The sequence below is a fragment of the Streptomyces sp. HD genome (genome assembly GCF_028369295.1).
Classification (GTDB): Bacteria; Actinomycetota; Actinomycetes; order Streptomycetales; family Streptomycetaceae; genus Streptomyces.
The window spans coordinates 1-112,709 of the sequence record NZ_JAQMYP010000030.1 but is presented as its reverse complement, the minus strand read 5'-3'; the positions used below and the strand labels follow the sequence as shown (position 1 = coordinate 112,709).

General features: G+C 71.1%; 108 protein-coding genes and 3 pseudogenes (1 of these 111 running past the window's edge). 63 read left to right on the top strand and 48 right to left on the bottom strand.

The window, feature by feature from the left end:
* Positions 1 to 1,221, bottom strand: the 5' portion of a protein-coding gene (locus POF73_RS27565; protein WP_272120734.1) for a substrate-binding and VWA domain-containing protein. The gene continues 582 nt to the left of window position 1, outside the view; 1,221 of the gene's 1,803 nt are visible here — the first part of the coding sequence; it begins with the start codon at positions 1,219 to 1,221; the stop codon falls past the left edge of the window.
* Positions 1,222 to 1,415: 194 nt separating this feature from the next.
* On the opposite strand from POF73_RS27565, the gene POF73_RS27560 reads away from it, so the two are divergent.
* Positions 1,416 to 2,216 carry a CPBP family intramembrane glutamic endopeptidase gene (locus tag POF73_RS27560; protein ID WP_272120732.1) on the top strand — a complete coding sequence of 267 codons (801 nt, stop codon included), beginning with the start codon at positions 1,416 to 1,418 and terminating at the stop codon, positions 2,214 to 2,216.
* A gap of 114 nt (positions 2,217 to 2,330) precedes the next feature.
* Here POF73_RS27560 and POF73_RS27555 read toward each other — a convergent pair whose 3' ends face one another.
* Positions 2,331 to 3,140 carry a PhzF family phenazine biosynthesis protein gene (locus tag POF73_RS27555; protein ID WP_272120730.1) on the bottom strand — a complete coding sequence of 270 codons (810 nt, stop codon included), beginning with the start codon at positions 3,138 to 3,140 and terminating at the stop codon, positions 2,331 to 2,333.
* A gap of 176 nt (positions 3,141 to 3,316) precedes the next feature.
* Here POF73_RS27555 and POF73_RS27550 point away from each other — a divergent pair, with 176 nt between their 5' ends.
* The gene (locus POF73_RS27550; RefSeq protein ID WP_272120728.1) at positions 3,317 to 3,934 is read left to right on the top strand and encodes a PadR family transcriptional regulator; all 618 of its coding nucleotides are present in this window, start codon (positions 3,317 to 3,319) and stop codon (positions 3,932 to 3,934) included.
* A 111-nt stretch (positions 3,935 to 4,045) separates the two neighbouring features.
* Here POF73_RS27550 and POF73_RS27545 read toward each other — a convergent pair whose 3' ends face one another.
* Positions 4,046 to 4,477: a type II toxin-antitoxin system Rv0910 family toxin gene (locus POF73_RS27545; RefSeq protein WP_272120725.1), complete on the bottom strand. Its 432-nt coding sequence runs from the start codon at positions 4,475 to 4,477 to the stop codon at positions 4,046 to 4,048.
* Positions 4,478 to 4,583: 106 nt separating this feature from the next.
* Positions 4,584 to 4,751 carry a hypothetical protein gene (locus POF73_RS27540; RefSeq protein WP_272120723.1) on the bottom strand — a complete coding sequence of 56 codons (168 nt, stop codon included), beginning with the start codon at positions 4,749 to 4,751 and terminating at the stop codon, positions 4,584 to 4,586.
* A gap of 188 nt (positions 4,752 to 4,939) precedes the next feature.
* Here POF73_RS27540 and POF73_RS27535 point away from each other — a divergent pair, with 188 nt between their 5' ends.
* The 3 genes from POF73_RS27535 (at position 4,940) to POF73_RS27525 (ending at position 7,904) form a co-directional block, all read left to right on the top strand.
* The gene (locus POF73_RS27535; RefSeq protein ID WP_272120720.1) at positions 4,940 to 5,560 is read left to right on the top strand and encodes a Clp protease N-terminal domain-containing protein; all 621 of its coding nucleotides are present in this window, start codon (positions 4,940 to 4,942) and stop codon (positions 5,558 to 5,560) included.
* A 189-nt stretch (positions 5,561 to 5,749) separates the two neighbouring features.
* The gene (locus tag POF73_RS27530; RefSeq protein ID WP_272120719.1) at positions 5,750 to 6,754 is read left to right on the top strand and encodes an EamA family transporter; all 1,005 of its coding nucleotides are present in this window, start codon (positions 5,750 to 5,752) and stop codon (positions 6,752 to 6,754) included.
* 208 nt (positions 6,755 to 6,962) lie between these two features.
* Entirely contained in the window at positions 6,963 to 7,904 is a 942-nt protein-coding gene (locus POF73_RS27525) for a DMT family transporter (RefSeq protein WP_272120716.1), read from the top strand.
* Positions 7,905 to 7,947: 43 nt separating this feature from the next.
* Here POF73_RS27525 and POF73_RS27520 read toward each other — a convergent pair whose 3' ends face one another.
* Positions 7,948 to 8,580 (bottom strand): FMN-binding negative transcriptional regulator, encoded by a 633-nt coding sequence (locus POF73_RS27520; RefSeq protein ID WP_272120714.1) that lies wholly within the window; start codon positions 8,578 to 8,580, stop codon positions 7,948 to 7,950.
* A complete protein-coding gene (locus tag POF73_RS27515; protein WP_272120712.1) occupies positions 8,580 to 9,263 on the bottom strand; it encodes a pyridoxamine 5'-phosphate oxidase family protein in 684 nt (227 codons plus the stop codon). Before POF73_RS27515 ends, POF73_RS27520 begins: the two co-directional genes overlap by 1 nt.
* Before the next feature lie 35 nt (positions 9,264 to 9,298).
* Between POF73_RS27515 and POF73_RS27510 the strand changes: the two genes are divergently transcribed.
* Positions 9,299 to 10,630: an aminotransferase class I/II-fold pyridoxal phosphate-dependent enzyme gene (locus tag POF73_RS27510; RefSeq protein ID WP_272120709.1), complete on the top strand. Its 1,332-nt coding sequence runs from the start codon at positions 9,299 to 9,301 to the stop codon at positions 10,628 to 10,630.
* 363 nt (positions 10,631 to 10,993) lie between these two features.
* On the opposite strand, the gene POF73_RS27505 is transcribed toward POF73_RS27510, so the two are convergent.
* Positions 10,994 to 11,983 (bottom strand): DMT family transporter, encoded by a 990-nt coding sequence (locus POF73_RS27505; RefSeq protein WP_272120707.1) that lies wholly within the window; start codon positions 11,981 to 11,983, stop codon positions 10,994 to 10,996.
* Positions 11,984 to 12,057: 74 nt separating this feature from the next.
* On the opposite strand from POF73_RS27505, the gene POF73_RS27500 reads away from it, so the two are divergent.
* Complete coding sequence (locus tag POF73_RS27500; RefSeq protein ID WP_272120704.1) at positions 12,058 to 12,960, top strand: LysR family transcriptional regulator; 903 nt, start codon at positions 12,058 to 12,060, stop codon at positions 12,958 to 12,960.
* Between the two features lie 49 nt (positions 12,961 to 13,009).
* Here the strand turns inward: POF73_RS27500 and POF73_RS27495 are convergent, their stop codons facing one another.
* Positions 13,010 to 13,471 carry a pyridoxamine 5'-phosphate oxidase family protein gene (locus POF73_RS27495; protein WP_272120702.1) on the bottom strand — a complete coding sequence of 154 codons (462 nt, stop codon included), beginning with the start codon at positions 13,469 to 13,471 and terminating at the stop codon, positions 13,010 to 13,012.
* 182 nt (positions 13,472 to 13,653) lie between these two features.
* Between POF73_RS27495 and POF73_RS27490 the strand changes: the two genes are divergently transcribed.
* A complete protein-coding gene (locus POF73_RS27490; protein WP_272120700.1) occupies positions 13,654 to 14,304 on the top strand; it encodes a cysteine hydrolase in 651 nt (216 codons plus the stop codon).
* On the opposite strand, the gene POF73_RS27485 is transcribed toward POF73_RS27490, so the two are convergent.
* Positions 14,291 to 14,764: a Rieske (2Fe-2S) protein gene (locus tag POF73_RS27485; RefSeq protein WP_272120697.1), complete on the bottom strand. Its 474-nt coding sequence runs from the start codon at positions 14,762 to 14,764 to the stop codon at positions 14,291 to 14,293. The genes POF73_RS27490 and POF73_RS27485 overlap by 14 nt on opposite strands.
* A gap of 221 nt (positions 14,765 to 14,985) precedes the next feature.
* Between POF73_RS27485 and POF73_RS27480 the strand changes: the two genes are divergently transcribed.
* The 7 genes from POF73_RS27480 (at position 14,986) to POF73_RS27450 (ending at position 21,133) form a co-directional block, all read left to right on the top strand.
* On the top strand, positions 14,986 to 15,750 hold the full coding sequence (locus POF73_RS27480) for a HipA family kinase (protein WP_272120694.1): 765 nt from the start codon (positions 14,986 to 14,988) through the stop codon (positions 15,748 to 15,750).
* Positions 15,747 to 16,196: a DUF3037 domain-containing protein gene (locus POF73_RS27475; protein ID WP_272120691.1), complete on the top strand. Its 450-nt coding sequence runs from the start codon at positions 15,747 to 15,749 to the stop codon at positions 16,194 to 16,196. The genes POF73_RS27480 and POF73_RS27475 overlap by 4 nt, the downstream gene beginning before the upstream one ends.
* Before the next feature lie 177 nt (positions 16,197 to 16,373).
* Positions 16,374 to 17,135, top strand: a complete 762-nt coding sequence (gene fabG / locus POF73_RS27470) for a 3-oxoacyl-ACP reductase FabG (RefSeq protein WP_272120688.1) — start codon at positions 16,374 to 16,376, stop codon at positions 17,133 to 17,135.
* Between the two features lie 19 nt (positions 17,136 to 17,154).
* Entirely contained in the window at positions 17,155 to 17,916 is a 762-nt protein-coding gene (locus POF73_RS27465) for an SDR family oxidoreductase (RefSeq protein WP_272120686.1), read from the top strand.
* A gap of 203 nt (positions 17,917 to 18,119) precedes the next feature.
* Entirely contained in the window at positions 18,120 to 19,700 is a 1,581-nt protein-coding gene (locus tag POF73_RS27460) for an ABC transporter substrate-binding protein (RefSeq protein ID WP_272120684.1), read from the top strand.
* Between the two features lie 174 nt (positions 19,701 to 19,874).
* The gene (ung, locus tag POF73_RS27455; protein WP_272120681.1) at positions 19,875 to 20,558 is read left to right on the top strand and encodes a uracil-DNA glycosylase; all 684 of its coding nucleotides are present in this window, start codon (positions 19,875 to 19,877) and stop codon (positions 20,556 to 20,558) included.
* A gap of 119 nt (positions 20,559 to 20,677) precedes the next feature.
* Complete coding sequence (locus tag POF73_RS27450; protein ID WP_272120678.1) at positions 20,678 to 21,133, top strand: hypothetical protein; 456 nt, start codon at positions 20,678 to 20,680, stop codon at positions 21,131 to 21,133.
* A 244-nt stretch (positions 21,134 to 21,377) separates the two neighbouring features.
* Here the strand turns inward: POF73_RS27450 and POF73_RS27445 are convergent, their stop codons facing one another.
* The 4 genes from POF73_RS27445 to POF73_RS27430 form a co-directional block, all read right to left on the bottom strand.
* Positions 21,378 to 21,878: a hypothetical protein gene (locus POF73_RS27445; protein WP_272120675.1), complete on the bottom strand. Its 501-nt coding sequence runs from the start codon at positions 21,876 to 21,878 to the stop codon at positions 21,378 to 21,380.
* A 112-nt stretch (positions 21,879 to 21,990) separates the two neighbouring features.
* Positions 21,991 to 22,503 (bottom strand): DinB family protein, encoded by a 513-nt coding sequence (locus POF73_RS27440; protein WP_272120673.1) that lies wholly within the window; start codon positions 22,501 to 22,503, stop codon positions 21,991 to 21,993.
* Positions 22,504 to 22,532: 29 nt separating this feature from the next.
* Positions 22,533 to 23,153, bottom strand: coding sequence for a TetR/AcrR family transcriptional regulator (locus tag POF73_RS27435; protein WP_272120669.1), 621 nt, complete (start codon positions 23,151 to 23,153; stop codon positions 22,533 to 22,535).
* Positions 23,154 to 23,337: 184 nt separating this feature from the next.
* Positions 23,338 to 24,507, bottom strand: a complete 1,170-nt coding sequence (locus POF73_RS27430) for an MFS transporter (RefSeq protein ID WP_272120667.1) — start codon at positions 24,505 to 24,507, stop codon at positions 23,338 to 23,340.
* 234 nt (positions 24,508 to 24,741) lie between these two features.
* Here POF73_RS27430 and POF73_RS27425 point away from each other — a divergent pair, with 234 nt between their 5' ends.
* Complete coding sequence (locus POF73_RS27425; RefSeq protein WP_272120664.1) at positions 24,742 to 25,578, top strand: helix-turn-helix transcriptional regulator; 837 nt, start codon at positions 24,742 to 24,744, stop codon at positions 25,576 to 25,578.
* A gap of 74 nt (positions 25,579 to 25,652) precedes the next feature.
* Here POF73_RS27425 and POF73_RS27420 read toward each other — a convergent pair whose 3' ends face one another.
* From POF73_RS27420 to POF73_RS27375, 10 genes are read right to left on the bottom strand one after another with little or no spacing between them, the layout of a single operon-like run.
* Positions 25,653 to 26,759, bottom strand: a complete 1,107-nt coding sequence (locus tag POF73_RS27420; RefSeq protein ID WP_272120661.1) for a zinc-binding dehydrogenase — start codon at positions 26,757 to 26,759, stop codon at positions 25,653 to 25,655.
* A complete protein-coding gene (locus POF73_RS27415) occupies positions 26,756 to 27,568 on the bottom strand; it encodes a phytanoyl-CoA dioxygenase family protein (protein WP_272120659.1) in 813 nt (270 codons plus the stop codon). Before POF73_RS27415 ends, POF73_RS27420 begins: the two co-directional genes overlap by 4 nt.
* A gap of 35 nt (positions 27,569 to 27,603) precedes the next feature.
* Positions 27,604 to 28,359: an SDR family NAD(P)-dependent oxidoreductase gene (locus POF73_RS27410; protein ID WP_272120655.1), complete on the bottom strand. Its 756-nt coding sequence runs from the start codon at positions 28,357 to 28,359 to the stop codon at positions 27,604 to 27,606.
* Positions 28,356 to 28,784, bottom strand: a complete 429-nt coding sequence (gene panD, locus POF73_RS27405; RefSeq protein ID WP_272120652.1) for an aspartate 1-decarboxylase — start codon at positions 28,782 to 28,784, stop codon at positions 28,356 to 28,358. The genes POF73_RS27410 and panD overlap by 4 nt, the downstream gene beginning before the upstream one ends.
* A gap of 55 nt (positions 28,785 to 28,839) precedes the next feature.
* The gene (locus tag POF73_RS27400) at positions 28,840 to 29,346 is read right to left on the bottom strand and encodes a flavin reductase family protein (RefSeq protein ID WP_272120649.1); all 507 of its coding nucleotides are present in this window, start codon (positions 29,344 to 29,346) and stop codon (positions 28,840 to 28,842) included.
* A 5-nt stretch (positions 29,347 to 29,351) separates the two neighbouring features.
* A complete protein-coding gene (locus POF73_RS27395) occupies positions 29,352 to 30,536 on the bottom strand; it encodes an acyl-CoA dehydrogenase family protein (RefSeq protein ID WP_272120647.1) in 1,185 nt (394 codons plus the stop codon).
* A gap of 13 nt (positions 30,537 to 30,549) precedes the next feature.
* Positions 30,550 to 31,710, bottom strand: coding sequence for an acyl-CoA dehydrogenase family protein (locus POF73_RS27390; RefSeq protein ID WP_272120645.1), 1,161 nt, complete (start codon positions 31,708 to 31,710; stop codon positions 30,550 to 30,552).
* Positions 31,707 to 31,979 carry an acyl carrier protein gene (locus tag POF73_RS27385; RefSeq protein ID WP_272120643.1) on the bottom strand — a complete coding sequence of 91 codons (273 nt, stop codon included), beginning with the start codon at positions 31,977 to 31,979 and terminating at the stop codon, positions 31,707 to 31,709. Before POF73_RS27385 ends, POF73_RS27390 begins: the two co-directional genes overlap by 4 nt.
* Complete coding sequence (locus tag POF73_RS27380) at positions 31,976 to 33,664, bottom strand: amino acid adenylation domain-containing protein (RefSeq protein WP_272120641.1); 1,689 nt, start codon at positions 33,662 to 33,664, stop codon at positions 31,976 to 31,978. Before POF73_RS27380 ends, POF73_RS27385 begins: the two co-directional genes overlap by 4 nt.
* Positions 33,661 to 34,443 carry an alpha/beta fold hydrolase gene (locus POF73_RS27375; RefSeq protein WP_272120638.1) on the bottom strand — a complete coding sequence of 261 codons (783 nt, stop codon included), beginning with the start codon at positions 34,441 to 34,443 and terminating at the stop codon, positions 33,661 to 33,663. The genes POF73_RS27380 and POF73_RS27375 overlap by 4 nt, the downstream gene beginning before the upstream one ends.
* Before the next feature lie 659 nt (positions 34,444 to 35,102).
* Between POF73_RS27375 and POF73_RS27370 the strand changes: the two genes are divergently transcribed.
* Positions 35,103 to 36,014, top strand: a complete 912-nt coding sequence (locus POF73_RS27370; RefSeq protein WP_272120636.1) for a LysR family transcriptional regulator — start codon at positions 35,103 to 35,105, stop codon at positions 36,012 to 36,014.
* Positions 36,015 to 36,201: 187 nt separating this feature from the next.
* On the top strand, positions 36,202 to 37,107 hold the full coding sequence (locus POF73_RS27365) for a Gfo/Idh/MocA family protein (RefSeq protein WP_272120633.1): 906 nt from the start codon (positions 36,202 to 36,204) through the stop codon (positions 37,105 to 37,107).
* On the opposite strand, the gene lnt is transcribed toward POF73_RS27365, so the two are convergent.
* On the bottom strand, positions 37,031 to 38,614 hold the full coding sequence (gene lnt, locus POF73_RS27360) for an apolipoprotein N-acyltransferase (protein WP_272120630.1): 1,584 nt from the start codon (positions 38,612 to 38,614) through the stop codon (positions 37,031 to 37,033). The genes POF73_RS27365 and lnt overlap by 77 nt on opposite strands.
* A 70-nt stretch (positions 38,615 to 38,684) precedes the next feature.
* A complete protein-coding gene (locus POF73_RS27355; protein ID WP_272120627.1) occupies positions 38,685 to 39,170 on the bottom strand; it encodes a nuclear transport factor 2 family protein in 486 nt (161 codons plus the stop codon).
* Between the two features lie 81 nt (positions 39,171 to 39,251).
* On the opposite strand from POF73_RS27355, the gene POF73_RS27350 reads away from it, so the two are divergent.
* The gene (locus tag POF73_RS27350) at positions 39,252 to 39,884 is read left to right on the top strand and encodes a DUF4291 domain-containing protein (protein WP_443049656.1); all 633 of its coding nucleotides are present in this window, start codon (positions 39,252 to 39,254) and stop codon (positions 39,882 to 39,884) included.
* A 41-nt stretch (positions 39,885 to 39,925) separates the two neighbouring features.
* Here POF73_RS27350 and POF73_RS27345 read toward each other — a convergent pair whose 3' ends face one another.
* From POF73_RS27345 to POF73_RS27335, 3 genes are all read right to left on the bottom strand, one after another.
* Positions 39,926 to 40,105, bottom strand: coding sequence for a hypothetical protein (locus tag POF73_RS27345; RefSeq protein WP_272120621.1), 180 nt, complete (start codon positions 40,103 to 40,105; stop codon positions 39,926 to 39,928).
* A 152-nt stretch (positions 40,106 to 40,257) separates the two neighbouring features.
* The gene (locus POF73_RS27340; RefSeq protein ID WP_272120618.1) at positions 40,258 to 41,133 is read right to left on the bottom strand and encodes an undecaprenyl-diphosphate phosphatase; all 876 of its coding nucleotides are present in this window, start codon (positions 41,131 to 41,133) and stop codon (positions 40,258 to 40,260) included.
* Between the two features lie 251 nt (positions 41,134 to 41,384).
* Positions 41,385 to 41,855, bottom strand: coding sequence for a winged helix-turn-helix transcriptional regulator (locus tag POF73_RS27335; protein WP_272120615.1), 471 nt, complete (start codon positions 41,853 to 41,855; stop codon positions 41,385 to 41,387).
* 164 nt (positions 41,856 to 42,019) lie between these two features.
* Between POF73_RS27335 and POF73_RS27330 the strand changes: the two genes are divergently transcribed.
* On the top strand, positions 42,020 to 43,189 hold the full coding sequence (locus POF73_RS27330; protein WP_272120614.1) for a thiolase family protein: 1,170 nt from the start codon (positions 42,020 to 42,022) through the stop codon (positions 43,187 to 43,189).
* A gap of 152 nt (positions 43,190 to 43,341) precedes the next feature.
* On the opposite strand, the gene POF73_RS27325 is transcribed toward POF73_RS27330, so the two are convergent.
* Positions 43,342 to 44,121, bottom strand: a complete 780-nt coding sequence (locus POF73_RS27325; RefSeq protein ID WP_272120611.1) for a TVP38/TMEM64 family protein — start codon at positions 44,119 to 44,121, stop codon at positions 43,342 to 43,344.
* Between the two features lie 49 nt (positions 44,122 to 44,170).
* Between POF73_RS27325 and POF73_RS27320 the strand changes: the two genes are divergently transcribed.
* The 3 genes from POF73_RS27320 to POF73_RS27310 all read left to right on the top strand — a co-directional run bounded on the left by POF73_RS27320 (position 44,171) and on the right by POF73_RS27310 (position 47,335).
* Positions 44,171 to 44,893 (top strand): DNA alkylation repair protein, encoded by a 723-nt coding sequence (locus POF73_RS27320; protein WP_272120608.1) that lies wholly within the window; start codon positions 44,171 to 44,173, stop codon positions 44,891 to 44,893.
* A 293-nt stretch (positions 44,894 to 45,186) separates the two neighbouring features.
* A complete protein-coding gene (tuf, locus tag POF73_RS27315; protein ID WP_272120605.1) occupies positions 45,187 to 46,368 on the top strand; it encodes an elongation factor Tu in 1,182 nt (393 codons plus the stop codon).
* A 121-nt stretch (positions 46,369 to 46,489) separates the two neighbouring features.
* Positions 46,490 to 47,335 (top strand): spermidine synthase, encoded by an 846-nt coding sequence (locus POF73_RS27310; protein WP_272120602.1) that lies wholly within the window; start codon positions 46,490 to 46,492, stop codon positions 47,333 to 47,335.
* On the opposite strand, the gene POF73_RS27305 is transcribed toward POF73_RS27310, so the two are convergent.
* Entirely contained in the window at positions 47,297 to 48,598 is a 1,302-nt protein-coding gene (locus tag POF73_RS27305) for an MFS transporter (RefSeq protein ID WP_272120599.1), read from the bottom strand. The genes POF73_RS27310 and POF73_RS27305 overlap by 39 nt on opposite strands.
* A gap of 165 nt (positions 48,599 to 48,763) precedes the next feature.
* On the opposite strand from POF73_RS27305, the gene POF73_RS27300 reads away from it, so the two are divergent.
* A complete protein-coding gene (locus POF73_RS27300; RefSeq protein WP_272120596.1) occupies positions 48,764 to 49,225 on the top strand; it encodes a DUF4442 domain-containing protein in 462 nt (153 codons plus the stop codon).
* A 45-nt stretch (positions 49,226 to 49,270) separates the two neighbouring features.
* Here the strand turns inward: POF73_RS27300 and galU are convergent, their stop codons facing one another.
* The gene (galU, locus tag POF73_RS27295; RefSeq protein ID WP_272120594.1) at positions 49,271 to 50,224 is read right to left on the bottom strand and encodes a UTP--glucose-1-phosphate uridylyltransferase GalU; all 954 of its coding nucleotides are present in this window, start codon (positions 50,222 to 50,224) and stop codon (positions 49,271 to 49,273) included.
* Between the two features lie 361 nt (positions 50,225 to 50,585).
* Between galU and POF73_RS27290 the strand changes: the two genes are divergently transcribed.
* The 3 genes from POF73_RS27290 to POF73_RS27280 all read left to right on the top strand — a co-directional run bounded on the left by POF73_RS27290 (position 50,586) and on the right by POF73_RS27280 (position 54,948).
* Positions 50,586 to 52,472 (top strand): ricin-type beta-trefoil lectin domain protein, encoded by a 1,887-nt coding sequence (locus tag POF73_RS27290; RefSeq protein WP_272120592.1) that lies wholly within the window; start codon positions 50,586 to 50,588, stop codon positions 52,470 to 52,472.
* Between the two features lie 202 nt (positions 52,473 to 52,674).
* On the top strand, positions 52,675 to 54,231 hold the full coding sequence (locus POF73_RS27285) for a carboxylesterase/lipase family protein (protein WP_272120589.1): 1,557 nt from the start codon (positions 52,675 to 52,677) through the stop codon (positions 54,229 to 54,231).
* Between the two features lie 72 nt (positions 54,232 to 54,303).
* A complete protein-coding gene (locus POF73_RS27280; RefSeq protein ID WP_272120587.1) occupies positions 54,304 to 54,948 on the top strand; it encodes a DedA family protein in 645 nt (214 codons plus the stop codon).
* Between the two features lie 105 nt (positions 54,949 to 55,053).
* Here the strand turns inward: POF73_RS27280 and POF73_RS27275 are convergent, their stop codons facing one another.
* Positions 55,054 to 55,584: a gamma carbonic anhydrase family protein gene (locus POF73_RS27275; protein ID WP_272120584.1), complete on the bottom strand. Its 531-nt coding sequence runs from the start codon at positions 55,582 to 55,584 to the stop codon at positions 55,054 to 55,056.
* Between the two features lie 186 nt (positions 55,585 to 55,770).
* Here POF73_RS27275 and POF73_RS27270 point away from each other — a divergent pair, with 186 nt between their 5' ends.
* A complete protein-coding gene (locus POF73_RS27270; protein WP_272120580.1) occupies positions 55,771 to 56,724 on the top strand; it encodes a YihY/virulence factor BrkB family protein in 954 nt (317 codons plus the stop codon).
* Here the strand turns inward: POF73_RS27270 and POF73_RS27265 are convergent.
* Entirely contained in the window at positions 56,672 to 57,133 is a 462-nt protein-coding gene (locus POF73_RS27265; protein WP_272120578.1) for a DUF7144 family membrane protein, read from the bottom strand. The two genes, POF73_RS27270 and POF73_RS27265, sit on opposite strands and share 53 nt — an antisense overlap.
* Before the next feature lie 199 nt (positions 57,134 to 57,332).
* On the opposite strand from POF73_RS27265, the gene POF73_RS27260 reads away from it, so the two are divergent.
* Positions 57,333 to 57,614, top strand: coding sequence for a hypothetical protein (locus POF73_RS27260; RefSeq protein WP_272120575.1), 282 nt, complete (start codon positions 57,333 to 57,335; stop codon positions 57,612 to 57,614).
* A 105-nt stretch (positions 57,615 to 57,719) separates the two neighbouring features.
* A complete protein-coding gene (locus POF73_RS27255; RefSeq protein WP_272120572.1) occupies positions 57,720 to 58,202 on the top strand; it encodes a helix-turn-helix transcriptional regulator in 483 nt (160 codons plus the stop codon).
* A 28-nt stretch (positions 58,203 to 58,230) separates the two neighbouring features.
* Here the strand turns inward: POF73_RS27255 and POF73_RS27250 are convergent, their stop codons facing one another.
* The 3 genes from POF73_RS27250 to POF73_RS27240 all read right to left on the bottom strand — a co-directional run bounded on the left by POF73_RS27250 (position 58,231) and on the right by POF73_RS27240 (position 61,850).
* Positions 58,231 to 60,660 carry a LuxR C-terminal-related transcriptional regulator gene (locus POF73_RS27250; RefSeq protein WP_272120569.1) on the bottom strand — a complete coding sequence of 810 codons (2,430 nt, stop codon included), beginning with the start codon at positions 60,658 to 60,660 and terminating at the stop codon, positions 58,231 to 58,233.
* Between the two features lie 153 nt (positions 60,661 to 60,813).
* A complete protein-coding gene (locus POF73_RS27245; RefSeq protein ID WP_272120566.1) occupies positions 60,814 to 61,296 on the bottom strand; it encodes a DUF1269 domain-containing protein in 483 nt (160 codons plus the stop codon).
* Positions 61,293 to 61,850, bottom strand: a complete 558-nt coding sequence (locus tag POF73_RS27240; RefSeq protein ID WP_272120563.1) for a DUF1269 domain-containing protein — start codon at positions 61,848 to 61,850, stop codon at positions 61,293 to 61,295. The genes POF73_RS27245 and POF73_RS27240 overlap by 4 nt, the downstream gene beginning before the upstream one ends.
* 132 nt (positions 61,851 to 61,982) lie before the next feature.
* Here POF73_RS27240 and POF73_RS27235 point away from each other — a divergent pair, with 132 nt between their 5' ends.
* The 3 genes from POF73_RS27235 to POF73_RS27225 are packed head-to-tail and all read left to right on the top strand — an operon-like array spanning position 61,983 to position 67,622.
* The gene (locus tag POF73_RS27235; protein WP_272120560.1) at positions 61,983 to 63,425 is read left to right on the top strand and encodes a hypothetical protein; all 1,443 of its coding nucleotides are present in this window, start codon (positions 61,983 to 61,985) and stop codon (positions 63,423 to 63,425) included.
* Between the two features lie 22 nt (positions 63,426 to 63,447).
* Positions 63,448 to 66,138 carry an MGH1-like glycoside hydrolase domain-containing protein gene (locus tag POF73_RS27230; protein WP_272120557.1) on the top strand — a complete coding sequence of 897 codons (2,691 nt, stop codon included), beginning with the start codon at positions 63,448 to 63,450 and terminating at the stop codon, positions 66,136 to 66,138.
* Positions 66,135 to 67,622: an alpha-amylase gene (locus POF73_RS27225; protein ID WP_272120554.1), complete on the top strand. Its 1,488-nt coding sequence runs from the start codon at positions 66,135 to 66,137 to the stop codon at positions 67,620 to 67,622. The genes POF73_RS27230 and POF73_RS27225 overlap by 4 nt, the downstream gene beginning before the upstream one ends.
* 109 nt (positions 67,623 to 67,731) lie before the next feature.
* Here POF73_RS27225 and POF73_RS27220 read toward each other — a convergent pair.
* The 3 genes and pseudogenes from POF73_RS27220 to POF73_RS27210 form a co-directional block, all read right to left on the bottom strand.
* Positions 67,732 to 68,331 (bottom strand): annotated as a pseudogene (locus POF73_RS27220) (SulP family inorganic anion transporter); the annotation flags it as partial.
* 149 nt (positions 68,332 to 68,480) lie between these two features.
* A complete protein-coding gene (locus POF73_RS27215) occupies positions 68,481 to 68,606 on the bottom strand; it encodes a hypothetical protein (protein ID WP_272120552.1) in 126 nt (41 codons plus the stop codon).
* Positions 68,607 to 68,625: 19 nt separating this feature from the next.
* Positions 68,626 to 69,045, bottom strand: coding sequence for a DUF7144 family membrane protein (locus POF73_RS27210; protein ID WP_272120550.1), 420 nt, complete (start codon positions 69,043 to 69,045; stop codon positions 68,626 to 68,628).
* A gap of 192 nt (positions 69,046 to 69,237) precedes the next feature.
* On the opposite strand from POF73_RS27210, the gene POF73_RS27205 reads away from it, so the two are divergent.
* The gene (locus POF73_RS27205) at positions 69,238 to 70,656 is read left to right on the top strand and encodes an MFS transporter (RefSeq protein WP_272120547.1); all 1,419 of its coding nucleotides are present in this window, start codon (positions 69,238 to 69,240) and stop codon (positions 70,654 to 70,656) included.
* A 59-nt stretch (positions 70,657 to 70,715) separates the two neighbouring features.
* Here POF73_RS27205 and POF73_RS27200 read toward each other — a convergent pair whose 3' ends face one another.
* Positions 70,716 to 71,165: an RDD family protein gene (locus POF73_RS27200; RefSeq protein ID WP_272120545.1), complete on the bottom strand. Its 450-nt coding sequence runs from the start codon at positions 71,163 to 71,165 to the stop codon at positions 70,716 to 70,718.
* 4 nt (positions 71,166 to 71,169) lie between these two features.
* Positions 71,170 to 71,796, bottom strand: a complete 627-nt coding sequence (locus POF73_RS27195) for a hypothetical protein (RefSeq protein WP_272120543.1) — start codon at positions 71,794 to 71,796, stop codon at positions 71,170 to 71,172.
* A 166-nt stretch (positions 71,797 to 71,962) separates the two neighbouring features.
* Between POF73_RS27195 and POF73_RS27190 the strand changes: the two genes are divergently transcribed.
* Complete coding sequence (locus tag POF73_RS27190; RefSeq protein WP_272120541.1) at positions 71,963 to 72,760, top strand: acyltransferase; 798 nt, start codon at positions 71,963 to 71,965, stop codon at positions 72,758 to 72,760.
* 1 nt (position 72,761) lies between these two features.
* Here POF73_RS27190 and POF73_RS27185 read toward each other — a convergent pair whose 3' ends face one another.
* Positions 72,762 to 73,619, bottom strand: a complete 858-nt coding sequence (locus tag POF73_RS27185) for a DMT family transporter (RefSeq protein WP_272120539.1) — start codon at positions 73,617 to 73,619, stop codon at positions 72,762 to 72,764.
* A 106-nt stretch (positions 73,620 to 73,725) separates the two neighbouring features.
* Between POF73_RS27185 and POF73_RS27180 the strand changes: the two genes are divergently transcribed.
* Entirely contained in the window at positions 73,726 to 74,298 is a 573-nt protein-coding gene (locus POF73_RS27180) for a helix-turn-helix domain-containing protein (protein ID WP_272120537.1), read from the top strand.
* A 44-nt stretch (positions 74,299 to 74,342) separates the two neighbouring features.
* A complete protein-coding gene (locus POF73_RS27175; protein WP_272120535.1) occupies positions 74,343 to 74,900 on the top strand; it encodes a YbaK/EbsC family protein in 558 nt (185 codons plus the stop codon).
* A 7-nt stretch (positions 74,901 to 74,907) separates the two neighbouring features.
* Here the strand turns inward: POF73_RS27175 and POF73_RS27170 are convergent, their stop codons facing one another.
* On the bottom strand, positions 74,908 to 76,011 hold the full coding sequence (locus tag POF73_RS27170) for a cation diffusion facilitator family transporter (RefSeq protein ID WP_272120533.1): 1,104 nt from the start codon (positions 76,009 to 76,011) through the stop codon (positions 74,908 to 74,910).
* Between the two features lie 61 nt (positions 76,012 to 76,072).
* Between POF73_RS27170 and POF73_RS27165 the strand changes: the two genes are divergently transcribed.
* Positions 76,073 to 76,432, top strand: a complete 360-nt coding sequence (locus POF73_RS27165) for an ArsR/SmtB family transcription factor (RefSeq protein ID WP_272120530.1) — start codon at positions 76,073 to 76,075, stop codon at positions 76,430 to 76,432.
* 1 nt (position 76,433) lies between these two features.
* On the opposite strand, the gene POF73_RS27160 is transcribed toward POF73_RS27165, so the two are convergent.
* On the bottom strand, positions 76,434 to 77,657 hold the full coding sequence (locus tag POF73_RS27160) for a 4-hydroxybenzoate 3-monooxygenase (RefSeq protein ID WP_272120528.1): 1,224 nt from the start codon (positions 77,655 to 77,657) through the stop codon (positions 76,434 to 76,436).
* Between the two features lie 51 nt (positions 77,658 to 77,708).
* Complete coding sequence (locus POF73_RS27155; protein WP_272120526.1) at positions 77,709 to 78,116, bottom strand: CoA-binding protein; 408 nt, start codon at positions 78,114 to 78,116, stop codon at positions 77,709 to 77,711.
* A 236-nt stretch (positions 78,117 to 78,352) separates the two neighbouring features.
* On the opposite strand from POF73_RS27155, the gene POF73_RS27150 reads away from it, so the two are divergent.
* The 7 genes and pseudogenes from POF73_RS27150 to POF73_RS27120 all read left to right on the top strand — a co-directional run bounded on the left by POF73_RS27150 (position 78,353) and on the right by POF73_RS27120 (position 86,743).
* A complete protein-coding gene (locus tag POF73_RS27150) occupies positions 78,353 to 80,644 on the top strand; it encodes an FdhF/YdeP family oxidoreductase (RefSeq protein ID WP_272120524.1) in 2,292 nt (763 codons plus the stop codon).
* Positions 80,645 to 80,701: 57 nt separating this feature from the next.
* Positions 80,702 to 81,874: pseudogene (locus POF73_RS27145) on the top strand (BCCT family transporter); the annotation flags it as partial.
* Positions 81,875 to 81,993: 119 nt separating this feature from the next.
* Positions 81,994 to 83,079, top strand: coding sequence for an S-(hydroxymethyl)mycothiol dehydrogenase (locus POF73_RS27140; protein WP_272120523.1), 1,086 nt, complete (start codon positions 81,994 to 81,996; stop codon positions 83,077 to 83,079).
* Positions 83,079 to 83,708 (top strand): MBL fold metallo-hydrolase, encoded by a 630-nt coding sequence (locus POF73_RS27135; protein ID WP_272120520.1) that lies wholly within the window; start codon positions 83,079 to 83,081, stop codon positions 83,706 to 83,708. Before POF73_RS27140 ends, POF73_RS27135 begins: the two co-directional genes overlap by 1 nt.
* Positions 83,709 to 83,924: 216 nt before the next feature.
* Complete coding sequence (locus POF73_RS27130) at positions 83,925 to 84,287, top strand: bifunctional 3-phenylpropionate/cinnamic acid dioxygenase ferredoxin subunit (RefSeq protein WP_272120518.1); 363 nt, start codon at positions 83,925 to 83,927, stop codon at positions 84,285 to 84,287.
* The gene (locus tag POF73_RS27125) at positions 84,284 to 85,447 is read left to right on the top strand and encodes an NAD(P)/FAD-dependent oxidoreductase (RefSeq protein ID WP_272120516.1); all 1,164 of its coding nucleotides are present in this window, start codon (positions 84,284 to 84,286) and stop codon (positions 85,445 to 85,447) included. The genes POF73_RS27130 and POF73_RS27125 overlap by 4 nt, the downstream gene beginning before the upstream one ends.
* Before the next feature lie 165 nt (positions 85,448 to 85,612).
* A complete protein-coding gene (locus POF73_RS27120) occupies positions 85,613 to 86,743 on the top strand; it encodes an aromatic ring-hydroxylating oxygenase subunit alpha (RefSeq protein WP_272120513.1) in 1,131 nt (376 codons plus the stop codon).
* A gap of 1 nt (position 86,744) precedes the next feature.
* Here POF73_RS27120 and POF73_RS27115 read toward each other — a convergent pair whose 3' ends face one another.
* The gene (locus POF73_RS27115) at positions 86,745 to 87,491 is read right to left on the bottom strand and encodes an IclR family transcriptional regulator (RefSeq protein ID WP_272120756.1); all 747 of its coding nucleotides are present in this window, start codon (positions 87,489 to 87,491) and stop codon (positions 86,745 to 86,747) included.
* Between the two features lie 200 nt (positions 87,492 to 87,691).
* Here POF73_RS27115 and betA point away from each other — a divergent pair, with 200 nt between their 5' ends.
* Genes betA through POF73_RS27100 form a run of 3 tightly spaced genes read left to right on the top strand, consistent with a single transcriptional unit; the run spans position 87,692 to position 91,114 of the window.
* Positions 87,692 to 89,362, top strand: coding sequence for a choline dehydrogenase (betA, locus tag POF73_RS27110; RefSeq protein ID WP_272120511.1), 1,671 nt, complete (start codon positions 87,692 to 87,694; stop codon positions 89,360 to 89,362).
* A 3-nt stretch (positions 89,363 to 89,365) separates the two neighbouring features.
* Positions 89,366 to 90,202: a 5,10-methylenetetrahydrofolate reductase gene (locus POF73_RS27105; protein ID WP_272120509.1), complete on the top strand. Its 837-nt coding sequence runs from the start codon at positions 89,366 to 89,368 to the stop codon at positions 90,200 to 90,202.
* A gap of 12 nt (positions 90,203 to 90,214) precedes the next feature.
* Positions 90,215 to 91,114: an alpha/beta fold hydrolase gene (locus POF73_RS27100; RefSeq protein WP_272120507.1), complete on the top strand. Its 900-nt coding sequence runs from the start codon at positions 90,215 to 90,217 to the stop codon at positions 91,112 to 91,114.
* A 77-nt stretch (positions 91,115 to 91,191) separates the two neighbouring features.
* Here POF73_RS27100 and purU read toward each other — a convergent pair whose 3' ends face one another.
* A complete protein-coding gene (gene purU / locus POF73_RS27095) occupies positions 91,192 to 92,064 on the bottom strand; it encodes a formyltetrahydrofolate deformylase (RefSeq protein ID WP_272120504.1) in 873 nt (290 codons plus the stop codon).
* A gap of 217 nt (positions 92,065 to 92,281) precedes the next feature.
* Here purU and POF73_RS27090 point away from each other — a divergent pair, with 217 nt between their 5' ends.
* The 10 genes from POF73_RS27090 (at position 92,282) to POF73_RS27045 (ending at position 106,948) form a co-directional block, all read left to right on the top strand.
* Positions 92,282 to 93,751, top strand: a complete 1,470-nt coding sequence (locus POF73_RS27090; RefSeq protein ID WP_272120502.1) for an aldehyde dehydrogenase family protein — start codon at positions 92,282 to 92,284, stop codon at positions 93,749 to 93,751.
* 20 nt (positions 93,752 to 93,771) lie between these two features.
* Positions 93,772 to 94,857: a quaternary amine ABC transporter ATP-binding protein gene (locus POF73_RS27085; protein ID WP_272120500.1), complete on the top strand. Its 1,086-nt coding sequence runs from the start codon at positions 93,772 to 93,774 to the stop codon at positions 94,855 to 94,857.
* A complete protein-coding gene (locus POF73_RS27080) occupies positions 94,857 to 96,866 on the top strand; it encodes an ABC transporter permease (protein ID WP_272120498.1) in 2,010 nt (669 codons plus the stop codon). Before POF73_RS27085 ends, POF73_RS27080 begins: the two co-directional genes overlap by 1 nt.
* A gap of 13 nt (positions 96,867 to 96,879) precedes the next feature.
* A complete protein-coding gene (locus POF73_RS27075; RefSeq protein WP_272120496.1) occupies positions 96,880 to 97,866 on the top strand; it encodes an ABC transporter substrate-binding protein in 987 nt (328 codons plus the stop codon).
* 252 nt (positions 97,867 to 98,118) lie between these two features.
* Positions 98,119 to 100,557 carry a GcvT family protein gene (locus POF73_RS27070; protein WP_272120494.1) on the top strand — a complete coding sequence of 813 codons (2,439 nt, stop codon included), beginning with the start codon at positions 98,119 to 98,121 and terminating at the stop codon, positions 100,555 to 100,557.
* 98 nt (positions 100,558 to 100,655) lie between these two features.
* Positions 100,656 to 101,522: a bifunctional methylenetetrahydrofolate dehydrogenase/methenyltetrahydrofolate cyclohydrolase gene (locus POF73_RS27065; RefSeq protein ID WP_272120491.1), complete on the top strand. Its 867-nt coding sequence runs from the start codon at positions 100,656 to 100,658 to the stop codon at positions 101,520 to 101,522.
* The gene (locus POF73_RS27060) at positions 101,519 to 102,751 is read left to right on the top strand and encodes a sarcosine oxidase subunit beta family protein (protein WP_272120489.1); all 1,233 of its coding nucleotides are present in this window, start codon (positions 101,519 to 101,521) and stop codon (positions 102,749 to 102,751) included. Before POF73_RS27065 ends, POF73_RS27060 begins: the two co-directional genes overlap by 4 nt.
* A 12-nt stretch (positions 102,752 to 102,763) precedes the next feature.
* Positions 102,764 to 106,030: a sarcosine oxidase subunit alpha family protein gene (locus tag POF73_RS27055; RefSeq protein WP_272120487.1), complete on the top strand. Its 3,267-nt coding sequence runs from the start codon at positions 102,764 to 102,766 to the stop codon at positions 106,028 to 106,030.
* Complete coding sequence (locus tag POF73_RS27050; protein ID WP_272120485.1) at positions 106,023 to 106,625, top strand: sarcosine oxidase subunit gamma; 603 nt, start codon at positions 106,023 to 106,025, stop codon at positions 106,623 to 106,625. Before POF73_RS27055 ends, POF73_RS27050 begins: the two co-directional genes overlap by 8 nt.
* A gap of 146 nt (positions 106,626 to 106,771) precedes the next feature.
* On the top strand, positions 106,772 to 106,948 hold the full coding sequence (locus tag POF73_RS27045) for a hypothetical protein (RefSeq protein ID WP_272120483.1): 177 nt from the start codon (positions 106,772 to 106,774) through the stop codon (positions 106,946 to 106,948).
* A 31-nt stretch (positions 106,949 to 106,979) separates the two neighbouring features.
* Here the strand turns inward: POF73_RS27045 and POF73_RS27040 are convergent, their stop codons facing one another.
* Entirely contained in the window at positions 106,980 to 107,777 is a 798-nt protein-coding gene (locus POF73_RS27040) for an IclR family transcriptional regulator (RefSeq protein ID WP_272120481.1), read from the bottom strand.
* A gap of 321 nt (positions 107,778 to 108,098) precedes the next feature.
* Between POF73_RS27040 and POF73_RS27035 the strand changes: the two genes are divergently transcribed.
* The 5 genes and pseudogenes from POF73_RS27035 to gcvH all read left to right on the top strand — a co-directional run bounded on the left by POF73_RS27035 (position 108,099) and on the right by gcvH (position 112,656).
* A complete protein-coding gene (locus POF73_RS27035; RefSeq protein ID WP_272120478.1) occupies positions 108,099 to 109,214 on the top strand; it encodes an S-(hydroxymethyl)mycothiol dehydrogenase in 1,116 nt (371 codons plus the stop codon).
* A 139-nt stretch (positions 109,215 to 109,353) separates the two neighbouring features.
* Complete coding sequence (locus POF73_RS27030; RefSeq protein WP_272120476.1) at positions 109,354 to 110,487, top strand: aromatic ring-hydroxylating oxygenase subunit alpha; 1,134 nt, start codon at positions 109,354 to 109,356, stop codon at positions 110,485 to 110,487.
* 176 nt (positions 110,488 to 110,663) lie between these two features.
* A pseudogene (locus POF73_RS27025) lies at positions 110,664 to 110,867 on the top strand (hypothetical protein); the annotation flags it as partial.
* Between the two features lie 173 nt (positions 110,868 to 111,040).
* The gene (locus tag POF73_RS27020; RefSeq protein ID WP_272120473.1) at positions 111,041 to 112,222 is read left to right on the top strand and encodes an NAD(P)/FAD-dependent oxidoreductase; all 1,182 of its coding nucleotides are present in this window, start codon (positions 111,041 to 111,043) and stop codon (positions 112,220 to 112,222) included.
* Positions 112,219 to 112,656 (top strand): glycine cleavage system protein GcvH, encoded by a 438-nt coding sequence (gcvH, locus tag POF73_RS27015; protein ID WP_272120470.1) that lies wholly within the window; start codon positions 112,219 to 112,221, stop codon positions 112,654 to 112,656. The genes POF73_RS27020 and gcvH overlap by 4 nt, the downstream gene beginning before the upstream one ends.
* Positions 112,657 to 112,709: the final 53 nt, after the last annotated feature.

Genomic DNA, 112,709 nt, shown 5'->3' with positions numbered 1-112,709 from the left:
CGGATCCGCCATGGACGCGGAGGCGTCCACGACCGTGGTGATCCGTGCGTTCTGCACGGTGATCGTCCATACGCCGAGCGACTCCTGGAGCGCGGTCGCCGAGGCCGGCCGGTCCGCCGGCTCCGCGTAGGGCTGTGGGCTGCTGCCGCCGGCCCGGGTGACCAGCGCGTCCGGCGCGTCCTCGTCGGACGTCCGGAAGCCGTGCCGCTCCAAGAGCGCCTGCTGCCGGGGGTCACTGAGATAGCTCATGAACCGGATCGCCGCCCGGCTCTCGTCCGTCGTCAGGCCGGTCTGGTCGAGCAGGGTGTACGGGTAGTCGAGCCGGGGCGAGCCGTCCTTCGGGTAGAAGAAGTCCAGGCCTGCGTCGCCGTCCGTCCCGGAGTTGTACGTGTACGCCGTCTGCTCGCTGACGATCAGCGCCTGGTTGCGCTTCGGGTTGCCCTGCTCTGCGCCGGAGGCGTCGCGCGGCAGCGTGGCCAGGACCTGGCCGTCGCCGTCGGAGGTGCGCTGCGACAGCGCCTTCATCATCGCCGCGGCCTCGGTCCGCCCGCCCTCGGCCTCGGCGGCGGCCCCGCTCACCCGGGCCAGCGCGAGCAGCCCCGTCGCACTGCGCGCAGGGTCGGCCGCGCCGAGCCGCAGGGAGTCGTCACGCAGCCCGGCACCGGCCAGCTCCAGCCAGCCGTACGTCTTCTTCGGCCACCCCAGCGACTTCGCGGCCGCGGGCACCATCGCCACCCCGACCGGTGAGGAGGCGACATGGCCCACCGTGGAGACCTCGGCCGTGCCGCCGTCCTCCGCGAGCCGCTGGACCCACAGGTCGGAGTCCGGCACCCAGACCTGGGCGTCGGGGTCCTTGTCGGCCAGCAGAGTGTCCGCGACCCGGTACGACTCCCGGGCGCTCACCGTCACGGCGACGCACCGCCCGTCGGAGCTGAGCTCCGCGTCCCGGGCCCGTCGCGCCGCGGTTTCGAGGACGGGGGCCAGGTCGGGCGAGGCGGCCAGCGTCAGCCGTACCGGATCGTCCTCGCAGGAGGAGCCGAAGGAGAGCAGTCCGCCCTTCACCGCGGCGGCCGTACCGCCGGCGACCGCCAGGACGAGGGCCGTCGCGATGGCCACCGTACGGCGGCGGGCACTGCTACGGGGGTCGTTTCGACGGGAGTCGTTTCGGCGGGGGCCGCTGCGGCCCGCCCCATACTGATCGGGCAAGCTGTGACGTCCCATGACGGTGGTGCCCCTCCCTGTTGCCCTGCTGAACCCCGTGCCGGGATCCGGCCGTGTGGCAGGCAAAGCGGCGGTACGCCCCGTACGGCGCCCGTCCCCCCAACGGCCTGTCGCGCACGGTCTTCGTAACTGCTTTCGAGACCCTAGCGGGGCAGCGAGGTGGATGAGACGGGATTACTCAACTGGAGGCAGGTGTGCAGGGCGAGGCAGGCCCCGTGGCCGAATCTTTTCCGTACGAGCGACCCTCGCGACGGATCTTCCGTGATGAGACGCTGCTCGTTCTGGGGCTCTCGCTCGGTGCGAGCGGTGTGTCCGCCCTGATCAGCTTTGTCGGCTCGGTCACCAAACCCGGCGGCCTCAAGGACCAGGCGGCCACGCTCAACGCCTCGGTCGCACCGGGCCGCCCCTGGCTGGATCTCGCCTGGCAGCTCTTCGGGATCACCACCGCCCTGATCCCCGTCGCGCTCGTCGCGCACTTCCTGATGCGCGAGGGACAGAGTCTGCGCACCCTCGGCTTCGACCGCACCCGCCCCTGGCCGGACCTCGGTCGCGGAGCGGCGATCGCGGCGGTGATCGGCAGCACCGGAATCGCCTTCTACCTGGCCGTTCGCGGGCTCGGCTTCAACCTCACCGTCGTGCCCGAGGCGCTGCCCGCCGTGTGGTGGAAGTACCCGGTGCTGATCCTGTCCGCCCTGCAGAACGCGATCCTCGAAGAGGTCATCGTCGTCGGCTATCTGCTGCGCCGCCTGGGCCAGTTGGGCTGGACACCCGGCACCGCACTGGTGGCCAGTTCCGTACTGCGCGGCTCCTACCACCTCTACCAGGGCATCGGTGGCTTCCTGGGCAACATGGCGATGGGCGTGGTGTTCGTCTACCTGTACCGGCGCTGGGGCCGGGTGGGCCCGCTGGTCGTGGCGCATTCCCTGCTCGACATAGGAGCGTTCGTGGGCTATGCGCTGCTGGCCGGGAAGGTGGACTGGCTGCCGACGGCGTGAGCCCTGACGAACGGGGCGCACAAGGGGGCCGCGCAAGGGCCGCACAGGAGGGGGCGTACGACGGTCTCGTACGCCCCCTTCGTCCTGCCCGGCCGTGCCGGCCCGGCGTCCCGCCTAGGCGATCAACTCGCCCTCGATGACGGTCACCGCGCGACCGCTCAGCAGCGTGCGGTCGCCGCGGAGTTCGGTGCGGACGCGGCCGGAGCGACGGGAGGCCTGCAGGCCGGTGAGTCCGGGCCGGCCGAGGCGCTCGGACCAGAAGGGGGCGAGCGCGGTGTGGGCGCTGCCGGTGACCGGGTCCTCGTCGATGCCGACGTTCGGGAAGAAGCAGCGGGAGACGAAGTCGTAGCCCCGGGCCGGGTCCTCGGCGCGGGCGGTGGCGATGATGCCGCGCTCCGAGTAGGCGCCGAGCGACTTCAGGTCCGGGGTCAGGGCATGGACCGTCTTCTCGTCGGCGAGTTCGAGGAGCAGGTCGCCGACGTTCGGGCCGGTGTCGAAGGCGACCAGCGGCTCGGCGCCCAGGGCCTGCGCGACCCCGTCCGGGATCTCGGCCCGGGTGAGTGGGGCGGTCGGGAAGTCCAGGGTGATGGAGCCGTCCTCGCGAGGCGTCGCGACGAGCACGCCGCTGCGGGTGGCGAACCGCACGGGCCCCTCGTGGGTGCCGATGCTGTGCAGCACATGGGCCGTGGCGAGCGTGGCGTGCCCGCACATCGCCACCTCGGCGACGGGAGTGAACCACCGCAGCGCCCAGTCGGCCTCCCCGCCCTCGGGCAGCCGGTGCGCGAACGCCGTCTCGGCGTGGTTGACCTCCATGGCCACGTTCTGGAGCCAGTCGTCCTCCGGGAAGCCGTCCAGCAGCAGGACCCCGGCGGGGTTGCCGGCGAAGGGGCGGTCGGTGAAGGCATCGACGATTCGAATCCTCATGGCGCCGACGCTAGAGGGCCTGAGGAGAGGGCCGCCAAGGCCAATCCGGGGGTGCTGGACCGATTTCGGCGGGTCGCTCGCTCTGTCGCCGGCTCTTGTCACCCGAACTATTCCGATATATCGTTGAGGCATCGCGACAGATCAGCGATGAACAACGATGGAATGGAGTGATTGCCATGCGTTCCCATGGATTCGAGCGTGGACACGGTGGGCACGGTCACCGCGGCCGGGGCGACTTCGAAGGGCTTCGCGGCGCTTTCGGGCCCTTCGGCCCGGGCGGCGGCCCCGGCTTCGGAGGGCCCGGATTCGGGCCCGGCCCCTGGGGGCCGCGGGGACGGGGGGGACCCCGAGGGAGGGCGCGGCGCGGTGATGTACGCGCGTCGATCCTCGCCCTGCTGAAGGACCGCCCCATGCACGGCTACGAGATGATCCAGGAGATCGCCGAGCGCAGCGGCGGGGCGTGGAAGCCCAGCCCCGGCTCGGTGTACCCCACCCTCCAGCTGCTGGAGGACGAGGGCCTGATCGCCAGCGAGAGCGAGGGCGGCAAGAAGCTGTTCTCGCTCACCGAGTCGGGCCGCGAGGCCGCCGAGACCGGCCCCGAGGCGCCCTGGGAGGAGGCCACCCGTGGCGTCGACTGGGAGGCGCTCGGCGAGATCCGTCAGGCCGGCTTCGGTCTGATGGAGGCGTTCGGGCAGGTCTGGAAGACGGGCAACAAGGACCAGCGCGACAAGGCGCTGACCGTCATCAACGATGCCCGCAAGAAGCTGTACCTGATCCTCGCCGACGAGGACTGAGCAGGCCGGCGGCCTCCCCGCCGTGACTGAAGGCGCCCTGTGGAGTGAGAGCTCCGCAGGGCGCCTTCCCACCTGTCTGACGTGGTGCCTTTCAGGCCGCCGTGGCTGCGCTCAGGTCACCAATCCGGCCAGCTTGCGCAGCGACTCGTTCAGCGCCGCCGTCGCCGAGTCCTTGAGCTTGCCCGCCATCAACGACACCGCCGCACCCGTGAACTCCCCGTCGATGCGCACGCCCGTGGCCCCGCCGCCGTCCGGCGTCAGCGTGTAGCGCGTGGCCACCGTCACCGCCATCGGACCCTTGCCGCGGATGGCCATCACCCGCGCCGGTTCCAGTTCCTCGATGGTCCACTCGACCTCGGCCGGGAACCCCATGAGCTTCATGTTCTCCTGGAAGGTCCCGCCCACTTCGAGGGCCGCGGGGCCGCCGCCCGGGAAGCTGGTGTGGGTGGCGTTCCACTGTCCGTACGCCGACCAGTCCGTCAGCTGCGCCCAGACCTTTTCGGCCGGTGCCTCGATACGTGACTCCGCGCTGACTTCGGCCATGCGACCACCCCTTCGACTCGGGCTACGGTGTCGCGGAACGTAGCCGTGGGGCCTGGAACATTCAATACTGATGAACCGTCAGGAAGTGTGGAGATGCCGGGCCGTCTCAGCCCACCAGCCGTATCACCGCGGCGTCGAACAGGTCCCACGCGCGCGGGAACGCGCTCTCCTCATGGCAGTGCCACGCCTCCCAGAACAGGTCGGCGAGCAGGGCGTCCTCCGGGGCGTACACCCGGTAGACGTACTGTCTGCCGTCGATGGCCGGTAACGCCACCAGCCAGCACCTGTACCCGCTCTCCATGCCCCTGTGGGACGTGCGACGGAGCGCCATGGTTGCGTAACGGCGCGGAGCAAATGGGCGCGCGCCCCTCAGGGTCGTGCGGCGTGATCTCATCCGTAAGGAGGAGATCCCGGGCGGCCGAGTCCACTCTGTGTGGGACGCCAAAATGCTTCCTGCCGCGGATGACCTGGCTCGAAGCGGCTGATGGGGTGGGGGATGTGCAACCCCGTATTCCCCGGCAGTCGGCCCAGGAGCAGGACTGCCGGCGCCCGGACGCCGCGGCGGACGCTGCCAGGCTCAGTGACGAGCTGGCAGCGGTGATCGCCGGTGCCCGCCGCCGGGCGGTCAGGGACGGGGACCGGCAGATCGACACGGCCCATTTGCTGCACTCCCTGCTGGAGCGCGACCCCGACGTGTACGCCGTCTTCGGCGACGGACCCCAGATCGCCCGCCTCCTCGGCTACCTCGTGCAGCGCACCATCGGCTACGGCCTGCGCTGGCAGGGCGCCGTCGAGGACTCCGGTGCCGTCCCCGTGGTGCTGGACGGAGAGGGCTTGTCCCCGCTGGCCGCGACCGCCATGGAACACACCCGCCGACGTGCCGCCCTGCGCGGCGACACCCAGGCCCGCGGTGTCGACCTGCTCGCGGCCATCGTGACCGACCCGCAGGCACGCGCCGTCGAGGTCCTGGCCCGCGCCGGCATCGACGCGAACGCGCTGCGGGTTCGGATCGACGAGCCACGGGACGAGTACGTCGGCGGCGACAGGCGGGACGACTACGTCGGCGGCGACAGCGCCCGCTAGACCGGCACACGGCCCTCGCGAGCCCGCACCGCCTCCCGTGTCCGGCACCACGCACCGCCTCCCGCGTCCGGCGCCACGCGCCGCCTCCCACTCACTCCGCCTGCCCGCACCGCCCACAACCGGCGCCGCCGTCCACTCGGTGAGACAGGTGTCAATGAGGGTGACGCTCCTGTCGTCCCCTGTCATCATGTGCCCGTGCGCATATCTGAGAGCAGTCAGGCCGGCCACGGCAAGGGCGTCGGGCTCGGTCTGGCGTTCGGTTCCGCGGTCGCCTTCGGGGGATCCGGTGTCGCGGCCAAGCCGTTGATCGAGGCGGGGCTCGACCCGCTGCACGTGGTGTGGCTGCGCGTGGCCGGTGCCGCCCTCGTGATGCTGCCGCTCGCCGTGCGCCACCGTGCCCTGCTGCGCAGCCGCCCGGCCCTGCTCACGGGATTCGGCCTGCTCGGCGTGGCCGGGGTGCAGGCGTTCTACTTCGCCTCGATCTCCCGCATCCCGGTCGGTGTCGCGCTGCTCGTCGAGTACCTGGCGCCCGCCCTCGTCCTCGGCTGGGTGCGGTTCGTGCAGCGGCGGCCGGTGACGCGTGCCGCGGCGCTCGGCGTGGTCCTCGCGGTCGGCGGCCTCGCCTGCGTCGTGGAGGTCTGGTCGGGCCTGAGCTTCGACGCCCTCGGACTGCTCCTCGCCCTCGGCGCGGCCTGCTGCCAGGTCGGCTACTTCGTCCTGTCCGACCAGGGCAGCGACTCGGGCGACCAGGCACCCGACCCGCTCGGCGTCATCGCCTACGGCCTGCTGATCGGCACCGCCGTCCTGACCGTCGTGGCCCGCCCCTGGAACATGGACTGGGCGGTCCTCTCGGACACCGCCCACATGAACGGCACCCCGGTCGCGGCCGCCCTGCTGCTGGCCTGGATCGTGCTGGTCGCCACGGTGATCGCGTACGTCACCGGCGTGGTCTCGGTACGACGGCTCTCGCCGCAGGTCGCCGGCGTCGTGGCCTGCCTCGAAGCGGTCATCGCGACCGTCCTCGCCTGGTTCCTGCTCGGCGAGCACCTCTCGGCGCCGCAGATCATCGGCGGCGCGGTCGTCCTGGCGGGCGCCTTCATCGCCCAGTCGTCCGCGCCCGCCAAGGGCTCGCCGGAACCGGTGGCGAGCGGTGGCCCGGAGCGCGAATTGTCCGCCCGCGGAAACGTCGCCTAAGCTGCGCAATCATGCCGACGACACTCGTTCTTCCGCCTCCGGCCGCCTGAGGCGGGCCCTCCGGAAGCCAGGCCCCGGTGCCTGACGGGATCCGAATCCCGCGCACCGCCGGGCGCGACGGTGCGGCCCGCAGAAGAAGTCCACGGACCCCGCTGACCGGGGCTCCTCCAGAACTTCCGCGCACTCGCGCGTCTGCGGAGAACAACTCGTGTCGAACACTGTCTCCGGCCTGCCCATCGGGCGAGGCCTTCTCTACCTGATCATCGCCGGTGCCGCCTGGGGCACCGCGGGCGCGGCCGCGTCGCTGGTCTACCTGACCAGTGACATGGGGCCGATCGCCCTCTCCTTCTGGCGCTGCGCCGTCGGCTTCGTGCTGCTGCTCGCCGTCCACCTCCTGCGTCCGCGCACGCGGAGCGCCGTGTCCGAGCCCCTCGGCCGCAAGGCACTGCGTGCCGGTGTCACGGGTGTCGGGCTCGCGGTGTTCCAGACGGCCTACTTCGCGGCCGTGGAGACCACGGGCCTCGCCGTGGGCACCGTCGTCACCCTGGGCGCCGGTCCTGTGTTCATCGCGCTCGGTGCCCGGCTCACCCTGGGGGAGCGGCTCGGCCGCGGGGGCGTCGCGGCCGTGGCCGGTGCGCTCACCGGGCTCGCGGTGCTCGCGCTCGGCGGCGGGGGCACGACCGTACGGCCGTGGGGTGTGCTGATCGCCCTGGTCTCCGCGGGCGCGTACTCCGTGATGACCCTGCTGACCCGCAAGTGGGGCCGCGACGGCGGGGCCGACGCCGCCGGCACGTCCCTGTGGGCCTTCGCGGTCACCAGCGTGTGCCTGCTGCCGTTCGCCTGGGCCGAGGGGCTCGTGCCGCACACCGCCGATCCCGTCCGGCTCGGCCTGCTGCTGGCGTACATCGCGGCCGTACCCACGGCCCTCGCGTACGCCCTCTACTTCGCGGGCGCCGCCGCCGTGCGGTCCGCCACGGTCTCCGTGATCATGCTGCTGGAGCCGGTCGGCGCGGCGGTGCTCGCCGTCGTCCTGCTCGGCGAACATCTGACGGCGCCGACCGTGGCGGGCACCCTGCTGATGCTGGGCTCGGTCGCCGGTCTCGCGGTGGCCGAGACACGCGGGGCGAGGCGCGAGCCGCTGCCGGCCTGACGCCGAGGAGGGGCCCGCACCGCTCCGGTGTCGGGCCCCTCGCTCAGCCCGTGCGCCGACGGAGCAGGTGGTCGCGGGCCGCAGCGTCTCGCGGACCGCTGCGCTGCACCAGATTGGCCGCGATCCTGTCCTTGACCTCTTCGGTCCGGTGATTCGCGTACTTGAACTTGGCCCGTACGCCTGTCACTTCGAGCCGCACCCCGCGCAGCCCGGACAGCATGCGGCCGTACGGCACCTCGCCCACCGCGACGCGTGCCGAACCGCCCTCCGGCTGAAAGTGGCCGACCTGGCGATTGAGTAGCTCGGCCTTCTCGGCGGGGTCGTCCACGACATGGGCCCGGCACCGGAGTTGGACCGCTGCGTAGAAGCTGGTCGGTGTGCCATGCTCGGGCGGGTCCTCCGGTGCCGCCTGCCAGGGGCCGGGCACGTACACGTAGTCGTCGACCACGCTCAGGACCACCTCGGGGTCGGCCAGCAGCGCCGGCCATATCGGGTTGGGGCGGGCCAGGTGCGTCACGACCTCACCGTGCTCGGCGTCGTACACGAAGTGCAGCGGCTGGACATGCGGTGGCTCGCCGTCCAGGCCGTTGACGGCGAGCTGCCCGAAGTCGTGGACGGCCAGCCACTGCTGCCACTCCGCGTCGTCACGGGGCGCGTCCCAGGGGTGGACCAGCATCAGAGGGTTCCGAGGTAGTCGGGGAGCAGGGTGCCGGGGGCCAGGTCCGGGTCGCCGATCGGCGCCTCGTAGCCCTTGCGCAGCGGGACCACGCCGGCCCAGTGGGGGAGGGCGAGATCCTCGGGCTCGTCGTTCACGCCGCCGGTGCGGAGCTTGGCCGAGACCTCGTCGAGGTCGAGGCGGATCACGGCGGTGGCGGCCAGTTCCTTCTTGTTGGCGGGGCGGGAGTCGGCCGCCCGGCCGGGCACCACATGGTCGACCAGGGCATCGAGGGCGACCCGCTTCTCCTCCGGGTCCGTCACGTCGTACGCCATGCCGTGCACCACCACGGACCGGTAGTTGATCGAGTGGTGGAAGGCCGAGCGGGCCAGGATCAGCGCGTCGACATGCGTGACCGTCAGGCATACCGGCAGCCCCGGGTCCGCCTGGCCGGTCATCCGCAGCGGGCGCGAGCCCGTCGAGCCGTGCACGTAGAGCGTCTCGCCGACCCGCCCGAACAGTGTGGGCAGCACGACCGGCGCCCCGTCGCGCACGAAGCCGAGATGGCAGACGTAGGCCTCGTCGAGTATCGCGTGCACCAGTTCCTTGTCGTACGACGCCCGGTCCGCCGAGCGGGTGGGGACGGTGCGGTCGGTCGGCGTGTAGGCGGCGGTCGGCGACGTCGGCTGCGGGATCCCCTGCATTGCGCTCTCCATTGCACTAGTGCATAATATACTTTGTGCTAGGAGGATATCGGATCGAAGGGCGGCGCGCAGCCGAGATTGCGGCGAGCGTCGAGCGTGCGGTGGGTTCCGGGGAGCTGGAGCCGGGGCAACTGCTGCCGCCCATGCGGGAGTTGGCGACCGATCTGGGAGTGAATCCCAACACCGTCGCCGCCGCCTATCGCGTCCTGCGGGAGCGCGGGGTGATCGAGACCGCGGGCCGCCGGGGGAGCAGGGTGCGGCCCAGGCCCGCCACGACCGGGCGCGAGTACGTCCGGGTGGACGTGCCCGAAGGTGTGCGCAACGTGGCGAGCGGCAACCCCGACCCGGCGCTGCTGCCGTCGCTGGCGAAGGCCTTCGCGGCCGCGGCCGAGCAGTCCGACCGGGATCCGGTGCTCTACGGCGACGACCCCGTGGAGCCGGAGCTGGCGCGCATCGCGCGGGCCCAGCTGTGCGCCGACGGAGTGCCGGAAGGGCCGCTGGCGGTCGCCTCGGGATCGCTGGACGCCATCGAGCGCGTCCTCGTGGCCCACCTCAAGCCCGGTGACACCGTCGCCGTCGAGGATCCCGGCTGGGGCAGCCTCCTCGACCTCGTCCCGGCGCTCGGGCTGCGCATGGCCCCGGTCGGAGTCGACGACGAGGGCCCGCTGCCCGACGACGTCCGGGGAGCCCTCGACTCCGGGGCGCGCGCCCTGATCGTGACCGACCGCGTCCAGAACCCCACCGGCGCCGTGGTCGGCGCCGCACGCGCGCGTGCCCTGCGCACCGTGCTCCGGGACCATCCCGAGATCCTGCTGATCGAGGACGACCACGGCCACGGCATCGTCGACCTCCCCGTACACCCCCTCGCCGGCATCACCCGCCACTGGGCCTTCGTCCGCTCGGTCGCCAAGGCCTACGGCCCCGACCTGCGGCTCGCCGTACTCACCGGCGACGAGACCACCGTCGACCGGGTGCGCGGACGCCAGCGGCTCGGCGCCGGCTGGGTGAGCCGCCTGGTCCAGCGGGCCGTGGTGCGGCTGTGGACCGACGGTGCCGTCGACCCGGCGCAGGTGGCGGCGACGTACGGCAGACGCCGCGCCCTGCTGATCGACGCGCTGGCCGACCGCGGAGTCGAGGCCCATGGGCGCAGCGGCCTCAACGTCTGGATCCCGGTTCCCGACGAGACCGGCGCGGTGTCCCGCCTGCTCCACGCGGGCTGGGCGGTCGCGCCGGGCGCCCGCTTCCGCACGGGCTCACGGCCCGGAATCAGGATCACCACCTCGACCCTCACGGAGGAGGAGGCGGCCCCCCTGGCGGAGGCGGTGGCAACGGCGGTGGGCCCGGGTCCGACGAGGAGCTACGTCTAAAGCGTGTTGCAGAACTCGGACCGATCTCCAGAAAGCTGCTTCGAAGGCCCCGTCAGGACGGAGGAAATCGGCGCACAATCGGGCAGTTGATCTTGCCGCGGGTGGCCGGATCCTACTGTGATCGTCGTTCTGCAACAGCCTTTAGGGGGTGTTTTGAAAGTCCCGCACAGCACCCGCGGCGCCCGGCACGCTCCCCCACTGCCTTAAGGGCGTGGGAGGTGCCCCCACTCGCCGCACCGGCCAAAGGCCCAAGTAGCTCCGCTACGAGGGCCTTCGTCCGGCACGCCGAGGGCACGCACCGGCTGTGACACCAGCCGCTGCCGCGGCGGGCGCGGGCACCGCACGGGACTTTCAAATCACCCCCTAGGCGCGCCGTTTCACCTGGGTGAGCGCCGCGCCCGCCAGCACGATCACGGCCCCGACGGGCGTCGACCAGGCAAGGGACTCCCCGAGCACGGCAACGCCCGCAGCCGTGGCGATGACCGGGATGAAGTAGGTGACCATCTGCGCCGTGGTCGGCCCCACTTCCGCGACCAAGCCGTACTGGATCAACACCGCGAGTCCCGTCCCGAGCGCCCCCAGCGCCACGATCGCCAGCAGGGGCACGATCGACAGCTGTGTCGGGAGGGAGGTGAACAGCGGTGTGACAACAGCCAGTTGAACCGTCGCCAGCAGCAACTGCGCCCCGGTCAGCGACAGGTGCGACGCACTGGACCCGGCAAGCGTCCGGCGGACGTATATCCAGCCGATCGGGTAGCTCAACGACGCCAGCAACGCCATCGCCGTACCCGTCACGTCCAGCCCATGGAAGCCCTGCCATGCCCCGAGCACCGTCAGCACACCGAGGAACCCGATCCCCAGCCCGGCCACCCGCACCCGTGTGGGCCGGTCCTCCGACAGCGCGACCAGGGACAGGGCCATGCCCCACAGTGGCGAGGTCGCGTTGCAGATCCCCGCGAGCGTGGACGGAATCGTCAGCTCGGAGTACGCGAACAACGAGAACGGCAGCGCGTTCAGCAGAAGCGCGGCGACCGCCAGATGCCCCCACGTCCGCAACCCGCGCGGCAGCCGCTCCCGCTTCACCAGCATCGCTGCCGCCAGCACCGCCGCACCGAACACCAGCCGCCCCAGGGTGACCTGGAACGGAACGTATCCGTCTGTGCCCACCTTGATGAGCAGGAAGCTGAAACCCCAGATCAGGGAGAGGGCGGCGAAACGCAGCCGCCAGTCGAGGCGGCCACGGGGGCGAGAACGGACGACGGCTGCGGTCGCGGCCGTGTCGTGTGAGGAGCCCGAGGCGTGCGCGGAGTTCGCCGAGTGCGCGGAGGCGGTGGCGGTGGAAGCGGTGGTCATGGCGGCAACTCTGATACACACGATCTCGTAGCACAACCGAGATTTTTCGCCCGGTATCTCGTAGCATTGCTTACATGTTGAATCTGGAGCGCCTGCGCACCCTCGACGCCCTCGCCCGCCACGGCTCGGTCAGCGGCGCCGCCGAGGGGCTGCACATCACGACGTCCGCCGTGTCGCAGCAGATGTCCAAGCTGGAGCGCGAGATCGGCCAGCAACTCCTCGCCAAGAACGGCCGGGGCGTGCGGCTCACCGACGCCGGCCGGCTGCTCGCCGAGCACGCGGCCCGCATCCTGTCGCAGGTCGAGCTCGCCCAGTCCGATCTGGAGGCACAGCGCGGGCAGGTGGTCGGCGAGCTACGGCTGGTCGCGTTCCCCACGGCTCTGCGCGGACTGTTCCCGGCCGCGCTCGCCGCCCTGCGGGCCGAGCACCCGGCGCTGCGCCTGCGGTCGCGGGAGCTGGAGCCCGAGCGCGGAGTCGACGCGGTGATCCGGGGCGACGCCGACGTGGCCGTCGTCCTCGACTGGTACAACAAGCCCCTGCCCATGCCGGAGGGGCTCGCCAAGGCGCAGATCCTCGACGACCGCGTGGAGATCGCCATGCCCGAGGGGCACCGGCTCGCCGGCCGGAGCGAGGTCGATCTGGAGGACTTCGCGGGCGACGAGTGGGTCGCCTGGCCCGAGGGCGAGTTCTGCCACGAGTGGCTGCTCTACACTCTGCGCACCAAGGGCATCGAGCCGCTGATCGCCCATCGCGCGGAGGAGCATCACACCCAACTCGCGCTGGTTGCCGCCGGGTTGGGCGTCTGCGTCGCGCCCCGGCTGGGCCGCGACCCGATGCCGCCCGGGGTGCGGGCCGTGCCCGTGCGGCACCGGGTGCACCGGTACATCTACGCGGTGTGGCGGGCGGACGCCGACCGCCGCCCGTCGATCCGGGCCGCGGTGGAGGCCCTGCAGGCGGCGGCCGGGAGGATCGGCTGAAGGCCGGCCGTCCATACGGCGGCCTCCGGCACCCGGAATCCGGTCACACCTACCCCAGCTTCCGGAAGTCCCAGGACACGATCTTCGCGGGCGTCAGTCGTATCCAGGCGTGCCGCCCGTCGTGCGGCATCTCGTCGATCGCGAAGTTCTTGCGGGCGAACAGGGTCTCGGGCACGTCGAGTTCGGCCCGCAGCTCACCCACGCGCGGGATCTCGCCCACGAACTCGACCGTGCCGGACAGCTCGACGCCGCGCAGCTTCTCGTACTCCTCGCCTGTGTCGATCACGATCGCGACCCTGGGATCGCGGCGCAGATCGGTCCACCGCTTGCTGCGGACGACCGAGTACAGCCACAGCGAGTTGCCGTCCCAGGCGAACCACAGGGCGCTGACATGCGGGAAGCCGTCGGCGGACACGGTGGCGACGCGACAGGTGCGCTGCTCGGTGAGGAACTCGTCCAGCTCGCCGGGCGTCATCATGATCTTGCGGCCCCGGCGCTGAGTGACAGTCATGCGGCCCCCTCTTCTCTCACGTCGTGCCAGAGGAGAGATCCTCTGACATCACGTCAGAAAAGGATGGGTCGTCTTCCCTCCACACGCAATGGTGGTTCCGTCCACACGTGATGGTGGTTCCGTCCTCACGCGATGCTGGCTACGCTCACCGGCCCACGTCGCCGTCGGTCACAGGGGGATCCATGCCGTCGTACGCCGAACTCAGCGAACTCCTCGACCCCGCGACCACCGTCCTGCTCACCGTCGAGTGCCAGCAGGGCGTCGTCGGACCGGACAGCGCACTGCCCCAACTCGCCGAGGAGGCAAGGGCGTCGGGGGCTCTGGCCAACGTGGCCCGGCTGGTGGACGCGGCCCACGAGAACGGGGTCCAGGTGATCCACGCGATCGCCGAACGCCGCCCCGACGGCCGCGGCGCCAACCACAACGCCCGCCTCTTCCGCGCCGCCGAACGGCTCCCCGTCCAACAGCTGTCCGGTACCGAGGCGGTCCGCGTGGCGGCGCCGATCGAGGTCGCCGAGGAGGACCTGGTCGTACGACGGCTGCACGGGCTGTCGCCGATCCAGGGCACCGATGTCGACGCGCTGCTGCGCAACCTGGGCTGCCGCACGCTCGTGATCACCGGTGTCTCGGCCAATGTGGCCGTCCCCAACGCCGTGTTCGACGCCGTCAACCGCGGCTACACGGCCGTCGTACCCAAGGACGCCATCGCGGGGGTGCCCTCCGACTACACCCCCGCGATGATCCGCAACACCCTCGCATTGGTCGCCACGGTCGCGACCACGGACGAGGTGCTGGATTGCTTCAAGCGTTCGGGCCGGGTCAGGCCAGCGTGATCGAGTCGCCGGACACGCTGATCTGCTTGGCCGCCAGCGGCTCGGTCGCGGGCCCCTTCTTCACACTGCCGTCCAGCACGGAGAACTGGCTGCCGTGGCAGGAACAGGAGAGGGTGTCCTCCTTGAGGTCGATCATCGGGCAGTCCCGGTGGGTGCAGATCGTCGAGAAGGCCTTGAAGTCGCCCGCCGCCGGCTGCGAGACCACCACCTTCTGGTCGCTGAAGACCTTGCCCGAGCCCTGCGGGATGTCGGCGGTCTTCGCGAGCGCCGTGCCACCCGCGCCGCCACCCGCCGCACTGGTCGCACCGCCGCCGGCGGCGCCCTGTTCGGTGGACGAGCCGGACGCGTCGTCCTCCGACCCGCACGCCGTCAGCGCGACGGCGAGCCCCGCCGCGCCGACCGCCGCCACGACGGAACGGCGGCTGGGTTTCGACACCGGCTGAACTGATTCGCTGGTCATGCTGACGTTCCTTCCGGTCATTCGTGATCTGCCGAGGGATACGGTCCGTGTGGACCGGCTGTTCAGACGATGGGGGAATCCTGGCCCTGTCCGGCGCACGGATGGGTAAAGCGGAGCTGTCGGTTCACTGTCCGCAGCTGTCGGTCCGCTGTCGGCGCGAACCGGCCGCCGCCGGCCCCGGCCGACCCGGGCCACCGCCCCCGCGCCAGTAACCTGGGGCGATGCTCAAGGAAGTCATCGCGACCCGCTACATCACGCCCCTGCGTGAGGGCGGCTCGCTGCCGGGGCTCGTCGAGGCCGACGACTTCGGTACGTACGTCATGAAGTTCACCGGCGCGGGACAGGGCCGCAAGACGCTCGTCGCCGAGGTCGTCTGCGGTGAACTCGCCCGCAGGCTGGGCCTCAGGGTGCCCCGGCTGGTGACCGTGGAACTCGACCCCGTGCTGGGCCTCGGCGAACCCGACCAGCAGGTGCAGGAACTGCTCAGGTCCAGCGGGGGCACCAACCTCGGTATGGACTTCCTCTCCGGCGCCCTCGGCTTCGACCCCCTCGCCTTCCGGGTGAGCGCCGAGGAGGCCGGCCGGATCGTCTGGTTCGACGCGCTGGTGAACAACGTCGACCGGTCCTGGCGCAACCCCAACCTGCTGATGTGGCAGGGCGAGCTGTGGCTCATCGACCACGGCGCGACCATGATCTGGCACCACAACTGGCCCGGCGCACCGGCCTCGGCGGCGCGCCCCTACGACGCCTCCGACCACGCCCTCGCCCCCTTCGCACCCGATGTACGGGGCGCCGCCGCCGAGTTGGCACCGCAGGTCACCGAGGACCTGCTCGCCGAGGTGACCGCCGAGATCCCGGACGCCTGGCTGGCCGACGAGCCCGGCTTCGACACCCCGGACGACCTCCGGCGGGCCTATGCCGGACCGCTGCTGGCACGGGCCGCCGACGTCCATGAGCGCGTCACCGGAATCGAGGAGGGCAAGTGAGCGAGCGCCATGTCCACATGGCCGGCCATGTGGTCGAACGCCACATCATCCGGGGCGGCGAGTCGAACGACCGGGACGTCTTCGAGTACGCCGTCCTGCGCGTCGTGCCCCGCGTCGAACGCGGCGAGTGCATCAACGCGGGCGTGTTGGTGTACTGCCGGGCCCAGGGCTACGTGGGTGCCCGCACCCACCTCGACGAGGCGCGGCTGCTCGCTCTCGACCCGGACGCGGACGTGGCCGGCGTGCGGGCCGCACTCGGCGCCGTCGAGCGCGTCTGCGGCGGCAGCGAGGGGGCGGGGCAGGCCGCCGGGGACGACGCCGGCCGGCGCTTCCGCTGGCTGATCGCGCCCCGCTCCACGATCGTCCAGCCCGGGCCCGTGCACACCGGCCTCACGACCGATCCGGCGGCCGAGACGGAGCGACTGCTCGACCGGCTGGTGAAGTAGCGGATCGACGGAACGGATCGAAGGATCGGATCAGGGATCGGATCGAAGGATCGGATCGGGGATCGGATCAGGTAATGGATCACATGAGCGCGGTGGCCGTTGACACCGCGTGCCAGGACTTCTAGCGTCACGTCCATCGAAGGTACTAAGCGGTCGCTCACCTGAGGAGAGTCACTGATGTCCACCACTGAGCAGCGGGTCGCCGTGGTCACCGGCGGAGCGCGCGGCATCGGCGCCGCCACCGCCGTACGGCTGGCCGCCGAGGGCCACGCGGTCGCTGTGATCGACCTCGACGAGGCCGCCTGCAAGGACACCGTGGAGAAGATCACCGCGGCCGGCGGCAAGGCCCTCGCGGTCGGCTGCGACGTCTCCGACGAGGCCCAGGTCGAGGCGGCCGTCGCACGGATCGCCGACGAGCTCGGCGCCCCGACGATCCTGGTCAACAACGCGGGTGTGCTCCGCGACAACCTGCTGTTCAAGATGAGCGTCGCCGACTGGGACACCGTCATGAACGTGCACCTGCGTGGCGCCTTCCTGATGTCCAAGGCATGTCAGAAGCACATGGTGGACGCGGGCTTCGGCCGTATCGTCAACCTCTCCTCGTCCTCCGCGCTCGGCAACCGCGGCCAGGTCAACTACTCCGCCGCCAAGGCCGGCCTGCAGGGCTTCACCAAGACCCTTGCCAAGGAGCTCGGCAAGTTCGGCATCACCGCCAACGCGGTCGCTCCCGGCTTCATCGCCACCGAGATGACCAAGGCCACCGCCGACCGCGTCGGCATGGGCTTCGAGGACTTCAAGGCCGCGGCCGCCACCCAGATCCCGGTGGCCCGCGTCGGCGAGCCCGACGACATCGCCAACGCCATCGCCTTCTTCGCGGGCGAGGCGGCCGGATTCGTCTCCGGCCAGGTGCTGTACGTCGCCGGCGGACCGCTCGACTAGGAACCGGGAAGACACGGACATGACTGAACTGCCTGCACTCTCCGGCAAGGTCGCCCTCGTCACGGGCGCCAGCCGCGGTATCGGCTACGGCGTCGCCGAGGCGCTCGTCGCACGCGGTGACCGCGTCGTCATCACCGGCCGGGGCGAGGACGCCCTCAAGGAGGCCGTCGAGCGGCTCGGCGCCGACCGCGCCGTCTACGTGGCCGGCAAGGCCCACGACGAAGCCCACCAGGCCGTCGCCGTCGAGCGTGCCATGGAGGCCTTCGGCCGGGTCGACTACCTGGTCAACAACGCCGGCACCAACCCGGTGTTCGGGCCGCTCGCCGATCTGGACCTGGGCGTCGCCCGCAAGGTGTTCGAGACCAACGTGATCTCGGCGCTCGGCTTCGCGCAGAAGACCTGGCACGCCTGGCAGAAGGACAACGGCGGCGCGATCGTCAACATCGCCTCCGTCGCGGGCATCGCGCCCTCGCCGTTCATCGCCGCCTACGGCGTCAGCAAGGCCGCGATGATCAACCTCACCCAGCAGATGGCGCACGAGTTCGCGCCCAAGGTGCGGGTCAACGCGATCGCCCCGGCCGTCGTGAAGACCAAGTTCGCCCAGGCACTGTACGAGGGCCGGGAGGCGGAGGCTGCCGCGTCCTACCCGCTGGGCCGGCTCGGCGTGCCCTCCGACATCGGCGGCGCCGCCGCGTTCCTCACCTCGGACCAGTCCGACTGGGTCACCGGGCAGACGCTCGTCGTCGACGGCGGCATCTTCCTCAACGCCGGCGTCGGCTGACGCAGGGGACACCGGGACCGTCGCCGACACGGGCGCCGCTGGACATCAGCGGCGCCCGTGTCGACGTTTTTGAAGATCACTAAACCTTGACAACGTAGTCACCGCAAGAACGAACAAGTGCTCTATGAGACGGGAGGTCAAATCGCCGGAACACTGCGGTATCGTCTGCCGACCCTTGGTATGGCAGATCGAGGAGCGTGCGCGTGTTCAACCGGATCCGACGCCTGCGGCAGGTGGCGGCCATCGCGTCCATATCGTCCCTGGTGGCAGGGTGCGGCGTCCTCTCGTCCGATTCGACGGAGGAGAAGGGGCCGATCGTCGTGGGGACGACGGCAGCCCCCAGCACCCTTGATCCCGCCGCGTCCTGGGACAGCTCCTGGGAACTGTTCCGCAACATTTACCAGACGCTCCTCAGCTACCCCTCCGGCACGACGGCGCCCGAGCCCGACGCCGCCGAGAGCTGCCAGTTCACCGACAGCACGAACATGAAGTACAAGTGCGAGCTGCGCGAGGGCCTGAAGTTCTCCGACGGGCACGATCTCGACGCGCAGGCGGTCAAGTACTCGATCGACCGCATCCGCAAGATCAACGTCAACGGCGGCCCCGCCGGTCTGCTGGGCAGCCTCGACCGCGTCCAGGTGCTGAACGGCCGGGAGATCGTCTTCCACCTGAACAAGGCCGACGCGACCTTCCCGTTCGTGCTGGCCACCCCCGCCATGTCGATCGTGGACCCCGAGGACTACCCGGCCGACAAGCTGCGCGAGGGCGACGGCGTCGTCGGGTCCGGGCCGTACACCCTGGAGACCTACGACGAGGGGGAGAAGGCCGAGCTCGTCAAGTACGACGGCTACCAGGGCAACGCCGAGCGCAAGAACGGCGCGGTGACCATCCGCTACTTCCAGGACTCGCCGACCATGGTGGGCGCCCTGCGCGACAAGGAGCTCGACGTCGCCTTCCGCGGTCTCGCCGCCGACGACATCGTCGACCTCCAGGCCGACGACGATGACGAACTGCAGCTGATCGAGGGCTCCGGCACCGAGATCAACTACCTCGTCTTCAACCCCAAGGACCCCATGGCCGGCAAGACCGCCGTCCGCAAGGCCGTCGCCCAGGTCGTCGACCGTGCGGCGATCGCCCACAAGGTCTACAAGGACACCGTCGAGCCGCTGTACTCCATGGTCCCCAAGGGCCTGACGGGACACACCACGGGCTTCTTCGACGACTACGGTGACCCGAGCACCTCCAAGGCGCGCAAGATCCTCACCGAGGCGGGCATCTCGACCCCCGTCCCGCTCAACCTCTGGTACACCAGCGACCGCTACGGCTCCGCAACCAAGGGCGAGTTCGAGGAGCTGAAGAGCCAGCTGGAGGAGTCCGGCCTCTTCAAGATCACCCTCAAGAGCCGCCCCTGGAAGACGTACGTCACCGGCTACCAGAACGGCGAGTACCCGGTGTTCGGGCGTGGCTGGTTCCCCGACTTCCCGGACGCGGACAACTTCATCGCACCGTTCGTCGGCAAGCAGAACGCGCTCGGCACGCCCTACGTGGCACCCAAGATCACCGAGACCCTGCTGCCCAGCTCCCGGGCCCAGAGCGACCGCGCCAACGTGGTCAAGGACTTCGAGGAGGCCCAGAGCATCCTCGTGAACGACGCGCGACTGCTGCCGCTGTGGCAGGGCCGGCAGTACGTGGCCGCGAGCACGGAGATCTCGGGTGCGGAGCGGGCGCTGGACCCGTCGACGATCATGTTGGTGGGCGAGCTGTCGCGTAAGACCAGCTGGTAGTGGGCCCCATCGGCGGGGCGCGCTGGTGGAGCGGCCGGCCCGCCGGTGGAGCGGCCGGTCGGGATGTGCGGTCCGTGGAGCGATTGTCAGTGGTCGCCTGTAGGTTCTGAGACCTGGAAGCGACCCGTGGTCGTGGACCGCACATCGTCTGCCGCACACCGTAAGGAAGTTGACGTGACCGACACCGCCATGCTGCCCGAGTCCTGGCGCGGCGTTCTGGGCGACGAACTGCAGCAGCCCTACTTCAAGGAGCTGACGGAGTTCGTCGAGGAGGAGCGGGCGAAGGGCCCCGTCTACCCTCCGCGCGAGGAGGTCTTCGCCGCGCTGGAGGCCACGCCGTACGACCAGGTGAAGGTCCTCGTCCTCGGCCAGGACCCGTACCACGGCGAGGGCCAGGGGCACGGCCTGTGCTTCTCGGTCCGTCCGGGGGTGAAGACGCCGCCCTCGCTGCGCAACATCTACAAGGAGATGAAGGAGGAGCTCGGCCTCCCCGTCCCCGACAACGGCTATCTGATGCCCTGGGCCCAGCAGGGCGTCCTGCTGCTCAATGCGGTGCTCACGGTCCGCGCCGGTGAGGCGAACTCGCACAAGGGCAAGGGCTGGGAGAAGTTCACCGACGCGGTGATCCGCGCCGTGGCCGACCGGCCCGACCCCGCGGTGTTCGTGCTGTGGGGCAACTACGCTCAGAAGAAGCTCCCGCTCATCGACGAGACGCGGCATGTGGTGGTCAAGGGCGCGCACCCCTCGCCGCTGTCCGCGAAGAAGTTCTTCGGCTCCCGCCCGTTCACGCAGATCAACGAGGCCGTGGCCCAGCAGGGGCACGAGTCGATCGACTGGCGCATCCCGGACCTCGGCTGACCCGCCGCCCGGCCGGTCCGGCGGCGGACCGGCCCGCTGTCGTACGGAGCCGCCTGCCCCGGATCGCCGGTGGGGGCCGTTAGCGTCGGAGAGATCATCCGACGAGCCCGGAGGACGCGGTGGCGGAGCAACAGGAGCAGGCGGCGCCCGATGGGGTGCTGACCCGGATCGGGCAGGTCGTCATCCTCCATCACGCGGGCGACCGCGAGGAGGCACGACGCCGGCTGCTGGACCTGTGGACGGAGCTCGGCGAGGACGGCGACCCCCTGCACCGCTGCACACTGGCCCACTACCTCGCGGACACCCAGGACGACCCCTCGGACGAGCTCGCGTGGGATCTGCGGGCACTGACGGAGGCGGAGGGCGCCGGGGGCGGGCTCGCCGTGCGGGCGCTGTATCCCTCGCTGCATCTGAATCTCGCCGCCGACTACGTGAAGCTCGACCGCGTGGAGGCCGCGCGTGTGCATCTGCGCCGGGCTCGGGGCGCGGCGGGGGTGCTGGGGGACGACGGTTACGGGGACGGGGTGCGGGCGGAGATCCGGCGGTTGGAGGGGTGGTTGGGGGAGGGGCTCTAGGCGTCGGGGCCGTCTCCCGGCCCGCCCGGTCCACGCTGCTCGTCGCTCGTCGCTCGCGGCCCGTCGTCCGCGGCCGGACGCCCGTCGTCCGTCGCTCGCGACCCGACGCCCGTCGTCCGCGGCCCCACGCCCGTCGTCCGCGGCCCGTCGTCGTCCGACGTGCTCCGTGCGACGCCCTCCGCCCGTGGCTGAGCCGGGTGGGCGGGGCCGCGCGTCGGAGGGGCGGTGGTGCCGCCCCTGCCTCTCACTGGCCGTACGTCTGGTCGCAGATCCTCGACTCCGGGCTGTCTGACTTCCAGCCGCCGTACTTCCTGCCCATCGTGCAGACGTCCCCGTTCTTCGGCGCCTCCGGGCCGCCGACCGGCTCCGATACGGCCGGGGCCTTCGCCGGCGGTCGTTCCGGGACCTCGACGGTGGGACGGCCGGGTGCGTGGTGCTCGGGGCGGGTGTGCGGGCGGGGGCGTGGTGCCGGAGGTCCGGGCATCGGTGCGGCAGCGGACCGGGAGCGTGCGGTGGACGGCGTGGGCTCCGGGCGGCGGGACGGGCCGATGAGTGTCAGGGCCTCGCGGGCCGGTGCCTGCACGACCGGCTGTTCCGTCGGCCCGTCCGCCCGGGGCGCCGTCGGCCGGGACGGTGTCGGCGGCGGTGGGACGGGTACCGCCGACTGCTGGACCGTCGTACAGCCGGAGAGGGCCGAGACGGCCACGGTGACCAAGAGCGTTGCGGTGGTCGTCTTTCGATGCACGCGCGCAACTCTGGTGGTTCCGGGGGCCGTTGGGACCCAGGATGACGATAGGTTGATCCGCACGGGTGATCTCTGACCCCGTACGGGCGGCGCGCTCCCGTCCCGGCTGACGTCAGTCGCCCGTAGCGCCGTCGAGACGCTCGCGGACCAGGTCGGCGTGGCCGTTGTGGCGGGCGTACTCCTCGATCATGTGGGTGTAGATCCAGCGCAGGTTGAACTGCTCGCCGGTCCGTCGGCTCTTGCCCTCGGAGAGGTCGTCGAGGTCGAAGCGGGCCGCGTTGCGCCGGGCGGTCTCGATCTCGGACTGCCAGGTGGCGTACGCCTCCGCCCAGGTGTCCGACTCGGAGAGGTGGAACTCACCGTCCTGGTCCTCGTCGGTGTAGTAGATCGGGCCGGGGTCCTCGGCCGTGAGCACCTTGCGGAACCAGCCCCGCTCCACCTCCGCCATGTGCCGCACCAGCCCCATCAGGCTCAGTTCGGACGGTTCCACGGAGGCGGTCCTGAGCTGGGCGTCGGTCAGGCCCTCGCACTTCCAGGCGAGGGTCTGGCGGTGGTAGTCCAGCCAGCCCTCCAGCATCGTGCGTTCGCCGGCGGTGTTGGCGGGCTCTCGGCGTTCGGTTGTCATGCCCGCATCCTCGCTCAACGAGGGCGGGATCACGAGGAGTTTTCGCAGCCCCCGGGATCGCCCGGACCGAACATCCCGTCGAGCAACTCGCGCAGCCCCGCCCGGACTTCGTCGAGGCTCGGCACTTCGGTGCCGTAGGACCCGGCCACACAGCTGAACATCAGCCCGTCCACCCAGGCGACCAGGGACAGTACGTGCCGGGCCGGGTCGGGCGACCCCATCGCGGTGACCAGGGCGGTGAGCCGGTCGCGGAAGCGGGCGCCCTTGGCGTCGAAATAGGTGCGCAGCTCGGGGCGGCGCGTGGCCTCCAGGGCCAGTTCGTAGCGGGCGAGGGTGAGTTCGCGGCCGTGGGCCAGAGCGCGGTGCGTCGCCAGGGCCAGGCCGTTCACCAGTGAGTCGAGGCCGCCGCGCGGGTCGGGCATCTTCTCCGGCATCAGGACGCGGGCCTCGCGGTCGGCGAGCCGCCGCACTGTCAGTTCCAGCAGCGCCTGCCGGGTGCGGGCGACGTTCGACGTGGAGCCCGGGGGGAGTCCGGCCGTCTCGTCGACGGCCCGGTGGGTGAGCCCCCGCATTCCGCGATCGGCGAGCAGGGCGAGGGCGGTGTCGGCGACGAGATCGGCACGGGAGCCGCCGGCGGTGCGTACGGGCATGGAGATCAACCTACCCGTCGTACTACGCCTGTAGTGAAGTCGGCTTGCTGCTCTACCTACCAGACTGTCCCGCACCTGGTGACCAGCCGCCCTCGTCCAAAGGCCAGTTGAGCCGTCATGGCTCCTGCTTCTCCCGCGCCGCGACTCGTGGCTGCGGCCGCCGGGACCCGGTGGCGACGTCAGGTCACCGGTAGCGTGCCCGGCCCACCGCCGCGGCTGTGGTCAGGGGCACGGTCAGGACTGCGGCCAGCCAGAACATGGGCCGGTAGTCGTGTGCCTGAGCGGTGGGGGCGGCCAGCCAGCTGGCCAGGGCGCTGCCCACATAGAGGGCTACGCCGAACATGGCCACGCCGGTCGCGCGGGCCGTCGGGGACAGGGCCGTTGCCCACGACTGGATCGTGGAGTGCATGAAGGACCAGCCGCCACCGAGGAGCAGTGCGACGATGACGACCACGCCGGTGGCCTGACTGTACCCGGCGAGCAGGTACGCCAGCGCCATCTGCACACCGCCGGCCACGATCAGGCCCACCGGGGACCACAGCCCGACGAGCCGCTTGACCACCTGCGCCGCGGCCATGGAACCGACCCCGTACAGGGCCGCGACCGCGCCGGCCAGGCTGGTGGGAACTCCATGTGCTTCGAGGGCCGGGGCCAGATAGGTCAGGAAACCGAGCAGCACCGCCCCTTCCAGCAGGGCCACCGCCATGACGTACCAGTGCCACGGCGAGGACAGGACCACGCGGAACGGGGCCAGTAGCGACCCGGAGGGTGCCCGCTCGGGCTCGGGCAGGCGGCGCAGGGCCACCGCCAGGTAGGCGGCGAGGAAACCGGGCAGGGCGAACACCAGTCGCCAGCTGAGGTAGTGCGCCAGCGCCCCGGCGACGACCGTGGCCACGGCGGTGCCCAGCGCGAAGGCCGTCATCAGCTCGCTGAGGGGCCGCTGCCGGATCGCGGCGGGCACCGTGTCGCCCACGTACGTGAGGGAAGCGGCGATGGAGGCGGCGAAGAAGGCCCCGGCCAGGGCGCGGGCCCCGATCAGGACGGGGGCGTTGGGAGCGAGGGCCGAGGCGAAGGCGGCCAGCGCCGCGCCGGTCAGCGACACCCGCATCACCCACACGCGGCCCCATCGGTCGCTGGCCACCCCCCACACCGGCTGCATCAGCCCGTAGGTGAGGTAGTAGATGCTTGCTGCCAGGACCACGGTGGGGAGCGGGACCCCGAGCCGCGGTCCGATGAGAACCATCATGGGCGCGATGCAGAAGCGGTCGAAATTGCTGACGAAGCCGGCGGTGCGCAGCAATCGCAAGGAGGACGCGGGCAAAGTCGCCACCGGGGTCGACGCGGTGGTGGTCACGAGGGAGACGCTCCCTTCCGAGGGGCTCGACGAGAATCGGGTGACAGAGGCGGACCGACCTGGACGGATGCGGTCCGGCACCAGTTCAGCACCGGGCCCCTGGGGGCGGAGGTCGCTGGCTATTACCATCACTCACACCCTGCCGGTCCGGCTCCGCGCCCGGTGGCGGCACTATCAGAAGACGGCGCCCGCGTTGGGGCGGACGCCCGCCGTCCGGAGGAGAGGCACGAGGCAGTGAGCAGCGCACGCACGCCGCCCGGCGCGTTCCCCCACCGCGAACTGGGGGCCTTCCTGCGCTCGCGCCGTGAACGGCTGACGCCTGCAGAAGTGGGGTTGCCGGACGGGCCGGGCCGCCGGACACCAGGACTGCGCCGGGCCGAAGTGGCGGAACTCGCCGGCATCAGCATGTCCTGGTACACGTGGCTGGAGCAGGGACGAGTGCGCACCTCGGAGCAGGTGCTGCGCGCGGTGGCGCGGGTGCTGCGCCTGGAGGCCGCGGAGACCGCCCACGTACTGTCGTTCGTGGAGGAGAACAGACAGCCCGCCGACCCTCCCACCTGGGTGTCGCCGAACCTGCACAGCCTGGTGCAGGCCATGGCACCGCACCCGGCCGTGGTGCTCGATCCGCGCTGGGACCTGCTGGCCTGGAACGCGGCGTACGCCGCGCTGCTGACCGACCCGGCGCGGCTGCATCCCAAGCAGCGCAATCTTCTCTGGCTGGTGTTCCGCTGGCCGCCGGCCCGCACGCTGCTCGCCGACTGGGAGGACGAGGCCCGCGCGCTGCTCGGCCAGTTCCGCTCCCGGGCCGCTCGCCGGCCGCACGATCCGCGATTCGCCGAACTCGTCGACGAGTTGCTGTCCGACTCCGACGCGGCCCGTTGGTACGAGCGCCGGGAGACCGCCGGATTCCAGCCCTCGGTCCGCCGCTTCAGCCATCCGGACGTGGGCGAACTGCGGCTGCGGTACGTGAAGCTGGCCGCGGTCGACGAGCCCGGTCATCACTTCCTGGCCTACCTGCCCGATGACCGGGCTTCCGAAGATGCCCTGCGGCGCCTGCAGGGAAACGAGTGAGCCCCGGGGCCCCGGCAGTTGCGGGACGCGGGACCGCGGGGACTCACCTCGGTGATGCGCACCGCGCGGCCCGATCAGCCGGACAGCACGGCCTTCAGGACGGCGCCCGCCGCGACGTCGGCCAGGGCGTCTTCGTGGTTTTGCAGCGGATAGACCGTCACCATGCTCTCCAGGTCGAAGCGTGCGGCGAGGGCGGGCAGCAGCCGCACGTATTCGACGAGGTGAGCGCCGGTGAAGGCCCACGAACCGATCACGTCGAGCTGCCGGTACACGATCTGGTGCGGGTTGAGCCTGGTGTCGCCCGCGTCGGTGTACTGGCCGATGACCAGGTAGGAGCCGCCCCTGCGGGCCAGGGTCAGGCCCTGGGCCACGGCGTCGGGGACCCCGGCGCACTCGATGACCAGATCGGCGCCGTCCGGGCCGGCGGCGGACCGTGCCTCGCGCAGCACCGCCTCGGGATCCGGGGCGTCCACGATGTTCAGGTGCACGTCTCCGATGCCGGCGGCGGCCGCAGCGGCCAGCCGCCGCTCGGGGCCGCCCACGACGATGACACGTGCCGCCCCGGCCAGTTGGGCGAAGGCCGCAGCGGCCAGTCCGACCGGGCCGCTGCCCTGGACGATGACCGTCTCTCCCAGGCGCACGGGCCGTCGTTCGTACAGGGCGTGCACGACCGTGGGACCGGCGCAGGCCAGGGCCATCGCCGCCGTGGCGGACACGCCCGGCGCCGCACGCACCACGGTGGTGCCCGGCTGGAGGACGATGTGGTCCGCCCACGAGCCCGCGAGGGCCACGTCGTCGGTGATGGCTCGGTTGACGCCGTAGGTGCGCCGGTTCTGGCAGAGGGTGGGTTCGCGGTGCAGCCGGCACGGGGGACACTGGCCACAGGCGATGGAGGAGGCCCACATCACCGCGTCGCCGACCGCCAGTTGCTCGCCCAGGGCGTCCCGGCCGCCGTCCGGGCCGAGTTCGAGGACGGTGCCGTACCCCTCGTGGCCGAGGACCAAGGGGGTCGGTATGGGGAGATGTCCCTGCTGGAGGTGCAGGTCCGTCCCGCAGATCCCGCCGTGGAGGCGGTCGAGGACCATCCCGCCCGCGGGTGCCGGCGGTACGGGGAACTCCCGGAGCACGGGCGGAGTGCCGAACCGCTCCAGCACGACTGCCTGTCCGGTGCGTCCCGTCACGCGGTCACCATCCCCAGGTCGTCGGAGAAGCGGCGGGCCAGGGGCCGCAGGGGCGCGGTGTCGCGGCACACGACGTAGTCGGGCCGGGGTTCGCCGTGCGGGCGGGGCGGGTTGGAGCAGGCGTTGTACGTGGCGATCAGCAGGCGACGGGCCCAGGGCGACATGTTGGGCGCGGAGCCGTGCACGATCTCCGGTGAGAAGAGCACCACCGAACCGGCGGGGCCCTTCGGGCTGGTCATGCCGTGCCGGTCCACCAGGCCGGCGAGTTGCTCCGGGGTCAGGGATATGTCGTCGGGATCGAGGTGCTGGGCCGACTTCGCGTCGCCCTTGCGGTCCCGGTGCACCAGTCCGTCGCGGTGGGAGCCGGGCAGGAAGATCACCGGACCGTTGAACTCGTTGACGTCGTCCAGGAAGACGCCGATGTTGACCTGGAGCGGGGCCGGCAGGCCGTCGGCGATCCGCCAGGCCAGGTAGTCCTGGTGCCACGCCCACTTGTCGCCGCCGAACGCCGGCTTGGCGTTGATCTTGAACTGGTAGACGTAGACATCCTCAGGCAGCAACTGCCGCACCGCCGGCAGGATCCGCGGATCGCGCACCAGGCCGCCGTACTCCCGCTGCCGCTGGTGCGAGGCGTAGACGGCCCGCACCTGGCTGCCGCCGTCCTCGGTGACGAGGTGCGGACCGGGCGCCACGCAGTCACGCTCGAAGGCCTCGGTCAACCGCCGTACCTCGGCGCTGTCGAGCAGCGATTCCATGAGCAGAAATCCATTGTCGTGGTATTCGTCGACCTGCTGCTGGGTCAAAAGCATGGGTGATCCTTCGTTCGAGGGTGGGGGCGGTGCACTCAGCCCATGAAATGGCCGCCGTCGACCACGAGTTGCTGCCCGGTGACGTACCGGCTGTGGTCGCTGACCAGGTATTCCAGGGCGTCGGCGATGTCCTCCGGGGTACCGGTGCGGCCCTGCGGAATGGTGGCCAGCACCTCCTGGAGGCGTTGCGGATCGTCGAGGCCGTAGCGCTCGACGACCTCACGGGTGTCGGTGAAGCCGGGCAACAGCGCGTTGACCCGGACATGAGGGGCCAGTTCGAGCGCCAGGCACTTGGTGAGCTGGAGCAGGCCCGCTTTCGCCGCGCAGTAGTTCGCGCCCGACCTGCGGGGCCTGATGGCCGTGGTGGCGGCGATGTTGACGATCGTGCCGCGCCGGGCCTTCACCATGGCCGGGGCCAGCGCACGGGTGAGGTGGAACGGGCCGGAGAGGTTGGTCGCCAGCACCTCCTCCCAGTCCTGTTCGGCCATCTCCACAAAGGGCCGGTCCCGGTTGATACCGGCGTTGTTGACCAGCACGGCGGGCGGCCCGTACCGGTGGAGGATGCGGGTCCCGGCCGCACGGATCTCGGCGGGGCGAGAGAGATCGACGCGCAGGGCGACCAGCTGACCGCCGCCGGCGCGTTCGGCCTCGGCGGCCGCCTTGGCGTCGCCCCGGTACAGAGCGATCACCTGATGTCCCAGCGCGATGAGCCGCCGGCTGAAGGCGGCACCGATGCCCCGGGTGCCACCGGTCACCACGGCGAGCGGCCTCGCCGGCTCAGCCGCCGTCACACCCTGGTCCCGTCGGCCGGTACGTCTCCGCGCAGCAGCCCGAATCCGGCGGGTACGTCGGCGGGGTCGTCGCCGCGCTGCACGATGCGGTTGTCGGCGTCGACGAAGACGACGCTGGGGACGAACGCACGTGCCTGGACGTCGGCCATGTCCGCGTAGGAGATGATGATCACCCGGTCGCCGGGGCTGATCAGCCGGGCGGCGGCGCCGTTGATGCCGATGACACCCGAACCGGCGGGGCCCTCGATGACGTACGTGGACAGCCGGTTGCCGTTCTCGATGTCCACGACGTCGACCTTCTCGCCGGGCAGCAGATCGGCGGCCGCCATCAGCTCCGTGTCGATGGTCAGGGACCCCACGTAGTGCAGGTCCGCCTGGGTGACGGTGGCGCGGTGGATCTTTGATTTCATCATGGTGCGCTGCATGAGCGTGTCGCTTTCTCGTAGGGATGAGGTGGGGGGAGTGGGACAGGGGGGGCGGTCAGGCCTCGGACGGCCAGGGGGCGAACCGGCGCCGGCCGTAGAGCAGGGGCGCGGGGTCCGTGGTCCGTACCTCGCTGCGCAGGACGTCACCGACGACGATGGTGTGGTCGCCGCACGGGTACAGGGCGGCGACCCGGCACTCCGCGACCGCGTGGGCGTCGTCGCCCAGAACCGGCAGCCCGGTGGCCGGTCCGGACTGCCAGGACACCTGCCCGAACCGGTCCGCGGTGCGGCTGGTGAACACCTCCGCCGCGTCACGGCCGTCCGCGTGCAGCATGTTGACCACGAACGCGCCCCGTGCGGTGAGCACCGGGAGCGTGCGCCCGCCGTGGGCCGCGCACACCAGCAGGCGGGGCGGGTCCAGCGACACCGAGCACAGCGCGGTGCACGTGAACCCGTACGGCACTCCGTCCTCGTCGGCGGTGGTGACGACGGCCACCCCGCCGGGATGGGAGGCCATCAGGGTGCGGAAGGCGGTCGCGGCCAGGGCGGTCTCGTCCGCCACCGGCGTCACCATGCGAAGGCCCGGGCGTCGTAGAGGTTGACCCCGACCGCCGCCTTGCCGATGTACTCCAGGCAGTCGTACGGCTTGGCCGGCATCACGGAGGCGAACGAGGCCTCCCTGATCAGCCGCTCCAGTGGCTGGGAGCGGCTGACCGCGGCGGAGCCGCACAAACGCGTGGCGTCCTGGGCCAGTTGCGGCCCGACCTCGCCGATCAGGTACTTGGCCGCGTGCACCAGGGCGTTGGTCTCCAGGCTGCCACGCTCGTGGTCCACGCGTTCACCTGCCTCGTGGACGAGTGCGCGCGCGGCGCGCAACCGCACCGACATCCGCCCCAGTTCGTGCTGGACCACGGGCGACTCGGCGCGGGAGGGCTGCGCCGTCACACAGCGGACCGTGTAGTCGAAGACGGCCTCGGCGATGCCCAGGTAGGCGGCGGCGTAGCCGGCCACCATCCAGTGGGGTTCGCGCACCACCTTGAACAGGGACATGCCCTCCACGCCCAGATACAGCCGGGAGCGCGGTATGACGACGTCGGTGAGGGTCATCGGCGCGGTGCTCGTCCCGTACATCGCCGACAGGCTGTGCACCTGCCCGAAGGCGACGCCCGGGTCGTCGGCGGCGACGACGAAATGAGAGACCTCCGCCGTGTCTTCGGGCCCTTCGGCGGCAGCGGCCACCACGTAGTAGTCGGCGACACCCGCGAGGGAGACGAACGACTTCGCCCCGTTGAGGACGTAGTGCTCGCCGTCGTCCGTGAGCCGGTAACGCGTGGTCATGCCGCGCAGCCGGGCACCGCGACCGGTCTCGGAGGTGGCGGACGCGAAGAGCTTGCGGCCGTGCACCACCTCGTCCTGCATCCAGGTACGGAACCTGTCGGCGGCGGGCGGCAGCGGGGTACCGGCCGAGTCGGCGAGCGCCCCCAGCACGACGTGGTGCATGTTGAAACCGACGGCCGCGGCGCCGTTGTAGGACCCCAGCGTGGCCAGGAGCTTCCAGTACTCTCCGAAGCTCAGCCCCAGGCCGCCCGCGTCACGCGGGACCAGCGCGCCGAGCAGGCCCGATTCGCGCAGGACGGCGTAGGGCCGGCCCAGGTCGACGAGCCCGGCGTCGACGTCGGCGGCCAGCGGGGCCAGCGCCTCGCCGGCCTCCGCGGCCCGCTTGAGGACGTCGTCCGGATGGATCGGTGTCATCGTGCTCCTCGGATCAGTTCTCGACGGGCAGGCCGAGCTGGCGGGCGACGCCCACCCTCAGCAGGTCGTTGGGTCCCGCGTAGGTGAGGGCCGCCAGCGGGCCGAGGGGGTCGGCCGTCAGGCCGCTGTCCGGCACGAAGGCGCGTACGCCCGCCAGCGCGGTGGCGTGCTCGGTCATCCGCACGTAGTCCTCGGAGACCGAGATCTTCGTCAGGGCCGCCTCGGCGGCGAGCTGCCGTGCGGTGGTGCCCGCGTCCAGGGCGGCGGCCAGCGTGTAGAGCTGGATCCGCGAGCGGTGCAGCGCCATCGCCATGTCGCTGACACGGGCGGCCACTTGGTGACTGGCCCCCATCGGGCGGCCGAAGTGCTCCCGCTCGCGGGCCCACCGCGCCGTACGCTCCAGCAGCAGTCGCATGGGCCCGAGCGCGTATCCGAGGATCAGGGCGCGTTCCCAGGCGGTGGTGGCCGACATGATGCCCAGTCCGGAGCCCTCCTGGCCGATGACCGCCGTGGCCGGCAGCCGGGCACCGTCGAAGAGCAGTTCACCCATGGGCGCAGTGGGCAGGGCCGTCTTGTCGAAGGTCTCGCCTCGCGAGACGCCCGGGGTGTCCAGCGGCACCAGGAAGGCGGTCAGGGCGAACGGCGTACGTCCTTGCGCGGTGCGGGCGAAGACGATGGCGAGGTCCGCGACGGGCGCCGCGGTGACGAAGGCCTTCGCCCCGGTGAGGACGTAACCGTCCTGGTCGCGCTCGGCGCGGCTCGCCATCGACAGCGGGTCGCTGCCGCCCGAGCGCTCGGTCAGCGCGTGGCACAGCAGCGTCCGGCCGTCCTCGACGGCTTCCGTGATGTCCTGGTCCCGCGTCGACAGGGCGGTGCGCAGGGGGTGTTGCATGCCGAAGAGCTGTGACGTCAGCGCGTAGCACAGCCCGGGGTCGACCCCCGCGAGACCGATACCCTCGATCGCCGCCAGGCCGCGCGTGACCGGTCCGGGCCCGTCCGGGCCGCCGCCGGTCCGGCGCAGTACCCCGAGTCCGGCCAGCGTGCGCCACTGCGCACGGAAGTCGTCCCCCGCGGTCTTGTCGGCCACCTCCGCCGCCAGGTCGCGGTATTCGTCGACGACGCGCTCGGCCGGTGCCGGGGCACAGCGCAGCAGCCGGGTCAGTGCGTCGTTCATGCCCGCGTCCCGCTCGGTGCGTTGCGTACGACCGCCCAGAGGGCCTGCGGGGTACGGAAGTTGGCGGCGACGATCTCGGTCTCGGGCAGCTCGATACCGGCCTGCTTGCCGAGCGCCGCGACGATCTCCATGATCGCCAGTGAGTCGAGCAGTCCCCGCTCCAGCAGCGGTGTGTCCGGGGCCAGGGTCTGCGGCTCCTCGCCGCGTGCCCACGTGATCCTGCTCTGGATGAGGGCGCAGAGGTCTTCGACGCTGTTGATCGCTGTCATGCCGGGTTCTCCTGAAGGGTGTTGAGAGGGGTCGTCGCGGCCGGGGCCGCGGGCGGGAGCGGGACGGCCGGAACGCCCTCGGACAGGGCGCGGCGGTCGACCTTGCCGCTGATGGTCAAGGGCAGGGAGGGCACCGGGACGATCCGGTCGGGCAGCATGCGGGGCGGCAGCGCGGCGCGCAGCTCCGCGAGCAACTCCCGTTCGGTGGCGGTGGTCTGGGCGTACACCCAGATCTCTCCGGCGTGGTCGCCGGCCCTGGCCACGGCCGCGGCCGTGGCGACCTGCGGAAGATCGAGTGCGGCGCTCTCGATGTCGAGCAGGTCGATGCGATGGCCCCGGCGCTTGACCTGGAAGTCGCGGCGTCCGCGCAGGAACACCCGGCCGTCGGCGGTGATCCGGCCCAGGTCGCCGCTGGCGTAGGCGCGGCGCACGACACCGTCGCGGAAGGGCACCCGCACGGTCGGGTCGGTGAGCCGCCCGTCGCGCAGATAGCCCTGGAAGACGGTGGGACCGGCGATGTGGATCTCGCCCTCGCCGTCGGTGGGGCGGCCGTCGTCGTCCAGCACCTCGATGTGCACGCCGCCGATGCCCCGGCCGATGGTCAGTTCCTGGTCGGCCGTCCAGTTCCGCGGCATCCGGTAGTAGGTGCAGGCGTTGGTCTCGGTGGGGCCGTACAGGTTGTAGAAGGGCCGGTCGCCGAGCAGGTGGAGGTACTGCTCCAGCAGGTGCGGCGCGAAGGGTTCCCCGCCGAAGGCCGCGATCCGCAGGGTGGGGGGCAGCGCGTCGGCGATCCCGCCCTGCTGGAGCAGGTTGTGGTAGAGGGAGGGCACCGCCATGAACGCGGTGATCCGCTGCTCGTTCAGCCAGGTGACGACGTCCCGGGGGAAGGAGCGCAGCATGTCGGGCAGCAGCACGACGCACGCTCCGGCCGCGGCCGCGCTGTACAGGTCGAAGGTGGTCAGATCGAAGGTGAGCGCGGCCTGCGACCCGATGCGGTCGACGGGCGTGAGCTCGAACTCGGCGGCCGCCCACAGCGCGTAGTGGGCGACGTTCTCGTGGGAGAGCAGTACCCCCTTCGGCCAGCCCGTGCTGCCGGACGTGAAGAGGATGTAGCCGCCGCGGTCGACCGGCGCCGGGAGCGTCGCGGGCTGCTCGGCGGGGCTGAGGACCTCCAGGGCGACGAGCCCGTGGTCGAAGTCCCGCTCTCCATGAGGGTGTTGGTCGCCTCCCGACGCGGAACCGAGGGCCTCCGAAGCGGAACCGAGGCCCTCCGAAGCGGAACCGAGGCCCTCCGACACGGCACTGCGGGCCTCGGCCGCGGCACGGCGGGCGGCCGTGCGGAACCGCTCCGTGGTGAGCAGCAGGGAGATGCCCGCGTTGCGCAGCATCCGGCCCGTGCGCAACGGAGGATCAGCGACATCCAGCGGGGCGACCACGGCACCGGCGCGCAAAGCCGCATAGAGCGCGATGACGGTCGCCGGAGTCTTCGGCGCGTAGACGCCGACCCGCTGTCCCGGGCGCAGGCCGGAGGCCGTCAGCTCGGCGGCGAGTGCGCAGACCGCCTGCTCCAGCTCGGCGTACGTCCAGCTGTCACCCTGCCCGACGAGGGCGGGCCGTTCGGGGTGACGCCGGGCGGCGTCGGCGAGCAGGTCGTCCAGCCGCGGTGTGGTGGTGTTGATCGTCATCGTGCACCTCCGGTGGCGGGCAGCCCTGTTGCGTGCTCGGCGAGAAAACCGGTGATGGTGTCGATGACGAGGTCGGGGCGGACGAGGTGCGGGTAGTGGTCGACCCCTTCGGGCACCACCCGTTGCACGGGACCGCGTACTGCCCGCTGGAGTGCGTCGAGCTGGCCGAGCGTGCCGTACTCGTCACGGTCGCCCTGGATCATGAGGACCGGTGCGGTGACGTCCAGGTCGTCCTCGATGGACCAGGTGCGGAACTCGTCGGACAGCCAGAGCTCGCTCCAGTTCGTGAACACGCCGCGCGGGTCGTCGTGGACCAGGGCGAGCTTCCGGTACAGCGGTCCCGCTTCGTAGGCGGCACGCGCGGCCTCGATCCCCGTGCGGTTCGCTTCCTCGAAGTACAGGTGCGGCCCCATGACCACCACGGCCTCGGCCGGCCGGACCGACGCGTACAGCAGCGCCGTGGAGCCGCCGTCGCTGTGACCGACCAGGACCGGGTTGTCGATGCCGAGTACGTCGAGCAGTTCGGGCAGGAACACCTGACCCTGCTCGTGCATGTAGCGCGCTGTGTGAGGGGACTTGGCGGGGCCGGAGCCACCGTTGCCGGGACGTGAGTAGACCAGGGCCCGGCGTCCGGTCGCGGCGGCGACGGCTGCCGGGAAGCGGCCCCAGGCGGCGACGCAGCCGAGGCCGCCGTGCAGGAAGACGAGTGGCGAACGGGACGGGTCGCCGTCAATAAGGACATGCTCGATCGGGCCGTGTCGGGTGTCTGCTATCGGCACATCAATTCCTTCGACAAGAGGGTGTCTGCCCGGTTTTCGGCAGGGCAGATTTCCCGGTGTCCGTTTTGCCGATAAATAGAGCACACCGGATCAGCGGGAAGGGAAGTGTCGAATCGAGCCGGGGCTCGATTCGATGTTCAACCAATTAGTGGGTGTGGGACTGCCGCGGCTCAGGTGGGAACGGTGGCAAAAGCCGGGTGGGCAAGGCGACGCGGCAAGCACTGCACTGCGCCGGGCGGGCGTGGCATTGGCGTCGGACTGTCACTCGCACCGGCTTCGGCGCACCGCCGCGCGTGCAGGATGCCTGCGGCTGGACCGCCGAAACGCTCTCTACCTGCGCTCTTCTCCATCCGAGGCGCATCGGGTCGAACGCCGACCGTCCTGCACGCGGTGAGTCTGTCGCAGGCGGACGACGGCTGCGTCGTCCGCTGCGGGCACTTCGCGTGGCGATGTCCAGAGGTAAGAAAAAGACAAAATCTGCGACCCCCGTCTCAGTACTTCGAATGCCGGAGCCAATGGCTCTGGCGGACGATTTGGGCATGCTGCGGATGAGCACTCCGTCGCCGTATCGTCCGGCGGCCATTGGCGCCGTTGAAAACACTAGATGTGGCACACACGGATGAGAAATAGCTATGCCGGATCACCTATGCTCTGCAAGCATGGATGTAGATCTTCGCCACCTGCGGTACTTCCTCGCCGTTGCTGAGGACGGCGGATTCAGCGCAGCGGGCCGCAGACTCCATGTGGCCCAGCCGACCCTGACCCGCTGTGTCCGGTCCCTGGAGGACGCCCTGGGCGTCCGGCTCTTCGACCGCACGACGCGAAGAACGCAACTCACGGCCAAGGGCCGGCGGCTGCACGACGAACTGGTCCCGGTGCTGCGCAAGTTGGAGGCGACCCTGGACGGCATACGGGTGGGCGAGCAACTGCGGCTGGGCTTCAGCTGGGGGCTGCCCGACGGCCTGTCACTGATGGCGGCCTCCTTCGCCGAGGAAGCCGGCGTCCGGGTGGAGTTCGTCCGCTGCGACACCCCGCTCGCCGGACTCGACACCGGAGCGGTGGACCTGGCCCTTCTCCGGGGAGAGTCCCTTCCCCGGCACCTGCGCAGTGTCTTCCTCTACGAGGAGAGGCGGGTCGCGGCGGTTCCCGGGCACTGGGCGCTGGCCGAGCGGGACGAGCTCGCCTGGGAGGAACTGGCGGACTGGCCGCTGATCGTCAACACCGTCAGCGGCGTGACGTTCCCTCACATGTGGGCCGCCGAGCGACGCCCGGTCCTGGGTGCGGAGTGCTCCAACTACGACGAGTGGCTGGAGAAGGTGGCGGCAGGCCTCGGCGTGGGAACCGCGCCCGAGGACTCCACACGCCGCTACCACCATCCCGCGGTGCGTTTCATCCCCCTGCGTGACGCCCCCACGGTCCGCCTGCACCTGGCCTATCCCGCACACGGTTCTCACCCCCAGGCGCCGAGGTTCGCCGAGACCGTGTGGGCCGACGCGAGCACGGGCCGGCTCTCCCGAACCGACCCGAGAGCCGCGGCACACGGTGCCGGCCGCGCGACGGCGAGCGGCTGAACGAATTGGCGAACCGCCCGGCCGGGGCGTCCTTCGAGGATGGCCGAGCTCCAGGGCCGCGCCCCTGCTGTTCCCGCGGGCTTCGAGAACTTCGCCGACCGGCGGCCCCCACCGGCGCCGTATGCTGCCGGGAAGACCCGGCAGGCAACCGGTGGACCGGCCGGCAACCGCTAGAGGAGACAACCCCGTGAAGGTCGGCTGCATCGGACTCGGTGACATCGCGCAGAAGGCCTACCTGCCGGTGCTCGGCGCACAGCCGGGGGTCGAACTGCATCTGCAGACGCGTACGCCCGCGACGCTCGCCCGCGTCGCCGACGGTCTGCACCTTCCGGCGGGGCAGCGGCACGAGAGCCTCGACTCACTCCTCGCCCAGGGCCTCGACGCCGCCTTCGTGCACGCGCCCACCGTGGCGCACCCGGAGATCGTGACCCGGCTGCTGGAGGCGGGCGTACCGACGTACGTCGACAAGCCGCTCGCCTATCGACTGGCCGAGTCCGAGCGGCTGGTGGCGCTCGCCGAGCGGCGGCAGGTGAGCCTCGCCGTCGGCTTCAACCGGCGTTACGCCCCCGGCTATGCGCAGTGCGCCGACCATCCGCGCGAGCTGATCCTCATGCAGAAGAACCGCATCGGGCTGCCGGAGGAGCCGCGCTCGATGATCCTGGACGACTTCATCCACGTCGTGGACACCCTGCGCTTTCTCGCGCCGGGCCCGGTCGACGACGTGACCGTGCGCGCCCGCGTCGAGGGCGGGCTGCTGCACCACGTCGTGCTGCAGCTCGCCGGGGACGGCTTCACCGCACTCGGTGTGATGAACCGGCTCAGCGGCTCGGCCGAGGAGATCCTGGAGGTGTCCGGGCAGGACACCAAGCGGCAGGTCCTCAACCTCGCCGAGGTCATCGACCACAAGGGCCAGCCGACCGTGCGGCGCCGCGGCGACTGGGTGCCGGTGGCCCGGCAGCGCGGCATCGCGCAGGCGGTGCTCGCCTTCCTCGACGCCGTGCGTGCCGGCAAGGTGCTCAGCGCCCGGGACGCGCTGGCGACCCATGAGCTGTGCGAGCAGGTCGTACGCGCGGTTCAGGAGCGGGCCGCCTGAGCCGCGGCCGCAGGGTCCGCATCCCCTCGCTGACACACCAGGCGGCCATGATCAGCAGCGCCGCGTACACCGGCCACTCGCCGAAGCGGGCGTAGGGCGTGGTGCCACCGGCCAGCGGCACCTCGTAGACCGCGCTCGTGCTCTCGCTCGTACCCAGCCACGAACCGATGCGCTCGCCGCTCGGGCCGTACACGGCCGAGACGCCGGTCAGCGTCGCGTGCACCATCGGCCGGCCCGTCTCGGCGGCCCGCAGCGCGGCCAGCGAGGCGTGCTGCTCCGGCGCCCAGCTCTGCTGGAACGTCGACGTCGCCGACTGGGCGATCAGCACCTCGGCGCCGTCGTCCGCGAGATTGCGGCTCATGTCGGAGAACGCCGACTCGAAGCAGACCATCGGGCCGATGCGCAGCCCGTGCCCGGCATCCATCACGACCTGCTGGGTGCCCCGCCTGCGGTCCTCGGCGGCCGCCTTGCCCACGGAGGTCGCCCAGCCGAGCATCGAGCGCATCGGTATGTACTCCCCGAACGGGACCAGGCGCATCTTGTCGTAGCGGGCGCCGGTCCGGCCGTCCGGGCCGATGAGGATCGAGCTCTTGTAGATACCGGGTTTGTCGGAGCGCCGCGCATCCACGTTGACCAGGATGTCCGCCCCCGTCTCGCGCGACAGTGCCGCGAGCCGACGCGCGAAGTCGGGCCGGTCGTCGAGGTCGAAGCCGACGCTGCTCTCGCCCCAGACGACCAGGTCGACGCCCTGGCCGGCCAGCTCGCGGGTGAGCTGCTCCTCCCGGTCGAAACGCCGGTCGGCCGCGCCGGCGCCCTCGATCACACCGGGCTGCACGACGGCGATCCGGACCCGGTCGTGGACGTCGGGGCGCGGGGACCAGACCCAGACGGCCGAGGTGGCGACCGCCGTGGCGAGCAGACCGGCCACCGCGGGTGTCCGGGAGCTGCGCACCACCACCAGCACGGCGACCGCGACATTGACCGCCACCACCAGGAAGCTGATCAGCCACACCCCGCCCACCGAGGCGATCCGCAGCGCGGGCTCCACCTCCCACTGGCTGGAGCCCAGCACGCCCCACGGCCCGCCGAGCCCCTGCCAGGAGCGGACGAGCTCGACCATCAGCCAACCGGACGGCAGGACGACGAGCGCCGCCGCCACTCGGCCGGCGGAGGGTCTCGGCGGGGCCAGGAAGCGCCGCACCAGCCAGCCCCAGGGGGCCCACAGCGCGCCGAGCAGGGCGGCGATGACGAACGTGAACACATGCAGGTTCGGCAGCAGCCAGTGGTGCATCGCCAGCATGAAGCCGAAGCCGCCCCACCAGCCGTCGTACAGGGCCCGCTGCCCGGTCGGCGCGGCGCGCAGCAGCGCGATCCACGGGACCAGGGCGACGTACGCGAACCACCACAGCGACGGCTCGGGGAACGCGAGCACGGGCAGCGCACCGGCCAACACGGCTGCGGTCGAACGCCGCCACGGCGAGCCGAGCCAGTGGCTGATCGTCTTCATGCGGCGTCTCCCTACCCGTGGTCCTTCCAGTGTGCTCGCAGGCACTGACAGTGGGACAGTGGGCGCCCGCTCAGTCGATCACCGTCGGCGCCCGTTCGGGCAGACGGCGCCATTTCTCCTGTACGACGACCTCGCGCAGCCGCCAGCCTTCGTAGGTCCGCAGCAGCCCGAACGAGTACCGGCCGCCGCACACGAAGTCGGGCGCGGAGGTGCCTTCGCCGTTGCTGTCGGCGAACCGCATCGGATTGACGTAGTCCGCCTGGACCCTGGCCGAGTCGCCGGTGTCCTGCTCCAGCGTCCCGAAGCGCACCCGGCGGTTGACGATGAGATGCTGCCGCATCGAGAACAGCCGCATGCTCTCCGCGAGCCACGCTGCGACACTTCCGGCGTCTCCCTCGATACCGCCGGCCGAGCGGTAGTCCGCGCGACCGTCGGACGTGAACAGACTCCGGTACGCCGTCCAGTCCGCGTCGTCCACGGCCACCGCGTAGTCGGTGATCACTCCGTCGACCGCGAGCCGGTCCCTCAGGGTGGCGAGTTCCACACGCTGCGTCATCGGCTCAGTGTTGAGCATGAGGTGGGCGGAGCCAAGAGGGCGTGCAGCGATATTCGGTGGATGCCGGGGGAGAGGACGGCGATGCTGTCCTCCGTGAACGATCAGAACGACCAGCACGTCCAGCAGGAACCCAGGTTCCGCATACGCGCACATCACACCGAGTCCACGCTGACGGTCTACCAGGCCTACCAGCCCGGGATCGGCCTCGCCGCCGCCCGCGACGGCCGCTTTCCGTCATCCTGGAGCCGTGACCGGATGACCTGGATCAAGCCGTCGTTCCTGTGGATGATGTACCGCTGCGGCTGGGCCATGAAGGAGAGCCAGGAGACGGTCCTCGCCGTCGAGATCAGCCGGGAGGGCCTGGTCTGGGCCCTTCGCCATGCGTGCCTCTCGCACTACGTCCCCGAGCTGCACGGCGAGCGGAGTGACTGGAAGCGGCAGTTGAGGGCGGCGCCCGCGCGTGTGCAGTGGGATCCGGAGCGGGATCTGCATCTCGACGCTCTGCCGTACCGCTCGCTGCAACTGGGGCTCGCGGGTGAGGCGACGGCGCGGTACGCGGACGAGTGGATCGTCGGCATCGAGGACGTGACGCCGCTCGCGAGGGAGATCCACGCGTGCGTGCGGGCGGGTGAACTGGAGCGTGCGGCCGAGTTGTTGCCGCAGGAGCGGCCCGTTCCGCTGGAGGACGACGTCCTTGCTCATCTACGGGCCTAGGGACGCTTCAATCCGCCTCGGTCGTCAATCCGCCTCGATCGTCAAGCCGCCTCGATGACGGCGCTGCGGATCGCGGCCGCCCACTCGACGACCAACAGCTCGTACTCCGCGCGCTCCTGAGCCGACAGTGAGCCGCCCGCGCGCAGCCACAGGGCGCGTATCTCCTCGTTCACCTCGGCAGCAGACCGCACGGAACCAGGGCGTAAGGAAAGGGGGGACATGCGGACAAGCCTAGGGGCAAGGACTGACAGCGCGCTACCGGACGGCTACACAGAACGTATGTGATTGGTCACGGATCTCCGCACGGAGCCCCTCGTACTGACTGACGGGTCAGTGAAACCGGGTGTTCGGCCGCCCCCCCAAACTCGGCTCGTCAGCCCGCCGACTCCGCGGCGTGCGGGCTCAGGACGCCCGCCGTCACCAGGGCGATGATGAGGATGCCGAGGGCGATGCGGTACCAGACGAAGGGCATGAAGCTCTTGGTCGAGATGAACTTCATGAACCAGGCGATGACCGCGTAACCGGACGCGAAGGCGATCACCGTGGCGAAGATCGTCGGGCCCCAGGAGACGTGGCCGCTCTCCATCGCGTCCTTGAGCTCGAAGAGGCCGGAGGCGAGCACCGCGGGGATCGCGAGGAGGAAGGAGTAGCGGGCCGCGGCCTCACGGTTGTAGCCCATGAAGAGGCCGCCGCTGATGGTGGCGCCGGAGCGGGAGACCCCGGGGATGAGGGCCATGGCCTGGCACATGCCGTAGATGAGGCCGTCGCGCGCGTTCAGGTCCTCAAGTCCCTTGCGCTGCTTGGCGGCGCGGTGCCGGCCGCCCGACTCGTCACGGGCCGCCAGGCGGTCGGCGACGCCGATGATGATGCCCACGACGATCAGCATCGTCGCGGTGATGCGCAGATCACGGAAGGGCCCCTCGATCTGGTCCTTGAACGCCAGGCCGAGCACACCGATCGGGATCGAGCCGACGATCACCAGCCAGCCCATCTGCGCGTCGTGGTCCCGTCGCATCTCCTTGCTGGTCAGCGACCGCAGCCATGCCGAGATGATCCGCCCGATGTCCTTGCGGAAGTAGATCAGCACCGCGGCCTCCGTGCCGATCTGGGTGATCGCGGTGAAGGCCGCGCCGGGGTCCTCCCAGCCCGAGAACGCCGCGGTCAGCCGCAGATGCGCGCTGGAGGACACGGGGAGGAACTCGGTCAGTCCCTGGACGAGTCCGAGGATGAGTGATTCGAACCAAGACATGAAGGTAGGGAGTCCAAGTGCTGATCGTGGCAAGGAGTGACGGGGACACCGCGTCGGCGGCGCAGTGATCGCGAGTGTCGAGGGGCAGCGTAGCGTCCCGCGGTGACGGCTCCGGCACAGGGGGGCGGGGGCTGAAGCCCGCCGGGCCCGTCATCCCGGTGTTGACCTGCGGCGGGGCCGCCGCACGCGGTACTGCGGACCGAAAGCGCTTGCCGTGTCCCTGGTGGGCGTGGGTCTGGCCGCCGTATCGGTCAGGCCGCCGTCGGCCCCGCCACCGACCAGCCGGGTGCCTGGGGGTGGGCCTTGAGGTCCTCGTGGTGCACCGCGTCGCCGCAGGCGCGGCAGGTGACGACCGGGACCAGTTCGTTGCCGCAGACGTGCTCGATCACCATGGGGCGGTCGTCGTCCCCCTTCAGGTGGCGGTCGCCCCATGCCATGAGGGTCATCAGGACCGGCTCCAGCTCCAGCCCGGCCTGTGTGGGCCGGTACTCGAACCGCTGCGGGCGCTCGCTGTAGGCGCGCTTGGTCAGGATTCCGGCGTCGACCAGGCGGCGCAGCCGGGTGGCCAGGATGTCGCGCGGGGCGCCGATGTTGCGTACGAGCTGGTCGAAGCGGCCGTTGCCCAGGCATACCTCGCGCAGGACGAGCAGGGAGTACTTCTCGCCGACGAGCGCCAGGGCGTCGGCGATGGAGCAGGGGCGCGGGTCTTTGGTGGCGGCCATGGCGCTCAGTCTAGGGGAGGGTTCGACTTTCCAACTCTATTGAGTTTGATTTTCCAACTCTGCGGGCTATGGTGAGTTTGGATTTCCTACTCACCGGTAATCGAGCCGGTCGCCACACCGGCCGCAGCGCCGGTCGTCGCCCGGCGGCCAAGGAGGCCCGCACCATGCGTGACGCAGTCATCGTCGAAGCCGTACGCACCCCGATGGGCAAGGGCAGGCCGAACGGCGCCCTGGCGCACGTCCATCCCGTCGAGCTCCTCGCCCACACCCTGCGCACCCTCGTCGAGCGCTCGGGCGTGGACCCGGCGCTGATCGACGACGTCATCGGCGGCACCGTCGACCAGGTCGGCGAGCAGGCCATGAACACCACCCGCTACGCCGCCCTGTCGGCGGGGTTCCCGGAGACGGTGCCCGCGACCACCGTGGACCGTCAGTGCGGCTCCTCCCAGCAGGCCGTGCACTTCGCGGCCCAGGGAGTCATCTCGGGCGCGTACGACCTGGTCGTCGCCTGTGGCGTCGAGTCGATGAGCCGGGTCCCGATGTGGTCGAACGTGCCGCCCGGCAAGGACCCCTTCGGCCCCGGCGTCGCCGAGCGCTACCCGGAAGGGCTCGTGCCGCAGGGCGTCAGCGCCGAGCTGATCGCCGCCAAGTGGTCGATCACGCGCGAGCAGATGGACGCGTTCGCCGTCTCCTCGCACCGCAAGGCGGCCGCCGCCTGGGACCAGGGCCTCTTCGACGCCGAGGTCGCGCCCCTGGAGGGCGTCTCGCGCGACGAGTGCGTACGCCCCGGCAGCACCCCCGAGATCCTGGCCGGCCTCAAGCCCGCGTACTACGACCCGGCCTTCGCGGAGCGCTTCCCGCAGATCGAGTGGAACGTCACCGCGGGCAACGCCAGCCCCATCAACGACGGTGCCTCCGCCGTCCTCGTCACCTCAAGTGAGACCGCGGCCCGTCTGGGCCTGCGCCCCCTCGCCCGGCTGCACAGCTTCGCCGTGACCGGCTCCGACCCGATCCTCATGCTCACCGGAGTGATCCCGGCGACGGAGAAGGTGCTGCGCCGGGCGAGCCTGTCCCTCGGCGACATCGACCTCTTCGAGATCAACGAGGCGTTCTCCAGCGTCGTCCTGGCCTGGCAGCAGGAGACCGGCGCCGACCTCGCCAAGGTCAATGTGAACGGCGGCGCCATCGCGATCGGCCATCCGCTCGGCGCGAGCGGCACCCGGCTGACGACGACCCTGGTCCACGCCATGCGCGAGCGCGGCGCCCGCTATGCCCTGCAGACGATGTGCGAGGCGGGCGGCCTCGCCAACGCGATGATCATCGAGGCGGTCTGAGAGCGGCCTGAGCGTCGCCACCAAGCCGGTCCGAGGGTCCGCCGTTGAGTCGCTCCGGACATCCGCCATTGAGTCGCTCCGGACATCCGCCATTGAGTCGGTCTGAACGTCGGCCCCGAAGCCGGTCGGAAGCCGGCCCTGGTCCGACCGGCTCAGTGGCGGCGCAGGTGGTGGCGTTTGCGCCAGGCCACCACCGCGCCCGCGAGAGCCGGCAGCGCGATCGCGGCCACGGCGATCAGGAACACCGGGGACGTCGGCTGCGAGGCCCGGGCCCCGGCGACGACATAGGCGCCGATGTTGGGGATCGACCCGAGCGCCGTGGCGAGCAGGAAGGGGAAGTAGCCCATGCGGGAGACGGCGGCGGCGTAGTTCGCGGCCCAGAACGGCACCCCCGGGAACAGCCGCACCGCCAGCATCGACCGGAAACCGTGCTTGCTGAACTGCTTGTCCGCCGCCTTCAGCAGTCGCCCGCGCAGCAGCGGGCGCAGGGCTTCCTGGCCGAGCATCCGGCCCAGCGCGAAGGAGATCCCGGCGCCGATCACGGTGCCGGCCATGGCGGCGCCCATGCCCAGCGCCGAGCCGAAGAGCGCGCCCGCCGCGAGGTTCAGCAGCGGCCGCGGCACGAACGCCACCGTGACCAGCCCGTACACCACGGCGAACAGCACCACCGCGGCCGGGCCCCCGACCTGGGGTGGCCAGCCGTGCGCCAGGAGCTTGTGCGGCTCGAAGAGCAGCACGGACGTCGCGCCCGCCGCGAGCAGGACCAGCAGCAGGGACAGCCGGGACCACGGTGAGAGCAGCACTCTCGTGCAGCGCACGGCAAGAGTCGCGGGGACGGGCGCCGGAACGGGCGCGGGGACGGTGAGCTCCGTGGCGGCGGCCCCCGAAGAGGCCGTTGCGGTGCCCCCAGAGCGGGTGGTGGCATCGAGCATTCGGCGACAGTAACCGACAAAGATGTGTGATCGCCGTATGGTTCGTCTCATGGGCGTCACAGGTACGGGAACACTGGAAGTACCGCGCAGTGTCCTGGCCGACACCGTACTGGAGCGGCTCACCGCCACCTACGGCGCGGCGGCCGACCCCGGACGTGCCGTGTCCATGCGGGCGTACATGAAGGACGTGGCCCCTTTCCTGGGCCTTACGACCCCGGCCCGCCGCGCGCTGTCCCGCGCCGTCGTCCAGGGCACACCCCGCCCCGGCGAGGCCGACTGCACCGCCATCGCCCTGCGCTGCTGGCAGCTGCCGGAGCGCGAGTACCACTACTTCGCCGTCGACTATCTGCGCCGGCACGTGGGGCGCTGCTCCTCCGGCTTCCTGCCGGTGGCCCGGCACCTGATCACCACCGTCTCCTGGTGGGACACCGTCGACCTGCTCGCCGCCCACGTCGTCGGCGCGATCGTCGCCACCGACCCGGAGCTCACCGCGGACATGGACGCCTGGATCGTGGACGACGACCTGTGGGTCGCCCGCACGGCCCTGCTCCACCAGCTGCGCTACAAGGAACGGACCGACACCGAACGCCTCTTCACCTACTGCCTGCGCCAGTCCGGCCACCCCGACTTCTTCATCCGCAAGGCAATCGGGTGGTGCCTGCGCGAGTACGCCAAGACCGACCCGGACGCCGTACGGGACTTCCTGGCGCGGGAACGGGGAAGGTTCGCGCCGCTGTCGGTGCGGGAGGCGCTGAAGAACATCGGCGCCTGAGGCCCGGTGCCTGAGGCTCGGCGCCCGAAGTCCCGTACCGCGAAAAACCATTCGACGTCGGGCAAGGCATCGACGATGATCGACGTCATGTTCCGGCACGCCTTCGTCCTCGCAGCATCCGCAGTCGCGGATGCTCCGAAGGCTGCCGTTCCGGTCTTCCTGGCCGCAGCCGACGGCGCCCGAAGCTGACCCTCTCCGGATAGTCCGGCGGACCCCGCAGGGGGAGGGTCGGCAAGTCCTTGGGGTCCCCATCTCCTTCGCAGAGACTTCTGCAGAGACTTCGAGGTACAGCCATGTCCAAGACGGCATACGTGCGCACCAAACCGCATCTCAACATCGGCACCATGGGTCATGTCGACCACGGCAAGACCACGTTGACGGCCGCCATCACCAAGGTGCTCGCCGAGCGGGGGTCCGGCACGTTCGTGCCCTTCGACCGCATCGACCGGGCGCCGGAGGAGGCCGCGCGCGGCATCACCATCAACATCGCGCACGTCGAGTACGAGACCGACACCCGCCACTACGCGCACGTCGACATGCCCGGCCACGCCGACTACGTCAAGAACATGGTCACCGGCGCCGCGCAGCTCGACGGGGCGATCCTCGTCGTCTCCGCGCTCGACGGGATCATGCCGCAGACCGCCGAACACGTCCTGCTCGCCCGGCAGGTGGGCGTCGACCACATCGTCGTCGCCCTCAACAAGGCCGACGCCGTCGACGACGGCGAGGACGCTGAGCTCATCGACCTCGTCGAGCTGGAGGTCCGCGACCTGCTCACCGAGCACGGCTACGGCGGCGACGCCACGCCCGTCGTACGGGTCTCGGGGCTGAAGGCGCTGGAGGGGGACCCCCAGTGGACGGCGTCCATCGAGGCGCTGCTCGACGCGGTGGACACCTACGTTCCGATGCCGGAGCGGTATGTGGACGCGCCGTTCCTGCTGCCCGTGGAGAACGTGCTCACGATCACCGGCCGGGGGACCGTCGTCACCGGGGCCGTGGAGCGGGGCACCGTGCGGGTGGGTGACCGGGTCGAAGTGCTCGGGGCCGAGGTCGAGACCGTGGTCACCGGTCTGGAGACCTTCGGCAAGCCCATGGACGAGGCGCAGGCCGGGGACAATGTGGCGCTGCTGCTGCGCGGCGTTGCGCGGGACGCCGTCCGGCGCGGGCATGTGGTCGCGGCGCCGGGGAGTGTGGTGCCGAAGCGTCGGTTCTCCGCGCAGGTGTATGTGTTGTCGACGCGCGAAGGGGGTCGGTCCACGCCGGTCTCCAGTGGGTATCGGCCGCAGTTCTACATCCGTACGGCGGATGTCGTCGGGGACGTCGACCTTGGTGAGGTAGGGGTCGCGCGGCCTGGGGAGACGGTCACGATGACCGTTGAGCTGGGGCGTGAGGTTCCTTTGGAGCCGGGGCTCGGGTTTGCCATTCGTGAGGGTGGCAGAACTGTGGGGGCGGGGACCGTGACCGCCGTCGTGTGAGGGTGGTTCGGTTCGTGGGGGAGCTGCGGGGCCGTTGTGGCTGGTCGCGCCCACGTGGCGGAGCCGCATGTTGATACAGCCCCGCGCTCCTGAAGTCGGCACAGTCGCCCACAATGGGGGAGTGAACGACTCCATACCTGTCGCCAGGGCGACCGACCGCGGCTTCGCCAAGCTCATGCCCGACGTCGATCGGAAGCGGGCCTGGCTGCTCACCGTGGACGGGGCTCCCCAGTCGTATGTCGATCTGGACGAGCCCACCCACCTGGAGTTCGAGTACGCGATCAGGCTCGGGCATGTGCTGGACAGTGTCGGGGAGTCTGGGCGGGCCCTGGACGTGGTGCATCTCGGGGGTGGGGCGCTCACCCTGCCCCGGTATGTGGCCGCCACCCGGTCCGGGTCCCGGCAGGACGTCGTCGAGGCCGACCGCGGGCTGCTGGAGCTGGTCGTCGAGCATCTGCCGCTGCCCGAGGGGTCCGGGATCGATCTGCACGCCGCCGACGCACGCGCCTGGCTGGAGGCCGCCCCCGCGGGCTCGGCCGACGTCCTCCTCGCCGACGTGTTCGGCGGTTCCCGGGTGCCCGCGCATCTGACGTCCGTCGAGTACGCCCGGGAGGCCGCGCGCGTGCTCAGGGGCGACGGGGTCTACCTCGCCAATCTCGCGGATGCCACACCGTTCGCCTTCCTGCGGTCCCAACTCGCCAATTTCGCCACCGAGTTCGAGGAACTCGCCCTGATCGCCGAGCCGGGCGTGCTGCGCGGGAGGCGCTTCGGCAACGCGGTGCTCGTCGCCGCGCACCACCCCCTCGACACCGCCGCCCTGGCCCGGCTCACCGCCTCCGACGCCTTTCCGGCGCGTGTCGAACACGGGCCCGCGCTGCGCGAGTTCATCGGCGCTGCGCGACCGGTGCGGGACGAGGACGCCGTACCGTCACCCGAGCCCCCCGACGGGACTTTCGGCATCGGCTGAGGAAGGCCGGATGCCCGCGGTCACCTGCTTGGTACGACGCCGTAGGTTCCGGACGTCCGGCACGCACAGGACCGCCGCCGTCACGACCACCACCAGCACGGCGCAGCCCCACAGCGCCGAGGCCCGCCCGAACGCCGTCTCCGCCGGGCCGGCCAGGGCCGTCGCCAGCGGGACCAGGGCGACCGAGCCGAACCAGTCGTAGGCGGCGACCCGGGACAGCTTGTCCTCTGGTATCTCCTGATGGAGCGCGGTCATCCAGGAGACGCCGAACACCTCCAGCGTCACGCCGGTCAGGAACATCACCGCGCACAGCACGGTGATCGGCACCGGTACGGCGAGTGCGGCGGACGGGAGGGCGAGCGGGAAGACGCACAGGGTGCCGGCGAGGAGCAGGCGGCGTGGCTTCCAGCGGGTCATGAGCAGGGCGCCCGCGACCGTGCCCGCCCCGAAGAAGCCCAGGGCGACGCCCCATGGACCGGCCCCGCCCAGATGGTCCCGGGCGACCAGCGGGCCGTAGACCGCGTCGGCGGCGCCGACGACCGCGTTCGCGATGGAGAACTGGACGACGATGCCCCACAGCCACGGCCGCCCGGCGAACTCCCGCCAGCCCTCCCGCAGATCGGCGAGCATGCCACCGCCCCGCGTGCGCTGCGGAACGTGACTCACGTCGAGGAACGCCCGCATCGCCCCGGCGACCGCGAAGGCCGCCGCGTCCGCCGCCAGCACCCAGCCGGGCCCGATCGCCGCCACCATGGCACCGCCGAGCGCGGCACCGCCCACCGCCGCACCTTGCATCGCCATCCGGAACACCGCGAACGCCCGGCTCGCCTGCTCCCCCTTGACCGACGACAGCAGCATGCCCTCGGCCGCCGGGCTGAAGAACGCCTGGCCGGTGCCGCCCAGCGCGGTCAGCAGCATCATCTGCCACAGCTGCGGCTCCCCGGCGAGGACCAGCACGGCGAAGGCGCCCTGGGAGAGGCAGTTCAGCGCGTTGGCCGCGACCATCACGCGGTGCCGGGGGAGCCGGTCCGCGACGGCGCCGCCGATCAGCAGGAAAAGCACCAGGGGCAGCGTGCGGGCCGCGGCCACCAGACCCACGTCGCCGCCGTCGCCGCCCGCCTCCAGCACGGCGAACGCCGCGGCGATCAGCGCGCCGTGACTGCCGAGGTTCGTGACGAATGCGGCGGCCGTCAGCAAGCTGTAGTTGCGGCCGGCCCAGGCGGGGCGACGAGGGCGGCGGCGGAGATCGGCGGGGGAGGTCACCGGCCGACTATCGCCGCCCGGCCCCCGATGTGCCAAGCGGATTGCAGGTCACGGGCCCTGTACGCCCGCCGCCCGGACCCGGACGGGCTGCTGCGGCGTCCTTCGTGAATACGACGCTCGTCACATCGGGTCAGGCCTGTTCCCAAATTCCTACTCGCGGGTAACATGACCGCCATGAGCGCAGACCAGATGTCCATCGGCGAGATGCTCGCCGCCACCGTGCCCATGGCGCGGACCCTGAACCTCCAGTTCCTGGAGACCACGCCGGACAAGGCCGTGGTGGCCCTGCCGGACCAGGGTGACTACCACAACCACGTGGGCGGACCGCACGCCGGTGCGATGTTCACGCTCGGCGAGTCCGCCAGCGGTGCGATCGTGCTGGCCGCGTTCGGCGAGCAGCTCTCGCGTGCCGTGCCCCTCGCCGTGCGCGCCGAGATCGCCTACAAGAAGCTCGCCATGGGCGCCGTCACCGCCACCGCGACCCTGGGCCGTCCGGCCGCGGAGGTCGTCGCGGAGCTGGACGCGGGGGAGCGGCCGGAATTCCCGGTGACGATCGAGATTCAGCGTGCGGACGGGGCCGTCACCGGCGAGATGACCGTCGTCTGGACGCTGCGGCCGAACAGCTGAGCCGGCTGCACGGTAGGAACCAGGGGCCCCGGGTGGGGCCCCTGATCACTTTCCGGACCGGGAGTGCTCAGGCCGCGAGCCGCTCCCGCCCCTCCCCGGCGTCCCCCAGCCCCGCCAGGCTACGAACTCGGGCCCCAGATCCGCCCGGTCGCACGCCAGCCGCACCACCGTGCGCAGATGGTCCGCCTTGTCGCCGGTGTCGTATCGCAGGCCGTCGAACACGACTGCGTGGACCGTCCCGCCCGCCGCCAGCTCCTGCAGTGCGTCGGTCGGCTGGATCTCGCCGCCGCGGCCGGGCGGTGTGCGGTCCAGGACGCCGAAGACGGCCGGGTCCAGGACATAGCGGCCGATGACCGCGTAGTGGCTCGGCGCCTCCTCGCGCGACGGCTTCTCCACCAGGCCGGTCACGCGGACCACGCCGTCCTCGCCGGACGGTTCCACGGCCGCGCAGCCATAGAGGTGGATCTGCTTCGGCGGGACCTCCATCAGGGCGATCACGCTGCCCTCGTAGTGGTCGCGGACCTCCAGCATCCGGCTGAGCAGGGTCTCGCGCGGGTCGATGAGGTCGTCGCCCAGCATAACGGCGAAGGGCTGTTCGCCGACGTGATGGCGGGCGCACAGCACCGCGTGGCCGAGGCCGAGCGGGTCGCCCTGGCGGATGTGGTGGATGTCGGCGAGCCGGGCCGGGTCGCGCACCGCGTCCAGCCGTACGGTGTCGCCCTTCGCGGTGAGCGCCTGCTCCAGCTCGAAGGCGTTGTCGAAGTGGTCCTCGATGGCCCGCTTGTGCCGGCCGGTGATCATCAGGACGTCGTCGAGACCGGCCGCGGCGGCCTCCTCGACGACGTACTGGATGGCCGGCTTGTCGACGACCGGCAGCATCTCCTTCGGTGTCGCCTTCGTCGCGGGCAGGAAACGGGTGCCGAGTCCCGCGGCCGGGACGACCGCCTTGCGGACCGTGCGGGCCGGGCCGGGGGCGGGTGTGGTGTGGGGGACGGTCATGCGGATCATGCTGGCGCACCGGGATGAGAGCACGCCGAGAGCAACCTCGGAGCTTCCCGTGCACTATGCGGAGTTGAAGATTCCGTGGATCAACGGTCCTTGAATGCGCACAACTTGACGCGTGATGCGATGGTGCTGTCGAATGCGGGTGCGGATACCGGCGGTAACTCTTCTGAATTCGCTGCCTTTTGAACATTGGTCACTCGAACTTCTTGTTTCCTGTGCGTTGCTTGTGCGAAAGTGAGCGACCCCGATAGCCGGTCCACAGTTGACACGGCCTAGGTATGCACCAATCACGCACCTGCTTTCCGACGGACGCACATTCCCCATGGCGTCCTGCGGCTGGGAAGGAAATGGTTCAGTGCAATCCCCCCACCCCCCACGACCGCCGTACCCGCCACGGCCCGGATTGAGCCCCGGGCGGTCCGACCGCGACCTCCTCGCGAGCCTGCGGAAGGGCGGAGCCGACGGCCACGCCGTCGCGCTGCTGATGGCGCGGCACTGGCGTGCCACCTACGACTATGCGGCCATCTGCCTGGTGTCCACGGCGAGTTCGGCCTCCATGGTGACCGCCGCGGCATTCCACCGGGTGCTCGGCCGGCCCGGTGACGGCGCGCTGCGTCCCCAACTCCTCACCGCCGTGCGGGACCTGGTGAAGGAGTGGGCGGCGGACAGCGGAATTTCCGCCCTGATGCCGGAACTCGGCAAACCGACCGGAGCGCGCGGACTGCGCGCCGCACGGTCCGCGACGCCCGAAAGGCGCCATATCGCCGAGCGCGCATTCCGGGCCCTCCCGGGCGCTTCGCAATGCCTCCTCTGGCATACCGAGGTCGAAGCGGAACCGATAACCATACCCGCTGGTCTGCTGGGGGTTGACACGGGCACCGTGTCGGCGGCCATGGAGGAGGTGCGTGAGCAATTCCGGGCGGGTTGCGTACGTGCCCACCGCGAACTCGCACCCACCCGGGAATGCCGCTACTACAACCGTCTCCTCGACGTTCCCATTCGCCGGGGCGGCGCCCTGCTGCCCGATGTCCAGCAGCATCTGATGGCGTGCCGCTACTGCCGGCACGCTGCCGAGCAGCTCAGCCATTTCGAGGGCGGCCTCGAAGTGCTGCTGGCCGAAACCGTGCTCGGCTGGGGCGCCCGGCGTTACCTCGACTCCCGGCCCGGGCGAGGCGGCTCCGGAGCGGTGTCGCCCGACCCCGGGCGGCGCGGTGGCCGGCACCGCCCGGTGCGGCTCGCCCCGCCGCGCGGGCGCGCCAAGGCCGTCGCCGTGGGTGTCGGGCTGACCTCCCTCGCCCTGCTCGTGACCGTGCTCACCGCAAAGGGCTGGTCCGAGGAGAGCGGCGTTCCCGACGCGCAGGCCACCTGGGGCGTGCCCAGTGGCCAGTCCGTGCGCCCGAGCGCCGTGGACAAGCCCTCCTCCGGCGGATCGCCGTCGGCCGCCTCGGCCGAGGACCCCGTCGCGATCGCCCAGGGCACGCTCCGCAACATCGACCGCGGCCTGTGCCTGGACCTCCGCGACGGCGAGATCCGCAGCGGTGCTCCGGCCGAGCTGGCGCAGTGCTCCGCCTCCGCGTCCCAGCAGTGGTCGTACCAGGACAGCGGTCTGCTGCGCAGCGCCGCCGAGCCCACCCTCTGCCTCGACTCCGACCGCGACAAGGGCACGGTCGTCCTGGCCGACTGCCTCGCGCACGCCGGCGAGGTGCGCTACGACCTCACCGTCCACGGCGAACTGCTGCCGCGCCGGTCCGGGGGACTGGCGGTCGCGGGCGGCGAGGACGAGAGCGTGACGCTCGCCGACCGGGACGGCTCCGATGCGCAGCGCTGGGTGCTGGGCGGCGGGCTCGCGGGAGCGCCGAAGCCCGAGCAGCAGAAGAAGAAGGGGAAGGAGGAGGGCGGACCGGACGCCGAGGGGGAGAGCAGCACACCCGCGGTCCCCGGGTCCGGGCGCGAGTCGCCGGACGCCGCCGCCCCCGAGCGGGCCGAGGGCGAGTCCCCGGAGGACGAGTCGGACCAGCCGTCGGAGCAGCCGGAGCCGGAGTACGAGACGCGGTACGTCCACGACGACTCCGGCGGGTACTCCGGCGACGAGACCGAGCCAGCCGCCCCTGCCGACGCCGTCGGAGCCGTCGTGACCCTCCCGGCCCATGAGCCGGCCACCGCCTCCGAGGTCGCCAGGACCACCGCGGCGACGACGCTCGAATCCGCCGTCCGCCAGTCGACAAGTCAGGAAGTCAAGTAGTCAGTTGGCAGGGGCCGCCGCCGCATCGCGGTGGCCCCTCCTCCGCTTCCCGACCTCTCTTCGGTTCCCGCCCCTCCATTCCCCGAAGGCATTCGGCCGTTTTCCCATCAGCCTCGTTCACATCATTGACACGAGTCACTGACGTTCATAGTTTTCCCGCCGCACTCGTGTGTCCCCTGCGGACTCAAGTGGAGGTGGACCGTTGATCCGTCGTATGTCCGTCGCCCTGCTGGCCCTCGCGGCCGCGCTCGTCACTCCCGTCCCCGCGCAGGCCGCCGACCCTCCCACCGTCCGGACGGACGCGGGGTGGGTCCGAGGTGAAAGCACCACCGAGGGACGGCAGTTCCTCGGGATCCCCTACGCCGAGCCACCCGTCGGCGTACTCCGCTGGAAGGAGCCGCGGCCGGTCCGGCCCTGGCAAGGGGTACGTACGGCACGGGACTTCGGCAACAAGTGTGTGCAGAGCGCGAGTTGGGACCCCGGCTACGAGCAGCCCAGCCACACCGAGGACTGCCTCGACCTCAATGTGTACGTCCCCGAGGGTGCCGCCCGTCGTGCCGTGCTGGTCTGGTTCCACGGCGGAGGGCTCACCGCCGGGGCCGGTCAGGACGTCGTCCCCGACACCTTCGCACGGCAGACCGGCACGGTCGTCGTGACCGTCAACTACCGCCTCGGGGCGATGGGCTTCCTCGCCACATCCGGCCTCGACGGTGAGGTGAGTGACGGGGTCTCCGGCAACTTCGGCATGCTCGACCAGCAGGCCGCGCTGCGCTGGGTGCGCGCCAACATCGGCGGCTTCGGCGGCGACCCCGGCCGCGTCACCATCGCGGGCGAGTCGGCGGGCGGCCGCTCGGTCTGCACCCAGCTGGCCTCGCCGCCGGGCAAGGGGCTGTTCCGGGCCGGGATCATCCAGAGCGGGGCGTACGGAGACTGCGGTGCGCGCACGCACGCGACGGCCGTGGCCGAGGGCGCCGCCTTCGCTCAGCAGCTGGGCTGCACCGACCTGGCCTGTCTGCGCGCCAAGCCCGCCTCCGAGATCCTGGCAGCTCAGAGCAGGTTCGACTGGGGTCCGGTGGTGGGCGGCGCCTTCCTGCCGAGGCAGCCGGAGGAGGCGTTCGCGCGCGGGGCCGCGCGCGGCGTGCCGGTCATGAACGGGGCGAACCAGGACGAGGGCCGGCTGTTCGCCTTCGCCCGCTTCGACCTGAACGGCACTGCGCTCACCGCCGAGCAGTACCCGAGCGTCATGCGGGCGGACTACGGCGACGAGGCCCTCGCGCGCTACCCCCTCGCGTCGTACCCGTCCCCGACCATCGCCTACGCCACCGCCCAGGGCGACCAGTCCTTCGCCTGCCCGGCGCTCCGCCTCGACGGCACCCTTGCCGGACGCGGCAAGGTCTACGCGTACGAGTTCGCCGACCGCACCTCCCCGCCCTTCGCCTCCCTGCGCAATCTCGGCACGGACTTCGACTTCGGCGCGACCCACGTCAACGAGGTGCAGTACCTCTTCAAGCACTTCGGCCTGCGGTCGCCGCTGAACGCCGAGCAGCGGAGTCTGGCGCGGCAGATGATCCAATACTGGGGGTCCTTCGTCCGTGACGGAGTGCCGCGCGCCACAGGACAGCCCGCGATGCCGTCCCGGCCCGGCGCCGTACTGACCCTCCGCGCCATGTCTGCCGGCGGAAACGTGCTGAGCGCCACCACGCATCGTGAGCATCGGTGCAACCTGTGGGACACCGAGACCGTCACTCATAACGGGTAGGCTGCCCGGCGCACGCCCACAGCCGGGCGTGCGCCCGGGAACACAGGGTCCAGGACTTGGGAGGAAGAGGCGTTGCACGTCCAGGAATGGCTCGAAACGGTGCCACCGCTCGCCATCTATCTGCTGGTCGGCGTGGTCATCGGACTGGAGAGCCTGGGCATTCCGCTGCCCGGCGAGATCATTCTGGTCTCCTCGGCGCTGCTCGCCTCGCAGCACGGTGAGATCGACCCCTTCGTGCTCGGTGCCTGCGCCAGCGCGGGCGCGATCATCGGCGACTCCATCGGCTACGCCATCGGCCGCAAGGGCGGCCGGCCGCTGCTGGCCTGGCTGGGCAAGAAGTTCCCCAAGCACTTCAGCGAGGGCCATATCGCCACCGCCGAGCGGTCCTTCCAGAAGTGGGGCATGTGGGCCGTGTTCTTCGGCCGCTTCGTCGCCCTCCTGCGCATCTTCGCCGGCCCCCTCGCGGGCGTCCTGCGGATGCCGTACTGGAAGTTCCTGACGGCCAACGTCCTCGGCGGCATCCTCTGGGCCGGCGGCACGACCGCGGTCATCTACTACGTCGGCGTCGTCGCCGAGTCCTGGCTGAAGCGCTTCTCGTGGCTGGGCCTGGTGGCCGCGGTCCTGATCGGCCTCACCTCGATGCTGATCATCAAGCGCAAGGCGAAGAAGGCCCAGACGGCACACCAGGAGCCGGAACCGGTGGCCGCCGGGGACTGATCCTCCCTGAGGGGCGCGGGGCCGTGCACCGCACACGGTCGTTACTCCCCGCGCTCCTCACTCCCCGCGCTCCTCACTCCCCGTGCTCCTAGCCCCCGGTGCTTCTCACTCGCCGTGCTCCTCCCGATGGGCCTTGGCCAGCTCCGCATACAAGGTGCCGTTGAGCGTGACACCCTCACGCTCCTCCGCGGTCAGCTCCCGCCTCACCTTCGCGGGCACCCCCGCGACCAGCGACCCCGGCGGCACCTCCATCCCCTGCGGCACCAACGCCTGCGCGGCGACCAGCGACCCCGCCCCGATCACCGCGCCGTTCAGCACGGTCGCGCCCATCCCGATCAGACAGTCGTCCTCGATGGTCGCCCCGTGCACCACGGCGTTGTGCCCGACGGACACCCGCGCCCCGATGGTCACCGGGAAACCGGGGTCGGCATGCAGGGTGCAGTTGTCCTGGACATTGCTCTGGACGCCGACGGAGATCCGCTCCACATCACCGCGCACCACCGCCCCGTACCAGACACTCGCCCCCGCCTCCAGCGTCACGTCCCCGATCACCGAGGACATGGGCGCCACGAACGCCTCCCCGTCGATCTTCGGCTCCCTGCCGCCGATGCCCATGACCAGCGCCTTGTGCGTCATCGCCAACCCACCATCCCCAGCTGCGTTCGGTACACCGGCACCGTAGGCGATGAACCCGGCGACCGGCCCGCCGGGGCGGGGCGTCACCCGGTCCGGGCGAAGCAAGCGGGCCGGGGCCGGCGGGAGGCTGGGACACGGCACGCCCTAGGCGGGCCGGCAGGCTTTTCCGGGCCGAGGGGGCGGATCATGGCGTTCGCGGGTCTCTCCCGGTCTCTGGTGGGCCGCATCGGCCGGCAACTGGTCAGCGTGAGCGTCCTCGACATGGCCACCCGGCTGGCCGCCCAGGCCTTCCTGACCGCGCTGCCCATGCTCTTCGCCGTCGCCTCCTTCTCCCCGCCCGCCGTCCGCGAGGAACTGCGCAGAACACTGCGCATGCTGCTCGGCACCGCGGGATCGGTCTTCAGCCAGGTCGAAGGGGTGTACGCGGGCGGCGGTGACGAGGCGCGGCACACCTGGGGCGTGGTCGGCCTGCTGCTGGCGCTGGTGTCCGCCACCGCCTTCAGCCGGGCGCTGCAGCGGCTGTGCGAGCGCGCCTGGCACCTGCCCCGCTCCGGGCTGCGGACCGTGGCCTGGCGGTGGGGAGTGTGGCTGCTCGCCTGGGTCGCGGCGCTGGTGTTCCAGGGGCTGCTGCGCAGCGGGTTCGGGGCGGGCCCCGTGCTGGGGGTGCCGCTGCAGCTGGTCGGCGCGTGTCTGATGTGGTGGTGGACGCAGCACTTGCTGCTGGCCGGCCGGGTGGGCTGGCGCCCGCTGTTGCCCGGTGCGCTGCTCACCGGTTCGGGCGTCGTCGTGTTCTCGGTGCTCTCCGGGCTGTGGCTGCCGCGCTCGCTGCGGCTGAGCGTGGAGCGGTACGGGCCGCTCGGCTCCGTCTTCACCATGCTGACCTGGCTGATCTTCTTCTTCGCGACCGTGGTCGTGGGCATCGCCGTCGGCTACGTCCTCGCCCAGGACAGCACGATCGCACGCCGACTGGGCGTGCCCCGGCCCGTGCCGGGGCAGGCGTCGGCCGAGGACGGCGGTGCTCTCGATGGCCTGGACCCCACAACCCGCACGGGGGCCGCGGACCTGAACGGTGCCGATCCGACCGGGCCTAGAGGGGGGCGCCGTAGGCCTTGTGGGCCTGGCTGTGGCCGTAGCCGGTGAGGGACCAGATCACCAGGACGTCGAGCGCGATGATGATCACCGACCACACCGGGTAGTACGGCGTGAAGAAGAAGTTCTCCAGCGCGCTCAGCGAGGCGACGACGATGCCGACGACGCGGGCCCACGTCTTGCCGGAGAAGAGGCTGAAGGCAGCCGCAAGGACGACGATGCCGAAGCCCATGTGGACCCAGCCCCAGTAGTTGACGTCGTAGTCGTACGGGTAATTGGGCACGTCCTGGTAGAAGCTGTCGTCGATGATCGCGGCCATGCCGACGATGACCTGGTAGAGACCGATGATGGTCATCATGCAGGCGGCGAAGACGACCCCGCCGAGCAACAGCGGCGTGATCCGCGGCCCCGGGGCGGGGGCGCCGTACTGGTTCTGCTCTGTCGATGTCCGATCCGCCATGTCGCGCGCCTCCTCGAAGGAGACAGGAGCATCCCGCGACGGATGCGCCCGGGGCTCACCCGCAGTGGATGACTCCGGGCGGCCGGGCATCCGCGGCCGAGTCCGCCGCCGTCACCCCGGCTGTGTGATGTGCCGCGCCCCGGCCCGGGAGACGCTGGCCTGACCCGGGCCGCGGCAGCGGAGGTGACCCCCAATGGGCATGGAGGAGGAACGCGGACCTGAACGGGGCGGGGCGCGTACCGACGGCGACTTCGAGATCCGGATCAAGGGCAGGGTCGGTCAGGTGTTCCGGACCGCCTTCGCCGAGTTGACGGTCACGGTCAACCCACCGGAGACGGTGCTGCACGGCGCCGGACTCGATCAGGCGGCGCTGTACGGCATCCTGGACCGCATCCAGGCCCTCGGACTCGAACTGGTGGAGGTACGGCGTCTGCCGGGCGGGGCCGGCGAGGCGGGACCCGGACTCGGCACTCCGGCGTAGCCTCGCGTCGTCCGCCGGGCCGAAAGGGCTGTAAGACCCCTTTCCGCGACGGCGTCCTGACTGCACCGTCGGTATGTACCGCACATCGCCGAGGAGGTGAGGGACATGCCTGCGGTGCCGGGCCATGCGCCGCGGTGGAGGGATGCCGACCCCCTGGGGGCGGATGCCCGTCGGGTGTCCGTGCTGCAGGGGCGGTTGCGTGCCCTCGGCCGGGACGCGCCCGCAGCGGACACAGCAGTGACGACCTGCCTGGTGTGGGTCGCCGACACGCTCGTGGAGATCGCGATCGCGCTGGGTGATCCGCGCAGCGCGGGCGTACTGGTCGGCGAGGCGACGAACGTGCTGGCCGTCGTGCCTCACGACGGTCGGGACCGCCTCGACCCCTTGATACCGGTCGAACACCTGACGGAACGTGAGCGGAGTGTCCTCATACGGCTCCAGGAGGACGTGCCGCTGCGGCAGATCGGGCTGGACCTCTTCATCTCGCACAACACGGTGAAGACACACGCACGCGCGGTGTACCGGAAACTCGGTGCCTGCTCGCGCAACGAGGCCCTCGACCGGGCGAGGCAGCTGCGGCTTCTGTGACGTACCGGGAAGCCGGGAAGGAGACCCCTCACAGCAGTTCGAGTTCGCGAGCTCGCCGTACCGCGGCCGACCGCCGGGTGACGGCGAGCTTCCGGTAGACGCCCTTGAGATGCGTCTTGACCGTGTTCACCGACAGATACAGATCGGCGGCGATCTCCTCCGTCGTCATCATCTGGGCCAGCCGCCGCAGTACGTCCCGCTCCCGTGCGCTGAGCGCCTCCACCGGTACGTCGTCGTGCCACTCCTGCCGGTCCGTCAGGGCGGGGCGGCCACCGACGCGCCGTATCCGGAGCGTGCAGGCATGTGCCGCGCCGACCGAGGCGGCACACGCCTGGGCCACCGGTTGACGCAGCCCCTCGGCGAGCCAGTCGGCGGACGCCGGGATGGCGGCCACGACCTCGGGGGACGGCGGTACCCCGCTCTCCGTCGCGGAGACGAGCGCGGCCACCAGGGTTCCCACCCCCGCCACGAACGGATCGGGCACCGTGCCCAGGGCCGCCCGGGCCCGGGCGAGTTCCGCGCGTGCACGCGCCGACTCGTGTCGCGCCATTCCCACCCAGGCCCGGACCACGTGCAGCACCGCCAGGGACGGCGACTGGAGCGTGCAGGCCGGCAGCGGTGGCCGCTGAGCGTGTCCGGCGAGTTCGTCCGCGGCCCGGAACCGACCGCGCAACGCCTCCAGCAGCGCCAGTTCGGCCAGGCAGTCCCGGCGCAGTACGTCGTTCTCCGCCGCGCCCGCGGCCTTCAGACCCGCGGTCAGAAACGCCTCGGCGGTCTTGAGACCGCCGTCCCGGAGCTCGGCCCGACCGCGCACGGACAGCACCAGTGCCCGCAGTTCGGGGCGGTCGGCCAGCAGACCGCGCGGCACCTCGGCGAAGAGCTGCTCGGCGTCGTCCGCCGCGGCCCGCGCGGCCCGCGGATCGCGGCACCGGTCCCTGGCCATACGGATGACGGCGTGCGTCAGCCGGCAGCGTGCGACCCGGTGTGCGTCGTCCCAGGGCGCCTCGGTGAGCAGGTGATCGACGAGATCCAGGGCTTCGGTGCACGCGGACTCCTCGCCACGCCGCAGCGCAGTCGCCGCCGTGACCAGGGCGGACTCGGGATCCAGCAACCGCTGCGGCAGCCACGGGACGTCGGCGGCCGGCCGGCGCACCAGCTCCTCCGGCAGCCGGACGCCGGTCAGGGCGAGCACCCGTCCGATCGCCAGCTGATGGACGACGAGATGGCTGGCGTGACCCCGGTCGCCCGCGGCCAGCGCATGGCGCACCGCCTCGGCGAGGAGCCCGTGCTCGCCGAGCCATGCGGCGGCCCGGCGGTGCAGAGCGGCCACCTGGTCCGGCGCCTCGTGGCGCAGGCGCACCCGCAGTACATCGGCGAACATCCGATGGCACCGGTACCACCCGTGCCCGGCGTACTGGAGGAAGGAGTTCTGCCCGACGAGCGCGGGGAAGTGCGCCCCGGCCTCGCCGCCCGCGAGTTCGGTGGCCAGCTCGGCGTTGAGATGCTCCAGGATGCTCGTGGTCACCAGGAGCCTGCGCATCTGCGGGCTCTGGCCGTCCAGGACCTCCTCGACGAGGTAGCTGACGACCGCCTCGTCGTCGCCCGCGAACTGCGCCACGAAGGTCTCGGGGTGGGGATGCTCCTGCATGGACATCGCCGCCAGGCGCAGGCCGGCCGCCCAGCCGGCGGCCCGCTTCCGCAGCGTGCTGACCACCGGCCTGGGTAGGTGCACGCCGTGCTGGGCCAGCAGGGCCGCCGTCTCGCGGTCGTCGAACGCGAGGTCGGCGGTGCGCAGTTCGGTGAGTTCGCCGGCCAGCCGGTACCGGTGCAGATGCAGCGGCGGATCCCGGCGCGAGGTCACCACCAGCCGCAGCATCGGACCCGCGTGCCTGAGCAGACAGGCCGTTCCGCGAGCGACCGGCGAGCCGGTGTCCGGCTGGAAGTCGTCCAGTACGAGGACGACGGGCTCCGTCCGCCGGGCCAGCGCGGCAGCGAGCGCGGCGATCAGCCGAGGGCTTTCGGGCGCCCCGGCATGCCCGTTGCTCCGCTCCTCGGAGGCGAGTTCATCCCGTACGGCGGCGTCGGCGGTCTCGGCTTCGGGGTGCAGCACATCCGGGAACCGCGGCAGACCGACGCCCGCCTCGCGCAGCGCGGTCGTCACCCGGGACCAGAAGACGTCGGGCTGCTCCTCCGCACCGTCACAGGCGACCCAGGCGACCGGGCCCGGGGTGCCACGGGTGAACGCCCACTCCACGGCGAGCGCCGACTTCCCGGCCCCCACGGGCCCCACCACCACGGTCAACGGCCCCAGTGCCCCTCGGGAGAGACGGTCCGTCAGCCGAGGCCGGGGCACGAGCCAGGCCGGCAGCGGAGGCACCCCGACCCGGGCCGGCAGAGCGGGCGTCGAAGTCCCGTCGTCCGCAGCCGAAGGCCCATGCCCCTTCCCCCACTCGCCCATCACCGGCACCTCGCTCTCAGAGGCTCTCAGCGCTGGTTGGTGCACGACAGACGAGTGTGGCCCGACCCGCGTGGGGCGCCCATGTGGAACGCCCCATCTCACCCGGGTGAGGTTGGTACAACGGTCAGTAGTTCAACCCTCGAAGGCGGCGGTTCAGGCCTGGAGGGCGGCGACCAGTTCCTCCTCCCGGTCCTTGGTCAGCGACGTGCGCAGCACGGTGGGCTGGAAGGGACGCAGCGCCTCCCGGACCCGGTCCGGCGTGGAGCGCCGTACGAGGGCGAAGACCGCGGCCCGGCCCGGTTCCAGCGTGCCGGCGATCTCCTTGATGAACGCGTCGTTGATGCCGATGTCCGTGAGCTTGCCGGCGACCGCCCCGGTGGCGGCGCCCACGGCGGCCCCGAACACCGGCATCAGGAAGATCAGGCCGAACAGCGTCCCCCACAGGGCACCGCCGGCGGCCCCGCCGGCGGTGGGGCTGAAGGACTGGCGCACATGGACCTTGCCGTCCGGGGTGCGCCAGGCGAGGGCCGCGTCCTCCAGGTCGAGGAGCTCCTGCTTGGACAGCTCCTTCGACAGGCGCAGCACCGCCTCGGCCTTCTCCTTGTCGGTGAAACCGAGCACGACGAGATCGGTCATCGAGACCTCCTGGGGTTCCGGCCGGCTCCCCGGCCTTCCTGGCTGTGTTCCTCTGCGGCGGCGTCGAGCCGCTCCATGGCGAGCGCGAGCTCCGCCACCACGACCTCAAGGGACTCCTCCGTGAGGAAGCCCTCCGCGACGGGCACTCCGCCCGCGTCCCGGATCGCCTGGCGCAGGTCCCTGGCCCAGATGTGCTCCAGCAGGACGAACCCGGCGGCGGTGCCCGGTTTCAGTTCCCGTGCCAGTTCCCGGATCTCCTCCAGGGTGAGACCGAAGGCGTTGCCCTCGGTCAGCGACGGGAACGACGCCTCGGCCTCCGCCAGGACCCGGCGCGGAATGCCGAGCAGCGCGGCCACCGTGTCTCCCATGCCCTCCGCCTGGTAGTCGGCGGTGACGAGGTCGCCGCCGGCCTCCTTCTGCACGAAGAGCAGGTCGAGCACCCGGACCTGACCGCTGCGCTGCAGCGCCCAGAGCTCGTCGACGATCCTTCCCTCGAACTTCGCGTCGGGCCCGAACTCGACCGTCAGCAGTTGTACCGGCCCGATGCCGGCCATGGCAGCTCCCTTCACGTGATGGCGACGTGATGGCACTCCATCCAGCCGCGTCCCGCCCGGTTCCGCGTCACCCGCCGAAGGTGAGGGCCCGGCGCGCGTCCGGCGGGACGGTGGGCGCGGAGGTAGGACGCCATGGACCAGGACCGGGCAGCACAGCAGGACAAGAGGCCGGTCCGGCCTACGCAGGCCCGGCGGACGGACGAGAGCGAAGTGCAGCGGTTGCGCGCCGAACTCGCCGACCTGCGGGCCCGGATCGGCGGCGAACAGCGGCGCAGGGCCCGGCTGTCGATGGTGCGGCGCGTCGTCGCCGCGCTGCTCGTCGCACTCGTCGCGGTCCTGGCGGTCACCTCGGTGGTCGGGGTGTGGGGCGCGCGGACGGCCCTGAACACCGGCCGCTGGGTGGCGACGACCGGCCCGCTGCCCGAGAACCCGGCCGTGAACGCGGCCGTCTCCTCCTATCTGACCGACCAGATCTTCGACCAACTGGACGTGGAGCAGCGGCTGTCGCAGGCCCTCCCGGACCGGGCGTCCTTCCTCGCCGCACCCGTCACCGGCGCCGTCCACGACTACGTCAGGGACAAGGTCTCCCAGCTGATCAGGACCGAACAGTTCCAGGACCTGTGGCGGGCCACCAACCGCACCGCCCACGCCCGCATCGTCGCCGTACTGGAGAAACGCAGCGAGAACGTGCGCGTCGGCGACGACACCGTGACCCTCGACCTGCTGCCCCTCGTCAACAACACCCTCAACGCCCTGGAGGACCGCCTGCCCAGCCTGTTCGGCAAGGAGCTCGACCTGCCCGAGCTGTCGTCGGGGGAGATCCCGCCGGGACTGCACGACCGGATCGAGAAGGCCCTCGGCGTCACGCTGCCCGACGACTTCGCCACGATCAGGCTGTACAACGGGCATGAGCTCGGCCGGCTCCAGCAGGCCGTCCTGCTGTTCAAGCGGGGTCTGGCGGGCCTGCTGGCCGGCACCGTCCTGCTGCTGGCCCTCGCACTGTGGGTCTCCCCGAACCGTCGGCGCAGCGTGCTGCAGCTCGGGCTCTGGCTCGTCGTGTGCACGGTCGCGCTGTCCAGTGTGCTGCGCGCGGTGCGTGACCAGATCCTCGGTCAGGTGTCCGACGGCGTCTACCGCGACGGCGTACGCGCCGTCCTCTGGACGGTGTTCACCACCCTGCGCGAACGGGGCGACCAACTCCTGCTGGTGGGCATCGCCCTGGCGGTGGCCGCGTACCTGGTCGGCCCCGGCCGGCTGCCGGTGGGACTGCGCCGCTACGGCGTCCAGGGCGCCCAGGCCACGGGCCGGTTCGCCGCCGACACCGGCCGGCGCCTCACCCGGGAGACCGACCTGCGGCGGTGGATCGGCGACCACGCCGACGTGCTGCGCGTCGCCGGGCTCGTGGCCGCCGCCCTCTGCGCGCTCCTGCTGTCCTCGTGGACGGGCCTGCTCGTCGTCGCGCTCGTGCTCACGGGGTACGAGGTGACGGTCACCCTGCTCGCCCGCCGCGCGGCCTCACCCGCGGCAGGTGAGGCACCTGCCGGAGGCCCCCCACACACTGACGCCTCCCGGTAGACCTGCGACAGGGAGCGAGGGGATGAGCGCACGCACGAGCGGTGAGCGGATCGGCCCGAAGGGCGACGAAGGCGGACGATGGCGGCTGTGGGGGCCGTATCTGAGTGAGCGTCAGTGGGGCACGGTCCGGGAGGACTACAGCGGCGGGGGCGACGCGTGGTCGTACTTCCCCCACGATCACGCGCGCTCCCGTGCCTACCGCTGGGGCGAGGACGGCCTCGGCGGCATCTGCGACGAGAAGCAGCGGCTGTGCCTGGCGCTCGCTCTCTGGAACGGGCGCGACCCGATCCTCAAGGAGCGCGCGTTCGGCCTGACCAACAGCGAGGGCAACCACGGCGAGGACGTCAAGGAGTACTACTTCTACCTCGACAGCACGCCCAGTCACTCGTACCTGAAGTACCTCTACAAGTACCCGCAGGCGGAGTTCCCCTACAACGACCTCGTGTCCGTCAACCGGGCCCGGACCAGGCAGGACCTCGAATACGAGCTGCTCGACACCGGCGTCTTCGACGACGACCGCTACTTCGACGTCACGGTGGAGTACGCCAAGGCCGACTTCGACGACGTGCTGGTCCGCATCACCGTCGCCAACCGCGGCCCCGACGAGGCGACCGTGCATGTCCTGCCCACCCTGTGGTTCCGCAACACGTGGTCGTGGCACGAGGGGGCCGACAAACCGCGGCTGAGCGCCCTCGACGGCCCGCGCGGCACGTCCACGATCCGGGTCGAGCACCCCGAACTCGGCACCTACGACTGCCGGTTCGCCGCGTCGGTGCCCCTGCTGTTCACCGAGAACGAGACGAACAACGAGCGGCTCTTCGGCACGTCCAACGCCTCGCCGTACGTCAAGGACGGCATCGGCCGGCAGGTGATCGACGGGGAGAACGGCGCCGTCAACCCGGCCCGGGAGGGCACCAAAGCCGCCGCGCTCCACATCCTCACCCTCCCCGCCGGCGCCTCCGAGACGGTGCGCCTGCGCCTCGGCCCGGCCGGCTCGCAGCTGACCCTGTCCCGCGGCTTCGACACCGTGTTCCAGGACCGCATCGCCGAAGCAGACGTCTTCTACCGGGATCTGACCCCCGAGCACGCGGGCGAGGACGAGGCGCGGGTGCTGCACCAGGCGCTCGCCGGGATGCTCTGGACCAAGCAGTACTACTCCTTCGACCTGGAGACCTGGCTGAACGAGCACGGCATGGACCCATGGAGCCTGCCGCGCCCCGGAGTACGCAACCGCGAGTGGTTCCACATGGTCAGCGACGACATCGTCTCCATGCCCGACAAGTGGGAGTACCCCTGGTTCGCTGCCTGGGACCTGGCCTTCCACAGCGTGGCCCTGTCGACCGTCGACACCCGGTTCGCCAAGGAACAGCTCGAACTGCTCCTGCAGGACGCCTATCTGCACCCCAACGGCCAGATCCCGGCGTACGAATGGAACTTCGCGGACGTCAACCCGCCCGTGCACGCGTGGGCCGCCTACTTCGTCTACCTCATGGAGCAGCGCACCACCGGCCACGCCGACCACGCCTTCCTCGAACGCGTCTTCCAGAAGCTCCTGACCAACTTCACCTGGTGGGTGAACCGCAAGGACCCCGACGGCCGCAACGTCTTCCAGGGCGGCTTCCTCGGCCTCGACAACATCGGCGTGTTCGACCGCAGCGCCCCGCTGCCCACCGGCGGCACCCTCGAACAGGCCGACGGCACCGCCTGGATGGCGCTGTACTGCCAGTCCATGCTGCAGATCGCCGTCGAACTCGTCGAGCACAACCCCGCGTACGAGGAACTGGTCCTCAAGTTCGTCGAGCACTACCTGTGGATCGCCGCCTCCATGGACCGCGTCGGCGACCTCGGCGACGAACTGTGGGACGAGGAGGACGGCTTCTTCTACGACGTGCTGCGGCTGCCCGACGGACAGGCCGTACGGCTCAAGGTCCGCTCGATGGTCGGCCTGCTGCCGCTGTGCGCGGCCACGGTCTTCAACCCGCGGCAACTGGCCAGGGTGGCCGGCCTGGGGGAGCGGCTGCGCCGTTTCGCGAGCCGGCATCCCTCCCTCTCCGTGACGCTCGCATCCGCCCAGGCAGGTGTCACGGGCGGGCCCCGGCTGCTGTCCGTCGTGGACGAGAAGAAGCTGCTCAGGGTGCTGGCACACCTGCTGTCCGAGGACGAGTTCCTCAGCCCCTACGGCATCAGGTCCCTCTCCCGCCACCACGCCGAACACCCCTACAGCTTCTGGGTGCACGGCGAGGAGTACCGGGTCGGCTACCTGCCCGCCGAGTCCGACACCGGCATGTTCGGCGGCAACTCCAACTGGCGCGGGCCGGTGTGGTTCCCCATGAACGCCCTCGTCATCAGGGCCCTGCTCAACCTCTACGGCTTCTACGGCGACGACCTCACCGTCGAGTGCCCGACCGGGTCCGGCACCAGGATGACCCTGTTCGAGGTGGCCCGGGAGATCTCCGGCCGGCTCACCCGGATCTTCCTGCGCGGCGAGGACGGGCACCGGCCGGTCCACGGCGGCCAGTCCAAGTTCCAGGACGACCCGCACTGGCGGGACCTGATCTCCTTCCACGAGTACTTCCACGGCGACAACGGTGCCGGCATCGGGGCGGCCCACCAGACCGGCTGGACCGGCCTGGTCGCCACCCTGACGACGATCTTCGGCACCCTCACCCCCGGCGACTTCCTCGCCGCCCCCGACAGGAGGACGAAGCGATGACCGGTGGGCTTCCCGCCCAGCCCGTGGTGCACGAGGTCAACACCCGCGTCTGGCTGCGCGAGATCGCGGCCCGCACCGGCCGCATCGCCGGGCTGCGCGACGTACCGAAGGACGCCTGGGACGAGATCACCCCGCACGGCATCGACGCGGTCTGGCTCATGGGCGTGTGGGAGCGCAGCCCCGAGGGGCGCGCCATCGCCCTGCGCGACCGGGTGCTGCGCGGGGCCTTCACCCGCGCCGTGCCCGACCTCCACGACGAGGAGATCGCCGGATCGCCGTACTGCGTCCGCCGCTACGAGGTGGACGCGAGCCTCGGCGGAGCGGCGGGCCTGGCCGGGGCGCGCGCCGAACTCGACCGCCGGGGAGTCGGACTGCTGCTCGACTACGTGCCCAACCACGTGGCACCCGACAACCCCTGGACCTGGGAGCACCCCGAGTACTTCGTCCGGGGCACCGACGACGACGCCCGCCGTGACCCGGCCGCCTATCTGACGGTGGCCGGCAACGTCCTGGCCCGCGGCCGCGACCCCTTCTTCCCGCCCTGGCCGGACGTGGTCCAGCTCAACGCGTTCGCGCCGGAGCTGCGCACGGCCACCGCGGATGTGCTGCGCCGGATCGGGGACATGTGCGACGGGGTGCGCTGCGACATGGCGATGCTGCTGACCAACGACGTCTTCGAACGGACCTGGGCGGACCACGCCGGGCCGCGGCCCCAGGAGGAGTTCTGGCCGGAGGTCGTCTCCGGCGTGCGCCGTCGGCATCCCCGGATGACCTTCGTGGCCGAGGCGTACTGGGACCTCGAATGGGTCCTCCAGCAGCAGGGGTTCGACTTCTGCTACGACAAGCGGCTCTACGACCGGGTGCTGACCGAGAGCCCCGAATCCGTACGGCAGCATCTGCTGGCGGCCGAGGACTACCAGCGCCGGCTCGTACGGTTCCTGGAGAACCACGACGAGCCACGGGCGGCACACACGATGGCCCCGGCCAAGGAACGGGCGGCGGCCGTGCTGATCGCCACCCTGCCCGGGGCCACGCTCTGGCACGAGGGCCAGTTCACCGGCCGCCGTACCCGGCTGCCCGTCTTCCTGGACCGGCGCCCGGACGAACCGGCCGACGGAGAACTGCGGGCGTTCCACGAGAGGTTGCTCGCCGCCGTCCACCGCAGTGGGATGCGTGGCGGGCGCTGGCAGCTCCTGGACTGCGACGGCTGGCCGGACAACGCCTCCCACCGCAACCTGGTCGCCTCCGGCTGGGCGGGCCCGGCCGGGCGTTTCGTCACCGTCGTCAACCTCTCCGGCGCCCCGGCCCAGGGCTGGGTACGGCTGCCGTGGCCCGAACTCGGCGCCACCACCTGGACGCTGACCGGTCTGCTGGACGGCATCCGGTACACGCGTGACGGCGACGAACTGACCAGGCACGGCCTGTTCGTCGACCTGGCGCCGTGGGGCACGCACGTACTCGCCATCGGCCCGGGCGGCAACTGAACGCGGCCCGGGCGGGAAACAACCCGGAAGAAGTCCGGTACCGCCCGTGCCGTCCTGGCCGCGTTCCCCGGTGGCCCACTGCGCGCCGGTCCGCTCGCGAAACGCGGCCACGATGGATCACCAGGCCGGGCAACTGCTCGGCGCCCGGGATAGGAGCGCACGTCGTGGTGGCCGGGCAGGCCCGGCACCCGGCCCAGCACCGTGTTGTACGGCCACCACGCCCGGCGGAACACATTGAGGCTCGACAGCCCGACGGCGACGCGATCCCAGGCAGCACACCGAGCAGCGCCACGCCCGGGAACGCGGCGATCGACAGCAGGAACTCCATCCTGCGCTGCTGCCACAGCCTGCTCGTCCCGGCGAGGTCGGCCGGCGACAGCGAGGCCGTGATGACGATCGCGGCGGGTGCCGGCGGGGGCAGACTGCGGAACAGCCCCGGCAGCAGGACGAGCATGAGGACGCTCAGGCCCGCACCGAGGACCCCCGTGAGCTGACTGCGTGCGCCCGCTCGCTCGGCCACATCCGTCCGTGACCCGCTGGTGCTGACGGGGAAGCCCTGGAACAGCCCGGCCGCCACATTGGCCGCGCCGATCGCCGGCACCACCATGACGAGCGCGGCGGGCACCTTGGGCAGCCATCGCTGGAGCACCAGGATCAGCACGATCCCCGCGAGCCCCACCGCCACCGCGGTGGGCACCGTCTTCCCGTTCGGCCAGGCCCCGGAGCACGCCGTTTCCGTTCTCGGCCGCCAGCCGCCAGCCGCCAGCCGCCAGCCGCCAGCCGCCAGCCGCCAGCCGCCAGCCGCCGCCGGTGGTCGGCCGGCAGGGCGACACCGGTCCGCAGCAGCTCCTGGCCGTCCTACTTGCCGGCGATGGCCGCCTTGTCGCCGGGATCGAAGTCGGCGGACAGGTCCACCTTCGATCCCGGCCGCACTCGCAGGGGTGCGATGAACTCGCCGATCCGCTCGGCCCGTTCGTCCGCCATACGTGCCGTCCCCCGGACCTCAGTACTTCGAGTCCGGTCGCACCACGCACAGGCCCCAGATGATGAAGCCGTACAGAGCGATCAGGGTCAGCGACCAGAACGGGTAGTAGGGGATGGACAGGAAGTTCGCGATGATCAGCAGGGTCGCGATGAGGATGCCCGTGACCCGCGCCCAGGTCGCCGTCATGGCCAGGCCGATGCCGACGGCCACGGCGACCGCGCCGAGGATCAGGTGGATCCAGCCCCAGGTCGTCAGGTCGAACTTGAACACGTAGTTGCGGGTGGTGAGGAAGACCTCGTCGTCCAGGACCGCCATGATGCCGCGGAAGATGTCGAGGACGCCGCACATGACGAGCATCACGGAGGCGAAGGCGGTCAGCCCGCCGGCTGCCGCCAGGACGCCTGCCGAGCGCTGGTGTTTCGTGGTCGTGGTGACCATGGCTGGGCCTCCGTCGTCGGGACGGCCGCCGGTCGCGGCCGCTCGCCCATGAGTCCTACTCCGGGCTCCGGGCCCCTGGCGTCACCTCGCATGGGTGATGACGGGTGATCAACGGCCCACGACGATGGGCGCGTTCGAACGCTCGGGAGCCGACGCCCGCCTGCGCTCCGGAGCCGAATCCCGGGAGCCGCCATGGCCGTACCGCCCGTCCCCACCCCCGCAGGCCGCCCGGGCCCGGCCCCGGGCGTCGCCCGGCGGATCCTCGCCCCGCTCGCCCTGGCGCAGTTCATCTGCAGCTTCGCCGGCTCCAACATGAATGTGATGATCACGGACATCAGCGAGGACCTGGACACCACCGTCCAGGGCGTGCAGATCGCGATCACCGTCTTCCTGCTCGTGATGGCGGCCCTGATGATCCCCGGCGGCAAGCTGACCGACCGCTACGGCCGCAAGCGGTGCCTGGTGGCCGGCCTCGTCGTGTACGGCGCCGGTGCCCTGCTCAGCGCGGCGGCGCCGGGCCTGGGCGTGCTCATCCTGGGCAACTCGGTCCTCGAAGGCGTCGGTACGGCCCTGCTCATCCCGCCCGTCTACATCCTCACCACGCTGCTGTTCACCGAAGTGACCTCCCGGGCCCGCGCGTTCGGCGCCATCATGGCGGCCGGTGGCATCGGCGCCGCCGCCGGTCCGCTGATCGGCGGGCTCATCACCTCGGCGCTGAGCTGGCGGGCGGCCTTCGTCTTCCAGGCGCTGGTGGTCACGCTGATCATCGTGCTCAGCCGCCGGGTCGAGGACCCGCTGCCGGCGGATCCCACGCGGGACTTCGACACGGGCGGCGCCGTCCTGTCGGCGGCCGGTCTGCTGCTCCTGGTGACGGGGATCCTGGCCACCGACGACAACGGCTGGCTGGCGGTCGGCCTGCTGCTGCTCGGCGCGCTCGTCCTGGCCTGGTTCTTCCGCCGGTCCCAGGTCATGGAGCGGACCGGCCGCGAGCCGCTGCTGTCCCTCGCGCTGTTCCACAACCGCACGTCCAACCTGGGCCTGGTCACCCAGCACCTCCAGTGGATGCTGCTGATGGGCGTCTCGTTCGTGGTGGCCGCCTACCTCCAGGTGGTGCGCGACTACGACGCCGTACGCACCGGGCTCATCTTCACGGCGGCCACGCTCGGGCTGCTCGCCTCCTCGCTCGGCGCCGAACGCCTGGCAGCCCGACGGGAGCAACGGACCCTTGTCATGGCCGGGTTCGCCGTGACCGTCGTCGGCATCGCCGTACTCGTGGTGTTGTCCCACGGCGCATCCAGTGCCTGGGCCTACACGCCCGGCCTGCTGTTGATCGGTCTGGGCCTCGGAGTGATGCTCACCCCGTCGGTCAACATCGTGCAGTCGAGCTTCGGCGAGGAGCAGCAGGGGGAGATCTCCGGGCTGTCCCGCAGCGTGTCGAACCTCGGCTCGTCGGTCGGTACGGCGGTTGCCGGCACGATCCTGGTGGCCGACCCCGCCTTCGGCGCTTATGCCGCCGCGATGATCGTGCTGGGCGTCATCGGCCTCGGCGGCCTCGGCGCCGCGGCCCTGCTGCCGCGGAGGGCGGTGCCGGCCGCCCGTACCGAACGCTGACGTCCGGGACGGCCCCGGCTGCCCGTACCGACGACCGACACCCGGGACGGCCCCGCAGATCAGAACCGGTGATACCGGACGGCGCTGGCGACGACCAGGTCCTGGAGCGAGGCACGGCGTCGGCTGAGCGGAACCCACAGCAGCCCGACGGGGAAGGTCACGCACAGCGCGGCCCGCAGCAGCGCGCGCAGGACGCCGAGGAGCCGTCCGCCCAGCCGGGTGACCCGCAGGCCCAGCAGCCGGTCGCCGACGGTGCCCCCGGTCACGGTCCAGCAGACGCCCAGATACAGCACCGCGACGGCCCAGCCGCCGACCCCGGCCAGCCAGCCGGGCGGATCGGGGAACCGGTAGGGCGGCCCGGCGACGAGCAGCCGCAGACCGCTGATCGAGAGCTGGACGGCGAGAGCGATCCCGAACACCACCAGGGCGTCGACCACCGCCGCGAGGCACCGCGAAACCACTCCCGCGGTTTCGCCCTCCGGGTCCTGTTCCCGGCCCTTCCGTGTCACGGCGTCAGCCCGGGGCGTCGGTCCCCGCCGGGGCGGCGACGGGTCTGTGCAGCAGCCGGTCGGCGACGCGGTTGACCACCCGGTCGGCCCGGATGCTCCGCGACCGGAGCGCGTCGACCGTCTCGTCGGCCATCCCGCCGCTCGTCTCCCGCACGATCCGGCCCAGGTCGATCTCCTCCAGCACGGCCCGGGTGAGCGTCACCAGGTCGACCCGGGCGATTACGGCGTCGACGTCCAGACGTGCGGCGATACGGTCGACGTCGATGCGCGCGGCGATCGCGTCCAGGTCGATACGTGCCGCGATGGCGTCCACGTCGACGCGCTGCGTGACCTGGGCCACGTCCACCCGGGCGGCGACCCGGTCCACGTCCACCCGGTCGGCGATCCGGTTCACGTCCACCTGGTCGGCGATCGTGTCTACGTCGACGCGACCGGCGACGCGCATCACGTCCACCCGGTCGGCGATCTGGTTGACATCGATCCGGGCGGCCAGGCCGTCCAGGTCCAGTCGGTCCACGACCTCGGCCGTCAGCCTGCGAATGACCAGGTCGGCGACGGCGCCGGCGGTTCCCAGCGCATACCGCGTCACACGCCCCGCGACATCGAGGGGGTTCACGACGGACCAGGTCATCTCACCAGCGCAGCACGCCGCCGACCCGGTCGGATCACCCGCCGCGGGTGAACCACACGGCGTCGACGGACCTCCACGCCCGTCAGGGGTGCCATGGGGCTCCATGGGGCGAAGATCACAGGCACCCGGCCTCATGAGCCGAGCTCACGCTGAGTACCGTGAGCAGGTGCCGAAGAGCAAGAACACGTTCTCGTCCTGGCGACGCCGACTGGCGCAGCGCGCGGTCCACGCGGGCTGGGCCTGGGTGCAGCGCACGGGCTCGGTGACGGCCGACAGCCCCGGCCGCTTCCGCTTCGGCTCGATCGGCGAAGCCACCCGGCTGGCCTTTCCGCTGGGCACGGTCTTCGGCGAACCCTGGATCCACCTCGGCTCCCACTGCATCGTCGGCGAGCAGGTCACCCTGACCGCCGGTCTGATGCCCGACCTCGACCTCGGCCCCGAGCCGATCCTGCGCATCGGGGACGGCGTGGTGCTGGGCCGCGGCAGCCACGTCATCGCCGACACCACGGTCACCATCGGCAGCGACTGCTACTTCGGGCCGTACGTCTACGTCACATCCACGAACCACTCGTACGACGATCCCCACGAGCCCATCGGCAAGCAGTGGCCGCGCATGGAGCCGGTCGAGATCGGCCCGGGGTGCTGGATCGGCACCGGGGCGGTGATCCTGCCGGGCGCCCGGATCGGGCGGAACGTCGTGGTGGCCGCCGGTGCGGTGGTCCGGGGCGTGGTGCCCGACCATGCTGTCGTGGCGGGGGCGCCCGCCCGGGTCGTACGGCGCTGGACGCCCGGCGAGGGCTGGCAGCCGCCGCTGCGGACTCCGGCGCCGGTGCCGATACCCGACGGGATCACGCCCGAGCAGTTGCAGGCACTGGCCGGGCTGGACGAGGAGACGGCGGCGAAGCTGGCGGAGCTGGACGAGAAGGCGGCCGCCGAACTTGCCGAACCGGCCGCCGAGTCCTGATTCAGCCGGCCGCCAGCAGCACCGTGCCCACCAGCGCGAGCCCCGCGCCGGCCGCCTGCACCGCCAGCAACCGCTCCCGCAGGAAGCTCCGCGCGGCCAGGGCCGTCACCACCGGGTAGAGCGAGGCCAGTACGGCCGCCACGGTGACCGGGCCGTGGTGGGCGGCGATCACATAGGTGCCGTTCGCCGCGACATCGGCGAGGCCGACGAAGGCGAACGCGGGCAGTGCGCGCACCGGGATGCCACCGTCCGGGAGGGCGCTCGCGCCCCGCCGCACGGAGACGTACAACGCGAGGCCGCCCGCCAGGACATTGACCACGCGCTGCACGAAGAGCCCGAGGAACAGACCGGTGACGGTGGTCGACGCCTCCGCGATCAGCGCGAACACCGTGCCGAAGCCGAACGCCGCGACCAGGGTGAGCAGGATGGCCTGCCGCTGCACGGACGCGCCCCGCAGCTGCGGTCCGCCCGCGAGGACGACGCCCAGCACGGCGACCGCGATCCCCGCGATCTGCACCAGTCCGGGCCGCTCGCCGAGAAAGAGGCCCACCCCGACGGGGACCGCCACGCCCACGGTGCCGAGCGGGGAGACCACGCCCATCGGGCCCAGCGCGAGCGCCTTGTAGAAGCAGAGCAGGGCGACCGGGCCTACCAGGCCGGCGGCGACCGCGAACCACAGCTGGGATCCGGCCTCGCTCCAGCCACCGGTGGCGACCACGATCACACCGAGCACGACGGCCGCGATCGCCTGCGAGACGACGACCACCGTGAGCGCCGGGGTGCGCCGGGTGAGCAGTCCGCCGCCGAAGTCGGCCAGCCCCCACAGCAGGCTGGTGGCCAGGGCGAAGAATGCTGTCACGAGGGCCTCGCAGTACAGTTCGGTGCACGATCGGGTGCACCCCACGGTAGTGCAGCACATTGGACCCTGTCATCTAGAATATTGAACTCCGGAACTTGGACGGAATGTGTCGGACCTCGACCTGTTGACCCAGTCCCTGTCGCGCAACGTCAAGCACTGGCGCGCGGTGCGCGGCTTCACGCTGGACGTGCTGGCCGCCCGGGCGGGCGTCAGTCGCGGCATGCTCATCCAGATCGAGCAGGCGCGCACCAACCCCAGCCTCGGCACGGTGGTCAAGATCGGGGACGCGCTCGGGGTCAGCATCACCACGCTGCTCGACTACGAACAGGGACCGAGGGTGCGGGTCGTCCCGGCCGAACAGGTCGTGCGGCTGTGGCACACCGACGCCGGCAGCCACAGCCGGCTCCTCGCCGGGACCGAGGCACCCGGACCGCTGGAGATGTGGCACTGGCGGGTGATGCCGGGCGAGAGCAGCAGCTCCGACCCGCACCCCGTCGGCACCGTCGAGATCGTCCATGTCACCGCGGGCGAACTGACCCTCACTGTCGACGGCACGGACTACCGGATCCCGGCCGGGGCGAGCGCCACCTTCGAGGCCGACTCCCCGCATACCTACGGCAATCAGGGCGACGTCCCCGCCGAGTGGATGCTGGCCGTCTCGGTCCCGCCCGCCCGTTGAGGCACCGCTCCGAGGGCGCCCCACGCGCCTGTTAGCGTGCGCTCATGGACGCACCCATCGGACGCTTCGACCACGCCACCCCCGCCCCCGACTGCCTCGACGAACTCACCCGCCCGGTCGCCGACGCCGTACGCCACTGGCGCGGCAGCGTCCCCGCCGACCAGATCGTCTACGTCGAGACCGACCCGGAGTGGGCCGACACCGCCGTCTTCGTGGAGCACTACGGCCGGGAGCTGCTCGAACAGTCGGCGAACTGCGTGGTCGTGGCGGGCAAGCGCGGCGGCGAGACCACGCTGGCCGCGTGCGTGGTGCTCTCCGCCACCCGGGTCGACGTCAACGGTGTCGTACGCCGCCAACTCGGCGCCCGCAAGGCGTCGTTCGCCTCGATGGACACGGCGACCGGCGAGACCGGCATGGAGTACGGCGGCATCACCCCGCTCGGACTGCCCGGGAGCTGGCCGGTGCTGGTGGACTCGGCCGTCGTCGACCTGCCGTACGTGCTGGTCGGCAGCGGGCGCCGGCGCGGCAAGCTGCTGGTGCCGGGGAAGGCGTTCGCGGAGCTGCCGGGGGCGGTCGTGCTGGAGGGGCTCGGCGTCGCCTGAGCCGAGGTCAGGCCGCCGTGTGGTGGGCGAGGGGCAGGTGCGGGTCCGCCTCGCCGGGCACCGGTGCCGGGTCGGCGTGCACGAGGGCCGCGGTGAGCCGGGGCACGGCATGCAGCAGGGCGTGTTCGGCGTCGACGGCGATGGCGTGCGCCTGACGCACCGACACCTCGCCGTCCACGACGACCGCCACCTCGGCGCGCAGCCGGTGCCCGATCCAGCGCAGCCGCAGCTCACCCACGTCGCGCACGCCCGCCACGTCCCGCAGCGCCCGCTCGGCCCGGTCCACCAGGTCCGGGTCCACTGCGTCCATCACCCGCCGGAACACCTCGCGCGCGGCGTCCCGCAGCACCAGCGTGATCGCGGCCGTGATCGCCAACCCCACGATCGGGTCGGCGAGTTGCCAGCCCAGCGCCGCACCCCCGGCACTCAACAGGACGGCCAGTGAGGTGAATCCGTCGGTACGGGCGTGCAGCCCGTCCGCGACGAGTGCGGCCGAGCCGATGGCCCGACCGACCCGGGTCCGATACCGCGCCACCCATTCATTGCCGGCGAACCCGACGAGCGCCGCCACGGCGACGGCCGGGATCTGCTCCACCGGGCGCGGGTCGAGAAGCCGGCCGACGGCGGTCCACGCCGCGAACGCCGCGGACGCCGCGATGGTGAGCAGGATGACGATGCCCGCGAGATCCTCGGCCCGCCCGTACCCGTAGGTGAAGCGCCGCGTGGCCGCACGCCGGCCCAGCACGAAGGCGATCCCCAGCGGTACGGCCGTCAGCGCGTCCGCGGTGTTGTGCACCGTGTCCCCGAGCAACGCCACCGACCCGGACACGACCACCACGACCGCCTGGGCCAGCGCCGTCACCCCGAGCACGGCCAACGAGACCCACAGCGCACGCATGCCACGCGCGGAGGACTCCAGGGCGGAGTCGAGCTTGTCGGCGGTTTCGTGGGAGTGGGGTTTGAGGAGGTGGGCGACGCGGTGACGGAGGCCGGCGGGGGAGTGGGCGCGAGGGTGGGGGTGCTCGTGCTGATGCTCGCCGCGCCCATGGCCGTGTCCGTGGGCGTGCCGGTGCTCGTGCCCATGGTGCTGGTGGTGGTGCCGGTCGCTCACGGCTTCCCCTTCCGGTGCGCGGGAGTGGACGCGAAGCAGCCCACGAGGCCATTATGTGCGTATGAGCGCACGCATGCACCTGTCACCTGCACACGATGCGCATCCGCGCACCCCGGGCGAGGAACACTTCACGCTCGCCGCCGAACTCCTGGCCCTGCTCGGCGACCGCACCCGCCTCACACTGCTGCACGCCCTCGGGGCGGGGGAGGCCGACGTGACAACCCTGACCGAGACGTGCGGCGCGGCCCGCCCCGCCGTCAGCCAGCATCTGGCCCGGCTGCGCCTCGCGGGCCTGGTGGACACCCGCAAGGAGGGCCGCCGGGTGATCTACTCCCTGCGCGACGGCCATCTGCGCCGCCTCGTCGACGAGGCGCTGAGCGTGGCGGACCACCGGCTCAGCGACCGGCCACCGCACGACTGACTCAGTACTCGGCGTTCTTGCCCAGGTACTGCTCCGCGAACGCCAGTGCCGCCGTCGGGGAGCCGAAGATGCGGCGGAGGCGGGCGAGGGTGGTGCCCGCTCGGTAGGGGTCGCCGGAGGAGGTGCCGTGGTAGACCTCGGAGAGCCAGTGGGAGAACTCCTGGTAGTCCCAGACTCGGCCGAGGCAGGCCGCTGAGTAGCCGTCGAGGCCCGTGGTGTCGGCCTTCGTGAGGTAGGCGATGAGGGCGTCGGCCAGCAGGAACGCGTCGTGCAGGGCGAGGTTCATGCCCTTGGCGGCGATGGGGGCGGTGAGGTGGGCGGCGTCGCCGGCCAGGAAGAGGCGGCCGAACACCATGGGTTCGACCACGTAATTGTGCATGTCGAGGACGCGCTTCTCGATCAGCCGGCCCTCCGTCAGCGGCAGCGCGCCGGTCGCACCGAGCCGCTGCTGCAGTTCCGTCCAGACCCTGTCGTGCGACCAGTTCTCCGGGTCGTCGCCGGGCGGGCACTCAAGGTAGTAGCGGGTCACGTCGGCGCTGCGCGGCATGTGGCCGGCGAACCCGCGCGGATGCATGCCGAACAGGACGCAGTCGGAGGACGGCGGTGCCTGAGCGAGCAGCGCCAGCCAGCCGATGCCGTAGTCGCTGCGGGAGATGTGGGCACGGCCGGCGGGCACGGCGTTGCGCGTCACCCCGCGCGCTCCGTCGCAGCCGGCGACGAACTCGCACCGCACGACCTCGCGCCGGCCGGTCTCCGGGTCGGTGTACGACACCGAGGGGTCGTCGGTGTCGACGTCGTGCAGCTCCACGTCCCGCACGCCGAAGCGGACGGCTCCGCCCCGCACGTCCGCGTACTCCCGCACCAGGTCCGTCACCAGCAACTGCTGTGGATAGATCCAGTGGTGAACTCCCGTCAGCTGCGCGTACTCGAACCGGTAACGCTCCCCGGCGAACCGGAACTCGCACTCGGTGTGCCGCTGCGCCCGCTCCAGCAGCCGGTCCGCGAGGCCCCGCCGCTGGAGTCCGCGTACGGCCCACTCCTCGATGACCCCGGCCCGTGGCCGCTGCTCGATGAACGGCCGGGTCTCGGTCTCCAGGACCAGACAGTCGACGGACGCCGCCCGCAGGATGTTGCCGACGGTGAGCCCGGCCGGTCCGGCGCCCACGATGACGACCGGGAAGCGCTGCGGGGTGCCGGAGTCGGGGTGGGGGGAGGTGGAGGTCACCCGAGCATTATGGGATGGCCGAGGTGGGGAGGGGAGGGCTCCGGACGGGCCCTAGCCCAGGCGCGGGATCTCGATCGCCGGGCAGCGGTCCATGACCATGTCGAGACCGGCGGCGCGGGTGCGGTCGTACGCCGCCTCGTCGATGACGTCCAGCTGGAACCAGACCGCCCTGGCCCCCTTGGCGACCGCCTCGTCGGCGACCGGCCCCGCGAGGTCGCTGTTCACGAACACGTCGACCACGTCCACGTCGAACGGGATGTCCGCCAGGGATGCGTAGCCGGGCTCGCCGTGGACCGTCTCCGCCTTCGGATGGACCGGCACGATGCGCTTTCCGTAGCGCTGGAGGACCTCGGCGACCCCGTACGCCGCACGCCGCCGGTTCGTGGACAGGCCCACGATGGCCCAGGTGTCGCCGAGCTCGGTGAGGATCTTGCGGACTGTCGCCGGGTCGCCGTACACGCTCGGCCTCCTTGGGGTTCGGGCAGGGGCTGGTACTGCCGACAACAGCGGGCGGGGTGGGGTGATTCCCCTGTGGACGGGAGGGGACGGGGCGGTCGTGGCGGCGGCCGGGGCCCGGTGCGGGTCTTGACAGGGGTTCGTCCGTCGGGCTTCCTTAGTGATGTTGCATATTGCGGCACTATTTGTGTACTGCGCAACGCACGGCTTCGTCCCTACACCGCGGAGTAGCGCCACAGATGACTCGCAAGCCACCTGCTGAGGACCCCGGCGACGCCCGACTGCGGGTCGGCCCGCCGAAGGAGTACGCCGCCGGCCTCCCCGCGGTCACGTCCTCGCTGCGGCACGCCGGCGAACAGATGGGGGCCCGCCGCAGCCTGCTCACACTGCTCCGGGTCAATCAGAAGGAGGGCTTCGACTGTCCCGGCTGTGCCTGGCCCGAGCCCGACCACCGGCACAGGGCGGAGTTCTGCGAGAACGGCGCCAAGGCCGTCGCCGAGGAGGCCACGGTACGAAGGGTCACCCCGGAGTTCTTCGCCGAGCACACTCTGGAGGATCTGCTCCCGCGCAGCGACTACTGGCTCGGGCAGCAGGGGCGTCTGACCCACCCCATGTACCGCCCGGCCGGGGCCGACCGCTACCGGCCGATCTCCTGGGACGACGCGTTCGCCGTGATCGCCCGCGAACTGCGCTCCCTGGACCACCCGGACCAGGCCGCCTTCTACACCTCCGGACGGGCGAGCAACGAGGCCGCGTTCCTCTACCAGCTCTTCGTCCGCGCTTTCGGCACCAACAACCTTCCCGACTGCTCCAACATGTGCCACGAGTCCAGCGGCTCGGCCCTGGTGGAGACCATCGGGATCGGCAAGGGCAGCGTCAGCCTGGAGGACCTCTACGAGGCCGACCTCATCCTCGTGGTCGGCCAGAACCCCGGCACCAACCACCCCCGCATGCTCTCCGCGCTGGAGAGGGCCAAGCAGCAGGGGGCGCGCGTCATCGCGGTCAACCCGCTGCCCGAGGCGGGGCTGCTCCGGTTCAAGAACCCGCAGAAGCCCTCCGGAGTGATCGGCGGCGGCACCAGGCTGGCGGACCAGTTCCTGCAGATCAGGCTGGGCGGGGACCAGGCGCTGTTCCAGGCCTTCAACCGCATGCTGCTGGAGGCGGAGGACGAGGCCCCCGGCACCTGTCTGGACACCGCCTTCATCGAACGGCACACCCACGGCTTCGAGGAGTTCGCCGAGCACGCCCGCAAGGCGTCGTGGGACGAGATCCTCCGGGCCACCGGACTGCCCGAGGCGGAGATCCGGCAAGCGTTCGACCAGGTGCTGGGCGCCGGGAAGATCGTCGTCTGCTGGGCGATGGGACTCACCCAGCACAAGCACTCCGTGCCCACCATCCGCGACGTCGTCAACTTCCTTCTGCTGCGCGGCAACATCGGCCGCCCCGGCGCCGGCCTCTGCCCGGTGCGCGGCCACTCCAACGTGCAGGGCGACCGCACGATGGGCATCTACGAGAAGCCCGACGGCGCGTTCCTGGACCGGCTCGGCGCCGAGTTCGCCTTCACGCCCCCGCGCCACCACGGCCACGACGCCGTCGACAGCATCCGCGCCATGCGCGACGGTGATGTGCGGGTCTTCGTCGCGCTGGGCGGCAACTTCGTCGCCGCCGCCCCCGACACCGAGCTGACCGAACAGGCGTTGCGCCGGTGCCGGCTCACCGTGCAGATCTCGACCAAGCTCAACCGCTCGCACGTCATCGCCGGCGAGCAGGCCCTGATCCTCCCGTGCCTCGGCCGCACCGAGGCCGACCTGCGGCCGAGCGGGCCTCAACTGGTCACGGTGGAGGACTCCATGGGCATGGTGCACCTCTCGCGCGGACGCCTCGCGCCCGCGTCCGAGCACCTGCTGAGCGAGCCCGCGATCATCTGCCGGACGGCACGGGCCACCCTCGGGGAAGCCGGCCCGCGAGTGCCGTGGGAGGAGTTCGAGTCGGACTACGACCGCGTGCGCGACCGTATCGAACGCGTCATCCCCGGCTTCGAGGACTTCAACGCCCGCGTACGCCGGCCGGGCGGCTTCGCGCTGCCCCATCCGCCCCGTGACGAACGCCGGTTCACGACCGCCACCGGGCTGGCCAACTTCACCGCCAACGCGCTGGAGAGCCCCAAGGTCCCGCCGGGCCGGCTGTTGCTGCAGACGCTGCGCTCGCACGACCAGTACAACACCACCGTCTACGGCCTGGACGACCGCTACCGCGGCATCCACCAGGGCCGCAGGGTCCTCTTCCTGCACCCCGACGACCTGGCCGAGCGCGGCCTCGCCGACGGGGACATGGTCGACATCGTCAGCGAGTACGAGGACGGCGTGGAGCGCCGGGCGCCGGCCTTCCGGGTCGTGCCGTACCCGACGCCGAAGGGCTGCTGCGCCGCCTACTTCCCCGAGACCAACGTCCTCGTGCCGCTGGACTCCACGGCCGCCGTCAGCAACACCCCGACGTCGAAGTCCGTCGTCGTCCGGCTGGAACCGGCCTGACCCCGCTCTCCGTGCGCGACCCCTTGACAGCCCTTACCGGGCTTCACATGGTTGTTGATCAGCGCCGTGTTCACCCCGCTGATCGGCGAGAGACGGGCGAACGGCTGGGGCGGCCGGGTCATCGACATCCTCGCCATCTTCGCCACCCTCTTCGGCTCCGCGGCCTCCCTGGGGCTCGGCGCCCTGCAGATCGGCAGCGGCTTCACCGGACTCGGCTGGATGGGATCGGTCGGCACCGGACTGCTGGTCGCCGTGATCGCGGTGCTGACCGTGGCGTTCGTCGCCTCGGCGGTGTCCGGTATCGCCAAGGGCATCCAGTGGCTGTCCAACATCAACATGATGCTGGCGGTGAGCCTGGCGGTCTTCGTGTTCCTGGTCGGGCCCAGCATCTTCATCCTCGACCTGCTGCCCACCTCCATCGGCGCCTTCCTCGGCGACCTGACCCAGATGGCCGGACGTACCCAGGCGTCGAGCGGTGAAGGCGTCGGCGACTGGCTGGCCGGCTGGACGGTCTTCTACTGGGCCTGGTGGATCTCCTGGACGCCGTTCGTCGGCATGTTCATCGCGCGCATCAGCCGGGGCCGGACCATCCGGCAGTTCGTGGGCGGCGTCATCCTGGTGCCCAGTACCGTCAGTCTGCTGTGGTTCGCGATCTTCGGCGGCTCGGCGATGCACCTGCAGGACGAGCAGCGCCTCAGTGACGCCTCCACCGCACAAGGGCAGCTCTTCGACGTGCTCCAGCAGTACCCGATCGCCACGGTGACCAGCGTGGTCGTGATGATCCTCGTCGGGATCTTCTTCGTCTCCGGCGCGGACGCCGCCTCGATCGTGATGGGTACGCTCTCGCGGCGCGGCTCCCTCGAACCGACCCGGGGCGTCGTGGTGTTCTGGGGCGTGCTGACCGGCGCGGTCGCCGCGATCATGCTGCTCATCGGCGGCGGCAAGGGCGATGCGCTGACCGGCCTGCAGAACCTCACCATCCTCGCGGCGGCCCCCTTCACCCTGGTGATGGTCGGCCTGTGCGTCGCGCTCACCCGCGATCTGAGCCAGGACCCCCTCATCGTCCGCGGCCGCAAGGGCAAGGAGGCCATCGAGACGGCAGTCATCGCCGGCCACCAGATGTACGACGGCGACTTCGAGCTCCGCATCGGCCCCGCCGCGTGCGCCGACGACGCGGATGCCGAACAGTCCGCATCGCCGTCGCCCGCTCCGTCCCCATCCGCTCGCTGAACACCCGTCGCGCTCCTTGACCGCCGGTCGGTGCTCAAGGATGCTGTGTTGCGACACATGAGATGTGTCCCGTAATAAGCAACATCTGCTTCAAGTCTCGAACCAGCCGAGGAGTGGCCATGACGCACCAGGTCCGTGCTGTCGTCGCGCGGGGCAAGGGCGCCCCCGTCAGCCTGGAAACGATCATCGTGCCCGACCCGGGTCCGGGTGAGGCGCTGGTGAAGATCGAGGCCTGCGGGGTCTGCCACACCGATCTGCACTATCGCGAGGGCGGCATCAACGACGACTTCCCGTTCCTGCTGGGTCATGAGGCCGCGGGCGTCGTGGAGTCGGTGGGGGAGGGCGTCACCGACGTCGCCCCCGGTGACTTCGTGATCCTCAACTGGCGTGCGGTGTGCGGTCAGTGCCGGGCCTGCCGGCGCGGCGAGTCTTGGTACTGCTTCAACACCCACAACGCCAAGCAGAAGATGACCTTGCTCGACGGCACCGAGCTCTCGCCGGCGCTCGGCATCGGCGCCTTCGCGGAGAAGACGCTGGTCGCGGCCGGGCAGTGCACCAAGGTCGACCCGACCGCCTCGGCGGCCGCCGCCGGCCTGCTGGGGTGCGGTGTGATGGCGGGCATCGGCGCGGCCATCAACACCGGGAACGTCGGCCGCGGCGACTCGGTCGCCGTCATCGGCTGCGGCGGTGTCGGGGCCGCGGCGATCGCCGGGGCGAACCTGGCGGGCGCGGCGAAGATCATCGCGGTCGACATCGACGACCGCAAGCTGGACACGGCCAGGAAGCTGGGCGCGACCCACACCGTCAACTCCAAGGACGCCGACGCGGTCGAGGCGATCCGCGAGCTGACCGGCGGCTTCGGCGCCGACGTCGTCATCGAGGCGGTCGGCCGCCCGGAGACGTACAAGCAGGCCTTCTACGCCCGCGACCTCGCCGGCACCGTCGTCCTGGTCGGCGTACCGACGCCCGAGATGAAGCTGGAACTGCCGCTGCTGGACGTCTTCGGCCGGGGCGGCGCGCTGAAGTCGAGCTGGTACGGCGACTGTCTGCCGAGCAGGGACTTCCCGATGCTCATCGACCTCTATCTCCAGGGCCGCCTGGACCTGGACGCCTTCGTCACCGAGACCATCTCGCTCGACGAGGTCGAGAAGGCCTTCGAGCGGATGCACCACGGCGACGTGCTGCGCTCGGTGGTGGTCCTCTGATGGCCGCCCGCATCGAGCACCTCGTCACTTCGGGGACCTTCTCGCTGGACGGCGGCACCTGGGACGTCGACAACAACGTCTGGATCGTCGGCGACGACCACGAGGTGATCGTCATCGACGCCGCCCATGACGCCGACGCCATCGCCGCGGCCGTCGGCGGACGCACCCTGCGGGCCATCGTGTGCACCCACGCGCACAACGACCACATCGACGCCGCACCCGAACTCGCCGAGCGCACCGGGGCCCCGGTCCTCCTCCACCCGGACGACCTGCCGCTGTGGAAACAGACCCACCCCGACCGGGCCCCGGATGCCGAACTGGCCGACGGCCAGACCATCTCGGTGGCCGGTGTCGAGCTGACCGTGCTGCACACGCCCGGCCACGCTCCGGGCGCGGTCTGTCTGTATGCCCCGGCCCTGACGGCCCTCTTCAGCGGCGACACCCTGTTCGCGGGCGGACCTGGGGCGACAGGGCGGTCGTACAGTCATTTCCCGACCATCGTCGAGTCGATCCGGGAGCGGCTGCTGACGCTGCCCGGGGACACCGTCGTGCACACCGGACACGGGGACACGACCACCGTCGCCGCCGAGGCCCCGCACCTCCAGGAGTGGCTGGACCGCGGCTTCTGACGCCCGCCGGCGCCCCTCACGCCCGCCGTGTCGACTCGCGATGACCGCGAGTCGATACGGCGGGCTGTTGTTGTTCCATGTGAATCAGGTTCTCCATGGCGCAACGAGAAAAACTGCCGCAGAGCGCCCTCTGAATGCCTTGACAGCGGTTCGGGGCGACCCCAGACTGATGTTGCGCTTACCGCAATCCGTTTCGTTATACGCACCCGAGGTGTCATGATGATTCCCGCGTGCCGTCTCTCGGACCTTCCGCGAGGCGAGGCCCACCGGCTCGACATCGATCCGCCGGTCTCGGTGTTCCACACAGACGACGGCGAACTCTTCGCCCTCGACGACACGTGCACCCACCAGGACGCGTCGCTCGCCGACGGCTGGCTGGAGGGTCGCGAGGTGGAATGCCCGCTGCATGCTTCCAAGTTCGACCTGAGGACCGGCGCGGTCGACGCCCCGCCGGCCAAGCTCCCGGTCCGGACGCACGAGGTCCTGGTCGAGGACGACATGATCTACGTCCGGCTGTCCACGGACGCGCCCAACCTGCCGCCCTGCATCGCAGCCCGGCTCGCCGGAGGTCTCGCGTGAGGTCGGTCGCCGTCGTCGGCGCCTCGCTGGCCGGTCTGTCGGCTGCGCGCTCACTGCGGAAGCAGGGCTACGACGGCAGGCTGGTCGTCATCGGGGACGAGCTCCACCGCCCGTACGACCGGCCCCCGCTGTCCAAGGAGTTCCTGGCCGGCACACTCGGCGAGGCCGAACTCGCCCTGGAGGCGGACGACGAGGACCTCGGGGCGGAGTGGCTGCTCGGCGTCCGGGCCGCCGGCCTCGACCACGCGAGGCGCGTCGTCCGGCTCGCCGACGGACAGGAGGTGCGGGCGGACGGCGTCGTCATCGCGACCGGCGCCGTGGCACGCACCCTCCCCGGCTCCGAAGGGCTCGCCGGAGTGCACACCCTGCGCACCCTGGACGACGCCCGGGCCCTGCGGGACGAACTGGCCCGCGGCGGGCGGCTGGTGGTGATCGGCGGCGGCTTCATCGGAGCCGAGGTCGCCTCCACCGCGTACGCCCTCGGGCTCGACGTGACCGTCGTGGAGGCGGCCCCGACCCCGCTGGCCGGACCGCTCGGCGAGACCATGGGTGCCATCGTCTCCGCCCTCCATGCCGACCACGGCGTACGACTGGAGTGCGGCGTGGGCGTCAAGGGGCTGAGCGGGGAGACCCGCGTCGACGCCGTCCTGCTGGAGGACGGGCGGACCGTCCCCGCCGACATCGTCGTCGTCGGTGTGGGCGCCCGCCCGTGCGTCGAGTGGCTGGAAGGCTCCGGCATCGCCCTGGACGACGGCGTCAAGTGCGGCGCCGACGGCCGCACCAGCCTCGCCGGCGTGGTCGCGGTCGGCGACTGCGCCAACTGGTACGACCCGCGCGCGGGTTACCACCGCCGCGTCGAGCACTGGACCGGCGCACGCGAGCGTCCCGACGCCGCGGTCGCCACCCTGCTGGCGGGCGGCGCGGTGGAACCGGGCGTACCCCGGCCGCCGTACTTCTGGTCCGACCAGTACGGTGTGAAGATCCAGTTCGCCGGTCATGCGGCCGGCGCGGACAGCGTCACCATCGAGGCGGGCGCCGCGGACGACCGCGATGTCCTCGCCGTCTACCGGCTGGCCGGGAACCCGGTCGCCGTCCTCGGGATGAACCAGCCCCGGCTGTTCACGCGCTGGCGCAAGCAACTGGCCGCCACCGCATCCTGACGTCGCCCGCATCCGGGCGTAGCCCGCATCTTGACACCGCCCCAGACGCATCTCATGCTGCGGTTGCACATCGCACGCAACGTTGCTTCATACACAACGCCGTCCGGAGTCGCTCTTCCCGGCGCGTGAATGCCCTCTCCACGACGTTCTCCCGAGGAGTGCACCGTGACCTCGACCAGCCTGCCGGACAGCCTGATCGCCACTCTTCCCGGCTCCTCCTACACGGACCCGGGGATCTTCGCCCAGGAGCAGGAGCGCATATTCGAGACCATGTGGTTCTGCGTCGCCCGCGCCTCCGAGCTGGCGAAGCCCGGCGCCTTCCGCACCGTTGACGTGGGCCGCGAGAGCATCCTCGTCACCCGGGCCCGGGACAACTCCGTCCGCGCGTACTTCAATGTGTGCCGGCATCGCGGCGCCAAGCTCTGCACGGAGGAGACCGGTGAGGTCAAGCGGGCCTTCCAGTGCCCGTACCACGCCTGGACCTACGGCCTGGACGGCAAGCTCGTCGCGGCGCCCAACCTCACCAAGATGCCCGACGTGGGCCGTAGCGAATACGGCCTGGTGAGCGTGGCGGTGCGGGAATGGCTCGGCTATGTCTGGGTCTGTCTAGCGGAGCACCCGCCCTCTTTCGAGGAGCAGGTCATGGGCGAGATCGTCGACCGCCTCGGCGACGTCGAGTCGATCGAGCACTACGGCATCGAGAACCTCTCCGTCGGCAAGCGGATCGTCTATGACGTGCGGGCCAACTGGAAGCTCATCATCGAGAACTTCATGGAGTGCTACCACTGCGCCACGATCCACCCCGAACTCACGGAGGTGCTCCCGGAGTTCGCGGACGGCTATGCCGCGCAGTACTACGTCGGTCATGGCGCCGAGTTCGGCGAGGAGGTCCAGGGCTTCACGGTCGACGGGTCCGCGGGACTGGACCGGATACCCGGGGTGGCCGAGGACCAGGACCGCCGCTACTACGCGATCACCGTCCGGCCGCAGGTCTTCATCAACCTCGTGCCCGACCATGTGATCTTCCACCGGATGTACCCGGTGTCCGTGGACCGCACGATCGTCGAGTGCGACTGGCTCTATCTCCCGCACGTCGTCGAGAGCGGCAAGGACGTCAGCCGGTCCGTGGAACTCTTCCACCGCGTCAACCAGCAGGACTTCGACGCCTGCGAGCGCACGCAGCCCGGCATGAGCTCCCGTATGTACGCCAAGGGCGGTGTGCTGGTGCCGAGCGAGCACCACATCGGCGCGTTCCACGACTGGGTGAACGAGCGCCTGGGTACCCCTCAGGCGTGACTCAGCCCAGGTAGCCCATCCGGTGGCTGATCTCCTGGGCGCCCTTGAGCAGCACCGGGGAGAGCTCGTGCAGGCGCTCCTCGGTCAGGCGGTACCCGGGCCCGGAGGCGCTGAGTGCCGCGATGACCTCGCCGTCCCGGTTGCGCACCGGGGCGGCCATCGCGTGCAGGCCCACCTCCAACTCCTCCAGGGTGAAGGAGTAGCCCCGCTCCCGAGCCTCGGCGAGGTTCTTCTCCAGCTTGGTCTTCGCGGTGATGGTGCGCGGGGTGACCTTCTGCATGCCGGCCTCGGACAGCAGCGAGGCGCGCTCCTTGGAGGGCATGTACGCCAGCAGGATCTTGCCGCTGGAGGTCGCGTGCAGGGGGGTCAGCTGGCCGACCCAGTTGTGTGCGGTGATGGCTCCCGGACCGCGCACCTGGTACAGGTTGATCGCGTAGTGCTCCTGCATGACCGCGATGTTGACGGTCTCGCCGAGCTCCTCGGCGAGTCGTTCGCAGACCGGACGGCCCTGCTGGGTGATGTCGATACGGCCCGTTACCGCGCCGGCCAGACGCACGATGCCGAAGCCGAGCCGGTACTTGCCGCGCTCTCCGGCCTGCTCCACCAGGCCACGCGCCTCCAGGGCGCCGAGCAGGCGGAAGGCGGTGGACTTGTGGACATCGATCTCGCCCGCCACCTCGCTGACGCCTGCTTCGCCACGCTGAGCGAGGATCTCCAGAACGCTGATGGCGCGGTCCACGGACTGCACGCCGCCGGAGTGCGAATTCGACGTTTCTGTGTCAGGGCTGTAGTTGCTCACAGTGAAACTATACGCGTAGTAAACAACACTCCTACAAGTAACGCGTTCGCAATCAAGATTCTGAAGTTGCGCTGTTCGCAACCTGGTGCGTATAGCGCGACCGGTCTAGCATGCCTCGCATATCTACGGCGCGAGCGAGACGAGGCACCATGGCTCCTGTGCAGTACGACTTCGTCATCGTCGGCGGCGGTTCGGCCGGCAGTGCACTGGCGAACCGGCTCTCGGCGGACCCGGCCAACCGGGTGCTGGTCCTGGAGGCCGGACGGTCGGACTACCCGTGGGATGTCTTCATCCACATGCCCGCGGCGCTGACCTACCCCATCGGCAGCCGGTTCTACGACTGGAAGTACGAGTCCGAGCCCGAGCCCCACATGGGCGGCCGGCGCGTCTACCACGCCCGCGGCAAGGTGCTCGGCGGTTCCAGCAGCATCAACGGCATGATCTTCCAGCGTGGCAACCCCATGGACTACGAGCGCTGGGCGGCCGACCCGGGCATGGAGACCTGGGACTACGCCCACTGTCTGCCGTACTTCCGCCGCATGGAGAACTGTCTGGCGGCCGACCCGGACGACGAGTTCCGCGGCCACGACGGCCCCCTCGTCCTGGAGCGCGGGCCGGCGACCAGCCCCCTGTTCGGCGCCTTCCTCAAGGCCACCCAGGAGGCGGGCTACGCGCCCACGGACGATGTCAACGGCTACCGGCAGGAAGGGTTCGCCAAGTTCGACCGCAATGTCCACCGCGGCCGCCGGCTGTCGGCCTCGAAGGCGTACCTCAAGCCCGCGATGAAGCGCCCGAACCTCACCGTCAGGACCCGGGCCCTCGTCACCCGCGTCCTCTTCGAGGGCAAGCGCGCCGTCGGCGTCGAGTACCAGCGCGGCCGGGGCGCCGTCCAGCAGGTCCGCGCCCGCGAGGTCATCCTGTGCGGCGGCGCCATCAACTCCCCGCAACTGCTCCAGCTCTCCGGCATCGGCAACGCCGCGGAACTGCGCGCCCTCGGCATCGACGTCGTCCACGACCTCCCCGGCGTCGGCGAGAACATGCAGGACCATCTGGAGGTCTACGTCCAGTACGCCTGCACGAAGCCCGTCTCCATGCAGCCGTACATGGCGAAGTGGCGCGCTCCCTTCATCGGGCTCCAGTGGCTCTTCCGCAAGGGCCCGGCCGCCACCAACCACTTCGAGGCCGGCGGGTTCGCCCGCAGCAACGAGGACGTCGAGTACCCCAACCTGATGTTCCACTTCCTGCCGGTCGCGGTCCGCTACGACGGCTCCTCGCCCGCCGGCGACCACGGCTACCAGGTGCACGTCGGACCCATGTACTCGGACGCCATCGGCTCGGTGAAGATCAAGAGCAAGGACCCGCGCGAACACCCGGCGCTGCGCTTCAACTACCTCTCCACCGAGCAGGACCGCCGCGAATGGGTCGAGGCGATCCGGGTGGCCCGCAAGCTCCTCAACCAGCCCGCCCTCGCCCCCTACAACGGCGGCGAGGTCTCGCCCGGGCCGAAGGTGGAGACCGACGAGGAGATCCTGGCCTGGGTCGCCGAGGAGGGCGAGACCGCGCTGCACCCGTCCTGCACCTGCAAGATGGGCACCGACGAGATGGCGGTCGTCGACCCCACCAGCATGCGGGTGCACGGCGTGGAGGGTCTGCGGGTGGTGGACGCGTCGGTGATGCCCTACGTCACCAACGGCAACATCTATGCTCCCGTGATGATGATCGCCGAAAAGGCCGCCGACCTGATCCTCGGCAAACAACCGCAGGCCCCGTCGAAGGCCGCGTACTACCGGCACCGTGACGCCCAGAAGCAGGCGGAGTAGGAGTTGGCCGCTACAGGGCTCCGGGCACTGCTGAACAGCGTCCGCTACGAGGTGCTGCCCGCGAAGGCGACCGAGGACAAGGTCCTCGCCCATGTCCCGCGCGACGTCGTCGTCACCGTGACGGCGTCGCCGGTCAAGGGACTGGAACCGACCCTCGGCCTCACCGAACGGCTCGCGGCGCACGGCTACCGGGTCGTCCCGCACGTGCCGGCCCGGCTGCTGCGGGACGACCTGCACCTGAAGGAGGTCGCGGACCGGCTCGGCGAGGCGGGCGTGGACGACGTCTTCGTCCCGGCCGGCGACTCCGACCCGCCGGCCGGGGTCTACGACGGTGCCCTGCCGGTGCTGCGCAGGCTCGGGGAGCTGGGCAGCCCCTTCGCCCGTGTCGGCGTCACCGGCTACCCCGAGAGCCATCCCCTCATCCACGACGACGTCACCATCCAGGCCATGTGGGACAAGCGCGAGCACGCCACGTACATCGTGAGCAACCTGTGCTTCGACCCGCGGGTGCTGGGGGAGTGGATCACCCGGATACGGCGCCGGGACGTCACCCTGCCGGTCCATGTGGGTGTCGCGGGCCCCGTACAGCGGGCGAAGCTGCTGGCGATGGCCACGAAGATCGGGGTGGGGGAGTCGACGCGCTTCCTGACGAAGCACGCCTCGTGGTTCGTGCGTTTCGCGGCCCCCGGCGGGTATGCACCCGAGCGGCTGCTGATCCGCGCGCAGGACGCCCTCACCGCACCCTCGGCGGGCGTGGCCGGTCTGCACCTGTTCACGTTCAACCAGATCGCCGAGACGGAGCGGTGGCGCCGCGCGCTGCTGGACCGGCTGGGCGGCTGAACCGGGAGAAGGATGCCAACCGACGCCGAAACCGACATCGACGCCGAGACCCACATCTACGCCGAGCCCGCAGCTGACGCCGGCTGGAAGCTGACCCGAACCTTCACCAGTACATCCGGTGACGTCCGCTGGGACCGGCTGGGGGAGCCCGGCCGGCCGCCGGTCGTCCTGCTGCACGGCACGCCCTTCTCGTCGTACGTCTGGCGTGCCGTCGCCTGCTCGCTGGCCCGCGACCACGAGGTGTACGTCTGGGACATGCCCGGCTACGGGACCTCCGAGAAGGCGACGGGACAGGATGTGTCCCTGGCCGCCCAGGGCCGTGTCTTCACCGACCTCCTCGGCCACTGGGGCCTTCAGGAGCCGCTCGTGGCCGCCCATGACTTCGGCGGCGCCGTCGCCCTGCGGGCACACCTGCTGCACGGTGCCCGCTACCGGGCCCTCGCCCTGGTGGACCCGGTCGCCCTGGCCCCGTGGGGCTCCCCGTTCTTCCGGCTCGTCGGCGAGCACGCCGACGTGTTCGAGCGGTTGCCGCCCGCACTGCACGGTGCCCTGGTGCGCGAGTACGTCACGTCCGCCAGCAGTCCCGGACTGCATCCCGCGGTCCTCGACCGGCTCGTCGAGCCCTGGCTGGACGGCACCGGCCAAGCGGCCTTCTACCGGCAGATCGCCCAGGCCGACCAGCGCTACACCGACGAGATCCAGGGCCGCTACGCCGACATCGGCATCCCCACGCTCGTCTGCTGGGGCGAGGACGACACCTGGATCCCGGTGGCGAAGGGGCGCGAGCTCGCCTCCCTCGTGCCCGGCGCGCGGTTTGAACCGATCGCCGGTGCCGGCCACCTCGTCCAGGAGGACGCCCCCGCCCAGCTCACGGCGGCGCTCATCGCCTTCCTGCAGCGGCAGCCGCACTGACGGTGGGGCGGCGCGCAGGGGGTCGTATACGACAGGGGGCGGGACCGGAACCCGGTCCCGCCCCCTGTCGGTGCGGCTCAGCGGAAGACGACCGTGCGGTTGCCGTCCACCATGACGCGGCTCTCGCTGTGCCACTTCACCGCGTGCGCGAGCACCTGCGCCTCCACGTCCCGTCCGACCGTTACCAGGTCGCCGGGGTCGAGCGAGTGGTCCACCCGGACCACGTCCTGCTCGATGATCTGCCCCTCGTCCAGGTCGGACGTGACGTAGTGCGCCGTCGCGCCGACCAGCTTCACCCCGCGCTGGTAGGCCTGGTCGTAGGGGCGGGCGCCCTTGAAACTGGGGAGGAAGGAGTGGTGGATGTTGATGGCGCGGCCCTCCAGCTCCTTGCACAGGTCGTCGGAGAGGATCTGCATGTAGCGGGCCAGCACCACCAGGTCTATGTCCAGCTCACGCATCAGCTCCAGCAGCCGTGCCTCGGCCTCGGGCTTGGTGTCCCTGGTCACCGGGACGTGGTGGAAGGGGATGCCGTACGTCTCGGCGAGCCCCTCGAAGTCCCGGTGGTTGGAGACGATCGCGGGGATCTCGATGTTGAGGGCGCCGGTGCGCCGGCGGAACAGCAGGTCGTTCAGGCAGTGGCCGAACTTCGACACCATGATCAGCGTCCTGGTCGGCGTGGCCGCCTCGGTCAGGGCCCAGGAGATGCTGTGGGCCTCGGCCACGGGGCCGAACCGGTAGCGCAGCGTCTCCAGCCGGACCTCCGGATCGGCGACGTCGAAGTGCACCCTCATGAAGAAGCGGCTCTGAAGTCGGTCGTCGAACTGCTGGCTTTCCAGGATGTTGCCGGAGTTCCTGACGAGAAAGCCGCTCACGGCGTGAACCAGCCCGGCGCTGTCCGGACAGGAGAGGGTCAGGACGTACTCACGGCCGGGTTGTGGGCGAGGGGACATGCGCGGCCTCCGTCGGTGCGTATTGCACAACATGGTGAGCGATACGCAACATGGTCAGCCCGGTGTCGCCTGTGGTCAAGGGTGGGCGGGTAATGGACCGCATGGTGAAATCGTCATCTGCAACCCCTTGACGCCCGTCTGCCTATTCGCCACTGTGTTCCACCACAAGCAATCGGGTGCACGATGCGCAACGAATTTCCATCGAAAGGCTCGGCGCGTGGCAGACCTGTACGTGGATGGCGAATGGCGGGATCCCGTCGCCGGCGGGCAGCGGGACATCCGATGTCCCGCTGACGGCACGCTCGCGGCGACCGTCTCGGAAGCGACCCGCCCCGACACGGAGGCCGCGATCGCGGCGGCCCGCCGGGCCTTCGACGCGGGGCACTGGCCGAACGCCCCCGAGCGGGAGCGCGGCGCGCTGCTGCTGCGCACCGCCGACATCATGGAGCGCGACGCCAAGGCGTTCGCCCGCGCCGAGTCCCTGGACACCGGCAAGCGGCTGGTGGAGAGCGAGTACGACATCGCCGATGTCGTGGCTTGTTTCCGCTACTACGGCGGCCTCGCGGGCACCGACGCCGGCCGGGTGATCGACACCGGCCGCGACGACGCCGTGAGCCGGGTCGTCCATGAGCCGGTCGGCGTGTGCGGTCTCATCACCCCCTGGAACTACCCGCTGCTGCAAGCCAGTTGGAAGGTCGCCCCGGCGCTCCTGGCCGGCAACACGATCGTCCTCAAGCCCAGCGAGCTCACGCCCTCCAGCTCGATCCTGCTGATGAAGGCACTGGAGGAGGCCGGGCTCCCGCCCGGCGTCGCCAACCTGGTCCTGGGCACCGGGCCCGAGGTGGGCGCACCGCTCTCCGAGGACCCGGCCGTCGACATGGTCTCCTTCACCGGAGGCCTGGAGACCGGCAAGCGGATCATGGCCACCGCCGCCGCGACCGTGAAGAAGGTCGCGCTGGAACTCGGCGGCAAGAACCCCAACGTGGTCTTCGCCGACGCCGACTTCGAGGCCGCCGTCGACTTCGCCCTCACCGCCGTCTTCCTGCACTCCGGACAGGTCTGCTCGGCCGGCGCCCGGCTGATCGTCGAGGACTCCCTGCACGACCGCTTCGTCGACGAGATCGTCCGCCGCGCCCGGCGGATCCGCCTCGGCGGCCCCTTCGACGCCGAGGCCGAGACCGGCGCGCTGATCTCCGCCCAGCACCTGGCGAAGGTCGAGGCCTACGTCGCGGCAGGGCTGGAAGAGGGCGCCGTACTGCGCTGCGGCGGGCAGCGGCCCGACGACCCCGCGCTCGCGAACGGCCACTACTATCCGCCGACCGTGCTCGACGAGTGCACGCAGGACATGCGCGTGGTGCACGAGGAGTCCTTCGGGCCCGTGCTCACCGTGGAGCGTTTCACCGACGAGGACGACGCCGTACGCATCGCCAACGACACCGAGTACGGACTCGCCGGAGCCGTCTGGACGCAGGACGGCGGCAAGGCCCAGCGCGTTGCCCGGCGGCTGCGGCACGGCACGGTGTGGATCAACGACTACCACCCCTATGTGCCGCAGGCGGAATGGGGTGGCTTCGGGCACTCGGGCGTGGGACGGGAGCTGGGACCGACCGGTCTGAACGAGTACCGAGAGACCAAGCACATCTGGCAGAACATCCAACCCCGGCCGCAGCACTGGTTCCGCGGCTGAACGCCGAAAGAAGGTCGAACGTGACCACACAGACCGAGGTGCCGCAGCGGCGCGGCACGCCCCAGGACTCGGGCTCCACCCCGGTCATCTCCGTGCGCAGGCTGTGGAAGGTGTTCGGGCCGAAGGCCGACCAGGTGCCGGACTCCGAGGAGTTGTGCGGGCTCACCCGCCGCGAGCTGATGGACCGCACCGGATGCACCGCCGCCGTACGCGACGTCCACTTCGACGTCTCGCCGGGCGAGGTCTTCGTCGTCATGGGCCTGTCGGGATCCGGCAAGTCCACGCTGGTGCGCTGTCTGACCCGGCTGATCGAACCCACCGCCGGTGAGATCGTCTTCGAGGGCGAGGACATCCGCCAGGCCGACGACAAGCGGCTGCGTGATCTGCGGCGCCGCAAGTTCTCCATGGTCTTCCAGCACTTCGGTCTGCTGCCCCACCGTCGCGTCGTCGACAACGTGGCGTTCGGGCTGGAGATCCGCGGCATGGGCCGGGCCGAGCGCGTCCGGCGGGCCCAGGAGGTCGTCGAGCTGGTCGGCCTCGCGGGCTACGAGAACTCCTACCCCGACCAGCTGTCCGGCGGTATGCAGCAGCGCGTCGGCCTCGCCCGTGCGCTGGCCGGCGACCCCGACGTGCTCTTCTTCGACGAGCCGTTCTCCGCGCTCGACCCGCTGATCCGCCGGGACATGCAGAACGAGGTCATCCGGCTGCACCACGAGGTCGGCAAGACCATGGTGTTCATCACCCACGACCTCTCCGAGGCCCTCAAACTGGGCGACCGCATCCTGATCATGCGCGACGGCAAGATGGTCCAGTGCGGCACCGGCGACGAACTCGTAGGGGCCCCGGCGGACGACTACGTCCGCGAGTTCGTCAAGGACGTGCCGCGCGGCGATGTGCTCACCCTGCGCTGGATCATGCGGGCACCGGAGGACGGCGACGCCCTGGACGGTCCCGAGCTGGGCCCGGACGTCGTGGTGAAGGAGGCCACCCGGGCGGTGCTCGCCGCCGACAAGCCGGTCAAGGTCGTCGAGAACGGAAAGCTGCTCGGCATAGTCGGCGACGAGGAGATCCTCGCGGTGGTCGCCGGGCAGGAAGGCGGCGCGTGATGACCGTCGCCGTGGAGAAGACCGAGAAACCGCAGAAGACCGGGGCCGTCGAGCCGCCCGCTCCCGCCAGGAGCGTGCGCAAGGTCAGCCGGTCCATGGTCGTCGGCGCGATCCTGGTCGTCTGGCTGGTGCTGTTCGTCGTCCTGCGCGGCAAGCAGACCCTCGCCCTGGCGGCGGCCGACCTGACCGACCTGCACCGGTGGTTCAACGACGTCAACGACTCGATCGGCGCGAACCGCAACTCCAACCCGCTGTTCCTGTACTTCTTCAACGAGATCCGCCTGGTCATCGACCCCCTGGTGACCTTCGTCCAGGAGCTGATCTCACAGCCGTCCGTCGGCCGGCCCGTCCCGCAGATCGGCTGGCTCGGTGTCGTCGGCATCGCCGGCTATGTCTCCTGGGCCGTGGGCAACTGGCGGGTCGCTCTGCTGACAGTGGCCGGCTTCACCTTCCTCGGCCTGCAGGGCCTGTGGCAGGAGAGCATGGACACCCTGGCGCTCACCGTCTCCGCCGTCTTCGTGGCGCTGGTGTTCGCGATCCCGCTGGGTGTGTGGGCGGGGCTGTCCGACCGGTTCAACCGGTTCGTGACGCCCTTCCTGGACCTCATGCAGACCATGCCGGCCTTCGTCTACCTGGCCCCACTGACGCTGTTCTTCCAGATCGGCCCGGCCTCCGCCACGATCGCCACCCTGATCTACGCGGCGCCGCCGACGATCCGCATCACCGCGCACGCCATCCGCTCCGTCCCGGAGACGACGGTGGAGGCGGCCGACTCGCTGGGTGCCACGCGACGGCAGTCCCTCATGAAGGTCCTGCTGCCGATGTCCAAGCGGACCGTGGTGATGGGCGTCAACCAGACCATCATGGCCGCCCTGGCCATGGTGACCATCGCCGCCCTGATCGACGCGCCCGGCCTCGGCAAGACCGTCGTCCAGGCGCTCCAGACGCTCGACGTCGGCACGGCCTTCAACGCGGGGCTGGCCATCGTCGTCATGGCCATCGTGCTGGACCGGGTCACCACCGCGGCGAGCGCACGCGAGGAGACCGCCCGCCTCTCGAAGAACCGCTTCATCACCTGGCGACGCCCGCTGCTGGCGGCAGGTGCGGCGGTCACGGCGGTCCTGGCCTATCTGTCCCACACCTATCTGTGGGCCGCGGAGTTCCCCGGCGAGGGGAGCACCGGCAGCACCATCAGGAGCACGGTGGACAGCGTGACCATCTGGGTGCAGGACAACCTCTCGGGCGTCACCAACGCCTTCCGGGACGCCCTCACCAACAGTCTGCTCAACCCGTTCCAGGCGCTGCTCACGGACTCCCCCTGGTGGCTCGTCGGCGCGGCACTGATCGCGCTCGCCGTCGTCCTCGGCGGCTGGCGCGCCGGTGTCACCACGGCTGTCTGCGTGGGTCTGCTGGTCGGCACCGGGGTGTGGTCGGACGCCATGACGACGCTGGCGTCCACCCTCGTCGCCACGGTGCTCGTGATGCTGCTCGGCGTCGTCTTCGGCGTCTGGATGGGACGCAGCGCGATGGTGGACCGGCTGATCAGGCCCACCCTGGACGCGGCCCAGGTCATGCCACCGTTCGTCTACCTCGTGCCGTTCCTCGCACTGTTCGGCGCGACCCGCTTCACAGCGATCGTCGCCGCCGTCGTCTACGCGGCTCCCGTCGCCATGAAGATCATCGCGGACGGCGTACGGAACGTGCCCGCGACGACCGTGGAGGCGGCCACCTCCGCCGGGTGCAACACCTGGCAGATCATCACCAAGGTCCAACTGCCGATGGCACGCGGCGCCCTGACTCTCGCGACCAACCAGGGCCTGATCTATGTGCTGTCGATGGTTGTGGTGGGCGGCCTCGTGGGAGCGGGCGCCCTCGGCTACGACGTCGTGGCCGGCTTCTCGCAGGGACAGCTGTTCGGGAAGGGGCTGGCCGCAGGGCTCGCCATCGTCCTTCTCGGAGTCATGTTCGACCGGATCACTCAAGCAGCGGCGCGACGTACCAGCGCGTAAGGAGCAACTGACCATGGCAAGGCAAGCAAGACAGTGGAGAGTCGGCGCGGCCGGCATAGCGGGCGTAGCTGTTATCGGACTGACCCTCTCCGCCTGCGGCGGTGCGAAGGTCGGTGACAGCTCCTCGGACGCCGGCGGATCGGGCAGCTCCGGCAAGTGCGGCACCTTCAACCTCGCGGTCAACCCGTGGGTGGGCTACGAGGCCAACGCGGCGGTCATCGCGTACGTCGCGGAGCAGGACCTCGGCTGCAAGGTCACCAAGAAGGACCTCAAGGAGGAGATCGCCTGGCAGGGCTTCGGGACGGGCGAGGTCGACGCCGTCGTGGAGAACTGGGGTCACGACGACCTGAAGAAGAAGTACATCACCGACCAGAAGACCGCCGTCGAAGCCGGGGCGACCGGCAACGAGGGACTCATCGGCTGGTACGTGCCGCCGTGGCTGGCCAAGGCGCACCCGGACATCCTCGACTGGAACAACCTCAACAAGTACGCGGCCGAGTTCAAGACGTCCGAGTCCGGCGGCAAGGGCCAGCTCCTCGACGGCGACCCGTCGTTCGTCACCAACGACGAGGCCCTGGCGAAGAACCTGAAGCTGGACTTCAAGGTGGTGTACGCGGGCAGCGAGACCGCTCTCATCCAGGCCTTCCGCAAGGCGGAGAAGGACAAGGAATGGGTGATCGGCTACTTCTACGAGCCGCAGTGGTTCATGTCCGAGGTGCAGCTGAAGAAGGTCAAGCTGCCCGAGTACAAGGCGGGCTGCGACGCCGACGCGGAGAAGGTGAACTGCGACTACCCCGTGTACAAGCTGGACAAGATCGTCAGCGCGAAGTTCGCCAAGTCGGGCAGCCCCGCCTATGACCTGGTGAAGAACTTCACCTGGACCAACGACGACCAGAACGCCGTGGCCAAGTACATCGCGGTGGACAAGATGACCCCCGAGGCCGCGGCCAAGAAGTGGGTCGAGGCCAACCGCGACAAGGTGGAGGCCTGGATCAAGTAGCGCCCGGAACGGAGAGTCGGAAACCGGTCGGAACATGCCCGGCGGGCGGTGCGCATCCCCTGCGCACCGCCCGCCGGGCATCGCCGTGTCCGGGACCCTTTCCGGGCCCCTTTCCCGGTCCGTGTCCGGGCCCGGATTCCGGCGTGTTTTCCGAGGTCTCGCAACCCTTGACACCCACCTGCACGACAGGCACATTGAGTTGCGCAACCTGAATCACGTTGCGCAGAAAGCAACTCAACCGGAGGTGCGGCGATGGCGGGACCCCGAGTGGTCATCATCGGAGCGGGAGTCGTCGGTGCGGCGCTCGCGGACGAGATCTCCGCGCGCGGATGGACCGAAGTGACCGTGGTCGACCAGGGCCCGCTCCCGGCCACCGGGGGTTCGACCTCACACGCCCCGGGCCTGGTCTTCCAGACGAACTCCTCCAAGACCATGACCGAACTGGCCCGCTACACCGTCGAGAAGTTCTGCTCCCTCGACGTGGACGGCAAGCCCTGCTTCCTCCAGGTCGGCGGGCTGGAGGTGGCGACCACGCCGGAGCGCCTCGCCGAACTGCACCGCCGCCACGGCTGGATCACCGCGTGGGGCATCGAGTCACGGCTCCTGACCGCCGACGAGTGCGTCGAACAGCACCCGCTGGTCAACCGGGACAAGGTCCTCGGCGGCCTCCTCGTCCCCACCGACGGCCTCGCCAAGGCCGTCCTCGCCGTCGAGGCACAGATCCGCCGGGCCACCGAGCGCGGCGTCCGCTTCCTGGCCCGCCACGAGGTCCTCGACGTGCTGCGCGCCGACGGCGAGGTGACCGGCGTCCGCACCGACCAGGGCGATCTGGAAGCCGACATCGTCGTGTGCTGCGCCGGCATCTGGGGCCCGAAGATCGCCCGCATGGTCGGCATGAACCTGCCGCTGACCCCGCTCGCCCACCAGCTCGCCTGGACCGGCCCCGTCCCGGCCCTCGCCGGCCAGAGCGAGGAGGCGGTCCGCCCGATCCTGCGCCACCAGGACGCCGACCTCTACTACCGCGACCGCTTCGACGGCATCGGCATCGGCTACTACGGCCACCGCCCGATGCCCATCACCGCCGACGAGATCCTCTCCGTCGACGAGGCCGCCGACATGCCGTCCGTCCTGAAGTTCACCGAGGAGGACTTCGAGCCGGCCTGGGCCGAGACCCAGTCCCTGCTGCCCGCGACGCGGGAGGCCAAGGTCGAGGAGGGCATCAACGGCCTGTTCTCCTTCACCACCGACAACTTCCCGCTCCTCGGCGAGTCCACGGACGTCAAGGGCTTCTGGGTCGCCGAGGCCGTCTGGGTCACCCACTCCGCGGGCGTCGGCCGGGCCATGGCCGAGTGGCTGGTCGACGGCCACTGCTCGTCCTTCGACCTGCACGAGTGCGACGTCAACCGCTTCGAGCCGCACCAGCTGTCCCCGGAGTACGTCCTGGCCCGCGACTGCCAGAACTTCGTCGAGGTCTACGACATCCTCCACCCCCTCCAGCCCTCCGGCGACCCGCGCCCGATCCGCACCAGCCCCTTCCACCCCCGCCAGCAGGAGCACGGCGCCTTCTTCCTGGAGGCGAACGGCTGGGAGCGCCCGCAGTGGTACGAGGCCAACGCCAAGCTGGTCGAGGGCCGCAGCATCCCCACCCCCAACGACTGGGCCGCCCAGTTCTGGTCGCCCATCGTCGGCGCCGAGGCGCAGGCCACCCGCGAGACCGTCGCGATGTACGACATGACGGCCCTCAAGCGCCTGGAGGTGAGCGGCCCCGGCTCCGCCGAGTTCCTGGAGCGCCTGTGCACCGGCAAGGTCGCCAAGTCCGTCGGCTCGGTCACGTACACCCTGCTCCTCGACCACGACGGCGGCATCCGCAGCGACATCACCGTCGCCCGGCTGGCCCGCGACCTCTTCCAGGTGGGCGCCAACGGCAACCTGGACCTCGACTGGTTCACCCGCCACCTTCCTGCCGACGGCACGGTCCAGGTCCGCGACATCACCCCGGGCACCTGCTGCATCGGCCTGTGGGGCCCGCTGGCCCGCAAGGTCCTGCAGCCGCTCACCGACGAGGACTTCTCGGGCAACGGCCTGAAGTACTTCCGCGCCAAGCGCGCCTACATCGGCAGCGTCCCGGTGACGGCGATGCGGCTGAGTTACGTCGGTGAACTCGGCTGGGAGCTGTACACCACCGCCGACCAGGGCCTCAAGCTCTGGGACACCCTCTGGCAGGCGGCCAGGCCTCTCGGCGGCGTCATCGCCGGCCGCGGCGCCTTCAACAGCCTCCGCCTGGAGAAGGGTTACCGCTCCTTCGGCACCGACTTGACCTACGAGCACGACCCCTACGAGGCCGGCGTCGGCTTCGCCGTCAAGCTCGACAAGGACGACTTCATCGGCAAGGCGGCCCTGGAGCGCCGCAAGTCGGACGTCCGACGGAAGCTGACCTGCCTCACCATCGACGACCCGCACTCGGTCGTCCTGGGCAAGGAGCCGGTGTACGACGGCGAGCGGGCGGTCGGGTACGTCACGAGCGCGGCGTACGGCTACACGATCGGCAAGGGGATCGCCTACGCGTGGCTGCCGACGGAACTTGCCGTCCCCGGCAGGACTGTGCACATCGGCTACTTCGACCGGCGCGTCGAGGCGGTCGTCGCGGAGGAGCCGTTGTTCGACCCGACGATGACCCGCCTTCGTGGCTGAGCTCGGCCGGCCGGCCGCGCGTGCGTCGTGGCTGGTCGCGCAGTTCCCCGCGCCCCTGGAGGGCGTCGCAGCCGAGGATCATGGAAGGAGCACCGTCGGTGACCGCACAAACTCTTGACGGCAAGGCGACCGCCGCCGAAATCCGTCGCGAACTCGCTGAACGCGTCGCCAAGTTGACCGCCACCACCGGCCGCCCGCCGGGCCTTGGCACCGTCCTGGTCGGCGACGACCCCGGCAGCCGTGCCTACGTCGCAGGCAAACACCGCGACTGCGCCCAGGTGGGCATCGCGTCGATCCGCCGGGACCTGCCCGCCGACGCCTCACAGCAGCAGGTCGAGGACACCATCGACGAGCTGAACGCCGACCCGGACTGCACCGGCTACATCGTCCAGCTCCCGCTGCCGCGCCCCCTGGACGCGGGCGCCGTACTGGAACGCATGGACCCGGCCAAGGACGCCGACGGACTGCACCCCGTCAACCTCGGCCGGCTCACCCTGGGCGTCGAGGCCCCGCTGCCGTGCACGCCACGCGGCATCGTCGAACTGCTCCGCCGCCACGAGGTGCCACTCGCGGGTGCCCGGGTGTGTGTGATCGGCCGGGGCATCACGGTAGGACGCCCGATCGGCCTGCTCCTCACCCGACGCTCCGAGAACGCCACCGTGACCTTGTGCCACACCGGCACCAAGGGCCTCGCCTGGCATGTACGTGAGGCGGACATCGTCATCGCGGCCGCCGGCTCGCCCGGCCTGGTCACCAAGGACATGCTGCGCCCCGGCGCGGCCGTCCTGGACGTCGGTATCACCCGCACCGACGAGGGCCTGGTCGGCGACATCCACCCGGACGCCGCCCAGGTCGCCGGCTGGGTCGCGCCGATGCCCGGCGGAGTGGGCCCCATGACCCGAGCGATGTTGCTGGCCAACGTGGTCGAGGCCGCCGAGAGGAACGCGAACGGAGACGTCCGATGAGCCCCCGCACCCCCGGCGCCGACCTGCCCGACCACCCCGACTTCCTGTGGCGTACGCCCGATCCCAAGCGGTCGTACGACGTGGTGATCGTCGGCGGCGGCGGACACGGCCTCGCCACCGCCCACTACCTGGCGAAGAACCACGGCATCACCAACGTCGCCGTGCTGGAGAAGGGGTGGCTCGCGGGCGGCAACATGGCCCGCAACACCACGATCATCCGCTCCAACTACCTGTGGGACGAGAGCGCCGGCATCTACGAGCACGCGCTCAAGCTGTGGGAGGGCCTGGCGGAGGATCTGGACTACCCGATCCTCTTCTCCCAGCGCGGTGTGCTGAACCTGGCGCACAGCCTGCAGGACGTCCGCGACAGCGTGCGCCGCGTCGAGGCGAACCGTCTCAACGGCGTGGACGCGGAGTGGCTCGACGCGGACGGCGTCAAGGAAGTCTGCCCGATCGTCAACACCTCCCCGGACGTGCGCTACCCGGTCCTGGGCGCCACATACCAGCCGCGCGCCGGCATCGCCAAGCACGACTACGTGGCCTGGGGCCTGGCCCGCTCGGCGGACGCCGCGGGCATCGACATCATCCAGAACTGCGAGGTCACCGGCCTGGACGTGGTCGGCGGCCGGGTAGTGGGCGTCCAGACGAACCTGGGCCCCATAGCGGCGGGCAAGGTGGCCCTGTGCTCCGCGGGCCACACCTCGGTCCTCGCCGCGATGGCGGGCATCGAACTCCCCGTCCAGAGCCACCCGTTGCAGGCCCTGGTGTCGGAGCTACTGGAGCCGGTCCACCCGACGGTCGTGATGTCCAACGCGGTCCACGTGTACGTCAGCCAGGCCCACAAGGGCGAGCTGGTGATGGGCGCGGGCATCGACGCGTACAACTCCTACACGCAGCGCGGCGCCTTCCACATCATCGAGGAGCAGATGTCGGCGGCCCTGGAGCTCTTCCCGGTCTTCGCCCGCGCCCACGTCCTGCGCACCTGGGGCGGCATCGTCGACGTCAGCCCCGACGCCTCACCGATCATCGGGCTCAGCCCCGTCGACAACCTCTACCTCAACTGCGGCTGGGGAACGGGCGGTTTCAAGGCCACTCCGGGCGTCGGCTGGGTCTACGCCCACACCATCGCCAACGACACCCCGCACGCCCTCAACGCCCCCTTCTCGCTCGACCGTTTCACCACCGGCGCGCTCGTCGACGAGCACGGCGCGGCCGCGGTGGCCCACTAGGGAGCCGAACCCATGCTGCTCATCCCCTGCCCGTGGTGCGGGCCCCGCGACGAGGCCGAGTTCCACTACGGCGGCCAGGCCCACGTGCCGTATCCGCAGGACCCGGCATCCCTCACCGACCAGGAGTGGGCCCGCTACCTGTTCTTCCGCGACAACCCCAAGGGCCCCTTCGCCGAGCGCTGGACCCACGCGGCAGGCTGCCGCCGCTGGTTCAACGCGGTACGGGACACGTCGACGAACGAGGTCCTGGCGGTGTACCGGTCGGGAGAGGAACGCCCGGCGACGGGGGAGCCGCGCCCGGCCGCGTCTCAGCCCAGCTCGGCTGTACCAGCCCGTCCGGCGTTTGAGGACGAGGCCCTGTCAGGGCCGACGGGGGTCCAGGGGGCAGAGCCCCCTGGCGGGGTGGAAGGGGCGGAGCCCCTACAGGACGGGACGGGTAGGGGCGGCGGGGGCGAGACAAATCCGTTCCGCCACCCCACCCGCGGCCGAATCGACCGCGACATCCCCCTCACCTTCACCTTCGACGGCACCGAATACCGCGGCTTCCGAGGCGACACCCTCGCCTCCGCCCTCCTCGCCAACGGCGTCATCCAGGCCGGCACCAGCATCAAGCTCGGCCGCCCCCGAGGCATCTTCTCGGCCGGCGTAGAAGAGCCCAACGCGGTCGTCCAGATCGAGGAACCCTTCCCCGAGCCCATGCTCCCCGCGACGACCGTCGAGCTCTACGACGGCCTCGTGGCGAGCAGCCTCCCCGGCCAGGGCCGCCTCGCGACAGCCCCCGACCCCGCCCGCTACGACGCCGTACACGCCCACTGCGACCTGCTGATCGTCGGCGCGGGCCCGGCCGGCCTCGCGGCAGCGGCGACGGCAGCCAGGACCGGCGCCCGCGTCATCCTCGCCGACGACCAGCCGGAACTCGGCGGCAGCCTCCTGGGCACGGCCGAACACCTCGACTGGGTACAGGAGGTCACCGCACAGCTGGCCACCGCCCCCGAGGTACGCGTCCTGCCCCGCACCACCGTCTTCGGCTACTACGACGACAACCACCTCCTCGCCGTCGAGCGCCGCACCAACCACCTCGGCACCGACGCCCCCGACAACGTCTCCCGCGAACGCGTCTGGCGCATCCGCGCCCGCCGAGTCGTCCTCGCCACCGGCGCCCACGAACGCTCACTCGCCTTCGCGGACAACGACCGCCCCGGCGTGATGCTGGCCTCCTCGGCCCGCACCCACGTCAACCGCCACGGCGCCCTCCCGGGCCGCCACGCGGTCGTCTTCACGACCAACGACAGCGCGTACGCGGCGGCGCTGGACCTCGCCGCGGCCGGCGTGGACATCACGGCGATCGTCGACACCCGCCCCGAACCGGGGGAGTGGGCCGAGCGCGCGAGGGCGGCCGGCATCGAGGTGCTGGCCGGGCATGCCGTCACCGGCACGGAGGGCGAGGCCCGCCTGACCGCCGTCACCGTCGCCCCGTACGGGGAGTCGGCGGGGCAGCGGCAGTTCGCCGCCGACCTGCTGCTGGTCTCCGGCGGCTGGAACCCGGTGGCGCACCTGTTCAGCCAGTCCGGCGGCAGGCTCCGCCACGACGAGGCACTGGGCTCCTTCGTCCCCGACACCTGCCGTCAGGCGGTCGAGGTCGCGGGCAGCGCCGGCGGCGTCCTCGACCCGGCCGCCGTCCTGGCACAGGGCGCGGCCGCCGGTGCCCGAGCCGTGGCGGCCGAGGGCCACCCGCCCGGGACGCCCCGCCTTCCGCAGGTGGCCGCACAGCCGCGGCAGACGCCCCCCATGCACGTGTACGTCGTGCCGGGCGGCACCGACGACGCCCCCCGCTTCGTCGACCTCCAACGCGACGTCACCGTCGACGACCTGGCCCGCGCGACCGGCGCCGGCCTGCGCTCGGTCGAGCACACCAAGCGCTACACCACGGCCGGTACCGCCAATGACCAGGGCAAGACCGCCGGCGTCCTGGCCAGCGGCGTGGTCGCCGAACTGCTCGGCGTGGACATCTCCGCGCTCGGCACGACCACGTTCCGCCCGCCGTACACGCCGGTCTCCTTCGCCGCCCTGGCCGGCCGCGACCGGGGCGCGCTGAGCGACCCGGTCCGCACGACCGCCGTCCACGAGTGGCATGTCGCGCACGGCGCCCTGTTCGAGAACGTCGGCCAGTGGAAGCGCCCCTGGTACTACCCGCAGGACGGCGAGGACATGGAAGCCGCCGTGCTGCGCGAATGCCGGGCGACCCGCGAGAGCGTCGGCTTCATGGACGCCTCCACCCTCGGCAAGATCGATGTGCAGGGCCCGGACGCGGGCGTCTTCCTCGACCGGCTCTACACCAACATGATGAGCACCCTGAAGGTCGGCATGATCCGCTACGGCGTCATGTGCCGCCCGGACGGCATGGTCTTCGACGACGGCACGGTCATCCGCGTCGCCCAGGACCGCTTCCTGGCCACCACGACGACGGGCAACGCGGCCGCCGTACTCGACTGGATGGAGGAGTGGCTCCAGACCGAGTGGCCCGAGTTGAAGGTCCACTGCACCTCCGTGACCGAGCAGTGGGCCACGGTCGCCCTGGTCGGCCCGAAGTCCCGCGAGGTACTCGCCTCACTCGCACCCCAACTGGCCGTCGGCAACGACGACTTCCCGTTCATGGCCTGGCGTGAGACGACGGTCGCAGGCATCGCGGCCCGCGTCTGCCGGATCAGCTTCTCCGGTGAACTCGCCTACGAGATCAACGTGTCACCGTGGCAGGGCCTCGCCCTGTGGGAGGCCGTGTACGAGGCCGGCGCCCAGTACGGCATCACCCCGTACGGCACCGAGACCATGCACGTCCTGCGCGCCGAGAAGGGCTACCCGATCATCGGCCAGGACACCGACGGCACGGTCACGCCCCAGGACCTCGGCATGAGCTGGGTGGTGTCGAAGAAGAAGCCGGACTTCATCGGCAAGCGGTCCCACGCCCGCGCGGACACCGTCCGTCCCGACCGCAAGCACCTGGTCGGCCTCCTCCCCGAGGACCCGGCCACCTTCCTCCCGGAGGGCACCCACCTGATCGCCGACGGTGTGCTGCTGACCCCGCCGGTCCCCATGCTCGGCCATGTCACGTCCAGCTACCGCAGCACGGCCCTGGGCAGGACCTTCGCACTCGCCCTGATCAAGGGCGGCCGGGACCGCATCGGTGAGCGGCTGTACGCACCCGTGGGCGACCGGCTGGTCCCGGTCACCGTCGCAAGCCCCGTCCTCTACGACCCCGAGGGAGCCCGCCGCGATGGCTGACACCCCCCTTATCACCCCGCTCCGCAGCCCCCTGTCGCATGACGCCGACCGCCTGGCCGCCGCCACCCGCACCTCCGGGGGCGCCATCCGGCTGGCCGAGCTGCCCTTCCTGGCCCAGGTCAACGTGCGCCTCGACGCCAAGGGACCGGCGGCGGAAGCCGTCGGGCTCGCACTCGACCTCCAGCTGCCACTCCAGCCGAACACCGTCGTCCGCGCGGGGGAGCTGACCGCGCTGTGGCTCGGTCCGGACGAGTGGCTGCTGGTGGGACCGCCGGGCAGTGAGCGAGACCTGGAGAGCCGGGTCAGGCAGGCCGCGGGAGACGAGCCCGTCGCCGTCATCGACGTCTCCGCACAGCGCACCACGCTCCTGGTCACCGGCCCCCACGCCCACGACCTGCTGGCCCACGGCTGCTCGCTGGACCTGCACCCACGGGTCTTCGGCCCCGGACGGTGCGCCCAGACGACACTGGGCCGCACTCAGGTCGTCCTGGTCGCCCGGGACGAACCCAGGGCCGGGTTCTGGGTCCTGGTCCGCTCGACGTTCGCCGGCTATCTGGCGGACTGGTTGCTCGACGCGGCGACGGAGTACATCTGAGCGGGCTCCGTGCCGCAAGTTTCGTCGTACGCACCGAAACCCGGGCGCGGTCGTGAGTGTCGACACCATGCGGGCCGAGGTCGCAGCCCGTGCGCTGGACGCGGGGGCGCAGCTGGCCGAACGACGTCTCGGGGGGGGCCTCGCCGGTGACGCAACAGCCGCGCCCGGCACGGCAGTGTGACGCCGCGACGACCGCGGTGTCCGTGCTTGCCGCGGCGCACGGCGCCTGGTGTCTGCGGGTGCACGACGTCGCTTCGACGGCCGACGCGGTACGGGTGACGGCCCGCTGGGGCGTTGAGGCGGCGGGGTCGCCGCCGCGCTGAGCGCCCCTGTGGAGCTCCCGTCGGTGGAGCCTCAGCCCGGATGGCCCATCCGGCGGCTGATCTCCTCCGCACCGCCGATGAGCGCGGGTGCGAGCTCGTGGATGCGTTCCTCGGTGAAGCGGTACGCGGGGCCGGAGGCGCTGAGTGCGGCGATGACCTCGCCGTCGCGGGACCGGATCGGGGCCGCGACGGCGTGCAGTCCGATCTCCATCTCCTCCAGCGTCATCGCGTACCCGCGCTCCCGCGCCTCGGCGAGGTCCTTCTCCAGCTTCGCCCTGGCCGTCAGAGTGTGCGCCGTCAGCTTCCGCACCCCGGACGTCGCGAGGACGGCGGTGCGCTCCTCCTCCGACAGGTGGGCCAGCAGGATCTTGCCGCTCGACGTGGCGTACACCGGGGTCAGTTGCCCGACCCAGTTGTGTGTGCCGACCGCGCCTGGCCCCCGTACCTGGTAGAGGTTGACCGCGTAGTGCTCCTGCAGGACCGCGATGTTGACCGTCTCGCCGATCTCCTCGCTGAGCCGCTCGCACACCGGCCGGCCCTGCTGGGTGATGTCGAGGCGGCCCGTGACCGCGCCGGCCAGCCGCACGATCCCGAAGCCCAGCCGGTACTTGCCCCGCTCGGCCGTCTGCTCGACCAGGCCGCGCGATTCCAGTGCCCCGAGCAGACGGAACGCGGTCGACTTGTGGACGTCGATCTCGGCGGCCACCTCGCTGACGCCCGCCTCGCCCCGCTGGGCGAGGATCTCCAGGACGCTGACGGCGCGGTCGACGGACTGCACTCCGCTCACCGCGGGACCAGTTGTTTCGCTCTCTGCGGTGTAGTTGCTCATAGCGCAACTATACGTACGGGCGCCGAAGGGTCCAGAGGGGTCGGATCCGGCCGCCCGCATGGTCGCACGCCCCGCCCGGTCGGCGGAAGGTCATGGCGCGGTTCCCGTTCAAGTTCGCTCGACCACCCCCTTGACAGTCGGTGTCCGCAAGGAGACAGTTTTGGCCAGTCGTTGCTTATAGCGAAGAGAGTTGTGTAATACGCAACTCAAGGTCGGCTCGGCCTGGAGGAGCAAGCAATCGACGGCTCCCCGCCATCCAGAACATCAGGCCGAAGATCCCGAAGATCGCATTCGGCCGTCCCCTCGACGAGGAGATCGACCGTGACACACGAGGTACGCGGCGTCGTCGCCCGCCAGAAGGGCGCACCGGTCTCCGTGGAGACCGTCCTGGTGCCGGACCCCGGCCCCGGTGAGGCGCTGGTGCGGGTGCGGGCCTGCGGCGTCTGCCACACCGACCTGCACTATCGGGAGGGCGGGATCAACGACGACGCGTTCCCGTTCCTGCTCGGCCATGAGGCGGCCGGTGTCGTCGAATCGGTCGGCGAGGGCGTCACCGACGTCGCCCCCGGCGATTTCGTCGTCCTCGACTGGCGTGCCGTCTGCGGAACTTGCCGGGCCTGCGGCAGGGGCAGGCCCTGGTACTGCCTCGCCACCCGCAACGCCGCACAGTCGATGACCCTGGCCGACGGCACCCCGCTGTCCCCGGCCCTCGGCATCGGTGCCTTCGCCGAGAAGACCCTGGTCGCCGCCGGACAGTGCACCAAGGTCGACCCGACCGCCTCGCCCGCCGCGGCCGGGCTCCTCGGCTGCGGTGTGATGGCCGGGTTCGGTGCCGCCGTCCACACCGGCGGCGTCCGCCGCGGCGACTCGATCGCGGTGATCGGCTGCGGCGGCGTGGGCATGGCCGCGATCGCCGGCGCCAAGGTGGCGGGAGCCTCCCGCATCATCGCCGTGGACGTCGACGAGCGGAAACTGAAGTGGGCCGAGCAGTTCGGCGCCACCGACACCGTCGACTCCTCACGCACCGACGCCGTCGAGGCGATCCGTGCACTCACCGGCGGCTTCGGTGCCGACGTCGTCGTGGACGCGGTCGGCCGCCCCGAGACCTTCAAACAGGCCTTCTACGCCCGCGACCTGGCCGGCACCGCCGTCCTGGTCGGCGTCCCCACCCCGGAACTCACCCTCGACCTGCCCCTGCTGGACGTCTTCGGCCGCGGCGGGGCCCTGAAGTCCTCCTGGTACGGCGACTGTCTGCCCTCCCGGGACTTCCCCGCCCTGATCGACCTCTATCTCCAGGGCCGCTTCGACCTGGGCGACTTCGTCAGCGAGACGATCGGCCCGGACGACGTGGAGACCGCCTTCGCCAGGATGCGACACGGCGATGTCCTGCGCTCGGCGGTGCTCCCGCAGTGGACGGACACCCCGTCGGCCACGTGACCAGCGCAGCCTGCTGCTGCACGATCGGCGCCCCCATCGCGCGTACCAGCCGGCCCCCCGACCGAAGGCATCACCGACCACCCACAGCCCTGTTCGGCGCCCGCCGCGTGCGTGTCCGACATTCTCCGAAGGTGACACGATGACCATCACGAACCTGCCGCCCAGCCTGATCCCCACGCTGTCCGGCGACTACTACACCGACCCCGAGGTCTTCGCCCAGGAGCAGGAGCGGGTCTTCGAGGCCATGTGGTTCTGCGTCGCCCGCGCCGCCGACCTGGCCGGGCCCGGCGCCTTCCGCACCTACCAGGTGGGCCGTGAGAGCGTGCTCGTCTCCCGCTCGCGGGACGGCTCGGTCAAGGCGTTCCTCAACATCTGCCGGCATCGCGGCGCCAAGCTGTGCCTTGAGGAGTCCGGCGAGGTCAAGCGGGCCTTCCAATGCCCGTACCACGCCTGGACCTACGGCCTGGACGGCAAGCTGGTCGCCGCGCCCAACCTGACGTCGATGCCCGACATCGACCGCAGGGAGTACGGCCTGATCAACGTCCATGTGCGGGAGTGGCTCGGCTATGTGTGGGTGTGCCTCGCCGACGAACCGCCCTCCTTCGAGGCCGAGGTGCTGGGCGCGATCGTCGAGCGGCTCGGCGACGTCGAGTCGATCGAGCGCTACGCCATCGACAGCCTCCGGGTGGGCCGCCGTATCACCTACGACGTGCGGGCCAACTGGAAGCTCATCATCGAGAACTTCATGGAGTGCTACCACTGCGCCACGATCCACCCCGAACTCACGGAGGTGCTCCCGGAGTTCGCGGACGGCTATGCCGCGCAGTACTACGTCGGTCATGGCGCCGAGTTCGGCGAGGAGGTCCAGGGCTTCACGGTCGACGGGTCCGCGGGACTGGACCGGATACCAGGGGTGGCCGAGGACCAGGACCGCCGCTACTACGCGATCACCGTCCGGCCGCAGGTCTTCATCAACCTCGTGCCCGACCACGTGATCTTCCACCGGATGTACCCGATGGCACCCGACCGCACGATCGTCGAGTGCGACTGGCTGTACCTGCCGCACGTCGTGGAGAGCGGCAAGGACGTGGAGCGTTCGGTGGAACTCTTCCACCGCGTCAACCAGCAGGACTTCGACGCCTGCGAGCGCACCCAGCCCGCGATGAGCTCGAAGGCGTACGCCAAGGGCGGCGTCCTGGTGCCGAGCGAGCACCACATCGGCGCGTTCCACACCTGGCTGCAGAACAAGCTGGAGGCGCGGCCCACGCGCTGATCCCGCCCCCGGAACCGCCCGTCCACCTGCTGTTGCGGCCCCTCCGGCAGGTGGACGGGCCATGGGGACCGTCCTGTGGAGATCGGACAGGACCGGGAGCACCTCAGCGGCGACGGCCCTCGTGATCGCCCTCCTGGTCGCCCGCACCGGACGGCTCGACCCCGGGCGGCACGTAGCCGCATCTGCGTCGCGCCGCAACCACCGACGAGGGCGGCCGGGGGCTGTTCCTCGTCGCCCGGTTCGCCCGGCGCCGGGGCACCCGGTACACCGATCGCGGCAAGGTCATCTGGAGCGAACAGGCCCTGGACGCCGCCGCGGCCGGGTTCGACGAAGCCATGGGTGACCTGCTCCTGGACCAGTGGGCCGAGCCGACGCCGTAGTCGTGAGCAGGCCTGGCCTCCCGCGGACGTCGGTTGCGAAATGCGCAACGCCGAGCATCATTAGAAATTGATCTAGGCCGACTCCCTTGACAACGCCCGCGCCACGCGGAAAGCATGTTGCGTATAGCGAATGTCGTTGTGTTATGTGAGACACCCTCTCGTCTGGAGCCGGCATGAGGAGCATCACCGTCGTCGGAGCGTCGCTGGCAGGCCTGAGCACGGTCCGCGCGCTGCGCGCAGAGGGCTATGACGGCGAGATCGTCGTCGTGGGGGAGGAGCGCCACACCCCCTACGACCGGCCCCCGCTGTCCAAGGACTTCCTCAAGGGCGACATCGACGCCGAGGGGCTCGCGCTCGGCGACGCCGACGAGTACGAGGTCCTGGACGCGCACTGGCTGCTCGGCGAGCGCGCCGTGCGGCTCGACCCGGTCGCCCGCACCGTCACCCTGGCCGGCGGACGGCATGTGCGCACGGACGGCGTCGTCGTCGCGACCGGCGCCAGTGCCCGCACCCTCCCCGGCGCGGACGGGCTGGCGGGCGTCCACACCCTGCGCACCCTGGACGACGCCCAGGCCCTGCGTACCGAACTGCTCGACGGGCTGCCCCGGGTCGTCGTGATCGGCGCCGGGTTCATCGGCGCCGAAGTGGCGTCCACCGCGCACCGGCTCGGACTCCACGTCACCGTCGTCGAGGCGCTCCCCGTGCCCCTGGAACGCCAGCTCGGGCGCGAGATGGGGCTGGTGGTCTCCTCGCTCCACAGCGATCACGGGGTCCAGCTGCTGTGCGGAACCGGCGTGGCGGAACTGATCGGCGAAGACCGGGTCACGGGCGTACGGCTCGCGGACGGGCGGGTGCTGCCCGCCGACATCGTCGTGGTCGGCGTGGGCGTCCGCCCCAACACCGACTGGCTCGCCGGCTCCGGTGTGCAGCTGGACGACGGCGTGGTGTGCGACGCCGGCTGCTCGACCGGCGTCCCGGGCGTGGTCGCCGTCGGTGACGTCGCCCGCTGCCCCAACCCGTTCACCGGACGGCACGCTCGCATCGAGCACTGGAGCAGCGCCACCGAGCAGGCGAAGACCGCCGCTCGCACCCTGCTGACCGGTGTGCCGGCCGCCGCCCCGCTCACCGCGCCGTACTTCTGGTCCGACCAGTACCAGTCGCGCATCCAGGTCGCCGGGTACGTCGCCCCAGGTGCCGAGCCCATGGTCGTCGAGGGCGACATCGACAGCCGCACCTTCACGGCCCTCTACCGACGCGAGGGCACCCCCGTCGCCGTGCTCTCCCTCAACCAGCCGAAGTTCTTCAACCGGCTCCGCCGCACCCTCGTCCCCGCCGCCGCGGCCGTCGTCTCATGAGCTCCGCGCCTCAGCCCACCCTGGCATCCGCGCAGAAGACCGCCACGAGCATTCCGCGGCACCTGCGTTACACCTGGGACCACGAGTGGCTGGTCGTGGACGAGGGCAACGCCACGGTCGGCATCACCGCGTTCGCGGCACAGGCGCTCGGCGATGTCGTCCATCTCCGCCTGCCCCAGGTCGGCACGTGGGTCGAGGCGGGGGAGAGCTGCGGGCGCATCGAGTCACTCACCGCCGTCAGCGGCCTGTACGCCCCCGCCTCGGGCCGGGTCCTGGAAGTCAACACCGCGCTGGACGACGACCCCGGCGTCGTCAACTCCGCCCCCTACACCAGCGGCTGGCTGTTCAGGCTGCGGGTCGAGAACATCGCCGGCGCGCTGTCCGCCGACGCCTACGCCGCCCACTGCGCCCACACCCGAGGAGACCGCCGATGACCCTGTTCGACCAGCCCCTGCACGAGCTCGACCCCGAGGTGGCCGCCGCGGTT

Excerpts from the sequence above, each read along its gene's own strand:
- panD (WP_272120652.1), bottom strand. The coding sequence starts at position 28,784 with ATGCAGCGCACCATGATGAAATCAAAGATCCACCGCGCCACCGTCACC.
- POF73_RS27235 (WP_272120560.1), top strand. The coding sequence starts at position 61,983 with ATGGACCAGGACCGGGCAGCACAGCAGGACAAGAGGCCGGTCCGGCCT.
- POF73_RS27435 (WP_272120669.1), bottom strand. The coding sequence starts at position 23,153 with ATGCCCGTACGCACCGCCGGCGGCTCCCGTGCCGATCTCGTCGCCGAC.
- betA (WP_272120511.1), top strand. The coding sequence starts at position 87,692 with ATGGCTCCTGTGCAGTACGACTTCGTCATCGTCGGCGGCGGTTCGGCC.
- POF73_RS27240 (WP_272120563.1), bottom strand. The coding sequence starts at position 61,850 with ATGGCCGGCATCGGGCCGGTACAACTGCTGACGGTCGAGTTCGGGCCC.
- fabG (WP_272120688.1), top strand. The coding sequence starts at position 16,374 with ATGTCCACCACTGAGCAGCGGGTCGCCGTGGTCACCGGCGGAGCGCGC.
- POF73_RS27020 (WP_272120473.1), top strand. The coding sequence starts at position 111,041 with ATGAGGAGCATCACCGTCGTCGGAGCGTCGCTGGCAGGCCTGAGCACG.
- POF73_RS27260 (WP_272120575.1), top strand. The coding sequence starts at position 57,333 with ATGGAGGAGGAACGCGGACCTGAACGGGGCGGGGCGCGTACCGACGGC.
- POF73_RS27340 (WP_272120618.1), bottom strand. The coding sequence starts at position 41,133 with ATGTCTTGGTTCGAATCACTCATCCTCGGACTCGTCCAGGGACTGACC.
- galU (WP_272120594.1), bottom strand. The coding sequence starts at position 50,224 with ATGACCGTCCCCCACACCACACCCGCCCCCGGCCCGGCCCGCACGGTC.
- POF73_RS27495 (WP_272120702.1), bottom strand. The coding sequence starts at position 13,471 with ATGACTGTCACTCAGCGCCGGGGCCGCAAGATCATGATGACGCCCGGC.
- POF73_RS27055 (WP_272120487.1), top strand. The coding sequence starts at position 102,764 with ATGCTGCTCATCCCCTGCCCGTGGTGCGGGCCCCGCGACGAGGCCGAG.
- POF73_RS27395 (WP_272120647.1), bottom strand. The coding sequence starts at position 30,536 with ATGACACCGATCCATCCGGACGACGTCCTCAAGCGGGCCGCGGAGGCC.
- POF73_RS27195 (WP_272120543.1), bottom strand. The coding sequence starts at position 71,796 with ATGACCTGGTCCGTCGTGAACCCCCTCGATGTCGCGGGGCGTGTGACG.
- POF73_RS27165 (WP_272120530.1), top strand. The coding sequence starts at position 76,073 with ATGAGCGCACGCATGCACCTGTCACCTGCACACGATGCGCATCCGCGC.
- POF73_RS27515 (WP_272120712.1), bottom strand. The coding sequence starts at position 9,263 with ATGCAGGGGATCCCGCAGCCGACGTCGCCGACCGCCGCCTACACGCCG.
- tuf (WP_272120605.1), top strand. The coding sequence starts at position 45,187 with ATGTCCAAGACGGCATACGTGCGCACCAAACCGCATCTCAACATCGGC.
- POF73_RS27500 (WP_272120704.1), top strand. The coding sequence starts at position 12,058 with ATGTTGAATCTGGAGCGCCTGCGCACCCTCGACGCCCTCGCCCGCCAC.
- POF73_RS27070 (WP_272120494.1), top strand. The coding sequence starts at position 98,119 with ATGGCGGGACCCCGAGTGGTCATCATCGGAGCGGGAGTCGTCGGTGCG.
- POF73_RS27135 (WP_272120520.1), top strand. The coding sequence starts at position 83,079 with ATGGCCGCCCGCATCGAGCACCTCGTCACTTCGGGGACCTTCTCGCTG.
- POF73_RS27385 (WP_272120643.1), bottom strand. The coding sequence starts at position 31,979 with ATGACAGCGATCAACAGCGTCGAAGACCTCTGCGCCCTCATCCAGAGC.
- POF73_RS27225 (WP_272120554.1), top strand. The coding sequence starts at position 66,135 with ATGACCGGTGGGCTTCCCGCCCAGCCCGTGGTGCACGAGGTCAACACC.
- POF73_RS27330 (WP_272120614.1), top strand. The coding sequence starts at position 42,020 with ATGCGTGACGCAGTCATCGTCGAAGCCGTACGCACCCCGATGGGCAAG.
- POF73_RS27320 (WP_272120608.1), top strand. The coding sequence starts at position 44,171 with ATGGGCGTCACAGGTACGGGAACACTGGAAGTACCGCGCAGTGTCCTG.
- POF73_RS27130 (WP_272120518.1), top strand. The coding sequence starts at position 83,925 with ATGATGATTCCCGCGTGCCGTCTCTCGGACCTTCCGCGAGGCGAGGCC.
- POF73_RS27050 (WP_272120485.1), top strand. The coding sequence starts at position 106,023 with ATGGCTGACACCCCCCTTATCACCCCGCTCCGCAGCCCCCTGTCGCAT.
- POF73_RS27205 (WP_272120547.1), top strand. The coding sequence starts at position 69,238 with ATGGCCGTACCGCCCGTCCCCACCCCCGCAGGCCGCCCGGGCCCGGCC.
- POF73_RS27550 (WP_272120728.1), top strand. The coding sequence starts at position 3,317 with ATGCGTTCCCATGGATTCGAGCGTGGACACGGTGGGCACGGTCACCGC.
- POF73_RS27440 (WP_272120673.1), bottom strand. The coding sequence starts at position 22,503 with ATGACAACCGAACGCCGAGAGCCCGCCAACACCGCCGGCGAACGCACG.
- POF73_RS27390 (WP_272120645.1), bottom strand. The coding sequence starts at position 31,710 with ATGAACGACGCACTGACCCGGCTGCTGCGCTGTGCCCCGGCACCGGCC.
- POF73_RS27545 (WP_272120725.1), bottom strand. The coding sequence starts at position 4,477 with ATGGCCGAAGTCAGCGCGGAGTCACGTATCGAGGCACCGGCCGAAAAG.
- POF73_RS27520 (WP_272120714.1), bottom strand. The coding sequence starts at position 8,580 with ATGCTGGTCCACCCCTGGGACGCGCCCCGTGACGACGCGGAGTGGCAG.
- POF73_RS27030 (WP_272120476.1), top strand. The coding sequence starts at position 109,354 with ATGACCATCACGAACCTGCCGCCCAGCCTGATCCCCACGCTGTCCGGC.
- POF73_RS27465 (WP_272120686.1), top strand. The coding sequence starts at position 17,155 with ATGACTGAACTGCCTGCACTCTCCGGCAAGGTCGCCCTCGTCACGGGC.
- gcvH (WP_272120470.1), top strand. The coding sequence starts at position 112,219 with ATGAGCTCCGCGCCTCAGCCCACCCTGGCATCCGCGCAGAAGACCGCC.
- POF73_RS27335 (WP_272120615.1), bottom strand. The coding sequence starts at position 41,855 with ATGGCCGCCACCAAAGACCCGCGCCCCTGCTCCATCGCCGACGCCCTG.
- purU (WP_272120504.1), bottom strand. The coding sequence starts at position 92,064 with ATGTCCCCTCGCCCACAACCCGGCCGTGAGTACGTCCTGACCCTCTCC.
- POF73_RS27075 (WP_272120496.1), top strand. The coding sequence starts at position 96,880 with ATGGCAAGGCAAGCAAGACAGTGGAGAGTCGGCGCGGCCGGCATAGCG.
- POF73_RS27555 (WP_272120730.1), bottom strand. The coding sequence starts at position 3,140 with ATGAGGATTCGAATCGTCGATGCCTTCACCGACCGCCCCTTCGCCGGC.
- POF73_RS27490 (WP_272120700.1), top strand. The coding sequence starts at position 13,654 with ATGCCGTCGTACGCCGAACTCAGCGAACTCCTCGACCCCGCGACCACC.
- POF73_RS27215 (WP_272120552.1), bottom strand. The coding sequence starts at position 68,606 with ATGGCGGACGAACGGGCCGAGCGGATCGGCGAGTTCATCGCACCCCTG.
- POF73_RS27265 (WP_272120578.1), bottom strand. The coding sequence starts at position 57,133 with ATGGCGGATCGGACATCGACAGAGCAGAACCAGTACGGCGCCCCCGCC.
- POF73_RS27350 (WP_443049656.1), top strand. The coding sequence starts at position 39,252 with ATGCTGTCCTCCGTGAACGATCAGAACGACCAGCACGTCCAGCAGGAA.
- POF73_RS27270 (WP_272120580.1), top strand. The coding sequence starts at position 55,771 with ATGGCGTTCGCGGGTCTCTCCCGGTCTCTGGTGGGCCGCATCGGCCGG.
- POF73_RS27150 (WP_272120524.1), top strand. The coding sequence starts at position 78,353 with ATGACTCGCAAGCCACCTGCTGAGGACCCCGGCGACGCCCGACTGCGG.
- POF73_RS27140 (WP_272120523.1), top strand. The coding sequence starts at position 81,994 with ATGACGCACCAGGTCCGTGCTGTCGTCGCGCGGGGCAAGGGCGCCCCC.
- POF73_RS27275 (WP_272120584.1), bottom strand. The coding sequence starts at position 55,584 with ATGACGCACAAGGCGCTGGTCATGGGCATCGGCGGCAGGGAGCCGAAG.
- POF73_RS27355 (WP_272120627.1), bottom strand. The coding sequence starts at position 39,170 with ATGACGCAGCGTGTGGAACTCGCCACCCTGAGGGACCGGCTCGCGGTC.
- POF73_RS27345 (WP_272120621.1), bottom strand. The coding sequence starts at position 40,105 with ATGTCCCCCCTTTCCTTACGCCCTGGTTCCGTGCGGTCTGCTGCCGAG.
- POF73_RS27485 (WP_272120697.1), bottom strand. The coding sequence starts at position 14,764 with ATGACCAGCGAATCAGTTCAGCCGGTGTCGAAACCCAGCCGCCGTTCC.
- POF73_RS27100 (WP_272120507.1), top strand. The coding sequence starts at position 90,215 with ATGCCAACCGACGCCGAAACCGACATCGACGCCGAGACCCACATCTAC.
- POF73_RS27370 (WP_272120636.1), top strand. The coding sequence starts at position 35,103 with ATGGATGTAGATCTTCGCCACCTGCGGTACTTCCTCGCCGTTGCTGAG.
- POF73_RS27505 (WP_272120707.1), bottom strand. The coding sequence starts at position 11,983 with ATGACCACCGCTTCCACCGCCACCGCCTCCGCGCACTCGGCGAACTCC.
- POF73_RS27250 (WP_272120569.1), bottom strand. The coding sequence starts at position 60,660 with ATGGGCGAGTGGGGGAAGGGGCATGGGCCTTCGGCTGCGGACGACGGG.
- POF73_RS27245 (WP_272120566.1), bottom strand. The coding sequence starts at position 61,296 with ATGACCGATCTCGTCGTGCTCGGTTTCACCGACAAGGAGAAGGCCGAG.
- POF73_RS27060 (WP_272120489.1), top strand. The coding sequence starts at position 101,519 with ATGAGCCCCCGCACCCCCGGCGCCGACCTGCCCGACCACCCCGACTTC.
- POF73_RS27175 (WP_272120535.1), top strand. The coding sequence starts at position 74,343 with ATGGACGCACCCATCGGACGCTTCGACCACGCCACCCCCGCCCCCGAC.
- POF73_RS27535 (WP_272120720.1), top strand. The coding sequence starts at position 4,940 with ATGACCTGGCTCGAAGCGGCTGATGGGGTGGGGGATGTGCAACCCCGT.
- POF73_RS27480 (WP_272120694.1), top strand. The coding sequence starts at position 14,986 with ATGCTCAAGGAAGTCATCGCGACCCGCTACATCACGCCCCTGCGTGAG.
- lnt (WP_272120630.1), bottom strand. The coding sequence starts at position 38,614 with ATGAAGACGATCAGCCACTGGCTCGGCTCGCCGTGGCGGCGTTCGACC.
- POF73_RS27080 (WP_272120498.1), top strand. The coding sequence starts at position 94,857 with ATGACCGTCGCCGTGGAGAAGACCGAGAAACCGCAGAAGACCGGGGCC.
- POF73_RS27230 (WP_272120557.1), top strand. The coding sequence starts at position 63,448 with ATGAGCGCACGCACGAGCGGTGAGCGGATCGGCCCGAAGGGCGACGAA.
- POF73_RS27380 (WP_272120641.1), bottom strand. The coding sequence starts at position 33,664 with ATGACGATCAACACCACCACACCGCGGCTGGACGACCTGCTCGCCGAC.
- POF73_RS27300 (WP_272120596.1), top strand. The coding sequence starts at position 48,764 with ATGACCGCCATGAGCGCAGACCAGATGTCCATCGGCGAGATGCTCGCC.
- POF73_RS27415 (WP_272120659.1), bottom strand. The coding sequence starts at position 27,568 with ATGCTTTTGACCCAGCAGCAGGTCGACGAATACCACGACAATGGATTT.
- POF73_RS27325 (WP_272120611.1), bottom strand. The coding sequence starts at position 44,121 with ATGCTCGATGCCACCACCCGCTCTGGGGGCACCGCAACGGCCTCTTCG.
- POF73_RS27040 (WP_272120481.1), bottom strand. The coding sequence starts at position 107,777 with ATGAGCAACTACACCGCAGAGAGCGAAACAACTGGTCCCGCGGTGAGC.
- POF73_RS27210 (WP_272120550.1), bottom strand. The coding sequence starts at position 69,045 with ATGGTCACCACGACCACGAAACACCAGCGCTCGGCAGGCGTCCTGGCG.
- POF73_RS27255 (WP_272120572.1), top strand. The coding sequence starts at position 57,720 with ATGCCTGCGGTGCCGGGCCATGCGCCGCGGTGGAGGGATGCCGACCCC.